The 115,343-nt window shown below is 57.8% G+C and carries 92 protein-coding genes, 1 tRNA gene and 2 pseudogenes (1 of these 95 cut by a window edge); 51 read left to right on the top strand and 44 right to left on the bottom strand.

The features are described 5' to 3' along the window. Both BVL55_RS11395 and msrP read left to right on the top strand, forming a co-directional pair. Positions 1–847, top strand: the 3' portion of a protein-coding gene (locus BVL55_RS11395) for a hypothetical protein (protein ID WP_075996998.1). Its footprint begins 65 nt before the window's first position; only the last 847 of its 912 coding nucleotides appear in the window; the start codon falls outside the window, past its left edge; the stop codon is at positions 845–847. 99 nt (positions 848–946) lie between these two features. Continuing rightward, positions 947–1,921 (top strand): protein-methionine-sulfoxide reductase catalytic subunit MsrP, encoded by a 975-nt coding sequence (gene msrP / locus BVL55_RS11390; protein WP_075996997.1) that lies wholly within the window; start codon positions 947–949, stop codon positions 1,919–1,921. A gap of 44 nt (positions 1,922–1,965) precedes the next feature. Here the strand turns inward: msrP and BVL55_RS11385 are convergent, their stop codons facing one another. The 4 genes from BVL55_RS11385 to trxB all read right to left on the bottom strand — a co-directional run bounded on the left by BVL55_RS11385 (position 1,966) and on the right by trxB (position 6,088). After that, a complete protein-coding gene (locus BVL55_RS11385; protein WP_075996996.1) occupies positions 1,966–2,865 on the bottom strand; it encodes a COG3904 family protein in 900 nt (299 codons plus the stop codon). Between the two features lie 8 nt (positions 2,866–2,873). After that, positions 2,874–4,067, bottom strand: coding sequence for a hypothetical protein (locus BVL55_RS11380; RefSeq protein ID WP_075996995.1), 1,194 nt, complete (start codon positions 4,065–4,067; stop codon positions 2,874–2,876). 74 nt (positions 4,068–4,141) lie between these two features. After that, a complete protein-coding gene (locus BVL55_RS11375) occupies positions 4,142–5,032 on the bottom strand; it encodes a LysR family transcriptional regulator (RefSeq protein ID WP_075996994.1) in 891 nt (296 codons plus the stop codon). Between the two features lie 75 nt (positions 5,033–5,107). Further along, positions 5,108–6,088 carry a thioredoxin-disulfide reductase gene (trxB, locus tag BVL55_RS11370; RefSeq protein WP_075996993.1) on the bottom strand — a complete coding sequence of 327 codons (981 nt, stop codon included), beginning with the start codon at positions 6,086–6,088 and terminating at the stop codon, positions 5,108–5,110. Between the two features lie 473 nt (positions 6,089–6,561). Between trxB and BVL55_RS11365 the strand changes: the two genes are divergently transcribed. Then, positions 6,562–7,347: a hypothetical protein gene (locus BVL55_RS11365; RefSeq protein ID WP_075996992.1), complete on the top strand. Its 786-nt coding sequence runs from the start codon at positions 6,562–6,564 to the stop codon at positions 7,345–7,347. Positions 7,348–7,353: 6 nt separating this feature from the next. Here BVL55_RS11365 and greA read toward each other — a convergent pair whose 3' ends face one another. Further along, a complete protein-coding gene (gene greA, locus BVL55_RS11360) occupies positions 7,354–7,827 on the bottom strand; it encodes a transcription elongation factor GreA (protein WP_075996991.1) in 474 nt (157 codons plus the stop codon). Positions 7,828–8,025: 198 nt separating this feature from the next. On the opposite strand from greA, the gene BVL55_RS11355 reads away from it, so the two are divergent. After that, positions 8,026–9,393, top strand: a complete 1,368-nt coding sequence (locus tag BVL55_RS11355; protein WP_075998104.1) for an NAD(P)/FAD-dependent oxidoreductase — start codon at positions 8,026–8,028, stop codon at positions 9,391–9,393. Between the two features lie 75 nt (positions 9,394–9,468). Here BVL55_RS11355 and BVL55_RS11350 read toward each other — a convergent pair whose 3' ends face one another. Continuing rightward, entirely contained in the window at positions 9,469–10,500 is a 1,032-nt protein-coding gene (locus BVL55_RS11350; protein ID WP_075996990.1) for a permease, read from the bottom strand. Positions 10,501–10,598: 98 nt separating this feature from the next. Here BVL55_RS11350 and BVL55_RS11345 point away from each other — a divergent pair, with 98 nt between their 5' ends. Then, positions 10,599–11,438: a LysR family transcriptional regulator gene (locus BVL55_RS11345; protein ID WP_244530648.1), complete on the top strand. Its 840-nt coding sequence runs from the start codon at positions 10,599–10,601 to the stop codon at positions 11,436–11,438. A 331-nt stretch (positions 11,439–11,769) separates the two neighbouring features. Here the strand turns inward: BVL55_RS11345 and BVL55_RS11340 are convergent, their stop codons facing one another. Further along, complete coding sequence (locus BVL55_RS11340; RefSeq protein ID WP_075996988.1) at positions 11,770–14,853, bottom strand: autotransporter domain-containing protein; 3,084 nt, start codon at positions 14,851–14,853, stop codon at positions 11,770–11,772. Positions 14,854–15,211: 358 nt separating this feature from the next. On the opposite strand from BVL55_RS11340, the gene BVL55_RS11335 reads away from it, so the two are divergent. Further along, positions 15,212–16,174 carry a LysR family transcriptional regulator gene (locus BVL55_RS11335; protein WP_075996987.1) on the top strand — a complete coding sequence of 321 codons (963 nt, stop codon included), beginning with the start codon at positions 15,212–15,214 and terminating at the stop codon, positions 16,172–16,174. Here the strand turns inward: BVL55_RS11335 and BVL55_RS11330 are convergent. From BVL55_RS11330 to BVL55_RS11320, 3 genes are all read right to left on the bottom strand, one after another. Next, entirely contained in the window at positions 16,167–17,432 is a 1,266-nt protein-coding gene (locus BVL55_RS11330) for a spinster family MFS transporter (RefSeq protein ID WP_244530497.1), read from the bottom strand. The two genes, BVL55_RS11335 and BVL55_RS11330, sit on opposite strands and share 8 nt — an antisense overlap. A gap of 110 nt (positions 17,433–17,542) precedes the next feature. Continuing rightward, the gene (gene carB / locus BVL55_RS11325; RefSeq protein WP_075996986.1) at positions 17,543–21,049 is read right to left on the bottom strand and encodes a carbamoyl-phosphate synthase large subunit; all 3,507 of its coding nucleotides are present in this window, start codon (positions 21,047–21,049) and stop codon (positions 17,543–17,545) included. A gap of 186 nt (positions 21,050–21,235) precedes the next feature. After that, positions 21,236–21,934: a creatininase family protein gene (locus BVL55_RS11320; RefSeq protein WP_156892525.1), complete on the bottom strand. Its 699-nt coding sequence runs from the start codon at positions 21,932–21,934 to the stop codon at positions 21,236–21,238. 249 nt (positions 21,935–22,183) lie between these two features. Here BVL55_RS11320 and ypfJ point away from each other — a divergent pair, with 249 nt between their 5' ends. Genes ypfJ through BVL55_RS11305 form a run of 3 tightly spaced genes read left to right on the top strand, consistent with a single transcriptional unit; the run spans position 22,184 to position 25,302 of the window. Beyond that, complete coding sequence (gene ypfJ, locus BVL55_RS11315; protein WP_075996984.1) at positions 22,184–23,143, top strand: KPN_02809 family neutral zinc metallopeptidase; 960 nt, start codon at positions 22,184–22,186, stop codon at positions 23,141–23,143. Continuing rightward, complete coding sequence (locus tag BVL55_RS11310; protein WP_075996983.1) at positions 23,140–23,931, top strand: lysophospholipid acyltransferase family protein; 792 nt, start codon at positions 23,140–23,142, stop codon at positions 23,929–23,931. Before ypfJ ends, BVL55_RS11310 begins: the two co-directional genes overlap by 4 nt. A 54-nt stretch (positions 23,932–23,985) precedes the next feature. Continuing rightward, entirely contained in the window at positions 23,986–25,302 is a 1,317-nt protein-coding gene (locus tag BVL55_RS11305; protein WP_075996982.1) for an MFS transporter, read from the top strand. 21 nt (positions 25,303–25,323) lie between these two features. On the opposite strand, the gene carA is transcribed toward BVL55_RS11305, so the two are convergent. Continuing rightward, positions 25,324–26,571: a glutamine-hydrolyzing carbamoyl-phosphate synthase small subunit gene (gene carA / locus BVL55_RS11300; RefSeq protein WP_075998102.1), complete on the bottom strand. Its 1,248-nt coding sequence runs from the start codon at positions 26,569–26,571 to the stop codon at positions 25,324–25,326. Between the two features lie 270 nt (positions 26,572–26,841). On the opposite strand from carA, the gene BVL55_RS11295 reads away from it, so the two are divergent. Beyond that, positions 26,842–27,294 (top strand): GatB/YqeY domain-containing protein, encoded by a 453-nt coding sequence (locus BVL55_RS11295; RefSeq protein ID WP_075998101.1) that lies wholly within the window; start codon positions 26,842–26,844, stop codon positions 27,292–27,294. A gap of 573 nt (positions 27,295–27,867) precedes the next feature. On the opposite strand, the gene BVL55_RS17215 is transcribed toward BVL55_RS11295, so the two are convergent. After that, entirely contained in the window at positions 27,868–28,587 is a 720-nt protein-coding gene (locus BVL55_RS17215) for a LuxR family transcriptional regulator (RefSeq protein WP_075996980.1), read from the bottom strand. A gap of 438 nt (positions 28,588–29,025) precedes the next feature. On the opposite strand from BVL55_RS17215, the gene dnaG reads away from it, so the two are divergent. From dnaG to BVL55_RS11260, 5 genes and pseudogenes are all read left to right on the top strand, one after another. Next, positions 29,026–30,984, top strand: coding sequence for a DNA primase (gene dnaG, locus BVL55_RS11280; protein ID WP_075996979.1), 1,959 nt, complete (start codon positions 29,026–29,028; stop codon positions 30,982–30,984). 692 nt (positions 30,985–31,676) lie between these two features. Further along, positions 31,677–33,620, top strand: a pseudogene (rpoD, locus tag BVL55_RS11275) (RNA polymerase sigma factor RpoD); the annotation flags it as partial. 70 nt (positions 33,621–33,690) lie between these two features. After that, the gene (locus BVL55_RS11270; RefSeq protein ID WP_205410790.1) at positions 33,691–34,260 is read left to right on the top strand and encodes a Uma2 family endonuclease; all 570 of its coding nucleotides are present in this window, start codon (positions 33,691–33,693) and stop codon (positions 34,258–34,260) included. Between the two features lie 3 nt (positions 34,261–34,263). Then, complete coding sequence (locus BVL55_RS11265) at positions 34,264–34,539, top strand: HlyU family transcriptional regulator (protein ID WP_075996977.1); 276 nt, start codon at positions 34,264–34,266, stop codon at positions 34,537–34,539. A gap of 20 nt (positions 34,540–34,559) precedes the next feature. Beyond that, positions 34,560–34,976 carry a secondary thiamine-phosphate synthase enzyme YjbQ gene (locus BVL55_RS11260; RefSeq protein ID WP_075996976.1) on the top strand — a complete coding sequence of 139 codons (417 nt, stop codon included), beginning with the start codon at positions 34,560–34,562 and terminating at the stop codon, positions 34,974–34,976. Positions 34,977–35,032: 56 nt separating this feature from the next. Here the strand turns inward: BVL55_RS11260 and BVL55_RS11255 are convergent, their stop codons facing one another. Beyond that, entirely contained in the window at positions 35,033–35,353 is a 321-nt protein-coding gene (locus BVL55_RS11255; protein WP_075996975.1) for a hypothetical protein, read from the bottom strand. Positions 35,354–35,998: 645 nt separating this feature from the next. Next, a complete protein-coding gene (locus BVL55_RS11245; protein ID WP_075996973.1) occupies positions 35,999–36,331 on the bottom strand; it encodes a TraR/DksA family transcriptional regulator in 333 nt (110 codons plus the stop codon). Between the two features lie 185 nt (positions 36,332–36,516). Between BVL55_RS11245 and ppk2 the strand changes: the two genes are divergently transcribed. Then, positions 36,517–37,518, top strand: coding sequence for a polyphosphate kinase 2 (gene ppk2, locus BVL55_RS11240; protein ID WP_244530496.1), 1,002 nt, complete (start codon positions 36,517–36,519; stop codon positions 37,516–37,518). Between the two features lie 82 nt (positions 37,519–37,600). Here ppk2 and BVL55_RS17075 read toward each other — a convergent pair whose 3' ends face one another. Both BVL55_RS17075 and BVL55_RS11230 read right to left on the bottom strand, forming a co-directional pair. Next, positions 37,601–38,212 carry a c-type cytochrome gene (locus BVL55_RS17075; RefSeq protein ID WP_244530495.1) on the bottom strand — a complete coding sequence of 204 codons (612 nt, stop codon included), beginning with the start codon at positions 38,210–38,212 and terminating at the stop codon, positions 37,601–37,603. Between the two features lie 34 nt (positions 38,213–38,246). Then, entirely contained in the window at positions 38,247–40,373 is a 2,127-nt protein-coding gene (locus tag BVL55_RS11230; protein ID WP_075996971.1) for a DUF294 nucleotidyltransferase-like domain-containing protein, read from the bottom strand. 75 nt (positions 40,374–40,448) lie between these two features. Between BVL55_RS11230 and BVL55_RS16580 the strand changes: the two genes are divergently transcribed. Together BVL55_RS16580 and BVL55_RS11225 are read left to right on the top strand one after the other, a co-directional pair. After that, complete coding sequence (locus tag BVL55_RS16580; RefSeq protein ID WP_156892523.1) at positions 40,449–40,625, top strand: hypothetical protein; 177 nt, start codon at positions 40,449–40,451, stop codon at positions 40,623–40,625. Positions 40,626–40,718: 93 nt separating this feature from the next. Further along, positions 40,719–41,105 carry a hypothetical protein gene (locus BVL55_RS11225; RefSeq protein ID WP_075996970.1) on the top strand — a complete coding sequence of 129 codons (387 nt, stop codon included), beginning with the start codon at positions 40,719–40,721 and terminating at the stop codon, positions 41,103–41,105. A gap of 81 nt (positions 41,106–41,186) precedes the next feature. On the opposite strand, the gene BVL55_RS11220 is transcribed toward BVL55_RS11225, so the two are convergent. Next, a complete protein-coding gene (locus tag BVL55_RS11220) occupies positions 41,187–41,963 on the bottom strand; it encodes an SIMPL domain-containing protein (RefSeq protein WP_075998098.1) in 777 nt (258 codons plus the stop codon). Between the two features lie 531 nt (positions 41,964–42,494). Between BVL55_RS11220 and BVL55_RS11215 the strand changes: the two genes are divergently transcribed. Continuing rightward, a tRNA-Ile gene (locus BVL55_RS11215) sits at positions 42,495–42,571 on the top strand. A 130-nt stretch (positions 42,572–42,701) separates the two neighbouring features. On the opposite strand, the gene BVL55_RS11210 is transcribed toward BVL55_RS11215, so the two are convergent. The 5 genes from BVL55_RS11210 to BVL55_RS11190 form a co-directional block, all read right to left on the bottom strand. Then, positions 42,702–43,811, bottom strand: coding sequence for a DmpA family aminopeptidase (locus BVL55_RS11210; protein ID WP_205410789.1), 1,110 nt, complete (start codon positions 43,809–43,811; stop codon positions 42,702–42,704). Then, entirely contained in the window at positions 43,808–44,638 is an 831-nt protein-coding gene (locus BVL55_RS11205) for an ABC transporter permease (protein ID WP_075996969.1), read from the bottom strand. The genes BVL55_RS11210 and BVL55_RS11205 overlap by 4 nt, the downstream gene beginning before the upstream one ends. Next, positions 44,635–45,570 carry an ABC transporter permease gene (locus tag BVL55_RS11200; protein ID WP_083649502.1) on the bottom strand — a complete coding sequence of 312 codons (936 nt, stop codon included), beginning with the start codon at positions 45,568–45,570 and terminating at the stop codon, positions 44,635–44,637. The genes BVL55_RS11205 and BVL55_RS11200 overlap by 4 nt, the downstream gene beginning before the upstream one ends. Next, positions 45,567–46,670 (bottom strand): ABC transporter ATP-binding protein, encoded by a 1,104-nt coding sequence (locus BVL55_RS11195; RefSeq protein WP_075996968.1) that lies wholly within the window; start codon positions 46,668–46,670, stop codon positions 45,567–45,569. Before BVL55_RS11195 ends, BVL55_RS11200 begins: the two co-directional genes overlap by 4 nt. 75 nt (positions 46,671–46,745) lie before the next feature. After that, on the bottom strand, positions 46,746–47,789 hold the full coding sequence (locus tag BVL55_RS11190) for an ABC transporter substrate-binding protein (protein WP_075996967.1): 1,044 nt from the start codon (positions 47,787–47,789) through the stop codon (positions 46,746–46,748). A 115-nt stretch (positions 47,790–47,904) separates the two neighbouring features. Here BVL55_RS11190 and BVL55_RS11185 point away from each other — a divergent pair, with 115 nt between their 5' ends. Both BVL55_RS11185 and BVL55_RS11180 read left to right on the top strand, forming a co-directional pair. Beyond that, positions 47,905–48,774 carry a MurR/RpiR family transcriptional regulator gene (locus tag BVL55_RS11185; RefSeq protein WP_075996966.1) on the top strand — a complete coding sequence of 290 codons (870 nt, stop codon included), beginning with the start codon at positions 47,905–47,907 and terminating at the stop codon, positions 48,772–48,774. A 259-nt stretch (positions 48,775–49,033) separates the two neighbouring features. Further along, a pseudogene (locus BVL55_RS11180) lies at positions 49,034–49,986 on the top strand (IS481 family transposase). Here BVL55_RS11180 and BVL55_RS11175 read toward each other — a convergent pair. Continuing rightward, positions 49,983–50,762, bottom strand: a complete 780-nt coding sequence (locus BVL55_RS11175; protein WP_075996965.1) for a DeoR/GlpR family DNA-binding transcription regulator — start codon at positions 50,760–50,762, stop codon at positions 49,983–49,985. The pseudogene BVL55_RS11180 and the gene BVL55_RS11175 overlap by 4 nt on opposite strands. A 2-nt stretch (positions 50,763–50,764) precedes the next feature. Continuing rightward, a complete protein-coding gene (locus BVL55_RS11170; RefSeq protein WP_075996964.1) occupies positions 50,765–51,577 on the bottom strand; it encodes an inositol monophosphatase family protein in 813 nt (270 codons plus the stop codon). A 205-nt stretch (positions 51,578–51,782) separates the two neighbouring features. Here BVL55_RS11170 and BVL55_RS11165 point away from each other — a divergent pair, with 205 nt between their 5' ends. From BVL55_RS11165 to BVL55_RS11140, 6 genes are all read left to right on the top strand, one after another. Next, positions 51,783–52,769: a putative 2-aminoethylphosphonate ABC transporter substrate-binding protein gene (locus tag BVL55_RS11165; protein WP_075998095.1), complete on the top strand. Its 987-nt coding sequence runs from the start codon at positions 51,783–51,785 to the stop codon at positions 52,767–52,769. A 90-nt stretch (positions 52,770–52,859) separates the two neighbouring features. Further along, positions 52,860–53,993 carry a putative 2-aminoethylphosphonate ABC transporter ATP-binding protein gene (locus tag BVL55_RS11160; protein ID WP_075998094.1) on the top strand — a complete coding sequence of 378 codons (1,134 nt, stop codon included), beginning with the start codon at positions 52,860–52,862 and terminating at the stop codon, positions 53,991–53,993. Positions 53,994–53,995: 2 nt separating this feature from the next. Continuing rightward, positions 53,996–56,008 (top strand): putative 2-aminoethylphosphonate ABC transporter permease subunit, encoded by a 2,013-nt coding sequence (locus tag BVL55_RS11155; RefSeq protein ID WP_075996963.1) that lies wholly within the window; start codon positions 53,996–53,998, stop codon positions 56,006–56,008. Positions 56,009–56,383: 375 nt separating this feature from the next. Continuing rightward, a complete protein-coding gene (locus BVL55_RS11150) occupies positions 56,384–58,051 on the top strand; it encodes a Na/Pi cotransporter family protein (protein WP_075996962.1) in 1,668 nt (555 codons plus the stop codon). A gap of 290 nt (positions 58,052–58,341) precedes the next feature. After that, positions 58,342–60,552, top strand: a complete 2,211-nt coding sequence (locus tag BVL55_RS11145; protein ID WP_205410788.1) for an efflux RND transporter permease subunit — start codon at positions 58,342–58,344, stop codon at positions 60,550–60,552. Positions 60,553–60,699: 147 nt separating this feature from the next. Then, positions 60,700–61,752: a hypothetical protein gene (locus BVL55_RS11140; protein ID WP_156892522.1), complete on the top strand. Its 1,053-nt coding sequence runs from the start codon at positions 60,700–60,702 to the stop codon at positions 61,750–61,752. On the opposite strand, the gene BVL55_RS11135 is transcribed toward BVL55_RS11140, so the two are convergent. From BVL55_RS11135 to BVL55_RS16745, 3 genes are all read right to left on the bottom strand, one after another. Then, positions 61,703–62,851, bottom strand: coding sequence for a fatty acid desaturase (locus BVL55_RS11135; RefSeq protein ID WP_075996959.1), 1,149 nt, complete (start codon positions 62,849–62,851; stop codon positions 61,703–61,705). The genes BVL55_RS11140 and BVL55_RS11135 overlap by 50 nt on opposite strands. Before the next feature lie 412 nt (positions 62,852–63,263). Next, positions 63,264–63,998, bottom strand: coding sequence for a helix-turn-helix transcriptional regulator (locus BVL55_RS11130; RefSeq protein WP_075996958.1), 735 nt, complete (start codon positions 63,996–63,998; stop codon positions 63,264–63,266). Between the two features lie 7 nt (positions 63,999–64,005). Next, positions 64,006–64,308 (bottom strand): hypothetical protein, encoded by a 303-nt coding sequence (locus tag BVL55_RS16745; protein ID WP_162841493.1) that lies wholly within the window; start codon positions 64,306–64,308, stop codon positions 64,006–64,008. 1 nt (position 64,309) lies between these two features. On the opposite strand from BVL55_RS16745, the gene BVL55_RS11125 reads away from it, so the two are divergent. The 6 genes from BVL55_RS11125 (at position 64,310) to cuyB (ending at position 68,806) form a co-directional block, all read left to right on the top strand. Further along, positions 64,310–65,059 (top strand): hypothetical protein, encoded by a 750-nt coding sequence (locus BVL55_RS11125; RefSeq protein WP_075996957.1) that lies wholly within the window; start codon positions 64,310–64,312, stop codon positions 65,057–65,059. A gap of 50 nt (positions 65,060–65,109) precedes the next feature. Further along, positions 65,110–65,496, top strand: coding sequence for a hypothetical protein (locus BVL55_RS11120; protein WP_075996956.1), 387 nt, complete (start codon positions 65,110–65,112; stop codon positions 65,494–65,496). Positions 65,497–65,761: 265 nt separating this feature from the next. Continuing rightward, positions 65,762–66,169, top strand: coding sequence for a glycine cleavage T C-terminal barrel domain-containing protein (locus tag BVL55_RS11115; RefSeq protein ID WP_205410787.1), 408 nt, complete (start codon positions 65,762–65,764; stop codon positions 66,167–66,169). A 132-nt stretch (positions 66,170–66,301) separates the two neighbouring features. Further along, positions 66,302–67,315, top strand: a complete 1,014-nt coding sequence (cuyA, locus tag BVL55_RS11110; protein WP_075996955.1) for a D-cysteate sulfo-lyase — start codon at positions 66,302–66,304, stop codon at positions 67,313–67,315. 112 nt (positions 67,316–67,427) lie between these two features. After that, complete coding sequence (locus BVL55_RS11105) at positions 67,428–68,093, top strand: DegT/DnrJ/EryC1/StrS family aminotransferase (RefSeq protein WP_244530493.1); 666 nt, start codon at positions 67,428–67,430, stop codon at positions 68,091–68,093. Continuing rightward, entirely contained in the window at positions 68,090–68,806 is a 717-nt protein-coding gene (gene cuyB, locus BVL55_RS11100; protein ID WP_156892521.1) for a cysteate racemase, read from the top strand. Before BVL55_RS11105 ends, cuyB begins: the two co-directional genes overlap by 4 nt. A 119-nt stretch (positions 68,807–68,925) precedes the next feature. Here cuyB and BVL55_RS11090 read toward each other — a convergent pair whose 3' ends face one another. Beyond that, a complete protein-coding gene (locus BVL55_RS11090) occupies positions 68,926–69,465 on the bottom strand; it encodes an FAD-dependent oxidoreductase (RefSeq protein WP_083649499.1) in 540 nt (179 codons plus the stop codon). Between the two features lie 284 nt (positions 69,466–69,749). Between BVL55_RS11090 and BVL55_RS11085 the strand changes: the two genes are divergently transcribed. Genes BVL55_RS11085 through BVL55_RS11055 form a run of 7 tightly spaced genes read left to right on the top strand, consistent with a single transcriptional unit; the run spans position 69,750 to position 78,440 of the window. Beyond that, positions 69,750–71,975, top strand: a complete 2,226-nt coding sequence (locus BVL55_RS11085; protein WP_075998092.1) for a 4Fe-4S binding protein — start codon at positions 69,750–69,752, stop codon at positions 71,973–71,975. A gap of 13 nt (positions 71,976–71,988) precedes the next feature. Beyond that, positions 71,989–73,911, top strand: coding sequence for a TAT-dependent nitrous-oxide reductase (gene nosZ / locus BVL55_RS11080; protein ID WP_075996951.1), 1,923 nt, complete (start codon positions 71,989–71,991; stop codon positions 73,909–73,911). Between the two features lie 11 nt (positions 73,912–73,922). Continuing rightward, positions 73,923–75,191 (top strand): nitrous oxide reductase family maturation protein NosD, encoded by a 1,269-nt coding sequence (locus BVL55_RS11075; RefSeq protein WP_342097752.1) that lies wholly within the window; start codon positions 73,923–73,925, stop codon positions 75,189–75,191. Continuing rightward, positions 75,188–76,099, top strand: a complete 912-nt coding sequence (locus BVL55_RS11070) for an ABC transporter ATP-binding protein (RefSeq protein ID WP_075996950.1) — start codon at positions 75,188–75,190, stop codon at positions 76,097–76,099. The genes BVL55_RS11075 and BVL55_RS11070 overlap by 4 nt, the downstream gene beginning before the upstream one ends. Continuing rightward, positions 76,096–76,926 carry an ABC transporter permease gene (locus BVL55_RS11065; RefSeq protein WP_075996949.1) on the top strand — a complete coding sequence of 277 codons (831 nt, stop codon included), beginning with the start codon at positions 76,096–76,098 and terminating at the stop codon, positions 76,924–76,926. The genes BVL55_RS11070 and BVL55_RS11065 overlap by 4 nt, the downstream gene beginning before the upstream one ends. Further along, positions 76,923–77,468, top strand: a complete 546-nt coding sequence (locus BVL55_RS11060) for a nitrous oxide reductase accessory protein NosL (protein WP_075996948.1) — start codon at positions 76,923–76,925, stop codon at positions 77,466–77,468. Before BVL55_RS11065 ends, BVL55_RS11060 begins: the two co-directional genes overlap by 4 nt. A 12-nt stretch (positions 77,469–77,480) precedes the next feature. Next, positions 77,481–78,440, top strand: a complete 960-nt coding sequence (locus tag BVL55_RS11055; RefSeq protein ID WP_075996947.1) for an FAD:protein FMN transferase — start codon at positions 77,481–77,483, stop codon at positions 78,438–78,440. Here BVL55_RS11055 and BVL55_RS11050 read toward each other — a convergent pair. After that, positions 78,437–79,627: an NnrS family protein gene (locus tag BVL55_RS11050; RefSeq protein WP_075996946.1), complete on the bottom strand. Its 1,191-nt coding sequence runs from the start codon at positions 79,625–79,627 to the stop codon at positions 78,437–78,439. The two genes, BVL55_RS11055 and BVL55_RS11050, sit on opposite strands and share 4 nt — an antisense overlap. A gap of 122 nt (positions 79,628–79,749) precedes the next feature. Between BVL55_RS11050 and BVL55_RS11045 the strand changes: the two genes are divergently transcribed. Further along, complete coding sequence (locus BVL55_RS11045) at positions 79,750–80,463, top strand: Crp/Fnr family transcriptional regulator (protein ID WP_075996945.1); 714 nt, start codon at positions 79,750–79,752, stop codon at positions 80,461–80,463. A gap of 5 nt (positions 80,464–80,468) precedes the next feature. Here BVL55_RS11045 and BVL55_RS11040 read toward each other — a convergent pair whose 3' ends face one another. Both BVL55_RS11040 and BVL55_RS11035 read right to left on the bottom strand, forming a co-directional pair. After that, the gene (locus tag BVL55_RS11040) at positions 80,469–80,669 is read right to left on the bottom strand and encodes a hypothetical protein (protein ID WP_244530491.1); all 201 of its coding nucleotides are present in this window, start codon (positions 80,667–80,669) and stop codon (positions 80,469–80,471) included. A gap of 181 nt (positions 80,670–80,850) precedes the next feature. Then, a complete protein-coding gene (locus BVL55_RS11035; protein WP_075996943.1) occupies positions 80,851–81,531 on the bottom strand; it encodes a 5-formyltetrahydrofolate cyclo-ligase in 681 nt (226 codons plus the stop codon). A gap of 322 nt (positions 81,532–81,853) precedes the next feature. On the opposite strand from BVL55_RS11035, the gene BVL55_RS11030 reads away from it, so the two are divergent. Continuing rightward, a complete protein-coding gene (locus tag BVL55_RS11030) occupies positions 81,854–83,809 on the top strand; it encodes an autotransporter assembly complex protein TamA (protein WP_075996942.1) in 1,956 nt (651 codons plus the stop codon). A gap of 90 nt (positions 83,810–83,899) precedes the next feature. After that, positions 83,900–88,024 (top strand): translocation/assembly module TamB domain-containing protein, encoded by a 4,125-nt coding sequence (locus BVL55_RS11025; RefSeq protein WP_075996941.1) that lies wholly within the window; start codon positions 83,900–83,902, stop codon positions 88,022–88,024. Positions 88,025–88,075: 51 nt separating this feature from the next. Here the strand turns inward: BVL55_RS11025 and BVL55_RS16570 are convergent, their stop codons facing one another. Together BVL55_RS16570 and BVL55_RS16565 are read right to left on the bottom strand one after the other, a co-directional pair. Next, the gene (locus BVL55_RS16570) at positions 88,076–88,555 is read right to left on the bottom strand and encodes a type 2 periplasmic-binding domain-containing protein (RefSeq protein WP_244530490.1); all 480 of its coding nucleotides are present in this window, start codon (positions 88,553–88,555) and stop codon (positions 88,076–88,078) included. After that, a complete protein-coding gene (locus BVL55_RS16565; RefSeq protein ID WP_156892519.1) occupies positions 88,552–88,935 on the bottom strand; it encodes a LysR family transcriptional regulator in 384 nt (127 codons plus the stop codon). The genes BVL55_RS16570 and BVL55_RS16565 overlap by 4 nt, the downstream gene beginning before the upstream one ends. Before the next feature lie 104 nt (positions 88,936–89,039). On the opposite strand from BVL55_RS16565, the gene BVL55_RS11015 reads away from it, so the two are divergent. From BVL55_RS11015 to BVL55_RS10995, 5 genes are all read left to right on the top strand, one after another. After that, positions 89,040–89,639: an amino acid synthesis family protein gene (locus tag BVL55_RS11015; RefSeq protein ID WP_075996940.1), complete on the top strand. Its 600-nt coding sequence runs from the start codon at positions 89,040–89,042 to the stop codon at positions 89,637–89,639. Continuing rightward, entirely contained in the window at positions 89,611–90,390 is a 780-nt protein-coding gene (locus BVL55_RS11010) for an alpha/beta fold hydrolase (RefSeq protein ID WP_075996939.1), read from the top strand. The genes BVL55_RS11015 and BVL55_RS11010 overlap by 29 nt, the downstream gene beginning before the upstream one ends. After that, the gene (locus tag BVL55_RS11005; RefSeq protein ID WP_205410786.1) at positions 90,387–91,202 is read left to right on the top strand and encodes a flavin reductase family protein; all 816 of its coding nucleotides are present in this window, start codon (positions 90,387–90,389) and stop codon (positions 91,200–91,202) included. The genes BVL55_RS11010 and BVL55_RS11005 overlap by 4 nt, the downstream gene beginning before the upstream one ends. A gap of 99 nt (positions 91,203–91,301) precedes the next feature. Then, positions 91,302–92,336: an LLM class flavin-dependent oxidoreductase gene (locus tag BVL55_RS11000; RefSeq protein WP_075996938.1), complete on the top strand. Its 1,035-nt coding sequence runs from the start codon at positions 91,302–91,304 to the stop codon at positions 92,334–92,336. Between the two features lie 17 nt (positions 92,337–92,353). Then, entirely contained in the window at positions 92,354–93,823 is a 1,470-nt protein-coding gene (locus BVL55_RS10995) for an aldehyde dehydrogenase (RefSeq protein WP_205410872.1), read from the top strand. A 205-nt stretch (positions 93,824–94,028) separates the two neighbouring features. Here the strand turns inward: BVL55_RS10995 and BVL55_RS10990 are convergent, their stop codons facing one another. The 3 genes from BVL55_RS10990 to BVL55_RS10980 all read right to left on the bottom strand — a co-directional run bounded on the left by BVL55_RS10990 (position 94,029) and on the right by BVL55_RS10980 (position 98,639). Further along, positions 94,029–95,465, bottom strand: coding sequence for a TolC family protein (locus BVL55_RS10990; RefSeq protein ID WP_162841492.1), 1,437 nt, complete (start codon positions 95,463–95,465; stop codon positions 94,029–94,031). Between the two features lie 97 nt (positions 95,466–95,562). After that, positions 95,563–96,966: an HlyD family type I secretion periplasmic adaptor subunit gene (locus BVL55_RS10985; RefSeq protein WP_075996935.1), complete on the bottom strand. Its 1,404-nt coding sequence runs from the start codon at positions 96,964–96,966 to the stop codon at positions 95,563–95,565. Next, positions 96,963–98,639 carry a type I secretion system permease/ATPase gene (locus BVL55_RS10980; RefSeq protein ID WP_075996934.1) on the bottom strand — a complete coding sequence of 559 codons (1,677 nt, stop codon included), beginning with the start codon at positions 98,637–98,639 and terminating at the stop codon, positions 96,963–96,965. Before BVL55_RS10980 ends, BVL55_RS10985 begins: the two co-directional genes overlap by 4 nt. 231 nt (positions 98,640–98,870) lie before the next feature. On the opposite strand from BVL55_RS10980, the gene BVL55_RS10975 reads away from it, so the two are divergent. Further along, positions 98,871–101,924 (top strand): galactose oxidase-like domain-containing protein, encoded by a 3,054-nt coding sequence (locus tag BVL55_RS10975; RefSeq protein WP_075996933.1) that lies wholly within the window; start codon positions 98,871–98,873, stop codon positions 101,922–101,924. A 312-nt stretch (positions 101,925–102,236) separates the two neighbouring features. On the opposite strand, the gene BVL55_RS10970 is transcribed toward BVL55_RS10975, so the two are convergent. The 6 genes from BVL55_RS10970 to BVL55_RS10945 all read right to left on the bottom strand — a co-directional run bounded on the left by BVL55_RS10970 (position 102,237) and on the right by BVL55_RS10945 (position 110,981). Further along, positions 102,237–103,163 (bottom strand): aminotransferase class IV, encoded by a 927-nt coding sequence (locus BVL55_RS10970; protein ID WP_075998090.1) that lies wholly within the window; start codon positions 103,161–103,163, stop codon positions 102,237–102,239. 364 nt (positions 103,164–103,527) lie between these two features. Next, positions 103,528–105,972, bottom strand: a complete 2,445-nt coding sequence (locus BVL55_RS10965; RefSeq protein ID WP_075998088.1) for a GcvT family protein — start codon at positions 105,970–105,972, stop codon at positions 103,528–103,530. Between the two features lie 7 nt (positions 105,973–105,979). After that, a complete protein-coding gene (locus BVL55_RS17070; RefSeq protein WP_075996932.1) occupies positions 105,980–106,864 on the bottom strand; it encodes a phosphotransferase in 885 nt (294 codons plus the stop codon). Continuing rightward, complete coding sequence (locus tag BVL55_RS17065) at positions 106,861–108,879, bottom strand: ABC transporter permease (RefSeq protein ID WP_075998089.1); 2,019 nt, start codon at positions 108,877–108,879, stop codon at positions 106,861–106,863. The genes BVL55_RS17070 and BVL55_RS17065 overlap by 4 nt, the downstream gene beginning before the upstream one ends. A gap of 30 nt (positions 108,880–108,909) precedes the next feature. Then, positions 108,910–109,950, bottom strand: coding sequence for a quaternary amine ABC transporter ATP-binding protein (locus BVL55_RS10950; RefSeq protein ID WP_075996931.1), 1,041 nt, complete (start codon positions 109,948–109,950; stop codon positions 108,910–108,912). A gap of 80 nt (positions 109,951–110,030) precedes the next feature. Further along, entirely contained in the window at positions 110,031–110,981 is a 951-nt protein-coding gene (locus tag BVL55_RS10945; protein ID WP_428977284.1) for an ABC transporter substrate-binding protein, read from the bottom strand. Positions 110,982–111,180: 199 nt separating this feature from the next. Here BVL55_RS10945 and BVL55_RS10940 point away from each other — a divergent pair, with 199 nt between their 5' ends. Continuing rightward, entirely contained in the window at positions 111,181–111,939 is a 759-nt protein-coding gene (locus BVL55_RS10940) for a DeoR/GlpR family DNA-binding transcription regulator (protein ID WP_075996929.1), read from the top strand. An 18-nt stretch (positions 111,940–111,957) separates the two neighbouring features. Here BVL55_RS10940 and BVL55_RS10935 read toward each other — a convergent pair whose 3' ends face one another. Continuing rightward, a complete protein-coding gene (locus BVL55_RS10935) occupies positions 111,958–112,869 on the bottom strand; it encodes a phosphotransferase family protein (RefSeq protein WP_075996928.1) in 912 nt (303 codons plus the stop codon). Between the two features lie 139 nt (positions 112,870–113,008). On the opposite strand from BVL55_RS10935, the gene BVL55_RS10930 reads away from it, so the two are divergent. Next, the gene (locus BVL55_RS10930) at positions 113,009–113,641 is read left to right on the top strand and encodes a class I SAM-dependent DNA methyltransferase (RefSeq protein WP_075996927.1); all 633 of its coding nucleotides are present in this window, start codon (positions 113,009–113,011) and stop codon (positions 113,639–113,641) included. Between the two features lie 86 nt (positions 113,642–113,727). On the opposite strand, the gene BVL55_RS10925 is transcribed toward BVL55_RS10930, so the two are convergent. Then, the gene (locus tag BVL55_RS10925) at positions 113,728–114,885 is read right to left on the bottom strand and encodes an iron-containing alcohol dehydrogenase (protein WP_075996926.1); all 1,158 of its coding nucleotides are present in this window, start codon (positions 114,883–114,885) and stop codon (positions 113,728–113,730) included. Positions 114,886–115,343 lie beyond the last annotated feature (458 nt).

Raw genomic sequence — 115,343 nt, 5'->3', positions numbered from 1 at the left:
GGTGGCGGCTGATCTTGCCAACTCCGACGGCGTAAACATGATCGATCCGACGCCCGTTGCCGAGCAGCGGCCAGCGGTGGACGGGGTCAATTTCAAGTTCAGTGCGGTAAGCGGTGCCATCGGCGGAAGCACCAATCACATGTTCATCGCGTCTGTTGCAACGCCGATGCCGTTTGCACCCAGCTTTGGCGCACAGCTCGATATGGGCATCGGCAGTTATCGCGAGAGCTATACCAGTGCCGCCGCCGGGCTTCATCTTTTCTATCGCGATCCCGATGTCGGCCTCCTCGGCATCTACGGCGACTGGGGCTACGTCAATCCCGAACATGCCGGACGGATGGGCGTTGAAGGGTCGCTGTATAACGGGCGGGTTACCATCGATGTGTTTGCCGGCGTTCAGTTCGGCCAGCACGTGCTGACCGAATTCGTCGATGAGGTCGATTTTTCCTATTACTTCACCGACAATCTGCGGGGATCGCTCGGCCACCGCCTGACCTCGCGCGGCCACACCGCCAATATCAGCTTCGAGTTCATGCCTGAAGGTTCCGGCCGCTGGAGTGTTTTCGGTGAGGCGGAAGCCGGTGAGGATGACTATCACAGCGCCTGGCTGGGTCTGCGTTACTCCTTCGGCCAGAGCAGTGCCAATACGCTGATCGAACGCGACCGGGTTGCCGATCCGCTGGTGCGCATTCCGCGCAATCTGGCAAGCGTGACCCGCTGCGGGGAAATCCAGGATCCGGCCAACTATTTCAAGAGCTGGAACGGATTTAAGTCCTCCAAGCACGAGCACCTTTGTGCCGACGAGGACGAGCTTGAGGATCGCGGCGCCATCCAGGGCAAAATGTAAGCCCCAACGCGATAGCATTACTCTTTCCAGTATCTCGCGGAGAAGTGAATTCCCGCCGTCCTGCTCCATGGGTTAAATTGCCCGCGGGAGGCGACGGACATGCATTTTCAGAAGAAACCGGACTGGCATATCGGCGAAGCCGAGGCGACGCCGGAAGAAATATTCTTGAATCGCCGGCAGATACTGATGGCGATGGGGATCGGCGCGGCTGGCAGTTTGTCAGGCGGATTGCTTTTGCCGTCGCTGTCCAGGGCCGCACAAGAAGATCCTTCCGCCAGCCTTTACCCGGTACCCCGCAATGAAGCCTATGAGCTCGACCGCGAACTTACGCCGGAAGAGGTCAATCTGCGCTACAACAATTTCTACGAATTCGGTTCCCACAAGGAAATCCACAAAGCAGCCCAGGCGCTGAAGACAAGGCCGTGGGAAGTGCGCATCGACGGCGCGGTGGAGGAGGAGAAGACAGTTGCCATCGACGACCTGCTAAAGGCAATGCCGCTGGAGGAGCGGCTGTACCGCCACCGGTGTGTGGAGGCGTGGTCAATGACGATTCCCTGGTCGGGTTTTGCGATGAAAGCGCTGCTCGACTATTCGCAGCCGACATCCAAAGCAAAGTATGTGCGCTTCGAGACCTTTCACGACAAGGAGATGGCCTCCGGCCAGTCGCAGTTCTGGTATCCCTGGCCCTATGTGGAAGGGATGACGATGGAAGAAGCAGCGAACGATCTCGCCTTTATGGTCACCGGCGCATATGGCAAGCCGCTTGCCAAGCAGTTCGGTGCGCCGCTGCGTCTCGCGCTGCCGTGGAAATACGGCTTCAAATCGATCAAGTCGATCCGCAGGATCACCTTTACCGCCGAACGGCCGGTCAGTTTTTGGGAACAGCTTGCGCCAACCGAGTATGGCTTCTGGGCCAATGTCAATCCGGATGTGCCTCATCCACGATGGAGCCAGGCAACGGAGCGCGTGCTGCATACCGGCGATCGGGTGCCGACGCTAATCTACAACGGATATGGCGAGCAGGTTGCCGGCCTTTATGACGAGATCGGCAAGAGCGAGAAGATATTCTACTAAACTCAAACTCAAAAATCGCTGTCCCGGTTGGTGTCTGCAGTCGACTATTCGCTATCAGCCGCGCTGCCGATATGATGCACCACGCCCGCCTGCAGTAATTCGGCGGCAGCGGGAAACCACATTTCCTGGGGGCGGCTGGCAAAGATCCGTTCAAGAAAGGCATCGCTGAAGCCTGCTTCGCGGAAGCGCTTCAGGTCGCGCTCCTGTTCCTTTTGGGGATTGGTAACGAGGATGTCGTAGTCGGCATCCACCTTGTATTGATGAAAGCCCAGCCTGCCGTTTCGGGATATGCTTCGGCGCGTACCGCCTGAAAAGGCAATCGTGCATGCTGAGCTGCATCTGGTTTCAACATGGGTGGCCAGGCCTCTTGCGGCAAACAAGCCGGCAAGTCCGCGGCCCTCGTAGATGTTTCCGCCATCGCTTTCCAGAACCACCTGTTTGATGGCGGCATCCTGATTCAAGAGTGCACCCACGCGCCGGGTTGCCCCAAGCTCTATCGAACCGGAAAGAAGCAGGGTACTGCCTTCGACGGTAAGGCTGTAGCGCTCGGCATGCTCGCGATCCATGCGGGTAAGGAAATTCTCCTCTTCTGGAACTTTCAGGGTGAACTGCCAGGACTGCAGCGCATAGGTGGCGGTCAGGAAAAACAGCAGCACCATGGATATTTGCGCGCCCCAGACCAGTGCCTGGGAGCCGGTTTGCCGGTAGAACTGATCACAGGCCCGCACGACACCGACAATCTGCCAGATCAGCAACGGGCCGTTGACCAAAAAAGACACGGTGAGAACCAGCGCAGCGTGCTCGCTGTGATCGCTGCCTTTTTCCGGCGTAACCAAATGCTGCAAGGCGAACAGTGCCGCCCGAAGCGCGATCAGATTGACCCAGAAGCTCCAAGCCAGTGACTGGCGCCCCTGCCAATGATCACGCAGATAGCTGAGCATCATGACACGCTCTAGTCGTCACACTTGCCGACGGTTTCCTTTGACATCCGGTTGGCGAATTCGTCGAAATGGATGCGCACTCGGTTTCTGTCCTCACAGCCCTCAACGGAAAACTGCAGGCGGGAAAAGCCGCGCTTGCGCAGGATGTCACCGAGCTTGCCGACTTCAAGACCATTGCAGCGGCCCAGTTCACGGCGTTCTACAAGCTTGCCGCTGCGCGCCAGCACAATGTGGTGATGGCGGTTGTCCCTGCAGCCACGGGTAATGAAGCGGTTGCCTTTTTCAATGACCGTGATGTTGGAAAAACCGCCGTCCTGCATGGTTTGTTCCACTTCGGCAGCTGTAAACTCGGTCCTGCAACGGCCGGTGCGGACGCGATCGGTGATCTCACCCCAACGATTGAGGGTGATCTCAAAGCGCCTGTCTTCCTTGCAGGCGCTTGCAACATAGCGCGGGAGATTGCCGTCGATGATGACGATGTCGACGAAACCGTCCTCGCGCAACCGGCTGGTGATTTCATCGGGATCAATTCCGGTGCGGCAGGCACCGATGCGTCTGGAAGACGCGATTTCGCCGAAGCGGTTGATCACCAGTTCCATGCGATTGCGGCCGGAACAGGCTTCCGCCACATATTTCGGCAACTGGCGATCGGTGAAGTTAACGCGGTCATAGCCCTGTTCTTCCAGCCTTGCGGTCACGTCCTGAGGGGACAGCGCATCATGGCAATCGCCAATACGGCGTTCGCGGCCAATATCGCCATAATAGTTTACTTCAACGCGGTACCGCTGATCGTCCCGGCAGCCGATGGCAAGGAATTTCCCGGCCCGGTCCTCGATGGTGATGCGGCGGTAGCCAGCCTGCCGCAATTGCTTGCGGACCGCAGCTTCATCAAGCACGCTGCGGCAACTGCCAATTACCTTGCGGTCGACCTTTCCTGTCCATTCGAATTTGACGCGATAGCGTTTGCCGTTTTTGCAGGCGTGAAAGGAAGAGTTGGAAAGTCCGATCTTGCGGGTATCGATACGGTCATAACCTTCGCGGGCGAGCCACTGCCTGAATTCTGCTTCGCTGCCGCCAATCTGGATGCTGAGTTGCGCGGACGCGCTTGCCGTCAGGCATACCAGCAGCAGTGGAACAAGCAGCAGTTGTCGAATTGTCTGCCGGATTCTTGCCGGATATCCGCCGGAATGGATTTGCTGCCGCATCGCCTCTCTCCCTGACCGTCTCTCCTTACCGGACGTTAGAGAAGAGAAAGGGAACAGACAAGCCGGGACAGGTTTCAGAATTCCCAGTGCCGGGCCTTTGAGATCAGAAAGTCACGGAAGGCCGTCAGCTTTGCAGAACCGCGCATAGACTGGGGATAGCAAAAATAAGTATCGAAGCTGGGCACATCGGCGCTTTGCAGCAAGGGGACGACGGTGTGGCTTTCCTCCACCACATAGTCGGGCAGAACGGCAATGCCGGCGCCCGATTCGGTGATCTTGCGAAGGGCAATGATGTTGTTGACCTCGAAAACGGGAAGGCGCGGATTGTTTTCCGGACGCCCGACCGTTTTGAGCCAGTTCATGTCGGCCAGATAGGGTGGGGCGTTTTCGCCAAAGGCGAGAATCCGGTGGTTGTCCAGATCCTCCACACTGGCCGGCTGGCCGTAGCGTTTTAGATATCCGGGCGAAGCGTAGATGTGGAAATGCACCGTGAACAGCTTGCGCTGGATGATGTCGGCCTGGCTGGGCTGGCGAAGCCGGATGGCGCAGTCTGCCTGTCTTGTCGCCAGATCGAGCTCCTCATTGAGCAGGTTCAACTCAACCTGTACCTCCGGATAATGATCCAGAAATTCATGGATACGCGATGTCAGCCAGCTGGTTCCAAGGCCCACGGTTGTGGTGATGCGCAGCTTGCCCGCAGGGTTTTCCGTCGATTCGGTCAGCGAATTGACCGTGCGCTGCAGTTTCAACAGCACATCATGGACGGTGTGATACAGCGTTTCTCCCTGCTCGGTCAGCACGAGACCGCGGGCATGGCGGGCGAAAAGCGGTACGCCGAGATCAGCCTCAAGGGCGCTTACCTGGCGGGAAATGGCCGATTGGCTGAGATTGAGCTGATTGGCGGCATGGGTAAAGCTGCCGGCGTCGGCGACGCTGTGAAAAATGCGCAACTTGTCCCAGTCCATGACAGCATCCCATCGTCAATCGTACAGGCGTGGCGTACAGGCGTGGCGTACAGGCGTGACACCCCGTTGCAGGGCTTATTCGGCGGCTTCGGCCACGCTTTCGCGGGCGGTCAGATAACGCTCGGCCTCAAGGGCTGCCATGCAACCCAGACCGGCCGCCGTAACCGCCTGGCGGTAAACCTCATCGGTGATGTCGCCGGCAGCATAGACGCCGGGAACTTCAGTTGCCGTGGAATCGGGGGCCGTCCACAGGTAACCGGAGGGTTTTTTCTTCAACTGTCCCTCGAACAGTTCGGTTTGGGGGGCATGGCCGATGGCAACGAACACGCCGTCGGCAGACACTTCAGTGATCTCTCCGCTCTGGCTGTGCTTGAGGCGGGCGCCGGTAACGGCAGGCGGCACACCTTCATTGCCGGTGATTTCCGCAAGCTCATGGTTCCACATGAATTCGACGTTTTCCTTTGCAAACAGGCGCTGCTGGAGAATTTTTTCGGCCCGCAGTTCATCCCGCCGGTGTACCAGCGTCACCTTGGAGGCAAGATTGGAAAGATAGAGCGCTTCTTCCACGGCCGAATTGCCGCCGCCGACCACCAGCACGTGCTTGCCGCGATAAAAGAACCCGTCGCAGGTTGCGCAGGCCGACACGCCAAAGCCCATGAATTTCTGTTCGCTCGGCAGGCCAAGCCACTTGGCCTTTGCCCCGGTAGCAATGATCAGCGCATCGCAGGTATAGGTCTTCCCCGAATCCCCCTCCAGACGGAACGGGCGAACCGAAAGATCGGCCTTCATGACGTGATCGTTGACAATCGTCGCGCCGACGTTTTCCGCCTGTTGGCGCATCTGGTCCATCATCCACGGCCCCTGAACGGGATCGGCGTATCCTGGATAGTTTTCGACCTCGGTGGTGATCATCAACTGGCCGCCCTGTTCGAGGCCGGCAATCAGGACCGGCTCCAGGAGCGCGCGCGCAGCATAGATTGCCGCGGTATAACCGGCAGGGCCGGATCCGATGACGATGACTTTTGAATGGGCTGGATTGGTATCTTTTTCTGACATTATCTGCTCTTTGAATAACGCAAAATGGAGGAATCCCAAGTAAAGCTATACTGCCTGTCCGCCTGTTTGTCAGGCGGTCCGGTGGGGGTTTTCACCTTGTATGTGTTGTATGTGACAGCAAATTACCAGTCCTGTTGCCGGTTTTAAGCCGCCTTGCGGTGCGTTATGCGCAGGATGCCGGCAGAGCATGAACACGTCTCGTGGAGCGCCTCTCGTTTCCCCGGTAAAGCCCGGAAACTCGGGCAATCCCCTGAAATGATGTTTTTCTTGTGTGGATTCGGTAACAGGTGAAGGCATACTTGCGGTGTGCTGGCGATTTGGACTTGCCGTGCGGCTTGTGGGTGCTATCAGGCTGCCTGTGAAGACTGTAATTGAGTTACATTGGATAAATGGCCGGAAAACCAAGCAACAGCGCTCCTGCGGGAAGAAAAATCAGGTCCGGCGCGGCGGCGGCACGTAAAGCAGCGGCGGCAATGCCTCCGGCCACCATCACCTGCATCAAATGGGGCGACAAGTTTCCCGCCTATTACGTCAACCGGCTCTATGCCGGTGTTGAGCGGCATATGGACCGGCCATTCCGCTTCGTCTGCTTTACCGAGGATGCGGCGGATATCCGCAGCGAGGTTGAGATACAGCCGCTTCCGAACGTCCCCTTCGAGGACGAGATGGTCAAGGCAATGACGACTGGCAAGCGCCGTGGCGCCTGGCGCAAACTCACCATCTTCCGTGAGGGTGAGGGCAATCTGTCGGGTCCCTGTCTGCAGATGGACCTCGACGTCGTCGTTACCGGGCCGCTTGGGCCGCTATTCGATTATGCGCCGGGAAAGGTTTGCATGGGCCGCGACTGGCTTGAAAAACGCCGCGGCAATCCCGGTGGCCATGGTTCGGTAATCCGGCTCGATCCGGGGCTGCATCATTACCTGTACGATGATTTCGCTGCCGACCTGGAAGGCTCCATCGCCTATAAGGGTGAACAACGCTACACCTCCATGACGGCGATCAGGCATGGCGATCTGGAGTATTTCCCCGACGGCTGGATCTGCAGCTTCAAGCGTCAGGCCATACCCCTGTTTCCGCTGAACTTCCTGATCAAGCCGGCACTGCCCAAGTCCTGCCGGGTCATGTGCTTCCACGGCACGCCGAAGATGGAAGAGGCGCTGGTGGGCGACTGTCCCAAGCTGCGCTACCGCACGCGGCCTGCCCGCTGGCTTCGCGAGTTCTGGCTCGACAAGGACGAGAAAGACTGGACGCCGGCCTAGGCCGGATCAGACGAATTTTACCGACAGGATCTCGTAATCGCGTGCTCCGCCCGGAGCGGCAACCTCAATCGAATCGCCTTCGCTCTTGCCGATCATCGCACGGGCGATCGGCGAGGTGATGGAAATCTTGCCTGCCTTCACATCGGCTTCCTGTTCGCCGACGATCTGGTAGGTCTTTTCCTCATCCGTTTCCTCATCGACGAGCTTGACGGTGGCGCCGAACTTGATCGTCTTGCCGGAAAGCTTGGATATGTCGATGATTTCCGCGCGCGAAAGCAGATCCTCAAGCTCGCTGACGCGGCCTTCATTGTGGCTCTGGTGTTCCTTGGCGGCATGATATTCGGCATTTTCCGAAAGGTCGCCATGGGCGCGCGCCTCGGCAATGGCCGCGATGATGGCGGGGCGCTCCTCGGACTGGCGGCGCTTCAGTTCAGCCTGAAGCATCTCATAACCCGCCTTTGTCATCGGTACCTTTTCCATGTTTCCTCGCTTGCCGCCCGGAGGGTTTACCGGGAGGCTGACTTGACTGCTTGAAACCGGCAAAAATAAAAACGACCCCCAGACGACAGTCTCAGGGCCGCTTTGCTGTCTTTGCGTCAATATAACACGTTCTTTTCCAATTTCACGCTTTTTTTCGCTGCCGGGCAGGGATATGCAAGCAGAAAAAGCGAGTTTTTCATGCCCAGCAACCCGCAAGGACCGGTCAATCTCAAGACACCGGTGCGTTTTTCTGACAGTCTTCCCGACGCCGTCGATGTGGTTGTTATCGGCGGAGGTGTGGTGGGTGTTACCAGCGCGCTTTACATGCGTGCAGAAGGGCTTTCGGTGGCGCTGATCGAAAAGGGCCGGATCGCCTGCGAACAATCCTCGCGCAATTGGGGCTGGGTGCGTCAGCACGGGCGTGACGAGGATGAATTGCCGGTGATGAAGGAAGCCAGCCGGCTATGGGCGGAACTGGATGCCAGGGTGAAGGGCAGGGCCGGTTTCAAGCGCTGCGGCATTGTCTATCTTGCAAGCAGCGAAGCAGAACTTGCCCGGCATGAGGCCTGGCTGGAGGTTGCAAAACGCCATCAGTTGACGACGCGGCTTTTGAGCGCGGCGGAAGTCTCGCAGCGCATTGATCAGGGGGGGCTTCACACAGCCCATCGCTGGATCGGCGCCACCATTACCGAGGATGACGGGCGCGCTGAACCCTGGCAGGCGGTGCCGGCTTTTGCCGAACTTGCCCGTGATGAGGGCGTTTTGGTGCGGGAAAACTGTGCTGCAAGGGCGCTTGTCATCACCAATGACCGGATTACGGGCGTTGCTACCGAAGAAGGGATTGTGCGTTGTGAGCAGGTTCTGGTCGCAGCCGGTGCCTGGTCGTCCCTGTTCCTGCAGCGCCATGGCATCGCCATTCCGCAATTGAGCGTTCGCTCCACCGTCAGCGCCACGGCCGCCATGCCGGCCGTTTTCGAAGGATGTGCCGGGGATGAAAGGCTTGCTTTCCGCCGCCGCGAAGATGGCGGCTATACGGTCTCGCTGCCTGATCTTCATGATCTGTACATCGGGCCGTCCGCTTTTCGCCACTTTCTCAAATGGCTGCCCGTGGCAAGCGAGCACTGGCGCGATACGCGGTTTCATGTCCGCGCGCCCAAGGGCTTTCCCGATGGCTGGGGCACACCACGCAACTGGGACGAGGACGAGGAAAGCCCGTTCGAGCGCTGCCGGGTGCTGGAACCGGCGCCAAATACCGGCAAACTTGAGAAAATGCGCGAGGCTTTTGCTTCCCGGTTTCCCAATCTTGGCAAACCGCGTCTGATTGCCACCTGGGCCGGCATGATCGATGCCATGCCGGATATCGTGCCGATCTGCGACCGGGTGCCGGGGACCGAAGGGCTGATGCTGGCAACCGGCATGAGCGGGCACGGCTTCGGCATCGGACCGGCCTATGGCAAGGCGATGGCGAAGATTGCCGCGGGCAAGGAAACCGACCACGACATGACGCGGTTTCGGTTTTCGCGCTTTACCGATGGCAGCAAATTGCGGCCCGGGCCGGCGATTTGAACAGGCGATACAAGCGGCTGTTAAGAGCCCTGCCTGTTCATTCGCCGGGGTGCAGCGAACGACCGCTTCTCCAGGTCAGCAGAGTGCCCCGAATGCCCATCCCGAAGCCATCGACCCGACGGCCGCCAGTGCGAGATAGAGCAGAAACGGCTTCAGTTTCAACACTGGAAAAATCGCCATTGCGCCCCAGATGCTGACTACACCGCCCGAGACCAGAAAGGCCATCGCCGCGCCCGAAGACATGCCGTGTTCCAGCAATGCGCGGGTCAGGGGAAGTGCTGCATATCCGTCGATGTAAGCTGGTCCTCCGACGACAACCGCGAGCGGGACAGCAAAGGCGCTGTCACGGCCAACATAAGCGGCGACGGCGTTCGGCTCCAACCACGCGTTCAGCAGATACTCCGCCGCGAATGCGGGTGTCAGAACCAACAGGATCAGCCGTGTGATCGACCAGCTTTCCCGGATGAACCTGGCTCGGCGGTCCTGGTCGCGCCAGATGCGCAGATCAAAGCCCGGCGAATCTGCACCGCACCCGCCGCATTGTCCGCCAAGCGATCCGACGATCCGGTTCGAGCGCAGAGGTGACATGACCCAGTCGCGGCTTGCGGCGAGAGCGGTCATACTCCCGCCAAACAGGCCCAATCCAATGGCTGCCAACGCCTTGCCGATGGCAAACTCCCACCCAAGGGTGGCGACCGTTGCCGACAGCATCGCCGGTCCCGTGATGGGTGAGGCCAGCCAGAACGCCATAACAGGGGCCAGCGGAACTCTCGCGGCCAGAAGCCCTGCCATCAGCGGCAGGACAGTAACGCCGCAAACCGGAAGCAAGGCTCCGACGACCGTGGCCCCGATAACAGTCTGCACCGTTCGGCCATGAAACACTGCTGCCACCTGATCGCTGCCCCCGCTTGCCGTGATCCAGGCGGCAAGCACGATACCTGGAATGACAAGTGGCGTGACGTGGATCATGCCGAGCACGACGAACTGCGCCGTATCCAGCGCCAAGCCCGGTCGCCAAAGGGCCAGAGCGATAAGCGTTGCCGTCAGCAACATATAGAAATGCCTGGCGCCTGGCCGGGCCATCTGCACGATTTCTGAAACCGACATGGGGTTCTCCTGTCCTTTGGAACAAGAAGGTAAGGTCTCGACAGGTATTTGAGAAACGAGTAGTTTCTATTTCAACTATCGGAATTGCGCATGGCTTGATGCATCTCAATAGCGATCATTTGCGGACTTTCCTCGCCATTTTGGAGGCAGGAAGCGTGACGGGCGGTGCCGAGCGCATCGGTCGTTCGCAATCCGCGACCAGCCTTCAGGTCAGGCAATTGGAGGAGGTCGTCGGACAGCCGCTTTTTCGCCGCCACGGTCGAGGGGTGTCTCTGACTATCGCAGGCGAGAAACTGCACCCGGTGGCGCGAGACGTCGTTCAATCTCTCGACGCAACCCTGTCAGAGCTTCGGGGCGGGGGTCTCAAAGGCAAGTTGCGGATCGGAATGCCGGACGATCACAGCCGGTCGAAACTGGCTAACATCATTTCATCCTTTGCGGCATTGCACCCTGACGTTGAACTGGAGGTCCACTGCGCCCTGGGAGCCGGATTTGCGTCCGCACTCACGTCAGGAGCGCTCGACCTCGCCGTCTATGAAGTGGCTGAGCCAGGCAAGGACGATACTATTCTCAAAGAGGACCACCTTGTGTGGATGTGCAGCCGTGACCGTGATGTTTCCGCGTCGGAAGTCCTGCCTATCGCCGTCTTTGATCGAGACTGCTGGTGGCGTGACCTTGCCCTGTCCAGTTTGAAAGAAGTTGGTCGGCAATATCAGATCGTCTTCACAAGTGAGAGCGCAACGGGGGTTCGCGCCGCCGTGCAGTCCGGGATCGCGGCTGGTCTGCTGAGTGCATCGGAAGACGCCGAGGTGTTGCGCACTTTGCCGGACATCGGGGCTGGTTCCCCGACATATCTGGTGTTGCAGAAGGCGAGCGGAGCAAAGGGTCCGATCTGTGATGCGATGTCCGAGGCGATCCGGGAGGCGTTCGCAGCATAGGTGGTAAAACCGATTGCGGACATTCACATGATGGCAGCAAGGTCTGCACAGCCCCCATCCTTGCTTTGCGACCAGCAAGAAGGGTCAGTTGAAATAGTCCTGCAGCGGTTTGACCGCGAGATCGCCCTGGCGCAAGCCTGCAAGAAACCCTTCGGGTTTCAATAACTTGCAACAAAGCAGCCGGGAAAATCGGTCATATCCCTGGACGATGAAACCACTGCGATCTGTTGCGTCAAAGGCCTTGAATGGGAAACCAGCCCATCCTGCGGTCTTTTCCTTGCATATCCTTGCGACTTCAACGCCATTTCGACCCTGTTTATGAGGCCTGACCCTAGAACTGGAATGTGACGCGCACTTCGCCGCTAGCCTGATAGCCGCCATTCAGATCAGACTGTGCCTCACCGGCAAACGTTATTGAACGGGCACCATCGGCACTTGTATGGGTGAGACTCAGGCCGGCAAATATCGAGGTGTCTTCGACCGTCTCTGTCGAGAAGCTGAATGGTGTAGCAGCAACGACAGCGTTTACATTGTCCGATCCTGCATCAATCGTGGCATCAACACCCAGCGACCAATTAAGGTGGGTGTGGGCGCCGCTGCCATGTTCCTTCACCTGTGGAAGGGAAAGCTGTCCGCGAAGGTTGACCACGGAAACCGTCCGCTCACCAATGGTCAAGGGGTTCATGATGCCCGACTCGGTATAACCGTCGAGATCAAGGCCGACATAGCTTGCCCGGCCACTCACGAACGCTGGTACTGCCAGCATATCCACCGGCGCCGATAGAGTAAGAGACGGTGCATAGAAGAAGCCGTCATACTCACTTCCTGCCTTACGCCCGTTAACTGTTCGTACGGTTTCAATGTCGCTCGCACCGGCCACAAAGGCAGCATGAATGCGGTGCGTGCCATAATCGTGTTTCCAGTAAACGCCTCCAAAAAAACTCTCGATGTCCGTACCTCCAGCGCCGGCCCCAAGGCTGATATTGCTGTTGGCATAGCCGCCGAAAAGCCCCCAGGCACCGTCCAGTTCGGCATCACCCACTTCAATTCCGGTCGCAATCCCAGCAAAATCATGGCCGAAACCGGCAATACTGTTCGTGGCATCGACGTGACGGGCTGCGCCAAATCCGGTTCCCCAATAACGAACTCCGTCTTTCGCCGCGCCATCACCGGTAATCGCACGGTAGCCAAACTCAGTACCCGACGAATGGTCATGGGAAATTGGGGCCGGACCATCCAAGACATTGAAAATACCATCCGCCAAATCGCTGATATAGGTGCCCAGGGCATCAAAGCCGGTCCTGTCGACGGCAATGAGCGTGGTGCCACCATTGATCAGCACACCGCCGCCGGAAAGCTGGATGTTCTCCGGCGCAGATTGAAGGTCATCATCGCCCTGGGTGTCGGCAAAGTTCACGGTCCCGTTAAAGCCTGGCAGAACATTCAGCGTGTCAATATCATTCGGATTGGTGCCGCCCATGCCATCATTGCCGTTACCGAAATCGATCGAGCCGTTGATAACCGCACCACCGCGAAGAGTAACAATATCATTACCGTCACCACGCAAATCGATGGCTGTGCCTGCGGTCCCGGTGATGGTGGCAGACGTGGTGATGGTTGCCGGCGCCATGGCGGCTCTGTTCTGCACAACGATGCCGGTTGTTCCGCTAACGGATCCCGCCGCATTGATGTTGATGGTGCCGTTGCCGATCACCAGCGCATCGATTGCGTTGCCATCGGAAGAAACGACCATGCCATTCGTGTTGATCAGAACATTGCCATCGCGGCCGGCCTGTTCAGCCAGAATGGCCTGGGAATTGGCGCCGGTCGCGCGAACGGTGCCGCCGGAAACATTCACGATGACATCCCCGTCCCGAGCCTCCTGCAGTGCGTGCAAGGCGGGAGAATCCCTGCCATTGGTGATCACGGAGCCGCTAACGTTTATGGTCGCATTGCCGTCTCCGCCGTCCTGCTCGGCTCGCACACCCGGAGAATCGTCATTCGCGGTCATGACCGAACCGGTAACCGAAACCGTGACATCACCGTCGCCCTGTTGCTGAACAGCCCGAACGCCGGATGATCCTTCGCTGCTGGTTGCAATGGCGCCGTTTATGGCAACATTGATGTTGCCTTCATTGCCTGAGTGATCAGCACGTATTGCGGTTGAATTTTCGTCTGAAGTCGTCACATTCCCGTTGGTGGTAATGTTGATTTCGCCCGATACTATCTTCGAAACGTCAATTCCTTCGGCAAATTCTCCCGTGGTTCGAATGTCTGCATTCGTAGTGACCTCAACGTCAAAACCGCTGCCGCTGGAAGAACCCACAGAGACACCTTCGGCACTGTCGCCCTCAGTGATGATGTCGTCATTCACAGTAACGCGAATATGTCCGTCACCGCCATTGCGATTGGCGCTTATGGCGTCCGATGACCTGCCACGGGTATGAATGGCGGCATTGTTGGTAACGACAATGTCACCCACTCCAAAGGTGCTTGCCGCTATTCCTTCCGAACGCTCTCCAAATGTGTTTATCGCGCCGTGGGTGGTGACTTGTGTAATGCCGTCGACCGAATTAGTAGCGCTGATTGCGTTCGAGTTCTCCCCCTGGGTGGTAATGGCTCCCCGGTTTGTGACAATCACTCGTCCGGCTCCGGTCTGCAAGGCGGCATTGATTCCCGGCGCGCGGTCCCCTTGGGTGGAAATATCGCCATCGGCATTCACGATGACATCACCGGCTCCGGCAAACTGGAATGCCAGAATGGCGACGGCATCGCGCCCTTGCGTGGCAATCGTATCTGTCGATGTGACAGTGATGTTGCCGTCCCCGCTTGATTGTGTTGCCTCTATACCTCTGCCACGCAGGTCAGTGGTCAAAATCGCGCTGTTGGTCGAGACAGTCACATTGCCATCGCCGCCGCGCTGATTGGCAAAAATGCCACGCGAATCAACGCCGGTTGTGCTGATTGTTCCCGCCGATATGACCGAGACGTTGCCATCCTCGTCGGTCTGCTCGGCATGGAGACCGTTCGCTTCTTCTCCCATCGTCGAAATGGTCCCGGTCGCGTCGACAAATACGCTGCCAAACCCATCCACGATCGCTTCAATTCCGCGGCTGAAGTCGCCTTGGGTGGAAATATCAGTGATGGCTGTCACGAACACATCACCATTTCTTTGATTATCGACCACTATGCCGCGGGCATCATCACCGTTGGTCATGATGCTGAAGGGCGGTGCGTTGACACTCACAAACAGGTTGGAATCGACCGCCGAATTGATGAATGAGACTCCGGAAACTCCGGCAGCCGGCGCAACATTCTGGGTGAGGTTGTTGACATTGAGCGTGTCAATTCCGGGCGTGTTGGCAGCAATACCGGCAGACACATTGCCGATGCAGGTAACGGTTGATCCCGTCACGACACAGGGGCCATTGGAAGGGGGAACAACAGTTTGCGCTGTCGCACTCGTAGGCAAGCAAAATGCCACAGCCCCGGCAAAGACCGGCATTAACAGGTGATGGCGGTACAAGCGCGTCAGGCCAGACCCCGCCGGGTACCCAGCCTTGTCGAACACGCGCTCTGAGCTGCTTTGAAGAGCCGCCCTAACCCCGTCTGTCCGGTCCATTTCCATCCCCAGCAACACACAAGACCCCCGTCAAAAGCCTCTCAAGCTTCCCGTTTTCATTTGAATAAACATTCATGGCTTGAATGAATTATATTCACAGACATAATTCGCTGAAGCGATCAGGAGTCCAAAAAGCTTATTGTGTTAGGATTTGATCGGAATATTCTGCACATTCAAGTTTCATTTCGTGATGGAGTGTATTCACAACATGAATTTAAGAAATCTTGATCTGAACCTGCTGCTGGTTTTTGAGGCTGTTTTCAGTGAGCGCAGCATTACCAAGGCAGCCAACAAGCTGGCGCTTAGCCAGCCAGCGGTTTCCAATGCGCTCAACCGGTTACGCGATACGTTGAATGACCCGCTGTTTGAGCGTGAAGGCAAGGGCATCGCTCCAACCGATGAGGCCAGGCGCCTCGCGCCCGTTATTGGCAAGGCACTAAAAGCAATAGAAAAATCGCTGGAGGAAGCGGGTGATTTTTCCCCCGAAGACTCCGTCATGGAGTTCAAGATCATCATGTCGGATGCGGTTGAACCGGTGCTGATGCCGGCTTTGATCCGCCATGCTGCCCAGAACTGCCCCGGCATTTCTTTTGCGCTTCAGCCCATGGATCCGGAGAAGCTGCGAGCGAGGATTTTAGCCAAGGAAGTTCACCTGGGTTTGTTCGTCATCCCAATCAACGAGGATAAGATCCGTTCCAGCCATCTGTTATCAACACAAACATGCATCATCGCCCGAGCCGATCATCCGGTGATTGGTCACAAGGACACGATCACCGAGGATGATTTCTTTAGTCTTCAATGGGTTTTGATCGGTGATTCACTGCGCCGGGCATCGAGTTTTCATCAGGAAGCCAAAGCAAAAGGCCGCACTCGCCGGATTGTCTGCAAGGCTTCACGCATGTTGTCGTTGCCCTACATTGTTGCCGACACCGACCTGATCGGGGTGGTGACCTCCAACATAGCAGAGAGGTTTGCCGATCAGCTTGGCCTGAAAATATTCAAGGTTCCTTTCAAAACGCCCCCTGAAAGCTGGCACATGATCTGGCATGATGACTACACGGATGATCCGGCTCATGCCTGGTTGCGAAACCAGTTGAAGACCATCGTCAGTTAATCGTCTGCATCGCTTTCCAATAGTGCCACAGTCCCCAAAGGCCGGCGAGGTGGATCGCCGCCATGGAAATCCCCAGAGAATGGGTGCCAAAGCCGTGGAATACATTGCTTGAGGCAAAGCCGACCACGGTTGGACCGATGCCAACCCCGATCAGGTTGAAGGCAAACAAGTATATGGCGGTTGCCATGGGCCGCATCTCATTGGCCACGCGTGAATGCAAAAAAGCAAAAGTGGGGCCCCAGAAGACAGCTCCCATGGTTAAAGCGATGGTATAAAGCGTGAGCGCCAGTCTTGTATTGCCGATCAGGAGGAACCCCCAGATCAGCGGCTTTGCTGCAAGGATGGCCACAATCACAATGCCAATGCGCCATTTGGCGTTATTCGCGCCAAGCCGGTCTGCCAGCCGTCCGCTAAGCCAGGTGCCAATTCCACCGATGATTCCGATGCTCAAGGCCAGGTAAACACCGGTTTGTGCCTGACCTAACCCATGTGCGCGAATAATGAAGGCGGGGGTCCATGCAAGCGCACCAAAGGTTACAATGCCGGTAAGCGCCAGCCCCATCATGGCGTGGAACAGGCCTTGGTCATCCCAGATGGTTTTTAAACTCGAAGCGAACAGGGTGCTTGGCTTTGATGATACTGTTTTATCGGATGCGCGCATCGGTTCGCCGACCGTAAACCGAAGCAAAACCGCAAGCAGTAAACCCGGCATTCCGGCAATCACGAACGCCCAACGCCAGCCAAGCGCTTGCCCGGCAATGCCGCCAATCAAAAAGGCCAGTAACACGCCGATATTTGCGCCCGTCGTAAACGTCGCCAATGCAGAGGTTCTGCGGTCGGGCGGATACAAGTCGGAAATCATGGAGTGGGCTGGGGCAACAGCACCTGCTTCGCCAATGCCCACGCCAATTCGGGCGATGATCAGATGCAGGAAATTCTGTGCTGAGGCGGTCAATATGGTCAGCACGCTCCAGAGCGTTGCTGATGCTGCGACAATGTTGCGGCGGCTTCCCCTTGCAGCAAGCCAGGCAATCGGAAAACCGGCGACAACAAAAACCACGGCAAAAACAAAACCGGACAAAAATCCGAGTTGGCTATCCGACAGCGCAAATTCCTTGCCGATTGCATCAAGGGAAATGCCAAGAACATGTCTGTCTAGATGCGCAACCGCAAAGATTGCCGCTAATATGAAAAGCGCATAGCGCTTGTCGGCTTTGATGAAATTTCCCCCTGTTTTTGTATTCCTGCCCTTCTGCAAGATGCAAATCGAACCTTCCGGCGGAACTGCCGGTTATATTGCCACAGCTGGACAACCAAGAAAAATCGTCACCATAGACCGATCGGCGGTTTTGCGACCTGCAAGAAGGGTCAGTTGAAATAATCCTGCAGCGGTTTGACCGCGAGGTCGCCTTCGCGCAATGCCAGCACGGCCAGGGTGGCGGATTTGATGCCGTTGACGGTGGTAAAATATGGCACTTTCATCATCAGTGCTGCCCGGCGCAGGGACTTTGAATCGGAAACCGCCTTCTGGCCTGCCGTGGTGTTGAAGACCAGTTGCACCTGACGGTTCTTGATTGAGTCCTCGATGTGGGGGCGGCCCTGCAAGACCTTGTTGATGCGCCCTGCCTCAACACCGTGATCGTTGAAGTAGCGGCAGGTACCGCCGGTTGCCAGAATCTGGAAACCGGCCTCTGCCAGTTCGCGGGCAGATTCCAGCACCCGCCCCTTGTCGTCCCCCTTCATGGAAAAGAACACCGTGCCCTTGCGTGGCAGATCGGTGCCGGCGCCAAGCTGTGCCTTGGCGAAAGCCATGGGATAGGTGGTATCGAGGCCCATCACCTCGCCGGTGGAGCGCATCTCCGGGCCGAGCAGGGTATCGACGCCGGGAAAACGGGTGAAGGGGAAAACCGATTCCTTGACCGCGATGTGTCTGAGTGCGCGAGGATCGGGCTTGCCGCCATAATCGGCAAAAGCGCTTTCAACGGTTTCGCCCGCCATGATGCGGGCGGCAGCCTTGGCCACCGGGCTGCCCAGGGTCTTGGCAACAAAGGGCACGGTGCGTGAGGCGCGCGGATTGACCTCAATAATGTAGATCTCGCCATCCATGATGGCATATTGCACGTTCATCAAGCCGCCGACCTTGAGCTCGGCGGCAAGCAGTTTCGTCTGGCGCTCAAGTTCGTCGAGGGTGGTGGCATCAAGCGTATAGGGCGGCAGGGAACAGGCCGAATCCCCCGAATGGATGCCGGCCTCCTCAATGTGCTCCATGATGCCGGGGACGAACGCTTCCTTGCCATCGCTGATGCAGTCGACATCAAGTTCGATGGCGTTTGGCAGATAGCCGTCGAAGAGCAGGGGGTTGTTGCCCAGCAGGGTGTTGATCTGTCCGGTCTTGTCGTTGGGATAGCGCGCCTTGATTTCCTCCGGCACGAGTTCGGGCACCGTGTCCAGCAGATAGGAGGAAAGGCCTGCCTCATCCCGGATGATCTGCATGGCCCGCCCGCCCAGAACATAGGAAGGGCGCACAACGAGGGGAAAGCCAAGTTCGGCGGCAACGAGGCGCGCCTGTTCGACGGAATAGGCAATGCCGTTTTTGGGCTGGCGAAGCTTCAGCTTGTGCAACAGTTTCTGGAAACGGTCGCGGTCTTCGGCAAGGTCGATTGCATCGGGCTGCGTGCCGAGGATGGGGATGCCCGCCTCCTGCAGGGCGCCGGCGAGTTTCAGCGGGGTCTGGCCGCCAAACTGGACGATGACGCCATGGAGGGTGCCTTTTTCCTGCTCGGCGCGCAGGATTTCCAGCACATCCTCTGCTGTCAGCGGTTCGAAATAAAGCCGGTCGGAAGTGTCGTAATCGGTGGACACCGTTTCCGGGTTGCAGTTGACCATGATGGTCTCATAACCGGCATCCGACAGGGCGAAGGCAGCATGGCAACAGCAATAATCGAACTCGATGCCCTGGCCGATGCGGTTTGGCCCGCCGCCGAGAATGACGACCTTCCTGCGGTCCGAGACCTGGGCTTCGCTGCGGGTTTTCCCGGCAAACGGCACTTCATAGGTTGAGTACATATAGGCCGTTGGCGAGGCAAATTCCGCAGCGCAGGTATCAATGCGCTTGTAGACGGGATGAACGCCGAGTTTTTCGCGGGCAGCCGCGACATCCGCCGTATCCATGGCCACAAGCGAAGCAAGGCGTGCATCGGAAAAGCCCATGGCCTTCAACATGCGCAGATTGTCCGTATCATCCGGCAGGCCATGCTCGCGTATGCGTGCCTCCATGGCAATGATGTCGCTGATCTGATCGAGAAACCAGGGATCAATGCTGCAGGCCTGGTGTACGAGTTCGGTGGTCCAGCCCTCGCGAAAGGCTTGTGCGACCATGCGCAGCCGGTCGGGGGTGGGGGAGGCAAGGGCTGCGGAAATCGCATTCTTGTCGTCGCCCTCGCCGAGCCCGGGGATATCGATTTCGTCAAGACCGGTAAGACCTGTTTCAAGCCCGCGCAGTGCCTTCTGCAGGGATTCCGGGAATGTGCGGCCGATTGCCATGACCTCGCCGACAGATTTCATTGCCGTCGTCAGCACCGGTTCTGCGCCTGGAAACTTTTCGAAGGTAAAGCGCGGAATTTTCGTTACGACGTAGTCGATTGACGGTTCGAACGAGGCCGGCGTTGCACCGCCGGTGATGTCGTTTTCCAACTCGTCCAGCGTGTAGCCGACAGCAAGCCGTGCAGCCACCTTTGCAATCGGGAACCCTGTCGCCTTGGAGGCAAGCGCAGAAGACCTTGAAACCCGCGGGTTCATTTCGATAACGACGAGACGGCCGTCTTTCGGGTTGACGGCGAATTGTACGTTGGAGCCGCCGGTTTCCACCCCGATCTCGCGCAGCACCGCGATCGAGGCGTTGCGCATGATCTGGTATTCCTTGTCGGTCAGCGTCAGCGCCGGTGCGACGGTGATCGAATCGCCGGTATGCACGCCCATCGGGTCGATGTTCTCGATGGAGCAGATGATGATGCAGTTGTCCGCCTTGTCGCGGACGACCTCCATTTCGTATTCCTTCCAGCCGAGCACCGATTCTTCAATCAACACCTCGGTCGTGGGCGAAGCATCCAGGCCGTTTTCGACGATCTCGAAAAATTCCGCCTTGTTGTAGGCTATGCCGCCGCCTGTGCCGCCAAGGGTAAAGGAGGGACGGATAATGGCCGGCAGGCCGACAACGGTGAGTGCATCGGATGCAATTGCCAGGGCATGGGCCTTGTAGCGTTCCTTGCGGTCTGTTTCGCCTGCTGCCCATTCCTTCTCGAAATCGTCCAGCGCTGTCTGCTGTTTGTGACCGTCCGGTATTTCCGCCTTGATGCGGGCGACTTCGGCAGCATGACGCTCCTTGTCCAGGGTCTTGATTTCCGTGGCGTTGGCAAGGCGTGAGCGGGGTGTCGAAAGCCCGATTTGATCCATTGCTTCACGGAACAGCTTGCGGTCTTCCGCCTTGTCGATGGCTTTGGCATCGGCGCCGATCATCTCGACGTCCCATTTGTCGAGCACGCCCATCTGCTTGAGCGACAGGGCGCAGTTGAGCGCCGTTTGCCCGCCCATGGTGGGGAGCAGCACCAGCTTGTCGCCGGGATGCTCGGTGCGTTCTCGCTCGATGATGCGGGCAACCACGTCGGGTGTGATGGGTTCCACATAGGTGGCGTGGGCGAGATCGGGGTCGGTCATGATCGTGGCCGGGTTCGAATTGACCAGAATGATCCGGTAGCCTTCGGCCTTCAGCGCCTTGCAGGCCTGGGTGCCGGAATAGTCGAACTCGCAGGCCTGGCCGATAATGATCGGCCCCGCCCCGATGATCAGGATGGAATCAATGTCTTGGCGTTTCGGCATGGTGTCGTTCCGGCGGGTTCGCGCCCTGCATAAAAAACCGGGCAGCTTGGGCTGTCCGGGCGGCATCAATCAGCTCTGTGGCTAAGCCCGCCTTATAGGGTAAAGCGCCGGGCTATGAAACCCCGGAAATGCGAGCTTTCAGCGGAATTAACAGGCTTGCGGCTGCCACGGCAAGATACCGTGGAATCAAGCTGTTTTTGCCAGCGACTGCACAGCCTCGACACAGTCTTTCACCTTTGCTGTTGCGACAGCTTCGCCCTTTTCAAGCGATGCTAGTGTTGGGTCGCCATAGGAGCCGGATGGTGCATTCTGCCGGGTGAGCGTGCCTGGAATTTCGCCGGGGGGCGAGGCTTTGGCCCGGGTCATGTCCACAACACCGGGAGCGATGGCGAGCATGTGGGAGGTTTCCAGTTCGTCGGCGTGGGAGCCGGTAACCTGTTCGCCAAGCCGGTTTGCCACTTCGCGATAACGGCGGCCTTCAACGACCGGAACATGAAAGGCGTTGTCGATCCGCGCCAGGGTTTGTGCTGCCGGCTTCAAGGTGGAAACGCCGGTGTCGAGCACGAACAAGCCGTTTGGCTTCCAGCGCAGAATTTCGCACGAGACTTCGTGCAGAAGGGCCTGAAAGGTTTCCCCTGTCAGGGTGATGGAGCCGGGAAAGTCGGTAAAGGCGGGATAAAAGCCGTAGGTCAGCGGCGGCCACCACAAGGCACCGGTTCTTTTGGCCACTTCCCGGCACAGCCATTCAGCCTGAACTGCATCGGTATTCATCGGCAGATGCAGCCCGTGTTCCTTTGACGCTGCGCCGATTGCCAACAGCGCCGGAGCGCCGCCGGAAAGCGGTGCCTCCACTGCATCCCACGTCATGTCAGCTACTGCGCTCACCGGGCATGTCCTTATCCTTTCCCATGCAGGTAGAGCGAACGTGCCGACAGGCCCGACTGAATGTCAATCGAAGGTGGATCACGAAGTGATCATCAGGTGCTGCTTACCGGGACCTGCGTACTGGCTGCGGTGGCCGAATGCTGCCCCTTGCCGAATGTGGCGTTTGCAAGCTCAGGCAAATGTGCTTTACCTTACGGGAAAAGCGTGAACCCACGACTGAATACCGCCAAAGAGCAGGAGCCAGCAAAGATGCGTTGGAAAGGCCGGCGTCGCAGCAAAAACGTCAAAGATATGAGAGGCCGCGGAGGCGGCGGCATGTTCAAAATTCCGTCGGGCAGGGGTGGCGGATTTCGTATCCCGACCGGCGGCCGTGTGCGCCCGATGCGGTCGGGTGGCATGGGCTGCGGGACTTTGGTCATTATCGGGCTCATATTATGGGCGCTGGGACTTAACCCGCTTGCAGTCCTGGGCGGCCTTGCCGGCGGAGGGCTGGGTGGTGGCCTTGGCCCCTCCATTTCACCGCAGCAAACACCGGAGGTAAACCGGCAAACGGGAACCGGCGGGCGCAACGACGAAATGCGTGAATTCATGGAAGTGGTCATGGCGTCCACCGAAGAGGTTTGGGACGATATTTTCCGCGCCTATGGCAAGCGATACCCCCATCCAACGCTCAACCTTTTTGAAGGTCAGGTGCGTTCGGCCTGCGGGCTGGCCTCCTCGGCCGCCGGCCCGTTCTATTGTCCTGGTGACAATCAGGTCTACATCGACCTTTCCTTTTACCAGACGCTGGCACGCCAGTTCGGTGCCAAGGGCGATTTTGCGCAAGCCTATGTGCTGGCGCATGAAGTCGGCCATCACGTGCAGAACGTGATTGGCGTGCTGCCTGAATTCAACCGGATGCGCCAGAGCATGGGAAAGCTGGAAGTGAACCGGCTGTCGGTCAAGGTCGAGTTGCAGGCTGATTGTTTTGCCGGTGTCTGGGGACATTACGTTGCCAAGCAGGGCTGGCTTGAGAGGGGCGATCTGGAGGAAGCTCTGGTTGCGGCAAACCAGATTGGCGATGATGCGATCCAGAAACGCACCCAGGGCTATGTGGTGCCGGAAGCATTTAATCACGGGACTTCCGAACAACGCCGCCGGTGGTTCGAGCGCGGATTTGAATCCGGCCGTATTGAGGCCTGTGATACTTTCAATGCCAGAAGCCTGTGACAGCATCTGTTGAGGCTGATGACAGCCGCACAGCAGCGGCACGGCGTGCGGACCGGGAGGATTACCCGTATCCGCGCCGCAGGGTCATGCGCTGGATTTTGCGCCGGCTGGCCCTTGTAGCTTTCAGGATCGTTTCACGGCTTGAAATTCGTGGAAGCGAGAACGTGCCTGCCACCGGCCCGGTTATCCTGGCTGCCAATCATTTCCATTTTGCAGACCCGGTGGCGCTGCTCAGCCTGACCCGCCGCCAGGTTGAGTTTGTTGGCGGTTTCCGCTTTCCCAATGCGCCCTTCATCGTCAAGTTCATTCCCTCCCTGTGGGGTTATTTTCCGGTTCGCCGGGGCGCCTATTCGCGTGCCTCTCTGGATTATTCGGTCGCGGTGCTGCGCAAACGTGGCGTTGTCGGCATATTTCCAGAAGGGGGATCCTGGGCCCAGGTCCTAAGACCACCGCGTGGCGGTGTCGGCTATATCGCCATGGAAAGCGGTGCCCGCGTGGTGCCGGTCGGGCTGATCGGGTTCGAAAACCTGTTCAGGCAATGGCGGCCGAAACTCATAATCGCCATCGGCAAGCCGCTCGATCTGTCACTACCGGAAAATTCCGCTCAGCTAAGCCCGGCTGACCGCAAGGACTGGTACGACAGGATTGGTGAACAGGTCATGCGCAGCATTGCCGGGCAACTTCCCGATCGCTATCACGGCGTCTACTCGCAGGATGCTGACAAGCGCGAGGCGGCACAGGAAGTTTCGGCCTATCCGTTTGACCGTGCCGACATGCGGGGTATGTAAGGTATCTGCTCACATTATGCGGGGCGGAGAAGCGAGGGAACGGGGAAGTGCAGCGTGAGAGAGTTTTTTGCAACGCCAAAAGGCAGGCGAACGGCCTGGTATCTCTACGATTTCGGTAATTCCGCCTATGCGGCAGTCGTTCTGCTGGCGGTTTATTCCGCCTATTTCAAACAGGGTGTCGTGGGCGGGGCGGAAGGCACCAAGCTTTGGGGCTTTTCGGTCGCGATCGCCATGGTTGCCGTTGCCCTGATCTCACCGATACTCGGCACGCTGGCCGACCACTTTGCCGTGAAAAAGCGGATGCTTGCCGTCTTCACCTTTCTGTCGGCGGGGTTTACCGGCTGTCTGTTCTTCGTTGGAAAGGGCGATGTCTTCACCGGCATGGCCTTCTTCATCCTGGCCGAGATCGGCTACAGATCGGCTCAGGTTTACTATGACGCCTTTTTGACGGAAATCGCTGACCGGCGTGATTTCGGCCGTATCTCGGGGAACGGATGGGCGATCGGGTCGATCGGCGGCAATCTGTGTCTGGCGATTGTGCTGCCGCTGGTGGTCATTTTCGACAGCAATTTCGTGTTGCGGCTGACGCTGGTGATCACCGCAGTCTACTATCTTTTGTTCACCCTGCCGCTCATCCTGTTTGTTGAGGAGCGGGCAGAGCCGGCAAAACTCAATCCGGGCGAGAGTGTGTGGACCCTGGGCTTCAAGCGGTTGTGGCGCACGCTGAAGCAATTGGGCCAGCATCGCGAATACTTCAAGTTCATGGCCTCCTTCATTCTCTACAATGATGGTGTGATGATCGCGCTCAACTTCGCTGCGATCATCGGTGCGGTCCTGTACGGATTTGGCCAGGAACAGCTGATCATTCTCATCATCCTGGTGGGGCTGACCAACATGCTGGGTGCCTGGGCGTTCGGCGAAATCAGCCAGCGTTTCAGCGGCCGCCTGGCGCTCTATGTTTCCATGGTGTGCATGATGCTGGCCGTGCTGTGGCTACAAACCAATCTTGCAGGCTGGATCTTCTTCGTCATCGCGGGCATCGCCGGTTTTGCCATGGGCGGGCTGCAGTCGGTCAGCCGTACCATGGTTGCCAAGCTTGCTCCGGCGGGCAAGAGTGCCGAGTTTTTCGGCCTGTTTGCAGTGGCCGGCCGGTCATCTTCGGTTGTCGGCCCGGCGCTGTTTGGATGGCTGATCGCCGATACCACCGCGCGCTACATCGCGGACGGGCTGGAGGCAGCTGAAGCCGAACAGCTGGCAACAAGGCTGGCGCTGTTCATGGTGATCGGGTTTATCGCCGCTGGCGGCCTGATCCTGTACTTCGTTCGCGAGGAACAGCCGGTAAGCGATGCGGTCAGCGCCGGAGCGGCCTGAGCCGGCATTTGAAAATGGCAGCTACTCGGCGAGCAGTTCCATACCCCGGCGCTCACGCATCAGGTTGACGAAACGGCGGAACAGATAGTGGCTGTCCTGCGGTCCCGGGGAGGCTTCGGGATGATGCTGGATCGAAAAGACGGCTTTGCCATCGACTGCCAGGCCGCAATTGGACCCGTCGAAGAGCGATACATGGGTTTCGGTGACACCTTTAGGCAGACTCTTGCCTGATACCGAGAAGCCATGGTTCATGGATACGATTTCTACCTTGCCTGTGGTGTGATCCTTTACCGGGTGGTTGGCACCGTGGTGGCCCTGATGCATCTTCTCGGTCGCAGCGCCCAGCGCGAGGGCCAGCATCTGGTGACCAAGGCAAATACCGAAGACAGGGATGTCCTTTTCCAGCACACCGCGGATTGCCGGTACTGCATATTCACCGGTGGCTGCCGGGTCGCCCGGACCATTGGACAGGAAGACGCCGTCGGGATTGTGTGACAACACGTCTTCGGCGGTCGCTTTTGCCGGCAGGACGGTAAGTTTGCAGCCAAGACCGGCCAGCAGCCGCAATATGTTGCTCTTTACGCCGTAGTCGATCACCACCACGTTGAAATCGCCGGCCTCCTGTTCTCCGTAACCTTCATTCCAGCGCCAGGGCGTTTGCTTCCATTGTGCGGATTGGCCAGTGGTGACCTCTTTGGCAAGATCAAGACCTTCAAGCCCGTGCCAGGCCGAAGCGCGCTTTTTCAGCGTTGCAAGGTCGAACTTTCCATCCGGGTGATGGGCGATGACGGCATTTGCCAGCCCGTTCTCGCGGATATGTGCCGTGAGTGCCCGTGTGTCGATGCCGCACATGGCAATGATGTTGCGTGCCTTCAGCCAGTCGTTGAAATGGCGGGCAGACCGGTAATTCGAGGGATCGGTGATATCGGCCTTGAAGATTGCCCCGACAACGCCGGAAGCTGCAGCCGGATTGAAGGTTTCCTGATCTTCGTCGTTAGCGCCGATATTGCCGATGTGAGGAAAGGTGAAGGTGACAACCTGCCCTGCATAGGAAGGGTCGGTGAGAATTTCCTGATACCCGGTGATTGCGGTGTTAAAGCAGACTTCCGCTTCGGCTTCGCCAGTGGCACCGGCGCCCTTGCCTTCAATCACCGTACCGTCGGCGAGTACGAGCACGGCTGTTGGTTTGGCAACACTCCATCCGGGCGTCGTGCCTTGTTCTGGCGCGTCATTCGGGATGGCAGAATTTTTGGTCAGCGTATCGGTCATTGCCAGGGGCTCCATTAACGCAAGGCGCGGATACAAACCGGCATGGCGTGCGCAACTGTACGCGCCGTGAACTCCGGCGGTTCGATAAAACAAGAATGCGGCTGAAGCGGTTCAATAGTTCTACAAGCAGGCATGGTCAACCGTGGCCGGGTGCTTTTCACCACCGTTATCAACTCTTTGAAAGGCCGGTTGAGCTTTAAGTCCGGCTAGCCCATAACAGCTGGATTTTCCAAAGCAGGAATCCGGATTTCGGAAGGACGGGAAAATATGTTGCGAGAACAGATCGCCGATTCTTTGAAGGCGGCCCAGAAAGGCCAGGACCGCAAGCGCACTTCCACCCTGCGGCTCATCCATGCAGCGATTATCGATCGCGATATTGCATTGAGGGGAAAGGGCAAGGACAAGGCCGATGACGAGGAGGTGCTCGACATCCTTTCAAAGATGGTCAAACAGCGCGAGGAATCGTCTGCACTCTATCAGAAGGGCGGCAGGCAGGATCTTGCAGATCAGGAGCAGACGGAGATCGGCATCATAAAGGAGTTTTTGCCCGAGCAATTGGACGGTGAGCAACTGGACGGCGTCATCGGCGAACTCATTGAGGAAACGGGGGCGCAATCGCTGCGCGACATGGGCAAGATCATGGGACTTTTGAAAGAGCGTTATCGCGGGCAGGTGGATATGGGTGTGGCCGGTGCCAAACTGAAAGCCAGGCTGAGCGGATAGAGCGTGTCCGGTTTAAATTAAAGCAGTTTGCATGGATGGATTTTTCGTTTCCGGCAAGGAGAACACCGCAGCGCGGTGCCTTGCCACCTCGCGAGGATTTCGGCGAAGACAGAGCGCAAAAGACACCACAGCCGGGCACTTAACATCATGAATGTATCGGGTTTTCTGCAATCGCCTGAACCTGGTTTCCGGGCCTTCGGACCGCGTTGCAAAAAGCTGACAGTGCCTGCACTGCGCCGCATTTTCCTCCTTGCCGAAGACCAAACGCCCGGCGCTCAAACGATTCCATTTAAGCCGGACACGTCTAGCGGCGTCATTCCGACGTAAAAAACTGCCCGGTTTGACCCACTCAAACCGGGCAGTGCTTGAAAAAGCCTGTGCTTTCGAACCCACTTCGAGACTGGCCAGTGCTTTTTCAATTCAAGTTCAGCATGCGATGCGCAAATCCCGCAATCCCCTAAATTTAAGGGGTTAGCGGGCCAGTGGCTGCCGCAAAAGGAGAGTTCTCAATATAATTCTACTCCTGATTGCGATAAATGAAACCGGTAGCAGGGCTGAATCTGAGGAACCTGCTCAAAACGAAATCAACCGGTGTTTTGTCGCTTCATGAATTGCCTGGGCGATGGTTACACAGCCCAGTTTGTGGCGGGCCGATTTCAGGTAGTCGCGGACCGTATGTTCCGACAATTGGAGTATCTCGGCGATGGATGCGCAGTCCTTGCCGCGTGCTGTCCAGTGCAGGGATTCAATTTCCCTGGGAGAAAGTGCCGGCGCCTCCCTGCTGCCGTAAACCTGCCGCACAGCCTTGCGGTGCAGGACATCACCAATTTGCATCAGCATTTCGCGCTCGACGTCAATCTTGATGCGCCAGCTATCTTCGTCCATGTTGCTGGTTACCGAGAACATCGCCTTGCGCTGGGACCGGTCATTGAGGGGAACGGAAAATCCGGTTCGCCCTATGCCGTGCTCGTATGCATCGGCGAAAAATGCGTCGTGCTGATCGGTCTTTCTTTCGAGTTCCGACCAGAAGAACGGTTCGCTGCGGTGAAATCCGTCAAGAATGACCGGGTCGATGTCGAAATATTCCTTCTCCAGGTAATGACCAAGCCAGCTATAGGGGTAGGTTGACTTGAAATAGGGCAGGTCGGTGGGCGAATTGGTGCGGTGGGCAAGGTGATAGACAGTGTGCTGATACTGTCCGATATCGCGTATCAGGCCCACGGCTTCATCCATGTCCTGTTCATCGATGATTTTCAGAAGCAGTTCAGACCTGCTACTGCCGCGAGAATTCAATGAGTGCCCCTAAGTTCCATCCATTTGTCATGCACTTTAGACAACTGCCAGTGCCATCTACCGACAGATTATTCATGCCGAGGGCCGCCTGGCTGGTTGTAATTGCATGACCCCGCCCACCTGGTGATCGGCTGCGAATCGACCCCAATCCGTTCGCAAGCTGGCGCTTCCTTCCAACGCTAACTGCCCACCATTGTTCAGCCAATGCATGCCAAAAGCAAGCGAAACGGTGAACCGTAATGCCTTTGCCGGAAAGGAATTTCCTGAAGGAGGTAATATATTAGACAGTTGGGATGCCCGACGGTGCTTCATGGAGAATGGGCGGTCAGCAGGGTTTGCCAAGGGCGTCATTGCGTTTTCACCGGATGAAGCGGTACAATCGGTTTCTTTCACCTGCAAACTCCGGATGTGCCGCTATGGGCGGTTTGAATTAGGGCCATGCGTTTTCCCGACTCCTTTCTGGACGATATCCGAGACCGGCTTCCGATTTCCGAAGTCATCGGCAAGCGTGTGACTTTCGACAAAAAGAAAACCAATGCGGCGCGGGGCGATTATTGGGCGTGTTGCCCATTTCATGGCGAAAAAACCCCCAGTTTCCACTGCGAAGACCGCAAGGGGCGGTATTACTGCTTTGGATGCGGGGTTTCCGGCGACCACTTCCGTTTTCTGACCGAACTTGACGGGCTGAATTTTCCCGAAGCGGTAGAGCGGCTGGCCGATCAGGCGGGCCTGCCCATGCCGGTGATGGATGAGCGGCAGCGCGAAAGGGAGGAAAAACGTGCAACGCTGTTCGATGCAATGGAAATGGCGACTGCCTTCTTTGAGCAGATGCTGCAGTCGGCAGAAGGGGCGCCGGCCCGCGCTTATCTGCGGGAGCGGGGCCTTAGTGCGGAAACTCAGAAAACCTTCAGGATCGGCTTTGCGCCGGACAGCCGCAACGCACTGAAGGAACATCTTTCTGCGAAGGGCATCAAAGGTGAACAGATTGAAGCCTGCGGGCTGGTGGTCCATGGCGAAGGGATTGCGGTTTCCTACGATCGCTTCCGCAACCGGATCATGTTTCCCATTCCCGATGCGCGGGAGCGGGTCATCGCTTTCGGCGGGCGGGCGCTCAGCAGCGATGTGCCGGCCAAATATCTGAATTCGCCGGAGACCGAACTCTTTCACAAGTCCAATGTTCTCTACAATTTTGCCAGGGCGCGCCGTGTCGTGCATGAGCGCGGACAGGTGATCGCCTGCGAAGGCTATATGGATGTCCTGGCGCTCAATGCTGCGGGGTTTCCCAATGCTGTGGCACCACTGGGGACGGCACTGACGGAGCGTCAGATGCTGCTGCTGTGGCGGCTCCACGGCGAACCGGTTTTGTGTTTTGATGGTGACGAAGCGGGGTTGAAAGCTGCTTACCGCGCTATCGACACCCTGTTGCCAGGCCTTGAGCCAGGCCGTTCAGCACGCTTTGCCCTGTTGCCGGACGGGCTGGACCCGGACGATCTGATCCGCCAGGAAGGGTCCGAGGCAATGGGCGAGGTTCTCGGCAATGCTGTGCCATTGGCGGAGATGATCTGGAACCGGGAAACCGCGAGCAGCCTGTTCGACACCCCTGAACGCAAGGCCATGCTTGAAAAGCGTATCCGTCAGGTGATCGGAACGATTGGCGATGCGGGCGTGCGGCGCCACTACGAACAGGATATGACGGACCGCCTGGCAGTCTATTTTGGCGCTTCGCAGGAAAGACAGGCAGGACGAGCGCGAGGTGCGCGCCGCGATGGCAGCAAGGCAGGTTTCCGTGGCGGGGTTTTTCAGCAGCGCGAAGGCGGGCGTGGAAGCGTGTCAGCGTCCCCGGCGCTGCTTTCAACGGGCATTTTCAAGAAAGGCAGAAGCCATGTGCCGCTGCGCGAGGCGGCCCTGGTAATGGGCGCGTGCAACCATCCTGCCCTCATTGAAGCGTTCTTCGAAGAGTTTGTCAGCCTGCCTTTGACGGCGCAGAGCGCTGAAGGCCTGCGCCAATGGCTGGTCGACCTGCATGCCGAGTGTGCCGGTACGGGAAAGGCGATGACCTATGAAGCAATCGGCGGGCGGCTTGAAACCTCGGCCCACGCCGAAACCGCCCGCCAAATGGAAATGCAACTGACCCAGAACCGCATATGGCAGTTCCGGCCGGATGCGGCCTTCGAGGATGCTCTGGACGGCTGGCGCCAGGCATATTCGCTGCACATGCGTGCCAGATCGCTTCGCAACGAACTGAAAGCGGCGGAAGTTGCGTTTTCGACGGATGACAGTGAAGAAAACCAGGAGCGGTTGAATTCCATACGGGCGGAAATCGAGCGGGAGGAGGGGACCGAAGCGCTGATCGACGGATTTGGCGCACCATCAGGAAGGCCGATGAGGGCACTTTAAGGGCTTTTTTGCCGGATTGTGCGGATTTTGGCGGCCAAATGCTTGAAAATCAGCAAAACAGCACCACTTGCAAACAGCATTTTCAGCTTGACCTTTCGGTGCTGAGAAGGAATCACGGTAGAATGTGAATGGCGGGTGCGAAGGGATTATCGGAAAGCGGCTTCGTGCTGTCTGCCGACGGGAAGGCCAAGGCATACCGCAAACCCGGCAAAAGGCCGGTTGAACAGGCTTAAGACCGGGTTAACCAAGGTGGCTGTACCTGATCAGGATGGTAAATGTCCGATTCGCTCCAAGAATACAAACATACGAATTCGCAGCAGCCGGTGTTCCGGCAAATCCAATACGCAGAAATAACAACAAGGTGGGCACGACGGTTTGACCGCGATTTGGCCGGCTGAACCTCGATAACAACCGCACATTCACCGGCATTCCGGTGAGGCAGGAAGCACCCTATGGCGACAAAGACCACGAAGAAGAAAAGCGCAGCGGCCAAAAAGCCGGAAACTGCGGAAGACAAGAAGGTCAAGAAGGCAAGCACGGCCAAGCCGAAGGCAGCCAAGACGGCCAAGCCTGCCGAAAAGCCGAAGACCGCGCCAAAGGCCGGATCGAAAGCAGCAAAATCACCTGCCAAGGCGACCGCCAAGAAGGGCGCTGCAACCGAAGGCGGCGCGCAGGAGGGCAACAATGAAGCCACCTTGCTCGACCTTTCCGCCGACAAGGTGAAAAAGATGATAAAGGCCGCCAAAAAGCGCGGCTATGTCACCATGGACGAATTGAATTCGGTTCTGCCGTCGGAGGAAGTTTCCTCTGAACAGATCGAGGACACCATGTCGATGCTCTCCGACATGGGCATCAATGTCGTGGAAGAGGAAGACCTCGAGGAAGAAGCAGAATCCACGGACGTCGCAACGACGACCGGCAGTGAGGTTACCACCACCAAAAAACGCGAACCGACCGACCGCACCGACGATCCGGTGAGGATGTATCTGCGCGAGATGGGAACGGTCGAACTGCTGTCGCGTGAAGGCGAAATCGCCATTGCCAAGCGTATCGAGGCCGGCCGCGAGACGATGATTGCCGGCCTTTGTGAAAGCCCGCTGACCTTCCAGGCCATCATCATCTGGCGCGATGAACTGAACGAAGGCAACATTCTGTTGCGCGACATCATCGATCTGGAAGCTACCTATGCGGGGCCTGAAGCCAAGCAGGCGCCGGCAATTCAACGTCCGGCAGATAATGCCGAAGCCAAGAAGCCGGAGGAAGAGCAGCCCAAAAGCGCCACTCGCGAGGATTCCGGCGATCCGCAGGCTGAAGGCGAAGAAGGCCAGAGCGAAGAAGATGATGACGATGAGGACGATGACGAAAACGCCCTGTCGCTTGCGGCCATGGAGGCAGAGCTCAAGCCGCAGGTGATCGAGACCTTCGACACCATCGCCGATACCTACAAGAAGCTGCGCCGGCTGCAGGATCAGCTGGTTGAAAAGGCGCTCGACAACAAGTCGCTGTCGCCTGCCCAGGAGCGCCGCTACAAGGAGTTGCACGAAACGCTGGTTGCTTCGGTCAAGTCCCTGTCGCTCAACAACAATCGTATCGAGGCGCTTGTCGAACAGCTTTATGCGATCAACAAGAAGCTGGTCAGCCTTGAGGGCAAACTGCTGCGGCTGGCAGAATCACACAGTGTCCCGCGGGAGGATTTCCTTCAGGAATATTACGGGTCCGAACTCGATCCGAACTGGAACCGCCGGATATCCAACCTGTCCGGCAAGGGCTGGAAGCCGTTCTACAAGGCGGAAGCAAAAACCATCAAGGAAATTCGTTCGGAAATCCAGATGCTTGCGTCCGAAACAGGGCTCGAGCCATCCGCCTTCCGGCGCATTGTCCACAAGGTGCAAAAGGGCGAACGCGAGGCCCGCCAGGCGAAAAAGGAAATGGTCGAGGCCAATCTGCGCCTCGTCATCTCGATTGCCAAGAAATACACCAATCGCGGCCTGCAGTTCCTTGACCTCATCCAGGAAGGCAATATCGGGCTTATGAAGGCGGTGGACAAATTCGAATACCGCCGCGGTTACAAGTTCTCCACTTACGCCACCTGGTGGATCCGGCAGGCAATTACCCGTTCCATTGCCGATCAGGCGCGCACCATCCGCATTCCCGTGCACATGATCGAAACAATCAACAAGATCGTACGCACCTCGCGTCAGATGCTGCATGAGATCGGCCGCGAGCCGACGCCGGAGGAACTGTCGGAAAAACTTGCCATGCCGCTGGAGAAGGTGCGCAAGGTACTGAAGATCGCCAAGGAGCCGATCTCGCTCGAAACGCCGATTGGCGATGAGGAGGATTCTCATCTCGGCGATTTCATCGAGGACAAGAATGCGCTGCTGCCGATCGATGCGGCGATCCAGGCGAACCTGCGCGAGACAACGACGCGGGTTCTTGCCTCGCTGACGCCGCGTGAGGAACGAGTGCTCAGAATGCGCTTCGGCATCGGCATGAATACTGACCACACGCTGGAGGAGGTAGGCCAGCAATTCTCGGTCACCCGCGAGCGTATTCGCCAGATCGAGGCCAAGGCGCTTCGCAAGCTGAAGCACCCCAGCCGTTCGCGGAAGCTCAGAAGTTTTCTGGATCAGTAAGTCCCTGCAGGTAATGGCAGGCGTCAAGCCGGGCTTTGGTGGCCCGGCTTTTTCATGCTATCCTCTCCCCATGAATGTGCCGCTTACCCACGCAGCTGAAGGGCTGGAACGACGTGCCTTTACCGTCCGCGATGTAATCCGGATGGTGGAAACAGGCGTGCTCGGGAGCGATGAACGCTTCGAACTCATCGGTGGGGAGATCGTGCCCATGAGCCCAAAGGGAATTTTGCACGAGCGGCTGAAGGGCTGGCTGAATGAGAAACTGGTGAGGGGCTTGCCGGATGATTTGCAAACCATTCCGGAAACCACCTTCTATCTTTCCGACCACACCTTCATCGAGCCGGATTTTGTTGTCTATCCACGCAAAAGCGGGGTGGAGAACCTGTCCCCGCAGACCTGCCTTCTGGCGATCGAGATCGCTGCCTTGCCGCTTTCCTACGATCTGGGCCGCAAGGCGCAGCTATATGCGGAGTTTGCCATTGCGGAGTTGTGGGTAATCGACGTTGAGGCGATGACGGTGACGCGCCATCTGGAACCAACCGGGGATGGTTACCGCAAGGTCGAAACCCTGGACAAAACCGCTTTGCTCAAGCCGGCGCAATTTACCGGCTTTGAAATCAGTTTGTCGGAGTATGCCTGACCCATGTCTTTTTTGAAAAAACTGTTCGGCGGCGGTAACGTGCAATCTCCCTCCCATGCGGCTGAAATGCACGAAGGGTATGTCATTACGCCCGCGCCGATGGCCGATGGCGGGCAATACAGGCTGTGCGCGGAAATCCGCAAGGAAGTTGGTGGCGAGATGAAAAGTCACCGGTTAATCCGTGCTGACCTGTTTCCCACTGAGGATCAAGCTGCGGAAGCAGCCCGCTCCAAGGCCAAACAGGTTATCAAGGAGCAGGGCGAACGGATGTTCTCCTGACGATCCGCTCAGGTTGCGGCATGAATCGCATTCTCACCATTTTAACGCATGGGCAGGGGCTTTACGAGTTCACTGACGAGGTTGCTGCTTTTCTGCGCACAAGCGGCATGAAGGAGGGCATGCTGACGCTGTTTGTGCGGCACACCTCCTGCTCCCTGCTGATCCAGGAAAATGCCGATCCGGATGTGCAGCGTGATCTGAAGGCTTTCTTTTCCCGGCTTGTGCCGCCATCGGATGATCCTTCCATGGATTATCTTGCCCATACGCTGGAAGGTCCCGATGACATGCCGGCGCATATCAAGGCGTCGGTGATGCCGGTCTCGCTTTCCATTCCTGTCATGGACGGTCAAATGGCATTGGGTACCTGGCAGGGGATTTACCTGTTTGAACACCGCGACCGGCCGCATGAACGGCAGGTGGTGGTGCATCTTGCATAGCAAAACCCCCGGTGCGGTTGCACCGGGGGTTTTGTTGTTTTCAGGATGTGGTTTGCCTAGCGCAGGGAGGCGGGAATGCCGCTGCCTTGATTGACGTCAAGGTGTCTTTCATTGTCGACGGCAACACCTCTGAAGCCGAAAATCTGAACAGAAGAAGTATTGTTTTCCGCCTTAAAGATGGTCGGAATTCCTGTCTGGTGGCCATCAAGGTATTTGTCGTTATCAAAAGTGGCGCCTTTAAAACCAGAAACCTGCACGGCGGAAGCGCCGTAGTCCTTGGCAAGGCTTGCCGGCAGGTTATTCTGGTTACCATCCATCGCAAAGGCCGAGGTGGCAGCGGCCAGGGAAACGATGAGGGTTGCGATCAGGGTTTTCATGACATTAGTTCCTTTCGGGTTTATGTGCCCCGGTTTGATGCCGTAATCTGTGGCTGGCGGGGCGGGTTGGTTTGTGCCGGAAGGAGGTAGCGCCCGGGCCCAGGGAATGGGGAACTCTTGGAGAGAACTCTGGGGAGAGAACCCTGGGGTTTGGGGAGGACTTTGCACCGGGCGCTACCTCCTTCCGACGCAATGGAAGTTAGGCAAGATCGCGCTCACTTGGAAATGAAAGGACGGCGAGAAAGCCGTGATCGCCAGTCGCGAAAACGCGAGTGGCCGTGATCGGCGCGTCATCGCAGCAGCAAAGGAGCATTACCGGCGCATCATCAAGGGAACGGGAGGATGGTGAAACAGCGCCCGAACCGCATTGGCAGCCAGCCCCTATCGCCGGAAGGCAGAGGCGATGGAGCCTTCCAGCAGCCAGGCAAGACCAATGCGTGCGAGTTGGAAAAGGCTCAAAAGATGAGAAGGTCCGAACAAAAGGCGGCTTGCGGCCAATTCGTTCAGCCTGCCTCGATCTGCCTGACCATAGAAAGTGAGCGTTTGGAGGGGCAAGACATTGGCGCACTCGTCCACCACACGCGTATCAGCCTTCGACCGGTTCAGCAGGGTGAGGACGCAGGTGGCAGAATATGAGCTTGATTGTCAGGCGCGGGCGCAGCTGCGGCAAAAGGGCGTGTGCGGAACCGCTTCAAGGCGTTCGCTGCTGATTTCCTTGCCGCATTTGGCGCATTCGCCAAAGGTGCCCGCTTCAACGCGGTCGAGGGCTGCCTTGATGGCCTTGATCTCCTCCAGGCCGGAAAGACCCAGTTCCTCCATCACCTCGTCGCCTTCGGTCTCGACTGCATGCTCTTCCCAGTCACGGCTTTTGGGGTCATCAAGGCTATCCTCAATGCTTTCCAGCCGGTTTTCCAGATAGGCCAGACGGCGTTCCAGTATTTCCTTGAACTTTTCGGGGGCAACTTCACTTTGCGGCATGCATTTCTCCTTTTACCGGGAAACCCAGAAATGAGACGTTAGTTCCGGCGAATAACAACAGCGTTGACCTAAATCAACGACTTCAGCAGGCATTCGGCGCAGGTAGTAGGGGGGTGTATGAGGGAACCGCAAGGATTGCAATGTCAAACAACAACGCCAATAAAACCACCAAACAATCTGCGTCCTTGAAAAAGGAAACCTCCGCACCTGCCGGGAACCTGGCCAAGGTGAGGCATGCCGATAACGGCGCTGTAAGAAGCACCAACGCGCCTGCAACATATGATGCGATGAATCCGGCAAACAGCCCGGCTGTGGAGCCTGTGCTGGACCGTGTGCCAGCCAATCGCGACACGATCCGGCAATTGTTCGAAACCGGCGAGTATCCTTACAAGCGCAAGATCACTCGCAAACGCTATGAACGCGAAAAGGCCGAGTTGCAGGTTGAACTGCTCAAGGTGCAGGAGTGGGTAAAGGCATCGGGCCAGAAAATCGTGCTCCTGTTCGAAGGACGGGATGCGGCCGGCAAGGGCGGCACGATCAAGCGCTTCATGGAACACTTAAATCCCAGGGGTGCGCGTGTCGTGGCGCTCGACAAACCGAGCGATCGGGAAAAGACACAGTGGTATTACCAGCGGTATGTGCAACACCTTCCTTCTGCAGGTGAGATCGTGATGTTCGACCGCTCCTGGTACAACCGTGCCGGTGTCGAGCGGGTGATGGGTTTTTGCTCGCCACAAGAATATCTGGAGTTCATGCGCCAGACCCCGGATCTGGAGCGCATGCTGGTCAGGAGCGGCATCCTGCTTTTCAAATACTGGTTCTCGGTGACCCAGGATGAACAATTGCGGCGCTTTACTTCACGGGAGAACGAACCGCTCAAGAAATGGAAACTCTCGCCCATCGATCGGGAGTCGCTCGACAAGTGGGGCGACTATACCGAAGCGAAGGAAGCGATGTTCTTCTATACCGACACGGCAGATGCGCCCTGGACGGTCATCAAGTCGAACGACAAGAAGCGGGCGCGGCTGAACTGTATGCGGCATTTTCTCAACTCATTGCCCTATCCGGGAAAGAACATGAGTGTGATCGGCAAGCCGGATCCATTGATCGTTGGTCATTCAAAGCATGTCATCGGGACCAACGAGCATATTCTCGGCAGCAGCATGCACCCTGAAATGCGCAAATAGGCAAAGCGCGGATCAAATCCCGCGCCTTGCAGCCTTTAATCTTGTTGGTCTGGCATTTTATCGGCTGGCCGTTCCTGTCCGATCAGTCGGTGGTCTGGATGCTGGCGATGTAGGAGATAATGTCCTGCAACTGGATGATGTCGGTTTCGAAGACGGGCATGTCGGGATGACCGGACTCGATTCCTTCCGCGAATGCTTCCTCGAGCGCCTCGATCGGCAGGCGCTTTGAAATCAGGCGGAAGGGCGGTGCTTCAGGATGCCGGCTTTCATCGGTCAGTGTCACGGCATGGCATGATGCGCAGTTTTCAACCACCAGACGGCGGCCATGGGCAAGTGGCTGCACCCAGGCAATCCATGCGGCAATGTCTTCTGCCTGCTTTTGCGTTATTTCGAAGGTCGGCATGTCGGAGTGTTTCGGGGAAGCCTGTTCGATCAGCATTTCAGCAATGGTGGCGACCGGCCGGCGTTCAGAAAGGCTCCAGAATGGCGGCGCGTTGGGTCTGGGGCTTTCTCCGCTGATACCGACCGCGTGACACCGGGCGCAGTTCAGCCGGGCCAGCGCCTCGCCGTGATGGACAGCCTCGCCGGCATCAGGTCCGGGCCGGACTTCAGTGGCGCTCGCAGGTAAAAGACCGGTAAACACCAGCAGGCAAGCAGCCAGAGTCCCCGCGGTTGCATTGAGTTGTTTGATCAAAAAGGCCTCCATTTTTTGTTCAAGGCTCAGCGCCCTAAAACATCAGATCGTGCACCAGATTTGGAATGTATCCGATATCGGAAAGCGCATCCTTCAGCTTTGCTGTGTCGCTTCTGTCGAGCCGGCCCAGATCAACAAAATTGCTCGGCTTGCGGCCGGAAGCAATTTCGCGTTCCTGGCTTTGCAGCATCAGGCCAAGCAGAAAGGCATGGTGTTCCATCAAGCGGCTCAACAGGCCGACATCGCCCTTGTCCAAGGTCAGCAGACCGGCGAGGCGATCACGGGTGGCGTGTTGCGCAATGTTGTGCCGGATGGCCAGGGCCCTTGTGCCGGCAACCAGCGGGAACAGGCCGTGCAGCTTCAAATCGAGCCGGTTGTTTTCCGCGCGGATGCGGCCGAACATGTTGAACGGGCTTGATATGTTGTCCACATTGGCACCGAGCGCCTTTGCAAATCCGATGTTCTGGCTGCCAGCCTCGAAGGCTTTGCGGAAAAGGCTGATCGACAGATCACGTTTGCCAAAGACTGCCGCCTGATCGAAGAAAATGTCGACGTTTAGCAGGTTCTGCGGATTGGTGTGTGAGACCCATTCGTCAAGCCGGCTTTCCCAAAGGGCAACGGAGCCACGCCATTCGGCGTTTTTGGCCATGATGCCGCCGTTGCAAAAGGGGATTCCCGCTGCATCGAGGATCGCCGCCATACGTGCGCCGAGCTCTGCAAACCATTTGTCCTCGGGACCGTCCGGGTCGCCTTTTTCGAAAATGATGGCGTTGTCCTGATCGGGTTTCAAGAGGCTTTCACCCCGGCCGCCGGAACCAAGCACGATGACGGTATAGGGACACGGTGCATCCCCCCGGCCATCCGCCTTCATGTCACGTTCGGCAAGGATGGCCGCGCGTTCCGTCATCGAACGGATTTCCTCCGAAACGATGCGGGTGATCTTGTGGGCGTCCAGGTTTTCCTGAATGAGCGAATTGACCACCGCTGGAAGCGTGCCCCAGGCATTGGCAAGGTCGGCGGCGTTTTCCGCTTCTCCAATGGCATCATCAAGCGCGATTGCCGCATCGGAGCGCAGCTTGAGCAGATCGCGGGCCGAAATCATGCCAACGAGCTTCTGTTCCTCGTCGACAACGGCAAGGTGCCGGTATTTCAACCGCCGCATGCGGGACATGGCGCGGTAGACAAAGGCGTTCTGGCGGATCGAGGCAAGCGGGCTGACGGCAACGGCACTTGCCTTCTTCTTCAGGGCTGCTGCGCCCGACTGTGCGACCTGGCGCATCACATCACGTTCGGTGACGATGCCATAGACCGAAAGCGGCTGGCCCGTTTTTGCCGGCTCTGCCACCAGCACGGAGGATATTCCCCTGGCCGTCATGGTTTTGGTTGCCTCCAGCAGGCTGGTTTTTGGCGCAACGACAACCGGGTTTCTGGTCATCATGTCGCCGACGGCATGGCGGTATGCATAGGTATCGTAATTCTTGATGCCGCCGGACAGGACGCTGTCGGAGGGGTCGGCAACCGGACGCTCCCAGCCGGCTTCCTGACCCTGACGCAGCCCGGCCGTTGACCGCAGGAGGATGGCGCGTTCGGCTTCGGCAAGGGTGCGGATGCCACTTTCCTCGAGCAGGGGAACCAGCTTCAAGAATATCTCACCCGCAGCCAGCGCATCGGAAAGTGCGCTGTGGCGGTGCTCGACATGGATGCCAAACCATGCGGCCAGCTTGTCGAGAGATGGATCGTGCAGGTCCGGAAGGGCGAGCGGGGCAAGATGGCGGATGCAAAGCGAGCGCGGCTTTTGCCATTCAAGATCGTGGCGTTTGGCCTCTGCCGCCAGGATGGTGAGGTCATAGGCAATGGTGTGGCCGATCAGGACGCGGTCCCTGATGAACTCCAGCAGGCCCTGCCATGCCTTTTTCAGGTCAGGCGCGGTGCGCAGCATGGCATTGGAGATGCCGTGGATAACGGTTGATGAGGACGGTATGGGAACGGTCGGATCGATGATCTTGTCCATCACGGAATTCGTATCGATCTTGCCTCTGTTCATGCGCAATGCACCGATCTGTACAATGCGTGCCTCAGAGGCATCGAGGCTGGTTGTCTCCAGATCGAGCGCGCAGGCATCAAGCGCCATCAACGCTGTGGCACCGGTGGTTTTTGCCATTTGCTGCAACTCCTTCCGTGACGACAAACGTGAAGCGATTTCTATCAAATCAGGGGATTGATTCAAAAGGTTCCATTGGGACTGTTGATGATCACACCAGCGAAAACCGGCAGGCAAATCGGCGGCTTGCCTGACCTCGGACGATTGTGGCGCCGATCTTTGGTGTTCGGCAATGATCTGCATCAAACAGCATGCCTCAACGGCGGCCAGGCGCTGTGGTGGAAACAGTTCCGCCACATGAACGGTTTGTGAATGGCCAGTTCCGGCCGGGTTCAGCCGGCTTGTTGCAAGGTGCATCCATCAGCTTCGAGACGAGCCGGAGCGCAACAGCGAAAGGATGCAATCATGTTCAGCAAACTCATCAAAAGCGGTCTTGCTTCCGCAGTGATCGGATTTGGTCTCATTGCCGCAGCTCCCCAGGCAGCTCTTGCAGGCCAGGCCGGTTTCGGTGTCACCATTCACGGTTCTCACGGCTCGGTGCATATCGGCAATGTCAAGCACCGGCATTACAAACATCGCGGCCATCGCAAACTCTGCCGTCCGGGCAAGGCACTGTACAAGGCTGAACGCAGGGGCGTTCGCCATGCGCGTATCCAGCGCGTTGGAAAACGTTATGTGGTGGTAAAGGGCAGGAAACGCGGCAATCGCATCAAGATCGGGTTTGAGCGCCGTTCGCGCCATTGCGAGATTGCCTGGGTCGACCGCTCACGCCGCCACGGATATCGCTATTGAGGTTACCCGTTTTAGGGAAACCTGAAATGGAACGCCGCGGAGCATTTCCGCGGCGTTTTGCTTTCGCTTCCTTCAAAATGCTTACTGTACGATTTTCCAGGATACCGAGACCGTAACCGAATAGGTGTTTTCGCCCCCTTCAATGGGGACGGAATCGGCCATCGCAGCCTCCGCCATCATCTTGCCGCGCGCCATGGGAACGGGCCGGGGCGTGTTGTAGTTCTCGCTGATGGAAAGAATTGGCCCCAGCTTTGCACCGGCGGCTTCGAGCAGGGTCTTGGCCCTTGCAATCGCGTCTTTCATGGCGGCGGCGCGGGCTTTGGCGATTTCGCTTTTCGGGTCGTCATTTGCGAAGCGGATCGAGCCGCCGGTGTTGACCCCCAGCGTTACGGCCCGGTCGAGAATCTCCCCGGTCTTTTCCAGGTCACGAATGCGGACCGTCAGGGTGTTGGTTACCCGGTAACCGACAATGCGTGGCGGTTTTTGTTCCTCGCCATCCTTGGGGCGGTGATGGACATATTTGGGGTGAATGGCAAAGTTTGATGTCTGCAGGTCGCGCGCCTCGATGCCCGCCTGCTTCATGGCGTCTAGGACCTCGCTCATTGCCAGGTTGTTCGCCGACAGGGCCTCGCGGGCGGTTTTGCCTTCGCGCAACACGCCAAGGTCGAGAATGGCGAGATCGGGGGCCACATCGACACTTGCCTCACCGACAATGCTGATTTGCGGCACTGGCTTTTCCTCCGCCCATGCGCTGCCGCCAAGTTGAAGGGGCGCGTATGCTGTGGGCAGCATGGCGGGCGCAAGGACAAGCGTTGCAGCAAGGGCAAGGGTTGTGCGGGAAAGCAGCGAATTGTTCATCAGGGATCCTTCCAAGGGTATCTGCGTGAGGGAGTAATTTCCAGGTGGCGAGCCTGCCGTTTGAAAGCAGGCTTAAAAAGGCGGCCTGGCCATAAGGAGCCAGCCTGCTGCAACCGGTAATTGCCAATAAAGGCAGGGGTTTGTCGCAGGAACGGCCGGATTGCAGCTGGTCAGGATTTTACACAATCAGGAATATCTGAATCGCTCCAAACAGGGCGGATTTTCATCTGGCGTGAGGCAAGCGTCAAACCATCACTGCGGCATGGGGAGTTGCATTCGAATAGGCCACTGCCGAGACAGCTTGTCTGTGGCCCGGCGGCTTGGCGTGTGAGCGGGATACACATGAGAAGGTGGCACGCGCCGCGTGTGCCGTTCATTCCGGCATCTGGTGCTTGTGCGGAGCAACAGCCAAATCCCGATCATGCAGCCCCCAAGCCGGGCAAGGGCTGCCGGTTTGGCAGAGACGTGCCGGTGATATCTTGTCAGGGTTTTGCAAACCGGGTAAGGCACAGGCAACCAACGGGGAATTGCGGGCCTGTAGCTCAGTTGGTTAGAGCCGGCGGCTCATAACCGCCTGGTCGCAGGTTCGAGTCCTGCCGGGCCCACCACCCAGTCTGCCGATTTTGCGGTGTTTGCGGCTATCTTTTTTGTTGTGCCGTCTTATCTGCGGGTTGGCGCGTTGGACTTCGATGCAACCAAAAAATTGCAATCGGTTCGGACCGGCTTCTTGGAAGCAGGTCAGTTCCCTAAGGCCTTTTTCAATAGTTCGATATCCAATACCTGGCAAAAATGTCCTGCTGGGCGTGCGGTGGGAACCGGCTCTGCAGCTACCATTGCATTGACAATTGCTTCTTCAATCGCGTCGATTGCAGCCATATAGACCGCATCGAGCAATTCGTCATTGAGCGAAACAAACTGCCGCCACGGGCCGGAAAGCTGCGGAAGTTCCATTTCGTTTGCTGTACTGAAGGCCAGAAAAATATCTCCAGAATTGTTCCCTCCAGCGGTCCCGCCTCTGCCGATTCCTATCGCCCCGCGACGTGCCAGTTTGTTGAGTTGCAGAGGTTGAAGTGGCATGTCTGTTGCCAGCACCGCGATGATTGAGCCGCGCTCTCCATCAATACCCGGAATTCGATTCTGCATCATTTGGGGGCCGACAGTCTGACCTTGTATTTTTAACCAGGGCCTGAGGCCATGATTGGCCTGCACCAAAACGCCAAGCAGAAAGGTCTGGCCATCGATTTCAATCTGACGCGAGGCGGTCCCTGTTCCGCCCTTGAATTCATAGCAGATCATGCCGGCTCCCCCTCCGACATTTCCCTCAGCGATGTGTCCTGCTTTTGCCGATTGAAGAGCTTTGTATGCATGTTCCGGGCGAACATGCTGCCCATTGATATCGTTAAGAACACCATCATAGGTTTCGGCGACTACCGGCATTGCCCAAAGATGATTGTCGTGCCAGGCGTCCGCATATGTGTCTATGATCCATCGGGTTGCTGCGTCATGAACGGCACCGACGCTATGACTGTTCGTGATCATGACTGGTCCCACGAAGTATCCTCCGTCACGGATCCAATGACTTCCGGTCATTTCTCCGTTTCCGTTGAATGCATGAATTCCAGCCCAAACCGGCTTTGGCACTCTTGAGGTGCCTCTTGGCAGAATGGCCGTGACCCCGGTTTGGATCGGGATACCGTTTGTTTCCAAAGCGGAATTGTTGTGTGATGACAGTGTTTCGTAGCCGACCAAGACGCCGTCTACATCCGTAATTGCATTGTGTGATCCGGGCACTCCGGAAAACTCAAGCCCAAAGTCTCTTGCGCGCCCTTTTTTTGCTCGGTTGATCACCGGTTTCGCCCCCGCATGTAGAGCCCAACGGATGCGATCAAAAAAGAAAATAAAAGCATGATTGTTGCAATCGCATTGATCTCCGGCTTGATGCCGCGGCGCAACATTCCATAGATATGGACTGGAAGTGTGGTCGAATCGACGCCGGCGATGAAATAGGTGATTACGAGATCATCCATGGAGATAATGAAAGCCAGCAAAGCGCCGCCCAATACCCCTGGCGCGATCATCGGTAGTGTTATCCTACGGAATGTCACCCACCCATCAGCACCGAGATCACCGGATGCTTCTTCCAGGCTTTCGTCCATATCGGCAATTCGGGCACTGACGACAATAAAGACGTAGCTGGCGAGGAAAGTGCAGTGACCGATGATTATGGAATGCAGGCCCAGTCCTATTCCAAAGGAGACAAAGAATATCAACAGAGCGATCCCCAGAATGATGTCTGGCATTATCATGGGCATGAACATCAGGGCCCGGTAGAAGGTTTTCAGCTTAAAACGGAACCGTGCAACAGCCAGCGCAATCGAGGTACCAGATACGGTTGAAATGAGAGTAGTGATTGAAGCAACGATCAAACTGTTCAGTACTGCACTGTAGAGTTTGTCGGTTGATTCTACATAGAGAGTGAGCTCATCAAGCTTGGTTGAGAGGCCAAAAATCGTCCGATACCAGTCAAACGTAAAGCCTTCCCAGATCATCATATTTACCGGGTTTGCGTTAAAGGAAAAGACGCAGATCAGAATGATTGGAGCATAGATAAAGCCAAGGAACAGCCAGCCATAGGTTGACAGCGCGAACTGGCTCCATCTGAAATTCTTCCTCATGCATCCAATCCTTCTTTGACCGCTGGAGCCGCTGTCTGTTCCTCATCGCGACTGAGGATACGTACATAGAGCATCAGAAGAACAAGTACGGCTGCCATCACCATCATTCCTAGCGCAGATCCGAACGGCCAGTTGCGCGCCGAAAGGAATTGCTGCTCAATCAGATTTCCAATCATGACGACTTTCGCGCCGCCGAGAAGCGACGGGACGATGAAATTGCCGAGTGAGGGAATGAATACGATGATGGATCCGCCTATTATTCCCGGAAGGGTCATCGGCAGGATAATACGGCGAAAGGTCTGGAACCGGTTGGCGCCCAGGTCTTGCGAAGCTTCCATAAGGGCATCGTCCAGCTTTTCTATGCTGGCATACAGAGGCAAGAACATGAACGGGATAAAGACATAAACCATACCGACTATCACCGCCGTGTCGGTAAATATAATCTCCAGCGGCCGTGAAATTAATCCTGCTCCCATAAGGGCCTGATTGAGAAAGCCGGTTGGCCGGAGTATCAACACCCATGCAAAGAGACGGACGATCAGACTGATGAAAAATGGCAACGTAATCAGGAAGATCACAAAATTCTTCTGACTTTCCGGCAGTTTTGCAACCCAAAATGCAACGGGATAGCAAACGACTAGACTTAGCAGCGCCGTTGTCGCGGCCAAACGAACCGAGTTCAGGAATATCTGAATGTATACCGGATCAAATCGCTCGTACTTTGTGTCTGCCCACCCGAAAATTCGCCCATAATTCAATGTGGACAGTTGCCATTCAACTCCGCCGTAGAGACCCGGGGTGAGCCAGCTGTACAACACCATGATGATTAGTGGACAAACAAAAAAGATAAACAGGAAAATCGTTGGTGCACTCAGCAGGCCGATCAATGCGATTTTTTTCCGCTGTTCAGAACTCCGATTCATTGTTGTCATGAACCCATCCCGCTGACAGGAATGACATGCATGGCTTCATGAGGAAGGAAGAGTGTAATCCTGGAGCCATCCGTTTGCACCGCATCATTGGCAGGATTTCGGACAGTTGCCTTGACGCGGCCTAACCCTTCGACCGCCACAACCAACTGGTAGTCCGTACCAACAAAGTAATGTTCCAACACGTGACCGGAGACCTTTAGCCCGTCACTTGCCTTGCCTTTTGCGAGCGTCACTTTCTCAGGACGAATTAGCACTTTGACTTCAGTTCCCGCAGGGCATTTGCTTGATGCAACGGCGATAGTGTCCCCGCCTGCCAGCTTGATTTTCAAGCCTGCCTGAGTCGAAGACAGAACGCGCCCTGGAAACAGATTGCTCTCTCCTATGAAGCGCGCAACGAATTCATTTTTTGGACGATGATAAAGCGCTTCGGGTTTGTCCAATTGCTGGATTAGACCGTCGTTTAGAACTGCGATCCGATCCGACATTACCAGTGCTTCTTCCTGGTCATGAGTTACAAACACAAACGAGATGCCCAGTTCGTGTTGAAGTGATTTAAGTTCTTGTTGCATCTTGTGGCGTAGATTCTTGTCGAGTGCTGAAAGCGGTTCATCCAGAAGGAGGATTTTCGGCTGGGCAACGAGAGATCGAGCAAGTGCAACCCGCTGCTGTTGTCCACCTGACAACTGTGAAATTTTTCGCTCGCCCATTCCAACAAGGCCGACAAGTTCGAGAATTTTGCCAACTCGTTCGGTGACTTCTCGCTTTTCGAGGCCTGCGACCTCCATGCTGTAGGCCACATTTCTTGACACATTCAAATGTGGAAAGAGAGCATATTTCTGAAACACGGTGTTGACCGGGCGGCGATGGGCAGCGCGTGTGCCCATCGCTTCGCCATCAATGTAGATTTCTCCGGAGTCCAGATCCTCAAAGCCGCTTATGGCCCGCAGCAGCGTTGTCTTTCCGCATCCTGACGGCCCCAAAAGCGTGAGAAATTCATTATGGGTGATCGTAAGGGAGACGTTGTCCAACGCTGTAATTAAGCCACCTTCAGGCGCCTGGAACCGCTTCGTTGCTTTTTCAATTTGCAGCAAATTTTTCATTGTCGAATCCTACGCAGGTTTGACAAGTAGCGCGCGTCGCCAAACGACGCGCACTCCTTGAGACGCTTTACCAGTTTACTGCGCAGTTTTGATCCGGGTCCATTCTCTGTTGTACAATTGGAGGTCAGGGCCAAGATCGACAAATATCTGGAGTTTATCCATCACCGATTGCGGTGGATAAATGCTCTCGTTGTTGGCAATGTCTTCAGGAATAAGTTCAAGCGCCGGCACATTTGGTGTTCCGTTGAGCTGCTGCTCGACGTTTAATGCCGCAATCTCGGGTTGGAGATAGAATTTCATGAACTTGACGGCATTTTCCTTGTTGGGTGCTTTTTCAAGAACGCACATGTCTTCCTGATACATTGTCGCTCCCTCTTCAGGGATAATGTATTTTAACGTGTCCGGCGATTGCTTCACGAATATATTCGCGCCGACATACCAATGGGCCGCGGCAACATCTCCGGACTGAACGAGTGGGATACTGTCGTAGGTAAAGGCTGTAACATTCTCCTTGTGGGCCAGGATGTAATCGGCAGCAGCCTTGATCTCGGCTTCGTCGGTCGAGTTCACTGAAGTGCCGTTCATGATATGACCGATGCCGATTGTTTCGCGCAGGTCGTCAAGCAGAATGATCTTCTCACCGTTTTCGGCCAGTTCGAACAAGTCTGCCCATCCTTTGATTTCAGGAACCAATTTCTTGTTGTAGGCGATACCGACGGTGCCCCATGCATAGGGCAGACAATACTCTGCATTGGGATCCATCTTTGATCGCAGGAACTGTTTGTCGATATTCTTGAAATCGGGATCGCTGCCGATGTTGGTTTTAGCCAAAAGCCCGAGTTGCTGCATGATGTCGTGCATGTGTACAGACGGAAAAACAATGTCGTAGCCGGATGCACCTGCCTGGATTTTGGCAAGCATTTCTTCGTTTGTTCCGTAGGTATCAAGGTTAACCTTGATTCCCGTCTCCTCGGTGAATTTGGTTAGAACTTTCGGGTTTATGTAGTCACCCCAGTTGTAAAGATTGAGCTCTCCTTCGGCATGGGCAACTGCCGCTCCAATCAGCAACGCAACACTCCCGAAGAACGCGGTTTTGAGTTGTCTAAGCGAATTTTTCATTGAACACCTCCCTTTGCTTCACATCGTTGACATACTATCGCTTGCCTTTCCCAGAATGATTTAATAATGACGTTTTTGTCAAATGTTATTATAGTATCAAATTTTGGAGTGAAACATGAGCGAGGGTTTTGCGTCCTTTCCGCAAGGACCACTTGGTGACTTTGTTGGCAAAATCGAACAAGCCCTGCCGAAACTGCCCAAGCAGGAGGCAAAGGTTGCACAGTATATCTTGTTGAACGTGCAATCCATTGGTCCCGAAACGGGGAAATCGCTCGCCGCAAGGATTGGTGTTAGTGAAATAACAGTAGGCCGGCTCCTGCGGCGCCTTGGATATGACGGAACCAAGCACTTAAAAGAGCTTTTGCGTGAACATTATGCAATGGGTGGTGCGCCGGTAGCCCCAAGTGCCGATATCGACAGCAAAATGTCACAAGTGATGGAAGCCGAGCTTTCTATCATTCGCTCCGTTTTTCAACAGACTGGCAACACACATTGGGAAGTTGCGCGCCATCTAATATCAAAATCCAAACGAGTTTATGTGACTGGATTCCAATCGGTGCGAGGGCTTGCTGAAGACTTTACGCGCAGGCTTTCGATTGCCAGAGCGCATACGCAGTATCTATCTCCTCATGACGGCATGTTGGGTGAGTGGCTGGACAGGGAATCGCCCGGAATATCTGAGGAGTGTCTCCTTATCGTTGATGTTGTGCCATACGCGACGGAGGGTCAGGAGCTTGCGCGCATAGCGAAACAGCAAGGGCGATCACTCATCGTAGTTTCCGACGAATTCTGTCATTGGAGCGCTGAAATTGCAGACGCATGTCTTTACGCACCATCCAATTCGGGCCTGTATCTTGAATCAACAATCGGCCTGAATGTGACTCTCGGGCTTCTCGTTGACTATGCGGCCAATGCGACACCAGAAAAGGCAAGGAAGCGCCTTGCAAGCTGGAAGAAAAACGCACGCCGTCTCAAGCTGTTTTGAAGATTCTAGAGCGTGTCCTGGTTAGCTGGAAGCAGTTTGAACGGATGGACTTTTCGCCTCTGGCGTCGTCGAAACCCTCGCAGGATGGATAAACATCCTGCAGCGGTATTCTCCTTGCCAGAGGCGAAAAGTCCATCCATGCAAACTGCTTCCATTTAAACCGGACACGCTCTAGCTGTGAGTTCTCACCAGGTTGTTCACTCGAACCCATTCTGAAAAGCTGAAGTTGCAAACCATCAGTGATCAGGAGAGGGACCGAATGAACATCCACAAGAATGCCCGTTTGACGCCGAAAGGTCGAGAGATATTGATCGAGCGCCTTGAGCGCGGAGAACATCCTCGCGAGGTGTCCTGCGCGATGGGGGTGAGCATACGCACAGTCTACAAATGGCGGCAGCGTTACCGCCTGCATGGCCGTGCTGGTCTTGACGACCGTTCCTCACGCCCGTTTTCCAGCCCGTCCCGCACGCCGGCCAGCGTCGAGACACGGGTCGTGGCGCTACGCCGCGACAAGCGCATTTATGACCGGATTGCCGCCGAGACCGGCCTGTCGCGTGCAACGGTTGCTCGCATCCTTGTGCGCCACGGCCTGAACCGGTGGCGCGATCTGGAGCCGACCGAACCGGTGATCCGCTATGAACGCGAGCAGCCCGGCGAACTGATCCACATGGACATCAAGAAGCTCGGCCGCTTCTCGCGCACCGGCCACCGCATCACCGGCGACCGGCACGGCCAGTCCAACGCACGCGGCATCGGCTGGGAGTTTGTCCATGTGGCCATTGATGATCATTCAAGGCTGGCCTTCAGCCAGGTGCTCGACAGCGAAAGGAAGGACTGTGCCATTGCCTTCCTGAAAACCGCCGTCGCCTGGTACAAGCGACACGGCATCACCACCCAGCAGGTGATGACCGATCGCGGCTCATGCTATCGCTCAAAAGCTTTCAACCAAACCTGCAAGGCACTCGGTATTCGCCATATCTACACCAAGCCGTACTCGCCAAAGACCAATGGTAAGGCAGAACGCTTCATCCAATCATCCTTGCGCGAGTAGGCCTATGCAAGCGCCTATCCAAACTCAGAACGGCGAAAGGCCGAACTGCCGTAATGGCTGCACCACTACAATTGGCACCGCCCCATGCCGGCATAAATAGAAATACGCCAATCAGCCGATCAGGGCTCGGCGTGAATAACCTTATGAGACTCCACAGCTAGTCAGCGATAATCAGATTAGATACCGATTTGGATACATATTCGGCGATTGCCGCGTCATTTCGTATCCGTGCATCGGTAATGAGCGTATCCATCTGCTCGAACCCGCAATACCGGTAATAGCCTTTGGCCGAGAACTTGGTCGCATCCGCAAGAATTGCGTTTTCGCGGCTGTTTTCCAGCATCGCCTCGGCGACGTCGGCCTCGTCCTGCATGACGTTCATCGCCCCTTCACCCAGGCTGATTGCCGTGGGAGACAGGAAAACCAGATCGGCTTTCACCCGTCTGATACCAGCGATTGTCTGGCAACCGACCGTTGCAAAGTTGAAGGGTCCAAGACTGCCGCCCAGCAATGTGATCGTGCTTGAGATTGTGCTCGCTTGATAGGCTTGCTGCAGGCTTTTCGCAGCCTCGAGCGAATTGGTTATCACGTGCAGGTCGTGAATCTGGGCAAGCTGCGATGCGAGCATTGTGGTGGTACTGCCCGCGTCAAAGAAAACCACTTTGTGATCGGTGATCAAACCGCGCGCAGCCTTCGCAACCGCCTGCTTTTCCCGGATATTGAGCTTGCTGCGGATCTTGAGTGGCGGTTCGGCTCCCGCATCCATCGCAACTGCCCCACCATGAACGCGCCGCAGCAGGCCGAGCGCCTCCATTTCAAGCAGATCGCGCCTGACAGTCTCGCGCGACACCGACAAATCTTCAACCAGCCGGTCCGTGGTAACGCTCTTGAGATCATCGACAAGACGAGAGATCAGGGTGAACCGTTCGTTTTTCATGTCTACACCTTGTCGGGTGTTGTCAAAACCGAAAGCGCCGCTTGATGCAATTCAGCCGTTGCCGCGGCGATAACACGACCGTCCGAGGCTTCCGTCAAGGAAGCGCCCGACCAGTCCGTGATGATGCCGCCGGCGCCTTCGACAACCGGCACAAGGGCGAAATAGTCATAGGGTTCGAGTTTCGCTTCGACTACCAGGTCAACAAAGCCAGACGCAAGTAGACCATAGGGATAGCAGTCGCCGCCGAACCGCGGCACAGCGGTGGACTCAAGCAGTGTTTCGATCCTGAGTTTGTCTGCTGGCTCGAAATAAAGAATGTTGGTGGTATAGAACCGTGCGTTTTCGAGAAGTTTGCAGTCAGATGCACGACAGATTTGCGTGGATCCGGCCGCATCTCGGAAAATACAGGATTTTCCACGAACGCCGACCCATCTCTCTCCAATTGCCGGCATGTCTATCACCCCAAGTTCGGGGTGATTGTTCGAAAGCTTGGCAACGAGTGTTCCCCAAATCGGCCATCCGGTGATGAAACTGCGCGTTCCGTCAATCGGATCGACGACCCACACATCGGGCGAATCGAGATTGATCGAGCCGAACTCCTCACCCAGAAATCCGTGAGATGGAAACGTTTCGGAAACCAGGTTTCTCACAAGTGTCTCCACGCCCTGGTCAATCGCGGTTACAGGGCTTTTGTCGTCTTTGCATTTGACCTCATGGTTCTGGCGAAAGCCTGAAAGCGAAACCGTGCCGGCCCTGTCAGCAAGAAATTCGGCAAACCGCACCACGGCGTTCATTTCGTTGTCGGTGTCAGCCATACGATTTCCGATTGGTTGATGAGCCGCTTCTGTTGCCTTCTCGCAGAAGTTCACATTCCGTCCTTCGTCAAAGCAGGCAATGCCTCATTTGCTTCTAGACACATATACACAAATATGCAATAAAGCAAAAAATTACACACACGCCAATTACAACAGGGAGGAACTAATGGCATCTACTTTCAAAGCATCGGGAATTTCCGGCGCCATGCTGCTAACGCTATTTGCGGCGGCGGCCTCGGCAGAAGAACTGACCGTCTATACCGCCGTGGAGGCGGAGGATCTTGCGCGTTACGCTGAAACGTTCAACCAGGACCATCCGGACATCAAGATCAACTGGGTTCGGGATTCTACCGGCGTTATCACCGCCAAGCTCCTTGCCGAAAAGAACAACCCGCAGGCCGACGTGGTCTGGGGGCTGGCAGCAACATCGCTTCTGGTGTTGAAGACAGAAGGCATGCTCGAACCATATGCCCCGGCGGGGCTCGATGCGCTCGATCCGAAGTTCCGCGACAGCGATAATCCGCCCTCCTGGGTCGGCATGGACGCCTGGGTTGCCTCGGTTTGCTACAACACCGTCGAGGGCGACAAGCTGGGCCTGACAGCGCCGGCGAGCTGGATGGACCTGACCAAGCCCGAATATGCAGGCCATGTCGTCATGCCGAATCCGGCTTCTTCGGGTACCGGCTTTCTTGATGTGTCAAGCTGGCTGCAGATCTTCGGCGAGGAGAAGGGCTGGGAGTTCATGGACGCGCTGCATGGCAACATCGCCGCGTATACCCATTCGGGTTCAAAGCCCTGCAAGATGGCCGCTGCCGGAGAGACCGTGATCGGCGTATCCTTCGCCTTCCGCGGGGCCAAGTCCAAGGCCGCAGGGGCACCGCTTGAGATCATCGTGCCCTCAGAAGGCGTCGGCTGGGACATGGAGGCGACGTCCATTATCGCCGGCACCGGCAAGCTCGAATCGGCACAGACGCTGGTTGACTGGTCGATCACCCCCAAAGCGATGGAGATGTACAATACCGGCTATGCCGTTGTCGGCATTCCAGGCATTGCCAAACCGGTGGAGCACTTCCCTGAAGGCATCACCGATGCAATGATCGAAAACGACTTCGAGTGGGCAGCCAACAATCGCAGCGCCATCCTGGAGGAATGGACCAAGCGCTACGACACAAAGTCCGAGCCAAAGGGCTAAGCCCGGGTTGCTTTTACTTCCGGGCGCGGCTGCCCAACGCGGCGCCCGGATACGAGATTTCCTGACCGGATGGATGCCATGAATGCAGTGATGAGGGATGAGGCCACTGCGGCGCCTGCCGATGAAGCCGGTGTGACGGCTTCTGGATCGCCATATTTGCAGATTGAGGGTCTGTGGAAGATATTCGGCGAGTTCGTGGCGCTTCAGGACGTGGCTCTTGACATCTTGCCGGGCGAGTTCGTCTGCTTTCTCGGCCCCTCGGGCTGTGGCAAGACCACTCTCCTGCGCGCCATCGCTGGCCTGGATCCGCAGACCCGCGGCACAATCAGGCAGGGCGGCGTCGACATTTCAAGCCTGCCACCCTCCAAGCGCGATTTCGGCATCGTCTTTCAGTCTTACGCGCTGTTTCCAAACCTGACGGTTCGAAAGAACATCGCCTTCGGCCTGGAAAATACCGGCCGGCCAAAGGCGGAGATCGAGATGCGGGTTTCCGAACTGCTGGAACTCGTGGGCCTGCCCGAGCAGGGAGAAAAATATCCCGCGCAGCTTTCCGGCGGCCAGCAACAGCGTATCGCGCTTGCCCGCGCCATTGCCATTGATCCGGGGCTCCTCCTGCTTGACGAGCCGCTCTCGGCGCTCGATGCCAAGGTGCGGGTGTATTTGCGTCACGAGATCAAGGAGTTGCAGCGCAAGCTTGGTGTTACCACGATCATGGTGACGCATGATCAGGAAGAGGCGCTGTCCATGGCCGATCGCATCGTGGTAATGAACCATGGCGTGATTGAGCAGATAGGAACACCGACAGAGATTTACCGGCAACCGGCCTCGCTCTTTGTTGCAGACTTCATCGGCGAGACCAACAAGGTGCCTTCGACTTTCCGCGGCGGATCGGTGAAGCTTGGTGATGTTTCGATCACCACCGGTACGGCAGGCATCGCTGAAGATACCGCTGTCACGGTCGCGATCCGTCCCGAGGACATTCTGCCCCACAGCGCCAACGAAACGTTGTCGGAAACCGCCAACATGTTGCCTGTGCGCATTACGGACATGGAGTTCCTCGGCTCTTATTGGCGCACGCACCTGCACAGCGATGCGCTTGGCGGCGTGCCGCTCGTTGCCAATTTCTCCATGAACGCCGTACGGCGCCTCGCTTTGAAGCCGGGCACGGCAATGGCCGTCGAGCTGCCAGCCGAACGCGTCCTCGTCTTCGTGCAGGAGGACTAAGGATGGCCGGGGCCAGTGTCACGCTTCCGCCCGGCCGCCGTGTGCGGCTGAGCCTGGATAGCGACGGGATCATCAAGCGTCTTTTCGTCTGCGTGATCGCGCTCTACCTGATCATCGCACTGGCGCTGCCGCTCTATGCGATGCTGTCGAAGAGCTTTGTTACCTATGGATTTGACCTGACCCGCTACGAGTTCCAGGTCAGCGATGAGTCCGGTAGCGTGTGGAGCGATCCGGTCAGCGCCGCCGCACTGAACGAGAAACTCGGTGCCGTGTCGCAGGACGAATTGCGGTCGAGTTCGGACGGCCGGCTCTCGGCGACCGCGTTTTTCCCCGATTTCAATTTCCGTAGCCCCGTCAAGTACCGATTGCGTGCCACTACGGATGATGCGCCCTGGCTGGTCGGGCTCGACCTGAAGAACACGACGGAATGGCAGGAATACGACAGCAACACGTTCCGGCGGATTAACCTGCGTCCGGTAAAAAATGTCGGACCGCAGAACTACATCGAGTATTTCTCGAATCCGACCCTGTTCTCGTCCATCCAGAACTCGGTCTTCATCGCCTTGGTAAGCACGGTCCTTACCCTGCTCTTCGCCTTCGGCTTCGCCTATGCGATCAACCGCAGTTGCATGCCTTTCAAGGGTACGTTCCGCATGATCGCGATGATGCCGATTCTCGTGCCGTCGCTCCTGCCCGGCATTGCGCTCATCTATCTGTTCGGCAATCAGGGTATGCTCAAGTCGCTTCTGATGGGGCAGTCCATCTACGGCCCCCTCGGCATTGTCATCGGCTCGGTGTTCTTCACCTTCCCGCACGCGCTGATCATCATCTCCACGGCGCTCTCGATCGCCGATCAGCGGCAATACGAGGCGGCAGAATCCCTGCGTGCAAGCAAATGGCGCACTTTCTGGACCGTCACGATTCCCGGCGCGCGCTACGGACTGATCTCGGCAGCCTTCGTGACCTTCACGCTCGTCATTACCGATTTCGGCCTGCCAAAGGTTATCGGCGGTCAGTACAATGTACTTGCAATCGACATTTACAAACAGGTCATCGGCCAGCAGAATTTCGAGATGGGAGCGGTGGTGTCGGTTATCCTTCTGGTGCCGGCGGTGCTCGCCTTCATCATCGACCGGCAAGTGCAAAAAAAGCAGGTGTCTCTGCTTTCCGCGCACTCGGTGCCCTATCAGCCAAAACCCAACAAACGCTTCGATGCGATCTGCCTTGCATGGTGTGGCCTCATGGCGGTGTTCATCGTCGGCATCATCGCAGTCTGCCAATATGCAGCGCTCATCAAGTTCTGGCCCTATGACCTCAGTCTCGGCTTGAGCAACTACGCCTTTGACCGCATGGACGGCGGCGGCTGGGCGGCCTATTGGAACTCGATCAAACTCGCATCCATGACGGCCGTGATCGGTACGGTAGTCATCTTCACCGGCGCCTACATGGTCGAGAAGATTGACGGGTTCAAGGCCGGCCGCAGCTTTTTCCAGTTCCTTGCAATGCTGCCAATGGCAGTGCCGGGAATGGTCCTCGGCCTGGCCTATATCTTCTTCTTCAACAACCCTGCAAACCCGCTGAATTTCATTTACGGCACGATGGCGATCCTTGTTGTCTCGACGGTCACGCATTTTTATACCGTTGGCCATCTGACGGCACTGACTGCGCTGAAACAGATCGATGCGGAGTTCGAGCCGGTGGCCACGTCGCTGCGCCAGCCCTTCTACAAGCTCTTTGCCCGCATCACCGTGCCGGTCTGCCTGCCTGCAATACTCGACATCTCGATCTATCTCTTCGTCAATGCAATGACGACAGTGTCGGCGGTGGTGTTCATCTACTCGACACATACAGCCCTGGCGTCTGTCGCCGTCCTCAACATGGACGACGCGGGCGACATCGCGCCTGCGGCGGCGATGGGAATGATGATCTTCTACACCAATGCCACCGCGCGCCTTTTGCACATGTTCGTCTCACGCCGATTGCTGAGGCGCACACAGGCGTGGCGTACGCGCTAGAGCGTGTCCGGTTTAAATGGAAGCAGTTTGCATGGATGGATTTTTCGTTTCCGGCAAGCAGAACACCGCAGCGCGGTGCCTTGCCACCTCGCGAGGATTTCGACGAAGCCAGAACGCAAAAGACACCACAGCCGGGCACTTAACATCATGAATGTACCGGGTTTTCTGCAATCGTTTGAACCTGGTTCCTTGCCCTTCGGGCAGCGCCGGAAAATACTGACAGTGCCTGCACTGCGCCGCATTTTCCTCCTTGCCAAAGACCAAACTCCCGGCGCTCAAACGATTCCATTTAAGCCGGACACGCTCTAGAAGCCGGGCCTGCGGCGGTGCCCTTGCGGGCGTTTGCATGGGGCGAAAACCCTGATCGGAGACGCAATGCATCCATTCGTCGTTCTCATGCATCTGGCCGGTGCCATCATGCTTCTGCTCTGGGCCGTGCGCATGGTGCGCACCGGAGTGGAGCGGTCGTACGGTGCACCGCTAAAAGGCGCACTGCGCAGTGCGCGGGGCGGTCATGCCGGAATTGCAGTGGCGGGCGCAGCACTGGCCGTATTGCTGCAAAGCTCAACCGCTGTGGGTGTATTGGCTGCGGGCTTTGCTACCAGCGGTATCCTGACCGTCGCAACCGGTATTGCGGCGCTTCTGGGTGCCGATCTCGGCTCGGCGTTGGTGGTCAAGATCCTGTCATTCGACTTGAGCGCTCTAATCCCCATCCTGATGTTTCTGGGGGCGACGATGTTTCTGAAGTTCGAAACCCGCGCGGTACGCCAGACCGGGCGCATCGTTCTGGGCATCGCCTTCATTCTGATATCGTTAAGCATGGTAGGCGAGGCAACTCAGCCGATGCGCGAAAGTGCGTTCCTGCCGGTTTTGGTCGGTTATCTTCGCGGCGACCCGCTGACAGCGTTTGTGCTTGCAGCGATTTTTACCTGGGCAGTGCATTCGTCTGTCGCGGCGGTACTCCTGCTTGTGACATTTGCCAGCAGCAGCGTGCTGCCGCTTGAGGTTGCGCTGCCAATGGTTCTTGGCGCAAACGTGGGTGGGGGCATCATCGCGGTCTGGTTAACCCGGGGAATGGAAACCCAGGCGCGGCGGATTCCGCTTGGCAACCTGATCTTCCGCACCGTGGCGGCGTTGCTCGCGTTTGCGTTGATGCTGGGGATCGAATTGCCGGTCGACCGGCTCGGCGGCACGGCAGGACAGCAGCTTGTCAACTTCCACCTTCTTTTCAACCTTGCACTGGTCCTGGTATCGTTGCCATTCGTTAGCGCGGTGGCACGATTGACGGAGATCGCACTGCCGGAGACGAACGAGCAAAAGGAGACAGGCAGCGCGCTTGAACGGCCAGACAGCGCGCTTGACCGCTCTACCATCAATACGCCCGGTCTGGCGCTCGCCTGTGCAAAGCGCGAATTGCTGCGCATGGGGGAAACGGTGGAGACAATGTACCGCCCTGTGATGGATTTGATGGACAGCGGCAACCTGGAACAGCTTGCACAAATCCGCCGGTTGGACGAGGAAGTAAACCGTCGTCACCGCGACATCAAACTGTTCATTGCCGAGGTCAACCGGGGTCAACTGAGCGAGGAGGAAGCGCGGCACGGGATCGAGTTGACCGACTTCGCCATCAATCTTGAGTACATCGGCGACATCATCGCGAAAACGCTTCTGCCGCTGGTCGAGGAAAAGACCCACAAGGGGTTGCAATTTTCCACCGAAGGCTGGGTGGAGATGTGCCGCCTCTATGAGAGGGTTCAGGCGAACATGCAGGTTGCGATGAATGTCCTGATTTCCGGAGATATCGAAAGTGCCCGCCAACTCGTCGAGGAAAAGGAAACCATCCGGCGGATTGTTCGCGACAGCCACGATCAACACCTGGCGCGACTGCAGTCGGGCAATGCAATCAGCGTCGAGACCAGCGATATTCATCTGCAAACCATTCGAGCGCTGAAAGAGGTGAATTCTCTCCTGGTTACGGTGGCTTATCCCATCCTGGCCGAAAGCGGCCAATTGCTGGATAGCCGTCTGGCGCAGCCGACATGATGCGCTACGGACTGACCTGTCGCTCGCGGATGGACGTCTTCGTTTAGGCAAAAATGGAAATGGAAATACTGGCCGAGCACCTCGGCGGGACCATCCAGATTAGCGCGTGCGGAAACCGAAAGACTGGCTGATGAAGTGCAGCGCTCGGCGCACAACATGGAAGTTGCACTTGGGCGAAAGGCCGCCTGATGGTGTGAATAATTCTGGTTGCCGGTAGCGATACGCGCTGGATTTTCCGGGCGTTTGTTGATTGAATCGGATTTTGACCGCCGCCACCACACCTTGCCAACATGTTATCCAGCAAAGAGGGAAGAACAGCGGGCACCTTGATGCTCGTGTTTGCCGCATTGACTGCGGTGTTCGCTTATGCCGGTTCGTCGATCGGGTTTCGTGACGGTTTGGCAAGGGCGTTTGAGGGACGGTCGGCTGCATTTCGCGAATACAGGGAATTCAGCGCCAAGGTGGCAACCGGCGAGAGCGACCTGCTGGTCCTCGTCGAAAATGTCGATCTGACGCGGGCATCCCATGTCGGGGTTTTCGAGGGGTACATTCTTGAGGCTCTTCTGCTGGAGGGTGTTACCGGCGTTGCATCTGTTCTGTCGTTCGATCCTCAAGATGATGCGGTCTTTCAACAGATACCGGAAGATCCTGCGGCGATGGCCGCGCGCATTAAGCGCTTGCGGACCAGCCAGCCGGCATTGGGCCGCTTCCTCAATCGTGATGAAAAGACCGCCCTCATCGTTCTTGCCACCGATAATCTGCTGCAGAATACAGATGAGCGATCATCCCTTATCCAATCCCTCAATCTGCTTGGCACAGAAGTCAGCAAAAGCAGCGATATCGACTTTACGGTTACCGGCTATCCGGCAATTGGCCATGCGGTGCTCGTTCTGCTGTTCGACGAGTTCATTTTTCTCAATCTGTTCGGTGTGATTGCCGGCACGCTTGTTGCAACGTTGGCCTTCCGGAACTGGCGCATGGGCCTGCTGGTTGCCACCGCAACCGGATTTTCGCTCATTTGGTCGTTCGGGCTGGCGTCATTCTTCGAATTTGAACTCAACATTGTTACCATCATCCTGCCGACGCTGGTCATGGCCCTGTCCTTTGCAGACGCCACGCATCTTGGACTGGAGATCCGCAAGCGCTTTCTTGCGGGTGAGGGGAACCCGATCCGGCACAGTATCCGGGCGATACTGCCTGCCGGAATCCTGGCCTCCCTTACGACGGCAACGGCATTTGGCGTGCTGCAACTGGCGCCCTCCAACCTTCTTCAGGAGATGGGTTTTGCGGGTTTGCTGACAACCCTGACAGCAACCGCCACCGTCTTCCTGGGACTTCCGTTGTTGATTGGGGTTGTGATATCGCTTCGCGGGCCGGACATTCTCTTCAGCGACAATGCTTCCCGTCAGCTCGATGTGCTTTCCTTTGCCCGTCCGGTCCGGCTGGCGGTAAAACATGGCTTGCTGGTCTCCCTGACCGGGATCGCTGCTCTGGGCGTTTCGGTGTTTTATTATCTGCATCTGCCAAAGGATTATTCGCTTTACGAGGGCCTTTCCGGCACAAGCCCGCAAATGGTTGCGATGGGGGAAATCGAACGAACGCTTTCGCCTGCAGGAGCGCTGCATTTCACGGTCTCTTCCGGTTCGCCTGCTTCACTGAAAGCAGCGCGAGACAAGCTTGCCCGGGCTGCTGCACCTCAGCCGGTCTATTCGATTTTCGACCTGGCCGACCCTGCAGATCGTCAGGCACTTGATGCGTTGCCCGTGGAGCTGAAGAACCGGTTTTTCAGCACCGACGGGCAATTGGCGGTTCTGACCACGCCCCATGTCTATGATGGGTCGAAGGGCGTTCTTGAAAGGCTCGATGAGATTTCGGCCCGGCTGGTGCAATCTGAAACGGCGGATGGCCATTTTTCGGCGAACGGATTTCTTGTCATGACCTCGCGCGTCAGCACTCATGTGCTCAGTATTTTCGGATGGTGCTTTGCCGTGGCTGCAATGGTCTGCGCAGTGCTGATCACCATTTGGCTGGGCAATTTGTGCGTTGGCCTCATTTCCATGGTGCCGAACCTGTTGCCGATCACGCTATTCGGCGCCGGTCTCTACCTTTATGGCGGCGCGCTCAATTACACGATCTCGGTCGCGCTTACCATTTCCTTCGGAATTGCCGTTGATGACACGATCCATATGCTCAACCGCTTGCGAAACAGGGTGCAATCCACAGGCCGGGCCGTTTTCACCGCTGAGGATGTTGCCGAAGCAACCCGTCATGCAGCTCCGGCCATGACGATCACGACCCTCGTCCTGTCAATCGGCGTCAGCGGTGCCCTGTTGTCGGAAATGCCCAGTGTCGTTTCCTATGGGCAGTTGGTCATCATCACATTTGTTCTGGCGCTGGCACTTGATCTGTTTCTTCTTCCTGCCATGCTTGCAACGGCAGCCCGTTACTTTCCCGCGTCACTTCTGCGGCTTGGAACCTGGCCTGGCCAATTGAAACGCTGAACCGACAGCACGGGGGAAACAATGCGGGGACAGCGCCTTAGTGACATTCAGTGGTATCTGAACCGGTCGAGGCACATTGCCTATATGGCCTTTCTTCTCCCCGGGCGTTTGAGCCGGGCAGAGTGCACCCGGCTGGCAGGCGAATTGATGGCTGCGTTTCCGCGCCTTTCCTGCCAGGTCGATCTTGAGAAGTCCCAGCGTTTTGAAGACTGCAAAAGCGGACCGGCTGAGATTGTTGAGGTGCTGCCTGCCGGGGACGCTTTCGAGGGGCTGGCAGATCTCGTTGCAAAACTGGCCGCTCCCTTTGTTCCTGGCGTCAAGCCGGCATTCCATTGTTCCATGATGCATGACAGGAACAACGAAAACACATTGTTGTTCTTTTCTGCCCCTCATTCGGTGATTGAGGGGGTCGATGCCATGAAGGTGGTTCAAAAAGCGCCTGAACGTGTACGGCCGGGGATCGGCAAGAAGTTGGCCAGGGCGCTTCTGTTTTTGTTGGTTCTGCCGGTTTCGATTGCACAGATTGTTGTCGCGCCTTTGCTTGCAGAGCCACGACATCGTTTCAACCGCCGCATTCTTTCCATCGACCGCGATGCATTTCGCCGCGCTGCAAGAGAGGGCGGGGTTAGCTGGCAGGGTTTGCTTACCGCGACGATAGCGGCAGCCGCACTTGGCAGCCTTGGCCAGCGGCTCGGCCTGCCGCGATTGCTGAGCGCCGCCGAAGTACCCAGGCAGGCATCGCAACTGGACGATGTTTCCATGACGTTCAGAATGCGGTTCGGTCTCGTGCGGCTGTCATCTGACCTGTTTTTGCTGGCGAAGCGAATTGATCGCCGTCTGTTTTCAATGTCCCACCGCAGGATTGCCCTGTATCATCTCATTTCTGCCGGCCTGATCCTGCATCGCAAGCTGGCCTCCTGGCTGCCGTTTTTGTATCCCGACAGGAGCTTTCAGTATTTTCCGGCCGCAATGAGTTTTTCCGTGATGCCTCCTGCGCGGCTGCACCGCTTTGGCAGGCTTGCACAGGCACAGTTTGCCGTTGCCGGGACGAATACGCCGGGCTTGCCGTCCGGCATTGTCATGGTTTTCGGGAATCGCCTTGTTTTGAGCCTCAATCTGCAGGGAGATGGTTCCGGTCAGCTTGCCGAAATCACCCGGAGGCTTCAGGTGATGGGGGTTGATCACGAGGTTCTCGTTTGAGGCCGGCTGCAAAAAGGCTGTCCCTTAGCCGCAATTCTTCGGGCGAAGCATAATCGCGGTCCCACCGCTCCAGATGAGGACGCATGTAGCGGTGCCAGACCGGCGGGATGGCCGCGATCGCCGACAGCAGGCTCGGCCCGAGCGGAAGCACAGGCATGTCCGGTTGGGCTTCGATCTCCCAGAAATGCCAGCCGGGATGGAGGTGGTGCTGGGAGTGCTGGGTAATGTTGAATGTAAACCCGGAACTGATCACGCGGCGCGTTGACCAGGCATGCCGTGGCTCGTAGGGGCCGGTATCTGTGCGGATCAATCCATAGTGGGCGATATAGTTGAATCCCTCGATCAGGATAACCGAGATGACCCCGCCTCCAATTGCAGCCAGAAATCCGGGCAGGCCGGCAAGATAGCCGGCAGTGGCCAGGTAGATGATCTCGAAACCGTGCCCCAGCAGCGCGCGGTTGCTCAATGAGACCACCCGCATTTTCCTGTGCGCCAGGCGCTTCCTTTCGGAAATTGCCGCATTCCGGTTGCTGGCCAGGAAAGAGTGAACCGCGAATGCCCAGAAATTCTGCCCCCGGTTGGCCGATGCCGAATCGTGCAGCCTTGTCGATTCAATATGGTGCGTATTGATGTGATCGATCGCGAAGGTGGAGTGCAGTGCCATTGCGCTGAGGGCACGCGCAATCGTTACATCAAGCCGGTTTAGGCGGTGCATGAATTCATGGGCAAGATTTCCGCCGGCAGCACCGTTGAAGACGCCCAGTGTCGCCGCGGCGCCAATGACATGCAGCAGGGTCACCTCTTGCGTACCCAAAACCCAGAAAACGCAGAGTACCAGAACCAGTTGCAGCAGGGCAGAGGTGTAGAGAATGGGTGGTCCCGAATATTTCAGATCTGCCAGTTCCTCCACCTTGGAGGTGTCCGGTATCCAGTCGCAGGCCAGGGCCAGGGACGAGAACAGCGCTGCGCCGATCCACACATGGCCGGCGCCCTGCAGGATGAGTGCAATGGTAACAAGCTGCAGGGATGGAAATATCAGAAACTTTGCTGGTACAAGATGCGCTTTGAACCCGTTTTTGAATTGCAATCCTGCGGACATCTCAACTCCTTGATGCCCCTACAGGGCTGGGAAACCGCTCGTTTGCCCGGCTTAGCGCGGTTCAACCGGCACTGTCGAGTAGGCCTTAAGCCGCAGTCCATGACCTGGAGCGTGCCTTGGTTGGATGGAATCGTTTGAGCGCCGGGAGTTTGGTCTTCGCCAAGGCGCAAAAAGCGCAGCAGTGCAGGCACTGTCAGCGTTTTGCAACTCGGTCCGAGGGCCCGGGAACCAGGTTCAGGCGATTGCAGAACAAAAGGGTATTCAACATGGTATTGCATTAGTTGTGGTGTCTTTTGCGCCCTGGCATCGTCGAAATCCTCGCAGGATGGATAAACATCCTGCTGTGGTATTCTCCTTGCCAGGCACGAAAAATCCATCCATTCAAACTGCTTCCAGCTAACCAGGACACGCTCTAGAGTTGGATTTCACCAGCCATGATCGCGAGCGCAATGGCCTGCTCGCGGGTTTTTGCCTGCATCTTTCGCTTGGAGTTGGAAACATACAGATTGACGGCGGATGGGCTTATTCCGATTTTTTCTGCAATGGCCGCCGTTCTCAACCCGGCGCCAAGCCAATGCAGGCATTCCCGTTCGCGCTTGCTCAATCCAAAGCGTTTTGCTGTGTTCCCCGAACAGATGGCGACAATGCGCTCATGAGCCAAGACGCCGGCCAGATGCGCTTGCGTGGAAAATTCGGCATCCAGCAGGTCGAAGGAGCGGCCTTTCTCCTCAGAGGTGAACAGCCATCCGCCAAACGGTTCGCTGCCCACCGTGCGGACGGGTATGCCAAGACCGTTTCGCGCGCCGCTGTCTGCAGCGAAGTCCAGGAACGCCTGGTGTCCGGGAGAAGCCCCAGCGTAATCTGAGAGGTTCTCAGTCGAAACTTTTTTTGCGCAAAGCGTATGACAGCAGAAGAGCAGAAAGGGGTCCTGTTCGACCAGACCGCCTTGGCGATACTTCTGGCGGAATTCTTCAGGCAGGCCGGAAAGAAGACGGGTTGAACGAATGCCGCCTTTCGTTTGGGCCGCCAGGGTCAAGGAGCAATGGGAAAAGCCCCGATCTGCAGCAAACCTGCCGAGATGATGCCAGACGGAATTGATGTCAGGCAGTGATGATACGCTGTCGGCAAATTCCTCGAAACTGACCACTGTTCAATTACCTGTCGGGTAGAGGTGAATACGCCCGCTGTAGTGTTAATGTCCGAGCATCATAGCATTTTTGCCCGGTTAAGTCTGTTTTGCCGGTCAGCGCATTGCTCACGTGTTTATCGCGGCGATTATTGAAGCTCCCAAGCAGGCGATATGGCAATTCTGCCATATTGCCGAAAACGACATCGAGGGCGCATGGTGTGGGCAATTCGCCCCGTTTCGTAGCAGGCACAACGACACTGTTCAGCTTGTGTTCATTCCGAACGACGTAGAAGGCGATATTGGGGCTTTTCCATGCAAGGAGAAGCAAGATGCTTTACCCTCTGTCAAATGCGCCGCAACAACCAAAAGGCCTGGCGCTGATCCTGGTTACCTCCGTTCTTTTTTCCCTGCCGGCAGCCGCGCATGCGGCAAAAGACTGCAATGTCTTCGCGGCGGCAGCGATGACTCGCGCCAAGGAGAACGTTCAGTTCGGATGTGGCTTTACCGATACGCGTTACGCCCTCAATCATGCAGGGCACTATAACTGGTGCAACAATGCTGCCATCAGCGAAGCCCAGATCGCCGCAGAACTGAATTTCCGCCGTGACCAGATCCAGGGATGCAAGGCGAAAAAGGCCAGCCTTGAGGCCGGCTGCAAGAGTTTTGCACAGCAAACGGTTCAAAAAGCACGGTTGAACGTGCAGTTGGGCTGCGGCCTGACCGGCGGCGATTTTGCTGACGATTACAATGGCCACTACCAATGGTGCCTCAACAACGGCAAGGCGGCGGCCTCCCATCAAAACAGCAAGACCAACATGATGATCGATGCCTGCAAGGCGTCAAAGGCAGAAGTCAAAAAGAATGCCGAAAACCACGCCGCCATGTGCCGGAATTTTGCCCAGTCTGCGGTTTTGAAAGCGCGGGAAGCCAGGAAGCTCAACTGCGGATATAATACGGGCGACTATGCCGACGACTATGCCGGTCATTATACGTGGTGCCTGTCTGCAAGCGCCCAGCAGGCGACTGCACAGAACCAGAAGACCAACAACGGCATTGATGCCTGCAGGGCCCAGCAATGACCGGCCCTGGGCGGGGTATTGCGCGCTCCTGGACAAAATATGCAATTTGCATGGCTGGCGTTGCCGTGCTGTCAGCATCCGTGCCAGCCAGTGCCGCGCTGAAGAAGCAGTGCAAGCCGCAAATCAATGTTGATGGCGAAGCCAGCACTACCGTATACGGAGGCTCCGTTATTACGGCCATTGCCATTGACAAGGCAAACAAGGCCGCCCGCGCCAGAGCCCAAAAGAACTGGGTGAACTGGGCGGCGGCGACCCATGGTGGTGCCTATGCCGACCTGCGACTGGCCAAACAATTCAACATCACCTGTAAAACGCAAGTGCCCGCGTTGAGTGTGTTGTGTACGGCAAGGGGGTTTCCCTGCCGTGCCGCCAATGCACCGGGACCGGGGCGGATTTTAAACCGCATTCCAAGCCGGACGCTCAACAAGGCCTACTAACGGGTTGCGGCGCCAACAGGCGTCCGTCTGTCCGGCGCCGGTTATCAGGGGAAAACCATGTTGCCTGTTTTGGTGGGGGTGCCTTTGGACTGACCCGTTTCAGCAAAGGCAGAGTCCCACAAATTAATCGACCCGAAAATCGAAGCCGCGATCACGGCAGAGATTGCGGAAAACATCAAAATTGAACCTGTGACCACTGAGAGCGTCGCGCACTGAAAGCCAGTTCATATCGTCGAATTCGCTGGCGGCGGCAGAACCATACCAGATGGGGTCCGGGCTGCGGTCGCTGGCGGGGGCCTTTGGCCTGAAACTCTTTGGTGCACGGGCAGTAGAATCGATGTGCATGGAGAAGGGATTTCTGCACTGGCGAGCCGACATTCTTACCGAATTTGATCCCTTCGAGACCTCGCTTGATCGTTTCGTGAAACCCGGCAAGCCCGATTTCATCGGCAAGGAGGCCCTGCTCAAACGGCAGGCCGAGGGGCCGCAAAAAAAACTGGTCATGCTCAAGCTTGACGCCACCCATGCCCCAGCCCATCCGGGGGCATCGCTCATGCAGGCAGATCAGGTCGTTGGCACGGTCACGTCAGGGGACTGGGGTCATCGAACCGGCTTGAACCTTGCCTATGCCTTTGTTTCACCGAGCTTTCGATACCCGGTACGAATACCATGATCGACTTGCTCGGCGACCTGATCCCTGCACAAGTAATTCAACCCAGCTCCTACGATCCTGACTTTATCCGGGTCAGGGCTTAGGCAATCCGAACCAGGTCACAATCCTGGCCAAAACGAAACGAGAAGTAACATGCATCTTGCCCGCTTTCCCCGCATACACCTGGCCCATCTGCCGACCCCGCTTGAGCCCATGCCGCGCTTGTCGAAAGAGTTTGGCATCGATCTTTGGATTAAACGCGACGATTGTACTGGCCTTTCCACTGGCGGCAACAAGACGCGCAAGCTCGAATTCCTGATGGCGGAGGCTGAAGCAGAAGGCGCGGACATGGTGATGACCCAGGGCGCAACACAATCAAACCACGCGCGCCAGACGGCCGCCTTTGCCGCGAGGCTGGGGATCAACTGCCATGTACTTCTTGAAGACCGCACCGGCTACAACAATGCCAATTACAACACCAACGGCAACGTCCTGCTCGATCATCTCCATGGTGCCACGACGGAGAAGTATCCGGCGGGGCACGACATGGTGGCGGAGATGGAAAGGGTGGCGGAGGCCAAGCGGGCCGAAGGGCGCAAGGTCTACGTCATCCCCGGCGGAGGCTCCAACACCACCGGCGCGCTCGGCTATGTCAATTGCGCGATGGAGCTTGTTAGCCAGGCCAATGAGGATGGATTGCAAATAGACCGAATTGTCCACGCGACAGGTTCGTCGGGAACGCAGGCCGGGCTGGTAACCGGCCTTGCCGCGATGAATGCGCAAATTCCGCTTCTAGGGATAGGCACTCGTGCGCCGCGCGCCAAACAGGAACAGATGGTTTACGATCTGGCGGTCAAAACCGCCGGGAAGCTGGGCTGTCCCGATGTGGTCAAGCGCGAGGATGTAATGGCCAATTGCGATTATGTCGGTGAGGGTTATGGCCTGCCTACCGAATCGGGAATTGAGGCAATCCGCATGTTCGCAGAACTGGAGGGGATACTGCTCGATCCGGTCTATTCGGCCAAGGGTGCTGCCGGGCTGATCGACCTTGCCAGAAAGGGCGAGTTCGAGGGACAGCGTGTGGTATTTGTCCACACCGGCGGCTCTGTCGGCCTGTTCGGCTACGACTTTGCCTTCGACCATGAAAACCGCTGGGTGCATGTTTGAGCCATGGGCAAACGCAAGTTCACCGGCAGCTTTACACAGCAGGAGGCGCTTAATCAGGCGGGCAGGCAATGTAAACTGCCTGCGTGCGTTGGGCGTCGCGCCGGATGAACCGGTGCTCACCAATGCCTTTACCCTTGCGCCCGTTCCCGGTGCCGTCGAGGCGGTTGGAGGGCGGGCGGTGCTTGTGGAGGTTGACGAGGATATTCGTCTTGATTTCGATGACCTTGCCCGCAAGGCTGAGATGTCCGGTGCCCGTTTCCTTCTGCTTTCCCACATGCGCGGCCATCTGTGCGACATGGAGCAGCTGATGTTTCTTGCCGAGGAATTCGACCTGACCGTCATCGAGGATTGTGCCCACACGATGGGCGCGACCTGGAACGGATCGCGCTTGGATCGCTGGAACCGCCGCTATGGGGTTGTTGCCGCCGAACTTGCCGGATCAAACCGGATCGCGATGCCGGTCCGCTCTAAGGCTGAAGGCATGGTGAACTCCTCGATCCAGTTCCGGCTGCCTGAACCGGGCGAGGCCGGCTGCCGCAATGTGGTAGCGCGCACCGCCGCGCGCGGGGTTTCGTTGAACTGGTTCGGCGATGCAGAGCCTGTGGGCTTCACCTCGGCGCATCAAAGCTGGCGCTATATGGATGCCCAACAACTGCCGCAGACCGACCGTGTGCACTCCACCTTGTTCGATATGCACTTTCCGCTTACTTTCACGCGCGAGGATTGCAGCCTTGTCGGGCAGATCATTTGCGAGGAAATAGACGAGGTGGAACTGTGATCGACCCAAGGCCAATCGGGGTTCTCGGCGGCATGGGGCCCGAGGCAACCATATTGTTTCAGCAGAAGATGCTGGGCGCGGTAGAGGCGGTGGATGATGCGGATCATGTTCCCCTGATCATCGACATGAATCCCCAGGTGCCCTCTCGGATTGCGCGCCTGATCAAGGGAGAAGGCGAAGATCCAGGCCCCGTGCTGGCGGCAATGGCGCGCAGGCTGGAACAAGCAGGCGTTGCAGCACTCGCAATGCCCTGCAACACGGCCCATCACTATGCAGCGGCGATTACGGCGGCGGCAAGCGTGCCGTTTTTCAACATGGTCGAATTGTCGGCAGATTTTGCTGCCGAGGCTTCTCCGCCTTCGGGATGCGTAGGCATGCTTGCATCGCCTGCCGTCCGGTTCACCGAATTGTACGACAGGGCTTTTGCCCGCCGCGGCCTCAAAGCGCTTTGGCCGTCAAACGATGATGTGATGCTGCAGGCAATCCGCATGATAAAAGCCAACGGCCCGTGTAAAGAAGCGCGCGATACGCTCGCGGCAGCCTCGGCAGAACTTGCCGGTGCCGGTGCGAAGTTCCAGCTTGTTGCCTGCACCGAGTTTTCGCTGATCGCCGATAGTGTGGCGCCCGACCTGCACGTCGTGGATACGCTTGATGTGCTGGTTGGTGCGATCAAGGGTTTTTCCCTGTCCAAGCGCCAGGAAGGGTCTGATTGATGACAGTGACCTATCTCAAGCGCGCTGCGCCGCGCCAGGAGCGCATTCACAAGGAATACAAGCTGCCCTTTGCCGACATGGGTGTGGGCGCTGATCTGCGGGAAGTATGGCACGAGAGCTCATCCAATAGGTGCGGCTGGCGCCGGAACGTTCCGAACCAGGCCCGCTCGCGGCAAGATAGTTCCAGCTTGCCCACAGCCGCCGACGTGACGGCATGTGCCGTTTGAATCGCGAATTTTGATCTGGCCCGGTTTGCGCAACCGGCGGATGTCTTTCAGCATCTGCCAGTGGCGCATGTTCACAATGTTGCCTGCTTGTCCGAACACGCCACGCAGGCCCGTACGGCTATACTCGTAGCGGCCCTGATCAAGGGAAAACGGGAATGACTTGTTCGAGGCGTGGGTGGAGACGCCCAGGTGTTTGAAAAGAGCTGTGAGGTTCGGGTATGTGGCCTCATTGTAGACGATGAACCCCGTGTCGGCCGAAACGGGGCTGTCCTCCAGCATCATGGTTCGGGTATTGGTATGGCCGCCAATGCAAGAGGCCTGTTCCAGAACGGTCACGTCATGCTGTTTGGAAAGCAGCCAGGCGGCTGACAGTCCGGCGACCCCCGACCCGACAACAGCGATGCGCATGCCACCGCTACGAACAACTTCCATTTTGCGCCTACTCTTCGGGTTGTTTGGTATTCCTTACGAAGAGTGCCGCCGATCGGATCAAAGATAATGTGCGGATCGTTCATTGCCGCTTTTCTTTGCGATTTAACAAAGAGCCGCCGCCCCGCATTTCCTAGACCTCGAACAGCATCCATTCACTGTTGCTGTTTGAGGACCAGATGCTGTGTTTTCCAAAGATGGACGGGGAGTTTTCGCCCGAGCTGCGCTTTGGAAAAGCGCTCACCAGTTTCAGTCTGCAGCGCGTAAGCCGGGTATTGCCGGTATTGATGTTTCTGGTTGCAATCGCATCCGTGCTTTTTGCCGGTACAGCCACTGCAGCTCCGCTCATTGCCAAATTCATCGATGACGTTGAGGTATCGGAGATCGTGCCCGGTGCCGATGCGCTGGGCGAACTGCGCACGGACATTCCCGTTTACGAGACGCGGAGGGGCGGCGAGGTTTCCGGCTATATCTTTTTAACCTCCGATTTCGTTACCACCACCGGGTATTCAGGCAAGCCGATCCATGTGGTGATGGGCGTTGATCGGCAGGGCAGGATCACCGGCGTCAAGCTCGTCAAGCATTCGGAGCCGATCGTACTGATCGGGATTCCCGAAAGTGCCATCCGGGCGGTTACCGAGAAATATGCGGGGCTCGATCTGGTGGCCGAGGCGCAATCGGGCGGTTCAGGGCATGATCTTGATATCGTTTCCGGTGCCACGGTGACGATCATGGTCATCGACGATTCCATCGTGCGCGCCGGACTTCAGGTTGCGCGGCGGCTGGGGCTGGGCGGCCTTGAACCACCGATGGCACAATCGGGGCCGGTGCGGCAGTTAATGCGCCCCGATTCTGGCGAGATTGTCCCTTCTGACTGGCAGCAGCTTTCCGGCGACGGCTCCATTCGCACGCTTCAACTCGATATCGGTCAGGTCAACAAGGCCTTTGAGGAGGCGGGAGATGCCCGGGCCATCAAGCGGCCCGAACGCGGCGCTGCAGATGAGACCTTCATCAACATGCAACTGGCGCTTGTCAGCGTACAGGAAATCGGCCGTACGCTGCTTGGCGCCGATGAACATGCCAATCTTGAAAGCTGGCTGAAAGAAGGCGAACACGCCATCCTGGTGCTTGGGCGCGGGAAGTACTCCTTCAAGGGTTCCGGTTACGTCCGCGGCGGAATTTTTGACCGGATCCAGCTGATCCAGAGAGATAATTCCGTCCGCTTTTTCGACAGAATGCACCGCCGGCTTGGGCGGCTTGCACCAGCAGATGCTCCCACCTTTTCAGAACTTGATCTTTTCAAGATACCCGCCGGTTCCGGCTTTGATCCGGCCGAACCGTTCCGGCTGCAACTGCTTGTGCAGCGCGCGGTCGGGGCCATCGAAAAATCCTTCATCACCTTTGATCTTGGGTACCGGGCACCGGACCGCTACCTGGAGAACATCCAGCAGTCAGCCTCTGCCGAAGCAGGCGATGGTGCCACTGAAGCTGCGCCAGTCAGCGACCTTGATGCCTTGAGCCATTTATGGAAGCGCATCTGGTGGCAGAAGCGGATCGAGGTGGCCGTCCTGATCGCCGCCATCGGCATATTGACCGGCGTCTTCTTCTTTCAGATGCAGATGACCCGGAACGAGCGCTTCGTCTACTGGTTCCGCATCGCCTTTTTGACCTTCACTCTCGTTGTTTTGGGTTGGTATGCCAACGCCCAGCTTTCGGTGGTGAATGTGCTGGCCTTCCTGAACGCGGCAATGACCGACTTTTCCTGGTCGGCTTTTTTGATGGATCCACTGATCTTTATTCTGTGGTTTTCGGTGGCTGCCTCGCTGCTCTTTTGGGGCAGGGGCGTTTTCTGCGGCTGGCTGTGCCCCTTTGGTGCGCTGCAGGAGCTAACCAACAAGATTGCGCGGTATTTCCGCGTGCCCCAGATTACCGTTCCCTGGGGGCTCCACGAAAGGCTCTGGCCGATCAAGTACATGATCTTTCTGGGGCTGTTCGGGCTGTCGCTCTACTCGCTGGAAATGGCCGAGCGCTATGCGGAGATCGAGCCGTTCAAGACAGCCATCATTTTGAAGTTTCAGCGCGCCTGGCCATTCGTGTTGTTTGTGGTTGTGCTGCTGGCGGCAGGGCTGTTCATCGAACGCTTCTACTGCCGCTATCTGTGCCCGCTGGGTGCGGCACTCTCAATCCCGGCCCGCCTGCGCATGTTCGACTGGCTCAAACGATACCGGGAATGCGGCAATCCCTGCCAGCGCTGTTCCAATGAATGCATGGTTCAGGCGATCCATCCGGATGGAAACATCAATCCGAACGAATGCCATCAGTGCCTGCATTGCCAGGTTCTCTATCAAAGCAAAACAAAGTGTCCGGTTGTCATCAAGCTGCATGCCAAGCGGGCGCGCAATCTGAAGGCGGCCGGAATCGATCCGGGACCGGCTCCCTCACCCCAATTGGTGGAAGCAGCCAACACGGCCCTGACCAAACCCGAAACGGGGTTGGGGCAAAACCGACGTTGAAAGGAGAAGACGCATGTCAGCAGAAGAAACCAGAAAGAAGGGCTTTTCACGCAGAAGCCTGTTGACCGCCTCGACGGCAGGGGCGGCAGTTGCCGGCAGCGGGTTGGGGACGGCACTCATCTCAAGCCTCTCGCCGGGCAAGGCGCTTGCCCAGGACAAGGCAGCCTATCACCTCGAACCGGGCGAACTCGATCCCTATTACGGGTTCTGGTCCTCCGGCCAGACCGGTGAACTGCGCATTCTCGGCTTTCCGTCAATGCGCGAATTGATGCGGGTGCCGGTCTTCAACCGCTGTTCGGCAACCGGCTGGGGCCAGACCAATGAAAGCCTGAAGGTTCTGACCGAAGGCCTTCTGCCGGAAACCAAGGAGTTTCTGGCAGCGCGGGGAATGAAAACCTACGACAATGGCGACCTGCATCACCCGCACATGTCCTTTACCGACGGTACCTATGACGGGCGCTATCTGTTCATGAACGACAAGGCGAATACGCGCGTTGCCCGCGTGCGCTGCGATGTCATGAAATGCGACAAGATCATTGAAATTCCCAACGCTCACGACATTCACGGCATGCGGCCGCAGAAGTTTCCGCGGACCGGCTATGTCTTTGCCAATGGCGAGCATGAGGCACCGCTGGTCAATGACGGCAAGGTGCTTGATGATCCCTCACAATACGTCAACATCTTCACCGCCATCGATGGCGATGAGATGAAGGTTGCATGGCAGGTCATGGTTTCGGGCAATCTCGACAACACGGACTGTGACTATCAGGGCAAATATGCCTTCTCCACGAGCTACAACTCCGAGATGGGCATGAATCTTGCCGAGATGACCGAAAACGAACTCGACCATGTGGTCGTCTTCAATCTGAAGGCCATCGAGGAAGGGGTTGCCGCCGGCGATGTCCAGATGCTGAACGGCGTACCGATCATCGATGGACGCAAGGGGCAGAACAAGAAGTATACCCGCTACATTCCCATTCCCAACAGCCCGCACGGCATCAACACGGCGCCCGACAAGCGCCATGTGGTGGTCAACGGCAAATTGTCACCGACCGTCTCCATCATCGATGTCACCAAACTCGATGCGCTGTTCGAAGAGGATGCCGATCCCAGGTCTGCGGTTGTCGGCGAACCGGAACTGGGACTTGGTCCGCTTCACACCGCTTATGATGGAAAGGGAAACTGCTTCACGACGCTGTTTCTCGACAGCCAGGTCGTCAAGTGGAACATGGACAAGGCCATCCGCGCCTTTGCCGGCGAGGATGTTGACCCGATCATCTCGAAAGTCGACGTTCACTATCAGCCCGGCCACAACTCCACCTCGATGGGCGAGACGGCCGAAGCCGATGGTGCTTGGCTGATTTCGATGAACAAGTTCTCCAAGGACCGCTTCCTCAACACCGGTCCGTTGAAGCCGGAGAACGAGCAGGTCATCGATATCTCCGGGGACGAGATGAAGGTGGTTCATGACGGCCCGACTTTTGCCGAGCCTCATGACAGCATCATCGTGCGTTCCGACATCGTTAAGCCCGTCAATGTCTGGAAGCGGGATGACCCCATGTTTGCCGATGCGATCGAACAAGCAAAGGCCGATGGTGTTGTGCTTGACGAGGATGACAAGATCATCCGCGACGGCAACAAGGTGCGCGTCTACATGACGTCGGTTGCGCCGCAGTTCGGCCTGGAGAAATTCACGGTCAAACAGGGAGATGAGGTCACCGTCTATGTCACCAATCTGGACGACATTGACGACGTAACCCACGGCTTTTGCCTGTCGAACTACGGCATCGCCATGGAAGTTGCGCCGCAGGCGACCGCCTCGGTCACCTTCACGGCAGACCGGCCGGGTGTCCACTGGTTCTACTGCCAGTGGTTCTGCCACGCCCTGCACATGGAAATGCGGGGCCGCATGCTCGTCGAGCCGCGTGGGGCATAGGAAACGGTTCGATGATGCAGATCGCCCGCGCTATTGCGTTTCTTCTGGCCATGCTTGTGGCAGTTTCGCCGGTTCACGCCGCCGAAATTGCCGTTGAGCCTGGCGAGAACACGCTTGCGCGGGCGGTCGTGCTTTCAAAACCCGGGGACCGGCTGGTGCTTGCCACCGGTCTCTATTCAGGCGCGGTCATCATTGACAGGCCACTGACGATAACCGCGCTGGGCAAGCCTCATCTTGATGGTGAAAGCGAAGGCTCGGTGATCCTGGTGGATGCACCTGACGTAACCGTGGAGGGGCTGTACATCACCGGGTCCGGCAATTCCCACGAGGAAATCGACTCCGGTGTAAAGCTGACCAAAAAAGCCACGGGTGCGGTTGTTCGGAACAATCGCCTTGAAGGCAATCTGTATGGCATCGACATACACGGCGCGCGCGATGCGCTTGTCAAAGACAACGTCATCATCGGCCGTTCCGACCGGCGCATGAACCGCCGGGGCAATGGCGTATATGTGTGGAACGCCCCCGGCGCAACGGTTGAGGGCAATTTCATTCGACTTGGCCGGGACGGCATATTCGTCAATACCAGCCGCAAGAACACCTTCTCGAACAATCGGTTTGAGGAACTGCGTTTTGCCATTCACTACATGCATGCCAATGACAGCACGGTGACGGGCAATCTTTCGATCGGCAATCACCTGGGCTATGCCATCATGTTTACCGACCGGGTCAAGATACGCGACAACGTCTCCGTACGCGACCGCGATCACGGCATCATGCTCAACTACGCCAACAATTCGGTTGTCGAGGGCAATGTGGTGGTTGGCGGCGGCAAGAAGTGCCTGTTCGTTTACAACGCCAACAAGAATGTCATGCGGCGCAACCGGCTGGAGGCCTGTCCCATCGGCATTCACTTTACCGGCGGTTCGGAACGCAACGAGATTTCCGGCAATGCATTCATCGGCAATCGCACCCAGATAAAGTTCGTCTCAACCCGCGACCATGTCTGGACGGGCAATTACTGGAGTGACCATACCGCCTATGACGTTAACGGCGACGGCGTTGCCGATCAGCCGTTCCGGCCGAACGATGCGATGGACCGGATCCTGTGGACCCAGCCATCCGCCAAGCTGCTGATCGGCAGTCCTGCGGTGCAGTTGATCCGCTGGGCGCAGAAGAATTTCCCCTCCCTGCTGCCCGGCGGGATCGTTGACGACCGGCCGTTGATGAAACCCCATGCGCTTGCGCCGGAAGTGGCGCAGTTGAAGGCGGTGCTGAAATGAACCGGCAGATAGAGATTTCCTCGGTTTCGAAAGCCTTTGGGGAAGTGCAGGCGCTTGACGGCATCAGCCTTACGGTTGAAGCAGGAGAAGTGGTTGCCCTGCTCGGCCATAACGGTGCGGGCAAAACAACGCTGTTTCGCATCATGCTCGGGTTCATCGGTGCCGATGCCGGAGCAATATCGATTTGCGGCAGGAAAGCCGGCAGCCGGCAGGCGCGCCGCGTGATCTCCTATCTGCCGGAAAGCGTGGCCTTTCCCAAGATGCTCACGGGCCGCGAGGTGGTCGAATTGTACGCCACGCTGAAGGGGGCCGCGCGCAGGGAAGTTGGCGAAGCGCTTGACCGTGTCGGGCTGGCCGATGCTGCGGGCCGCCGGTGCGGCACCTATTCCAAGGGAATGCGCCAGCGTCTGGGATTGGCTCAGGCAATCGTGGGTGCCCCAAAGGTTCTTTTGCTGGATGAACCCACATCGGGGCTCGATCCGGTTTCCCGCAGCGAATTTTATGCCCTGGTTTCCGGTCTTGCAGATCAGGGTACCGCCGTGTTGCTGTCTTCCCACGGGCTAAGCGAGCTGGAGGCCAGGGCCGAACGGGTCGCCATTTTGCGCAATGGCAGTCTGGTCGCCGACGGGCCGCTTGCAGCGCTGCAGAAAAGTGCCGGCCTGCCGACTCGCATCCGGGTGCGTTCCACCGCCGATCGGGTCGATGACCTTCGTCAGCGTTTCGGCGGCAGACGGATCAATGGCGCATCGGTGGAGATTTCCTGTGCAGGCGAAGAGAAGATGCCGGTACTTGCCGCCATCCATGCAGCCCCGGAATTCGTGGCGGATATCGAAGTCATCCCGCCCACGCTGGATGAGGTTTATCGCTTCTACTCCCTTGGCGAGGAAAGAGAGGGGACCCGGTCATGAACGCTGTATTTGCCATTGCGCTTACTGAAATCAGAATTGGTATCCGGAACAGCTGGGTCGTTCTTTCTGCCGGAATTCTGGCGATTTTCTCCCTCCTTCTGGTTGTTCTCGGCAGCGGCCCTTCCGGTGCCGTGGACGTGCACCCGCTGACGGTGGCCATCGCCAGCCTGTCGACCCTTGCGGTCTATTTGATCCCTCTGATTGCGCTACTACTTTCCTTCGATGCGGTGGCAGGCGAAATTGATCGGGGCACATTGCAACTGGTTCTGGCAACTCCGGCAACGAGATGGCAGGTGCTTGCCGGAAAGTTCATGGGCCACACGGCAGTGCTGACTGTGGCGATCGTGGCCGGTTACGGTGCCGCCGGTGTGCTCGGCTACCTGCTGGGTGAAGCCGGTGGCTACGAGCCTCTGGCCGGATTGTTGCGCCTCATGGCGACCAGCGTTCTTCTTGGCGCGGTGTTTGTGGGAGTCGGCTATCTTGCCAGTTGCAGCGTGCGGCAGACCGGTACGGCTGCAGCACTCGCCATCGGCATCTGGCTGGTCACGGTTGTATTATATGACATGGCGCTGCTCGGCGGATTGCTCGTCAGCCAGGACGGGGTGTTTGCCCGTTCCGTCTTTCCCTGGCTCCTGCTGTTCAATCCGGCGGATGCCTTCAGGGTCTACAACATGACCTGGGTCGACAGTTCGCTGCTCCAGACCGGCCTGGCAGCAGGCAGGGGCGGCCTTCCGGTGGAAGGCGCCGGCGTGCTGCTTTCCCCTGTTCTGTGGTGTGTGGCCGCGCTGGGGCTGGCGAGCCTGGCATTCAGAAGGGTGAAACCATGAGACATCTTTTGTTGTCTGCTTTTGTTCTGCTGTTTTCATTGCTGCTGCTGGCTGCCTGTTCCGACGCCGGTTCCACCGGGGACGTACCGAAGCCGGTTGCCATGACCGAAGAAGCGGTTGGCCATTATTGCAGCATGACAGTGCTGGAACATGAGGGGCCGAAGGCACAAATCCATCTTGCCGGGATCGAACAGCCGGTCTGGTTCACTCAGGTGCGGGACGCGGTTGCATTCCTGCGCTCGCCGGAGGAGCAGTATGAGGCGGTGGTGGTCTATGTACATGGCATGGACAAGGCCGCCAATTGGGCGCATCCGGGGGATGAATCCTGGATCGATGCCCGCCAAGCCTGGTTTGTCATCGGCAGCGGCAAAACCGGCGGCATGGGAACGCCGGAAACCATTCCGTTCTGGTCCAAGATGGCCGCGAAGGAATTTGTATCGCTGAATGGGGGCGGGATCGTCCGCCTCGATGAAATACCCGACGCCTACATTCATGGTTCCACCGTGCCGGATGAAGTCGCCCGGCAGACCAGCGGACAATAAGGAGAGCGGGTCATGAGCCTCTCAAGAAGACGGTTTATTGCAATCTCCGCCTGTGCGGCGGCAACGGGCCTGCCGGTTGCGCCCGCTCATGCCATGCCTGCTGCACGATGGAAGGGTGTGGCACTGGGCGCAAAAGCCGATATACGCCTTGTTGGATTACCCGAGCGCCGTGCCAATAACCTTCTGCAGAAAGTGCGCGCCGAAATCAGCCGCCTTGAAAAGGAATTCAGCCTGTATCAGGCCGATAGCACGCTGAGCCGCCTTAACCGTGATGGGCAGCTGTTGCAGCCGGGTGCTGACATGCTTGGCCTTCTGGGCCTGGTTTCGGCGGTTCACGCAGCTTCCGGCGAACGGTTTGACCCCACCGTTCAACCGGTTTGGGATGCCTATGCGCGCGCTGCCGGCAAACCGGATATCAAAGCGCTCAGAGCTGCAGAAACGCAGCTTGGATGGCAAAGGGTGGCATTTGATACCAGCGCTGTAAGCCTGCCTGAAGGCGGGGCATTGACGCTCAACGGAATTGCCCAGGGCTATGTGACCGACCGGGTGGTAGCCTTGCTGCGGCAGGCGGGCCTTGAAAATGCCCTGGTGGAAGTAGGGGAGATTTCAGCCATGGGAAGGCCGCGGGAGGGCGGCCTCTGGCAGATTCATCTCGGCGAAAACGATGGTTCGGCCATCTCCATTCGCGACAAGGCAGTTGCCACCAGTGCGGCGGAAGGGACCATGATTGGGGGAGCAGCCAGCCATCTGATCGATCCCCTGACCGCCAGATCATGCCGTTCGAAATGGCTGCGCACATCCGTCGTTCACAAGTCTGCTGCGATCGCCGATGCCGTTTCAACGGCGGCATCATTGATGGACCTCGATGAAATCAAGGCGATGATGGCGCAGTTCGAAGGTGCTTCCTTCGTAGGGCTGCATAGTGAACTCGGCCATGTCAGCCATGCGCATTATGGCAGGATGCGCTCTTAATCCTGCCGCGACTTTCGCTGCCTTGCAAGATGCGGAGCAAAGGCGATCGCAAAGGCCAGATAGGCGGTGATCCACCCCAGCGCGGCGATATGCAGCCAGAGCAGATAATACGACGCTAGATACTCAGCTGCCAGGCGTGCTGCTGCCGCAAGCAATATGGCTGCAAAACATAACTTGCCACCCATTCCCGCCCGCAATGCCTGGCCGGTATGGCCGCGGGAGGCGCGCACCATGACGGACAGGGTCATGCCGCCAATGCCGCCAATGGCAATCAGGTGCAGAGCGGCGGCGGGATGGAAAATCTCCGGCCAGAACACGGAAAGGCCCAGCATCAGCAGGCCGCCGGAAAGACAGCCATAGCTGGCATGGAGGATCCAGACCAGGGGATCACGCAAGGTACGATGCCCCTGCCAGCGCAGCAGCCGGATCATTTGCAACGCTCCGGAAAGCGCAAGCAGGCTGCCGGCGGCGATGTGCAACGGAATGATAATCCAGGCAGCCAGTGCAGCTGCCGTGACAGCGATTGAAACCGTGTCAAACGTGCCAAACGGTGAGGGAAGGGCGCCCGGGTTTTCCCGGGTCAGCCAGTTGCGGGTGAAACTGGGGACAATGCGCCCGCCGATGATGGTGATCAGCATGATGACGGCAGCAAAGGCAAGGCGCCGGCTCAGATCGGTTTCCTGTCCTGAACCTGCTTCCAGGTGAAACAGCAGATTGGCCAGCGCCAACAAAAGCAGTGGCACGAGAACCTTCAGATTGCGGTAGTTCTTTCCGGCAAGAATTTCGCGGGCAATGACAAGTGTGACGGAAACCAGAAAGGAGCCGTCCACCACCATGGCAATCTGCCAGCCGGTGTTTGCGGAAAATGCGACGGCAATTCTGCCGGCAGCCCACAGGACCACCAGGGCGATCAGCATAGGCCCCTGCAGCGGCATGCGGCCTGTCCAGTTCGGGACTGCGGTGAAAAGAAAGCCGGTAATGATTGCCGGCAGAAACCCGAACAGCAGTTCATGAACATGCCAGTCGACGGGTGCAAAATGGGTTGCGATGGTCAGTTCGCCGAAATATGCAGGAAGCCACAACAGAATTGAAACCGCTGCATAGAGCGAGCCGAACAGGAAGAATGGCCTAAAGCCGTAGCTGAACAGGGCTGGACCATGATAGGGTTTGGTACGGGGTATCGGCATGGGAATATTCCGTTTCCGATGAAACGTGAAACGATCTGGTTATCAAACCCGGTTTATGGGTCATGACCCTAGAGCGCCTTTGCTCCTGAATTTTTGCGTTTGCGCAAGCAGCTGAGAGAAACATGACAACCAAACTCGATGCTTCACTGGTACGTGATTTACCGCCCTTCGCCAACATGAAGGACGAGGAAATCGCCGACCTGTTGTCGCAGGCTCGCGCGGTGCGCTATCCCAAGGGGGCGACCATCTTTTCGCAGGACGAAGAAGCAAAGTTCTTCTTCCTGTTGCTCGACGGCCATATCCAGGTCGTAAAGCTGACGCGCGGCGGCGAGCAGGTCGTTCCGCGTTATCTTTCGCCCGGTGAATTGTTCGGTATTGCACGGGCGCTCATGCTTGATGCCTATCCGGCAAGTGCGCTTGCAGCGGTGGATTGCGTGGCGCTGGTCTGGCCGAATTCAATCTGGGCTGATGTCGTCAGCAAGCACCCTGCATTCGCCACCAATACCTATAAAGTCGTCGGGCGCCGGCTTACCGAAACACAGCAGCAATTGGCGGAACTGGCCACGGCGAAGGTCGAGCAGCGGGTTGCCAATGCAATTTTGAAACTGGCCAAACAGACCGGGCGGCGCACCGATGACGGAATTCTCATCGATTTCCCGGTTTCACGCCAGGACATTTCGGAGATGACCGGGACCACCTTGCACACCGTTTCGAGACTTTTGAGTGCTTGGGAACAGGCAGGCTGGGTGCGGTCGGGAAGGCGCAAGATCACGCTTCTTGAGGGGCACAAGATCGTTGTCCTGGCAAGCGGCGACAATGGTGGCGCAGCGGTGTAACACAGCTACTGCGGTTTCGGCTCGCCGGTGGAATTCACCGCTTCCATGATTTCGCGATAGAGTTGCTCTTCATCGATCTCGTGTTCGAATGCAGCGTCACGCAAGTCATGAAACGCGGCCAGTAGACAGCCCACGCAAAGCATTCGGTTGCGATTTATCACCGGAATGACCTGGGGATAGCGCCGCTGCAATTCCTCCATGCTCATGTCACGGAGAGATTCCCGACCGGATCGTTTCCCAATCCCTGCTGCCATGGCCTGCCTTGCTGCCGCAATGGTGCTCTAGGTCATGAACTCAATAGCATGAGTTTTGACCCCAAAAACCGCAACAAGTATTGGCGTGTTTAAAAGTGCTTTCGTTGCGCCAGCGCAAACTGGGCAGCCAGCGTCAGGAAGCGGGATTTTGACCGCAATGGGCTTGAGGTTGCACCACGCCCGCCTCGGTTATGATGCAATCCATGGGGATGTCGTGGGGTTGCGGGTAAATGGTGGCAAGGTTCTGGGAAGCGTAGCCGACACCGAATAGCCGGGGCTTTTTGCCCATTGAGGCCAGTGTCCTGTCAAAGAAGCCGCCGCCATAGCCCAGCCGGAAACAGGATGGGTCAAAGCCGACGACGGGCGCGACGACGATATCGGGTGTCACCGTTTCGCCGCCTGCCGGCACCGGAATGTTCCAGACGCCGCGGTCGAGTTTTTCGCCTTGCCGCCAGCTTTTGAAGCTTAGCGGCTTGCCTTTTTCAACGACGATTGGCAGGGAGCAGACGGCACCTTTTGCCGAGAGCTGTTCCATCAGCGGGCGCAGATCCGGTTCACCGCGGAACGGCCAGTAGAAGCTGATCACCTGGGCGCCGATCTCGCCGAGTGCGGTCATCAGGCTTTGAGAGATGGCGTCGCTCATCTGTTGGCGCAACGTTGCGGAAAGCGCCCGCCGCGCCTCAATCAGGCGCTGGCGTTCGGCCTTGCGCCAGCGCATCACGTCAAGGCGCTGCTGTTCATCGACAACGCAAAACGAGCCGTCGGCGTTTTCAGCCAGCTCATGGGCAAAACATGGAGGGGATGAGGAAGGCATGCAGACTGTTCCTTGACGTCCGATTTAACCATCACATTAGTGCTTCGTGCCGGATTGCCAGGTCAAATTGGCGACAGACCGCGCCGCAGCACCGACACCGGCAGTGTTTATTAGCCGAAGTATTACAAGCACTGGTGAGCGTATGTTGCCCAATTCGCCGCATCAAGCCAGACCGAATGGTCTCGTGCCCGGCATTACCTTGTTCATCCCCGATCTGCTGAACTTTCCCAACTGTTTCAAATATCGTATGGAAACGGGCTCATTTCCATCACTTTCGGCCGTCATCCAATGCCGGGTTGAAGGTTTGGATCAGGATTGAAGGATGTCGGGGACTGGTGCCAACAGTTTTGACGGACAGGCTTTGCTGCGTGCGCTGCGCGCAGCGCTGGCGTTTGGCTGTGCCCGTACCTTCGCTGTCTTTGCGGTTTCAGTTCTTTTTACTTTCGGCAATCCGCTTTTGGGAACTGCATCGCCTGCAATGGCACTCGATTTTTTCAAGAAGGCGGATGAGGAAGAACTGGCCGTCGCCGATCCGCTCTCCTATGTGGTTTCCTTTGAGGCGGTGAATGTGACCGATGACGAGGCCGCCGCCCTGAAGAACGCGTCAAATCTTGTGGCCGATGCCGATCTTCCGGTTTCAGGTTCGCTGGGATTGCTCACCAAGGCCGGCGCCGATCGCGATGGGCTGGTGGGCAGGCTTTACGAACTGGCGCGCTATGGCGGCGTTGTCGATATCCGTATTGCAGGGCGGCCGCTGGATTCGATCTCACCCACCGAGGATTTCGGGCGGGCTGGTGTGGTGCCGGTGACAATCCGCATCGATGGCGGCAGGCCCTTCGCCTTTGGCAGGGTGGCAGTGGCTGGCGACGCCAGCGACATGGGTAGCGCATTGTCCGGCATGGTTGAGGGTGCGCCTGCGTATTCCACGGTAATCCTTGAAGAACAGGCGAGAATCGTATCGGACCTAAAGGCGACCGGCCATCCGTTTGCCGAAGTCACCGATACCATCGTTGAAGCCGATCACAACAACGCGACCCTGGATGTCACTTTGACGGTTCGCTCAGGGCCGCGTGCCGATCTGGGGGAAGCAAGTGTCAGTGGTGCGGAGAGTGTGGATGCGGCGTTCATCCACACTCAGGCGGCCATCGTTACAGGTCAGCCATATACGCCTGAGGTACTGGCTTCGGCGCAAAAGCGCCTGCGTGAACTTGAAGTGTTCGAAACCGTGGAAGTGCGCGAGGGCGAAGCGCTGGATGAAAACGGCCGCCTGCCGGTCGAGATCATCGTGACGGAACGCAAGCACCGCTATTTCGGTGTCGGGGCAACCTTTTCGAATGCGGAAGGCGCCGGTGTCGAAGGCTATTGGGGGCACCGCAACCTGTTTGGCCGGGCCGAGAAGTTGCGCGTGGAGGGATCAGTCTCGCGCATCGGTGAAGCCGACGATCTCGACGGTCTGAACTATTCCACGGCGATCCTGTTTGAAAAACCGGCGATCTACGGCCCGAAGAACACTTTCACCGCAAACATACGTGCGGTTTCGGAAAACACCAACGCGTTCGAGCGCCGATCCGTGCGTGGCGGATTTGGCATCCGCCACGAAATCGACAAACGCCAGACCCTTTCGGCGGCACTTGACCTTGATTGGTCTCAGATCGCCGAGCGCAATCGGAAAACCACCCATCTTATTTTCAGCACACCCCTCGAATATGAATATGATGGCAGCGACAATGCGCTCGACCCGAAGGAGGGTTTCCGGTTTTCAGCCCTGCTCGAACCTGCAACCGATCTTGCAAATGACGCGGCCTTCGTGAAGGGCAGGGTGACTGCTTCGGCTTATTTCACACCACCTGATGCCGGCAATGTAACCTTCGCAGCACGTGGTTCGGTGGGCAGTATTGCCGGGGCCAGCTTGATGTCGATACCTGCTGACCGCCGGTTTTATGCTGGCGGCGGAGGGTCCATTCGCGGCTTTGCCTATCAATCGGTCGGGCCAAGAAATGCCGCAGGCGATCTGACGGGCGGCCTCTCCGTCGTTGAAGGCTCGCTGGAGGCGCGGCTAACGGTTGCCGACAAGTTTGGCGTCGTGCCGTTTCTCGACTTCGGTAATGTCAGCCGTTCGGCAACGCCCGATTTCGGCAATATGCGCTTTGGCGCCGGTGTGGGCATCCGCTATGTCACGCCATTCGGCCCGTTGCGTCTTGATGTCGGTGTGCCGCTTGACCGGCGGAAAGGTGAAGACCCCTGGGCAATTTATGCGGGCATCGGTCAGGCGTTTTGATCCTTGCCACAACGTTTCCAGTTGCAAAGCCGACGGATGCAGAACGAACCAAACATGCTTAGAAAACGAAGGACCGTTTTTGGGCGGCTAATGGGGGCTGTTGGCCTGCTGCTGTTGATGGCAGTGCTGGCAATCGGATTTCTGACGGCCACCGGCGCTGGATTGGGCCTGCTGGCCAAAACGGTTTCGAACCTTGCTTCCAATGGCGAGGGTGAGGTTCGCATTACCGGCATCAGCGGCGTGTGGACAGGGGAAACCAAAGTCACGTCCGTTGTCCTTTCTGATCGCAAGGGCGTTTATGCCAGGATTTTCGGTATCGGCGTGGACTGGGATCGTGCGGCACTTTTGTCGGGAACCTTCAGGGCAAGCAGCCTGACAGCCGCCAAGGCGGAGATCATCCGGCAGCCGGTGCCGAAAGATGAGGAGTCCGGTTCGGGCGGCCTGCCCATTCAACTTGATCTTCAAGCAATAAGGCTGCCCGAACTGGTGGTCGGCGAAGCGCTTATCGGGCAAGCGATGACATTCAAGGCCGAGGCAGTATTGTCCGCCTTAGCCGATCCGGTCACCATCGCCAGCAGTTTCAAGATCACCCCCGGCAATCGTGAAGGAGTGCTTGAGGGAACGTTCTCTCTCGATGCGGATACCGCAAACCTCAATCTCGATGTCCGTTTACGAGAGCCGGAAGGCGGGGTTCTAGCCACTGCCTTTGATCTCCCGGGCAAGCCGGCGGTTGGCTTGTCGGCCACCGCCGAGGGTCCGCTTGAAGCGCTGACATTCTCCCTTCAGGGTGAAGTGGGCGGCAATCGCATCATCGATGTCAAGGGTGATGCAGGCCTTAAAAATGAGACTTTCTTCATCAAGGCCGAGGGTGATGGAACGCCGTCGCGGATCGTTCCTCCCCGTTACCGGCAATTGCTGTCGGGATCTTTCGCCCTGAACGTTGACCTATCCGGCGAGACCACCGGCCGCCTTTCGGTCAATTCTGCAAAAATCGATGGCGACCGCTTCTTTGCCGTGCTGCGTGGCGATCTCGACCTGCTGGGGCAAAGCGATCTTTCCGGCGGGTGGACCGCAAGGGACGGCGCGGTGAATCTGACCGCCGGACTGGTCCCCGAACTGAAAGAACTTGCCGTTCGCAGCATCGCGTTTTCCGTCAAGGGGCCTTCGCATGCCGCCGCTGTCATTGCTTCCGTCGATATGCCGGTGCTCGATACCGGGAAGATGAGGTTTGGTGGCATACGGGCAAATGTTTCTGCGCCCGCCCTCAATCTGGAGGAACAGTCAGGGGACTTCAAAGTCGAGATAGAGGCGGATGAGGGCGGGTTCGACAATGCGGATCTGCAACGCCTGTTTTCCTCGCGTATCTATGGAGAGGCGCAAGGAGCGATTGACGGTGATCGCATCGACATCGCCCAGATCAGGCTCGACAACGATGCATTGGTTGCAAATGGCGAGGCAGGGATCGATCTTGGCAAACAGGCAATTGAAGGCGGTCTGGAACTGCGCATTGGGGCCAGTCACCTTCCTCCCTCCTTGCCGTCGCTGTCGGAAGAAGACGCCCGGATTGATATCCGTTTCGCCGTTCTTCCTGGCGGTGACATCAGGATTTCCGGCCTGAAGGCGGTATTTGGCAGCCTGTCCGCAGAAGGGTCGGCGGCCCTTTCCGGAGAGGAAATTACTGCCAGCCTGACCGCTGACCTGAAGGCCATGAACGGGCTCGATCCAAAGTTGAAAGGGGCGCTTCTGTTAGCTGCCGAACTTTCCGGCCGGATCAATAGTCCGGTAATCGATCTAACCGCCACGTCGAACCGGATCGAGGCGAATGGTCATGTGCTGACGGATCTGTCGGCCAGGCTAAGCGGCCTGGCGGATGCCGCCAAACCCGATGTTGACCTGGCGCTCTCTGGCACGCTCGACGGTTTACCGCTGACGGGCAAGGCACAACTCATCAGCGAAGCGGGTGTGCGGTTGCTGAAAAACCTGGTTCTGACAAACGGGGAAAACCGGGTTTCGGGAAATATCGCCCTTGCGGGGGATGGAACGCCGGAAGGCAAACTGGCCATACAACTTCCCGACGTCTCCGCCTTTGCCGCGCTTGCCGGCCAGGAATTAAAGGGCGGACTGGAAGGAAGGCTCAACTTCAGCAAACGCGATGGCGTGCCTTTTGTGGATGCCCGTTTTACAAGCGAACGGCTTTCAAGCGGCGAATTGGAAGTTGAGGCTCTGGCAGCCGACATTGCGGCCAGGGATTATCTTGCCGCCGCTGCGTTTGAAGGCGTTGCCAGGATCGGTTCCCTGCGTCAGGGCGGCACCGCGATCCGCCCGCTTGAGGTCAAGTTCGCTTTTGATGACGGCTGGACCCGTTTTGATGCCAGGGGAACGAGTGATGGCGTGCCCGTATCGATGGATGGCCGTGTCCGCCCGGCCGACGGCGCGGTTGCGATAGAACTCGACAAGGCATCGGCTGTTTTCCGCGGTGTGGCGCTGGCGCTGGCGTCACCCGCAGCCATCACGGTCCGCGACGGGATTGTGAGCCTTGCTCAGCTAGCCATTTCAGCTGGAGGCGGGGTTGCATCATTATCCGGCACAGCCGGTGAGACGCTCGATCTGTCGGCTGATCTAAGCGGAATTGGCGCTGCCGTGGCAAACAAGTTCGTGCCGGGATTGAATGCTGGCGGCAGCATATCGGGACTGGTCAAGGTTACCGGGAAACCGGCTGATCCGGATGTCAACTTCAACATTACCTGGAACAACGCTGCCACCGCCGAAACGCGGACTGCGGGTCTGGGGGCGTTGAAGGTATCTGCCGATGGGCGTTTTGCTTCCCAGGTGCTGGCCATCTCCCTTGCAGCATCGGGCGGCGGCGGAATTGACCTTAAAGGACAAGGCAATGTGGCGCTGGGCAGCGCTCAGCGACTGGATTTCAACCTCCGTGGCACCGTGCCCTATTCGGTACTTGCGGCCCAGCTCGCCCGGCAGGGAATGGTGCTTCGGGGAAACGCTGCTGTCGATCTGAAACTTTCCGGCAGCCCATCCAGCCCGGTCATAAACGGCACGGTTTCTTCTGCGGGGGGAAGGTTCGTCCACGCTGAAAGCGGCATTGCTGTCGATGAGCTGGGACTTGCTGCCCGCTTTGACGGCACCAGAGCGGTGATCGAGAAGCTCAATGGCAGGCTTTCAACCGGCGGAACGGTGCAGGCCAGTGGCAATGTGGGCTTGTCCGGCGGATTTCCCGCCGATTTCTCGGTCAAGGTCAATAATGGCCGCTATTCTGACCGCCGGACGGTTGATGCCACCTTTGACGCCGATCTGAAGATTTCCGGTGCGCTGGTTGGCGATCCGTTGCTGGCCGGGTCAATCAATCTGGCCACCGCCGTCATCACCGTGCCGGAGCGGCTTCCCGCAAGCATATCCAGGCTTGACGTCAGCCACCGCAATGCCAGCGAGAGCGTGGCTCGCCAGTCCGAGAAGCTGCAAAGCCGAAATGCCGGATCGTCGGGCGGAAGCTCGGGACTGCGGCTCGATCTAACTCTCAATGCGCCGCGCCGCGTCTTTGTTCGGGGCCGCGGGATTGACGCCGAACTGGGCGGCAGCATGCAGTTGCGGGGGCCGGTTTCCAGAACGGCGACGCTTGGCGGCTTCGAGATGCGCAGGGGGCGGCTTTCGATCCTCGGCAAGCGGCTCGACTTTACCCGCGGCAACATCGCCTTTGCCGGTTCCCTGGTGCCCCGACTGGACATGGTTGCGCAAACCGCATCGGGCAGCACCACGATACTTGTGACCGTCAGCGGGCAGGCGGATCAGCCCGAGTTCCTGTTTTCCTCCGTGCCGCCCCTTGCCGAAGACGAGGTTCTCGCGCGGCTTATCTTCAACAATAATCTGTCGAATCTTTCGCCCTTGCAGATTGCCCAGCTCGCACAGGCGGCAGCCACGCTTGCCGGCAAGGGCGGCAACACCTCACTTGTGGGAAAGCTGCAGAATGCTTTGCAGGTCGACGACCTGGATGTGCGCACGGATTCAGAGACCGGCGAAACAACGGTGGGCGTCGGTCGCTATGTCAATGACCGCACCTATGTGGGGGTCGAGCGTGGCCAGACGGGCGGCAGCGGCAAGGTGCGTATCGATTTGAATGTGGGGCGCGGCGTCAAACTGCGCGGTGAAGCAACGGAGTCCGGCAAGAACAAGGCCGGCATTTTCTATGAGCGTGAATATTGATACTGCCTAGCTGTGGAACCTCAACAGGAACAACCTATAGAGGTTTCATAGCTAGAATACATGTTCCTGTTGCGGCAGGTGATCTGCGAGCCAGTGGACGAATGCGGCTGCCTTTTCCTTCTCATGGCGAACTGAAAGGAAATATCCCTCGCTCGCAGGAGCGGTGCATTTGTGCGCCATTTCAACCACGCCACGGCTGATCGCGCCATTAGCGATAACAGAGCTGACCAGCGCAACGCCATTTGCGTTTGCCGCCAGCCTCAGGGCGAGACCATGGGAATCGGCGTAGTAAGCCGGTGCTTTTACCGCCACGCCGGCCGATTTTGCCCAGGATGGCCAGCCATCGGAAACTCCAACGGTTTCGATCAGGGGGAGGTCGTCCAGACTGCCGCGCAGAGACGGTGATTTCACCGGGATGAGTTCATCGGGCTGGATGGCCGCCGCGTCCTTGCCTACTTGCCGTTTGGAGCCAAACCTTATCTCGATATCCGCGCGCGGTGCGGTGAACTCGTCCGGCCAGATCGTGCTCATGAAGCGAATGGAAGTGCCGGGATTGCGCCGATGAAACTCCGGCAGGACGGGGCAATAACCCATTCGGTCATGCTGATGGAGGCTGCGATGGTAATCAGTTCCCCGTCCGAGTTCGTCAGATACTGCGATGTGGCATTTTTCAGCGTCTCCAGCGCCGCTTCAACCTGGGGCAGGAGCTTTCGCCCGTCATCGGTCAAAGAAAGCCCGCGCGCATGGCGGTGGAACAGGGCAACGCCCAGCCGCGTTTCAAGTGCCTTGATTTGCTGGCTTACGGCCGACTGGGTCAGTCCGATCTCTTCTGCGGCGGCGGTCGAACTCATCCGGCGCGCGGCTGCTTCGAAGGATCTGAACCAGTTGAGGTGCGGGAGTGTTTTGGCCACGTGTAACCACCATATTAGTGTTACTAATACCTAAGCTTGTAATTCTTTCGTTTGTCAAATTGCGGCGCTGCAGGAATGCTGGCGCGCAAAGCTGGAGGAATTGCGTGACACCTGAAATCCGGAAACTTGTGACCTATGACGAGACGGTTCTCATCGAGGGCTTTCGCAAGGCCGCAGTTCCCTGGCGGATGTTTGCCGCCGCGGCGGTCATCAAAAACCCCTGGGCCGGCCGTTTTGTCGAAGATCTGAAGCCGGAAATTAAAGCCTTCGGCCCGGTTCTTGGCGAGATGCTGACGCAGAAAATACTCGCTTTTGCCGGCGGCGGGGAGGCGATCGAAGCCTATGGCAAGGCAGGCATTGCGGGCCTGGATGGGGAGGTGGAGCATGCCTCCGCCCTGATCCACACCCTGCGCTTCGGGAATTTCTACCGAGAGGCGGTCGGGGCGAAATCCTATCTTTCCTTCACCAACACACGGGGTCCTGCCGCCACGCCGGTGGTGATCCCCATGATGGACAAGAACGATCCAGGCCGCCGTTCGCACTATCTGACACTCCAGTTTGCCATTGCCGATGCGCCCCGCGATGGTGAACTCGTCATCGCGCTGGGTGGCGCCACGACCGGGCGCCCCCATCACCGGATTGGCGACCGCTATCAGGACCTGAAGGATCTGGGACATGATGTGGACAACCCGGCCGCGGTCTGATTTCGGCCAAGTCTCGGCAATTGCCGAAGGGGACGGGCCACTTGTCATCATGCTGCATGGCGTTGGCCTGCAGGCTGAAGCCTGGTGCGCGCAAATCGATGATTTTGTCTCGGCCGGGTACCGGGTTGTGGCACCCGACATGCCCGGACATGGTCACTCTCCCTTGGTGCCTGCGCACACCCTTTCGCAATTTGCCACGCTGCTGTCCGGTCTGTTGAAAGAAGAAGCCGTCATCGTGGGCCATTCCATGGGTGCCATGCTGGCTCTGACACTTGCCAGCATGCATCCGGACAAGGTTGCGGGCATCATCGCGCTTAACGCAGTGCATCGCCGCGATGCAGCCGCCAAGGCGGCTGTCCGCGGGCGTGCTGGCGAGCTGGACGGCATCCAGGCACAAGACCCCGCCAACACCCTTCACCGGTGGTTTGGTGAGGCCGTCACACCAGAGCGCGAAGCTTGCGCGGCCTGGCTTCGTCACACCCATCCGGCCGGCTACAAGACGGCTTATACCGTTTTCGCGGAAGCCGATGGCGAATTGGACACCGCACTGGCGCGCCTGCGCTGTCCTGCCTTGTTCATGACAGGAGAAGCCGATCCGAACTCGACACCTGCCATGTCGGAGGCGATGGCCGCCGCTGCCATGAAGGGAGAGGCCCAGATCATTGCCGGTGCCGCCCACATGCTGCCGATGACCGATGCCTCGAAAATAAACGGCACCTTGCTGCGGTTTGCCGAAGGTTGCCTGTCATGACCGGTTTTGATCCCCGCGCCCTGCGCGATGCCTTTGGAAGCTTCATGACGGGCGTTACCGTGGTCACGTCCAGAAACAGGGATGGCGACCCGGTGGGCTTTACCGCCAATTCCTTTTCCTCCGTCTCGCTCGATCCACCACTCCTGCTCGTTTGTCCGGGCAGTTTCCTGTCGAGCTTTTCCGTCTTTGCCGAATGCGAATACTTCGCGGTCAACGTGCTTGCCGAGGGGCAGGAAGAAATTTCCAACACGTTTGCCAGCTTCAAGGGGGACCGGTTTGCAAAGACTCCCCATCACACGGGCATCCATGACCTGCCGCTGATAGAAGGTGCCGTTGCCTGTTTTTGCTGCAGAACCTTCACGCGGGTTCCCGCCGGCGATCATGCAGTGCTGATTGGCGAAGTCGTGTCCTTCACGCATCAAAAGGGCGACGGGCTCGGCTATGTCGGGGGGCGCTATTTCAGCCTGGGCCTTGAGCGGGCGGGGGCATCGCCTGACCTTTCGATATGCGGAGCGATCATCGAGAATCAAGGCAAGGTGCTGCTTGAGAAAACACAGGCGGGTTATTGCCCGGTTCAGTTCAAGGCAGACCGTTCCGCCGCGCAGAGAGACTTGCTGGAAGCCCGGCTCGTCGAATGCGGGATAACCGCCGACATCGATCAGGTGTATTCCTCATTCTCCGGTGAGGGGGCAGAACCAGCACCTATTTCCTGGCAACGGCGAAAACCGCGGTGCAGCAGGACGGAATGGAGTGGATCCCGGTCCGTTCCCTGCCGCATCTTCAATTTACCACCCCGGCGATCGGCCAAATGATGAAGCGTTATGCACTGGAAGCCCAGGCCCGCAACTTCTCGCTTTATATCGGCGATGCCGTGCGCGGCGACATACACAGTTTTTCCTGAGGAGCAGAGGATGGACTTTTCCCTATTCGTTCACATGGAGCGCCTCACCCCGGACCAGCCGCATGCAGTGCTTTATGAGGAGTTCGTCGGGCTTGCCAAGATGGCCGATGAGGGCGGCATGCGCGCCGTCTGGACCGGCGAACATCACGGAATGGAGTTTACCATCGCGCCCAACCCGTTTTTGACGCTGGTCGATCTTTGCCATCACACAAGGCATGTCCGGCTGGGCACCGGGACCGTCGTTGCGCCGTTCTGGCATCCGATCAAACTGGCCGGAGAGGCTGCTGCCGCCGATCTGATCACCGGCGGGCGCATTGAACTTGGCATTGCGCGTGGAGCCTATTCCTTCGAATATGAGCGGCTGATGCCGGGAATGGATGCCTGGGAGGCCGGCCAGCGTATGCGTGAGATGGTGCCGCTGGTGCCAAAGCTGTGGCAGGGCGACCTTGCCCATGAGGGCGAGTTCTTCCGCTTTCCCAAAACCACGGCAGTGCCCAAGCCCGTTCAGGAAAACGGCCCGCCGATCTGGATTGCCGCCCGCGATCCCAACAGCCATCAATTCGGCGTGCACAACGGGTTCAACATTCAGGTCACTCCGCTCTGGCAGGGAATGGAGGAAATCGAGAAACTGTACGGGCATTTCGATGATGCCTGCGCCGGCTACAAGGGCGAGCGCCCGAAGATCATGCTGCTCCACCATGCCTATGTGGGCAAGGATGAGGAGGATGTTGCAAGAGCAGTCGGCGATCTGCGCCGCTATTACAATTATTTCGGGGCCTGGTTTTTGAACAAGCGGCCGATCAGCAACGGGATGATTTCCGCGATCAGCAAGGCGGAGATCGAAGCCAACGAAATGTACACCGCAGAAAAACTCGCCCGTGATCTCACGGTGGGAACAACCCGGCAGGTCATCGACCGGATCAGGCGTTATGAAGACCTTGGATATGACGAGTTTTCCTATTGGGTGGACAGCGGCATGACAAGCGAACGCAAGCGTGCTTCTCTCGCGCGGTTCATCGACGATGTAATGCCGGTTTTTGCTTGAGGTCAGTCATGGGAACGTTGTCACATTATCAACTCTACATCGACGGGCGCTGGTGCGAGGGGGCCGCCGGCCAGATCATGTCCTCCCAAAACCCGGCGACGGGCGAAGACTGGGCAACGTTTGCCTGTGCGGCGCCGGAAGATGTCGAGCGTGCGGTCGGTGCTGCCCGCCGCGCACTGCAAGAGCCCCAGTGGCGGGACATGACGCAATCGGCGCGGGGCAATCTGCTGTTCAGGCTTGCAGATCTGATCGAGCAGAATGCCGGCAGGCTTGGAGAGATTGAAACCACCGACAGCGGCAAGCTGTTGGCGGAAACTGCAGCGCAAACAGGCTATGTGGGACAGTATTATCGCTATTATGGCGGGCTGGCCGACAAGATCGAGGGCGCGGTTCTTCCCATCGACAAGCCGGACATGCATGTGTTCACACGGCGCGAACCCATTGGCGTCGTGGCGGCGATCGTTCCGTGGAATGCCCAGATGTTTCTTGCCGCAACCAAGGTCGGACCGGCGCTGGCTGCCGGTTGCACAGTGGTGTTGAAAGCCTCGGAAGTCGCGCCGGCGCCAATGCTTGAATTTGCACGACTGATTGAAGAGGCAGGCTTTCCGCCCGGCGTTGTTTCGGTAATCACGGGGGATGCGGAGAACTGCGCAATTCCGTTGACACGGCATCGCGATGTCGACCGCATTGCCTTTACCGGCGGGCCTGAAACGGCACGTCACGTGGTGCGGAACTCGGCGGAGAACTTCGCCGTCACATCACTGGAACTGGGCGGCAAGTCGCCCATTCTCGTGTTTGAGGATGCCGATATCGAGGGCGCAACCAACGGGCTGATTGCCGGCAATTTCGGCGCGTCGGGGCAGAGCTGCGTTGCCGGGTCGCGTGCCTTCGTACAGCGTTCGGTCATGGAGCAGATTGCCGCCAGGCTTGAGGATAAGGCCAAGTCGATTGTCGTCGGCGACCCGCTGGATGCGAACACCCATGTAGGGCCGTTGTGCACCGCAGCACAGATAAAGACCATCGAAACCACGCTTGCGCGTTCGGTGGAGCAGGGGGCCGTCATCCGGTTTGGCGGCGCGCGGCTGCAACGCCCCGGCAACTATATGGCTCCCACGCTTGTCGAGTGTACGCAGCCGGAGACGCAAACGCTGAAGACCGAGATGTTCGGCCCGGTCATGTCGCTATACCCCTTCGAAACGGAAGCTGAAGCCATCGCTCTTGCCAATGAAACGGATTACGGCCTGGGGTCGGGCATCTTCACAAACGATCTTGCCAGGGCACACCGGGTTTCCGCCCGCATCCGGGCCGGGATATGCTGGGTAAACACCTATCGGGCAGTCTCGCCCATTGCGCCGTTTGGCGGCTTCAACCAGTCGGGCTATGGCCGCGAGGCGGGCATGGATGCGATCCATGATTACACACGCACCAAGACCACCTGGATCAGCACTTCCGACCACCCCATGGCAAACCCGTTCGTCATGCGTTAGAGCGTGTCCGGCTTAAATGGAATCGTTTGAACTTGGTTCCTTGCCCTTCGGGCAGCGTCGGAAAATACTAACAGTGCCTGCACTGCGTCGCATTTTCCTCCTTGCCGAAGACCAAACTCCCGGCGCTCAAACGATTCCATTTAAGCCGGACACGCTCTAGCTGTTGAGGCACCCATCCAGGTCTTGGCCTGACAAACAGGGCTGATCAACTCTTTCCTGCGAGTTTTTCGATGGTCATGTCCGGCATGTGCACGGCAATGCGAAGCACGCTGCGCGAAAGCGACAGCCTGTTTTGAAGATGTTCTATTCTGGCTTCTGCCAGCCTCATTTCCTCGCGCAGCAAGTCCGAGACGGGTTTCAAACCTGCATCAAGTTCCTTGCGCACGCCATTGGCACTTTTCTTGCGGGCGCTGATCTTGCGGGACAGGATTGCCCTGTTTCTCGACAGGGATTCCATCTCTTCCCAGGCGGTTTCGATCTCCGTCTTGATCTGCCGCTCAACCTGCCTTGCGCGAAAACCGGCGGCTTGGGCCTGGGCGCGAACCTGGCGGTAACGCGCCACCTGGGAAAGGTTGCCAATGGGCATGGAAAAGCGCACGCCGGCTTTCCAGTCCGCGTCCGTGTCGAAATCAAAGCGGTCATCGCTTTGCTGTTCGAGCGATGCATAGGCTGTCAGCTTTGGCAGGTAGTTTGAACGCTGCACCCGGGACTGGGCTTTAACCGAACGGGCGGTTTCGATTGCCGACTCGATGAATGGATTGCCTTGCAGCGCGCGGGCTACTGCATCATTTCGGGATTTCGGGAGCAACCGGTCTTTGGCGGGGAAGCGGGCTGCGTGGCCGGCCTCAACGCCTGTCTTGTTCAACAATTCAATGCGCAGACGGCCGATTTGCTGTGTTGCCTGCTCCACCTGCGATTGAAGGGAAGCAACCTCAGCATCGACCAGCGCAACATCGGTTCTGGATGCGAAACCGGCTGCATACTGCCTTTTCGTCATGGTTCTGATTTTGCGAATGCGCCTCAAGGATCGCTTGATGATGCCACGCCTTTGGGTATTGGCGACATAATCCAGATAAAGCGTGGCATTTTCGAAAATGAGGCTTCGCTCCTGCGCCAGATAGTTATAATCCGCCGCATTGGCGGAAGCCTGGGCAGCTTCGATGGCTGCAAGCTTTCCACCGGAGGCAAACAGCGTCCATTCTGCGGTGATGGACCCAGTTGCGATGGTTCTGTCAAGTTGCGGCAAACCCGATAACGAACTGCTCCGGCTGGTTTCACCGGCTGCTGTCAGGCTGACGGCGGGCAGAAGATCAAAGCGCGCTGAATCAACAGCGTGATGCGCTGCCGTTGCCTCCTGGGCCGCCGCTTGCAGGGTTGCATCGTGGCGAAGGGAAGCGCGCAGCACGTGGTGAAGGCTTCCCGGCAGGATATCCTGGCCCGAGGGCTGCATTAGCATGGATTGTGCGGGAATCAGCGTAGTATTCGAAGCCCGCAAGCTCCAGGGAAAGTCAGCCGGTGTGGCCCGGTGTTGCTGGTTCGGCGCGTCGCGCATGGGGGCTTTCACCGCTTCGTCCGCATGAGCGGCCGAAATCGCGGCAAGAATGACAGCACAACCCAGAATTCTGGCAGACAGGATACGCATGAACAGGTACTCGCAACTGCGCCAATAATACTTCATCAACCTTAACAAAGGGGAAATCGCGCCGTGTTGCACCACAGCGTTGTGAGCATTTGCGGGACTAGCGCTCCCTGAAAGCCTTCATGAAGCTCTCGGATATGGGCTCTGCCACATAAGACAGGAAACTGCGCTCCCCGGTATGGATGTACACTTCGGCAAGCATGCCGGGCTGCACCTTCTGCACAAGGTCCTGCTGCGCTTCGGCGATGTCGACCTGCACCGCGAAATAGGGCTCGCCGGTGACGGGATCGGTGGTTGAATCTGCCGGTACATAATCAACCTTGCCGACAATCGGTTCCTGCACCCGGCGATTGAATGCGGTGATGACGACTTCCGTTTCCTGGCCGGCAACCACATTGGCAATGTCCTGGGGCAGAACTTTCGCCTCGACGAGAACCGGAGTGCCTGCCGGTACGATTTCGCCAAAGGGTTTGCCGCTGCCGATGACACCGCCGACCGTGTTGGCTTCAAACTTGACCAGCGTTCCGGCCACCGGTGCCTTGATTTCCGTCAAGTCGACGGCCATCCGTGCAGCTTCCATCTGCTCGTTGACGGCAGCAAGCTCGGACAGGACCGAGGACAATTCGCGGGCGTTTTCCTCCTGCCAGCTTGCATCGAGGGTGGTGATGCGATCGCTGGTTTCATCGATCTGGGCGCGAAGGCCAAGTGCCCTTGAGCGCAGTTCGCCAAGCTGTGCCTTTTCTCCCAGATAACGCACCTGCCTTTCATCGAAGCGGGCGCGTGCAACATAGCCCGATGCAGCCAGCGGGCGCATGCGTTCGACTTCATCGGCCAGCAGGACGACCAGTTCACGACGCTCGGTAATTTGCCATTCCACGCCTTCAAGCTCTTCCTGCTGGCTTGCCAGCCGGTTTCTCAATGCCGACAATTCGCTGATGACGCGCTGGCGGGCGGCCAGAAATTCGGTTTCCTGTTCCGCGTAGATTTCCTTCGCGCCGGTTTTGGACAGTGCCCGGTTGGCAGCCTCCCTCGACAGTGTTCCCCTCAGGCTGCTGACGGTGATGGGATCGCTCTGGCGATAGGCGGTTTCGGCATCGCGCATGGATGTCAGCCGCGATTTCTGCGCCAAAAGCAGATCCTGTCGTGCCTTTAACCGAACCAATTCCGCGCGGGCGGCCGAGGGGTCGATGCGCAGCACCGGTTCCCCCGCGTCAAGACGGTCTCCGTTCTGCGCCAGAATGTCCTGCACCACACCGCCGGTTGGATGCTGGAGCAGTTTGTTGCGCCCCTTTGAGATAACCGAGCCGCCGGCGACCACCGCCGAACTGATGGGAAACAGCAATGCCCAGAGCATGAACAGCCCGAACGCGATTCCCACCCAGCGATAGCCGGTACGGGCAATCGCTCCTGTGTCTGCATCGACAGCCGATTTCCAGCCTTCTCCGCCGGGTGCCGTGGACGCAGTCGCATTGCCGGCTTTCATCGGGCGGCGGAAGAGTTTCATGCCACCTCGCTTGCATCTGACGGTTCACGCGGCCTTAGGCTGTTCGGTACAGCCTGGGCTTTTGCATCGGCAGGTTTGGCAACGTGCATGGCTGCAATCTTGCCGTTCTTCAACACCAGTACGCGGTCTGCCAACTGGTTGAGCTTGCCGCGCTGGCTGATCGTTACAATGGTGACGCCGGACGCCTTGAGCTTTTTCAGCGTGTCGTAAAGCACCACCTCGCCCTGCATGTCGAGATGGGCGTTCGGTTCATCCAGGATCAGGAGCTTCGGCCTGGTGTAAAGCGCCCTTGCCAGGGCGATGCGCTGTATCTGCCCGCCGGAAAGGCGCAACTGGCCATCGCCGATCCGGGTCATGTAGCCTTCGGGGAAACTGTTGATCAGATCGTGCACGCCGGTCATGCGCGCAGCTTCCACAACCCTGGCATCGTCCGGGGTTTGCGACATCCGGGCGATGTTCTCGGAGACGGTTCCCGGGAAAAGATGCAAGTCCTGGCTGACATAGCCGATGGCATCGCCCCACTGTTCCGGCGGCCAGTTTTTCTGTTCACAACCGTCAAGCGCCACACTGCCGGATGCAGCTTCCGCGGCACCGGAAATGATCCGCGCAAGGGTTGATTTCCCCGACCCGGATGCCCCGACAATGCCGAGAAACTCGCCTGGCTGAAGTTCGAAGGAGATGTGCGTCAAAATGGGGGTGTCGCCGGCTTCGGCGCATACTTCATCGAGCCGCAGCCTGCCGCTCGGGGCTGGCTGGGTAACCGGCTGGATGCTCTGGCCAGCCTGCTTGAAAAAGCCATCCAGTTCACTGGCCGAATTGCGTGCCCTGACCAGATTGTCCCAGCCGCCGATCACCTGCTCTACCGGTTGTACGGCACGGCTGGAAATCATCGAGGCGGCAAAGATCAGACCGCCGGACATGTCGCCTGCCAGCACCAGGAAGGCGCCCCAGGCCATGATGGAAATCTGCAACAGCTGGCGGACTGTCCGGCTCACGCCGTGATAAAAGGCGTTCTTCGCGGTTGCCCTTTCCTGTGCATTCAGGCTTTCACCGGTCATGGCGCCCCACCGGCCCATAAGGTTTGGCATCAGTCCCATGGCGCGAATATCCTCGGCGCGGGAGATGATGCCGGAGGCAAAATTCACGGCATTGGTGTTGGCCTGGCCTGCCGCCTGGCGCTCTGTCTCTCCGGCGCTACGGTTGAGAAGTGCGATAACGACCAGCACTGCTGTGCCTGCAAGAGTCAGAAGGCCGACCTGATAGTGGATGAGGAACAGCAATACCAGGAATGCCGGCGTAAAGGGGAGATCGTAAAGGCTGATATAGGCCTTGCTGGCAAGAAACATCCGCACGGTGTTGAAGTTGCGCAGCATGTCATTGGCCTGCGCCTTGCCGGTTTGTCCGCTGCATCCTGCCGCAAACAGTTCCTCGGCATGGTCCACCACATAGGCGGCCGACAGGCGCTGTGCCATGCGGCTGCGAATTGCTTCGCAGACGCCAAAAAGAACCAGGGCGAGTGCGGCAATCAGCGTGATGTAGAACAGGGTGTGCACGCTGCCTGAAACCAGAACGCGGTCATAAACCTGCAGCATGTGAAGGGGTGCAGCCAGCATGAGAATGTTGGACAGAACCGAAAATGTCAGCAGGGAACGGTTTTGGGAAAAGCCAAGCATGGGAATTTCTTCATTTCACTTGCCGTGAATATGAAGAAATACGCCTAATAAACAGTTTATCTCCACCCTTTGGTGTGTCCACAGTTCCATTTCGCGAAATCCCTGTATTGGCACCATATTTGCAACCGGTTTTTCGCCCGGGCTGCAAAAGGCGGTGCCGTGCCGTTTTGGAACAGGTTTTGCCCGTTCCGGAGCGGATTTTTCGAAACTGAAACAGATGCGGAGTAAACCATGCCCAACCAGACTGACGGAAGCTGGGACAATCTTCAAAACTGGCCGCTTATCGGATTGCATGCGACGGTCATGGATGATGGGCGTGTGCTGACATTCGGCACCGACAGCCGCGGCATGCAGGGCGGGCAGTTCATCTACGATATCTACGATCCGGCCACCGGCACGCATACGACGCTGCCGAACACCACCCCGACCGATATTTTCTGCTCGGCTGCCGTTATCATTCCCGGTACCAACAAGATTTTGATCGCCGGCGGGGATGCCCGCCCGCTTGGTTCCACCAATCGCGGCGTCAATGACGTCAACATTCTGGACATGGACACTGGTGAACTCTATCCGGCACCGGAAGGCGACATGGCGTTTCAGCGCTGGTATCCGACCATGGTGGCCCTGCCGAGCGGCCAGATGGTCATGCTCGGCGGAACCGATATCAACGGACGCGGCGTTTCCACACCGGAAATCTACACGCACGGCGAAGGCTGGCGTTCGCTCACCAGCGCCGTGGATACCGACCTTGGCAGCAGTTCGCTTTATCCGCGCGCTTTCGTGGCCGACAATGGCAACATCGTCTATTTCGCCACCGGACGCGGCAATGACAACCAGGTTGAGGTCATGTCCCTCGATCCTTCCGGCAATGGTGCTCTCACCCAGATCGGAACCTTGCCATTCAGCTTTGCCTGGGATGCGCCCGCCGTCATGTATGAAGCCGGCAAAGTGCTGGTGCAGGATGCGCAAACGGGCCTGTGGTCCATGGACATTACTGGCGACACGCTCCAATTTACCCGGGTGGGAACGCTTTCGCAGGAGCGCAACTGGTCGAACATGACCACGCTCGCCGACGGAACGGTCCTGATCAATGGTGGCACCAGCAATGGCAACCGGGAAGCAGGCGCCGACCGCACGGCGGTAATCTGGGATCCGGAAACCAACCAGCTCACCTATACCGTTGATGAAGACAATCCGCGGCTTTATCATTCCGCTTCCGTTCTTCTTAACGACGGTACGCTTCTTTCGCTTGGTGGCGGGGCGGCGGGCTCTGCGGAAAACAACTATCTCGATGGTCAGGTCTATCGCCCGCCTTATCTGTATGATGACAACGGCAATCTTGCCGACCGCCCGGTCATCACCGATACGCCGGACAGCGTCCTTCCCGGTGATACCTTCACCATTTCGGTAGACGATGCTTCGGATATCCAGAAACTGACCTTTGTGAAAACAGGGGCTGCCACCCACGCCTTCAACATGGGCACGCGTTTTGTAGAACTGGATTTTTCAGCAACTTCAGCCACAACGCTTGAAGTTTCCCTGCCAGCGGAAAGCGGAGCGCTGGCTGCCGGCAGCTGGATGCTGTTTGCCTGGGATTCCGAAGGCGTGCCGTCCATTGCGCCGATGGTAAATGTCGAACCAAGAGCGGCGAACTACGACAATGCGGGCGATCTGACGGCGGAGTTTTTCGCCATCGATAGCGACGCCACCAGCCTTGATGACATCAACTTCGATGGCGAGGCGCTGCATATCGAATCTGCACTGTTCATCAGTGAAAGCTCGAACGGCAGCTTCTACAATGGTGGCCCCGCAGATGATTTTGCGGTGCGCTATAGCGGTGATTTTCATGTCGGCTCAGGCGGGCAACACACCTTCTATCTGACGTCCGATGACGGCTCCCGCCTGTATATCGATGGCGAACTTGTCGTCGATAATGACGGCATGCAGGCACCTACCCTTGCCACGGCTTCGGTCAACCTCGACGCTGGTACACACACGATTGAGGTGCGCTATTTTGAGGGCGGTGGCCCGGGGGCCATCGATCTTGACTGGTCCGGCCCTGGCTTTGGCCGCAAGCAAATGCTGTTTGATGGCGCGGAAGACAACCTCGTTGTCAACGGGTCTTTCGAGTTTCCGGAAGTTGCTTCAAGCGGCAGTGCATTTGAAAACAGTGCGGTGGCGGGGTGGACTTCAACATCCGGCAGAGTGGAAGTTCAGGAAAGCGTCGATGGACACAGGGCTTCAGCAGGCGATCAATGGCTCGAACTTGACCAGGCTGGCGCTGTGGATGCCGTATATCAGGACATCCGGACCCAGTCTGGCCAGACCTATGCACTAAGCCTTGACGTTGCACGCCGGCCAACGGCGCCCGGTGCGTCCAATACGGTGGAGGTTTACTGGAACGGTGAGCAGGTCGCTTCAATCGATCCGGCATCGGCCAGTTGGGAAAAATACTCATTTGAAGTTGTTGGCACCGGTGGTGCCGACCGCCTGGAGTTTCGCGAGCCTGCCAGCGACAATGATGGTACCGGCAGCCTGATCGACAATGTAAAGCTCGTTTCCACTGATTCCGGCGGACCGCCGGAGGTCCGTGAGGTTCAGGATAATCCTGCCCAAACCCAGTATGAATTCGGCACCGATCAGACCGACCGTTTCGTCATCGACGGCAATTCAGCCGACCATGGCTGGGGTCCGACCGAGGACGGGCAGGGCATTGTCGTTTGGAACAATGCTACCGGCAGCCATGATCTGCTGTACGATTTCGAGGAGATTGCCTTCAACGACCGCACGGTGGAACTGGGCGGCGGCAATCCTGGCGAAGGACTGGTGGTGGCTGACGATCCATCCCGCACTCAATACGAGTTTGGCACCGATCAGACCGACCGCTTTGTCATCGATGGCAACTCAGCCGACCATGGCTGGGGGGCGACGGAGGATGGGCAGGGCATTGTCGTTTGGAACAATGCCACCGGCAGCCACGACCTGCTCTATGATTTCGAGAAAATCGCCTTCAATGACCGCACGGTGGAACTGGGCGCTGGGGGCAATCCTGGCGAAGGTCTGGTGGTGGCCGACGATCCATCCCGCACTCAATACGAGTTTGGCACCGATCAGACCGACCGCTTTGTCATTGATGCAGATTCAGCCGGCTATCGCTGGGGGGCGACGGAGGACGGGCAGGGCATTGTCGTTTGGAACGAAGCCGATGGCAGCCATGACCTGCTGTATGATTTCGAGGAGATCGCCTTCAACGATGAGACGGTGATACTGGCGGAAGTTGCCTAGGCTGTATCGACATTCAGGATTTGGAGCGCGGTATGGGGAAAATCGTTCAATTCCAGGAGCGGGACCGATGACAGGTCGCTATCCTTTCGGGGTTCCGCGACGCCGAAGTGGGCGATTTTCACCCTGTTCTTGCAGAACGCGGCGGATTTTGCCCCTGGCTTCGTCGAAATCCTCGCAGGATGGATAAACATCCTGCAGCGGTATCTCCTTGCCAGGCAGGAAAAATCCATCCATTCAAACTGCTTCCAGCTAACCAGGACGCGCTCCAGGGCACTTTCACCTGAAGCGTGAAATGAACAAGCGGCGGAGAAATCACATCTCCGCCGTTTCCTGTCGCATGACCCATTTTTGATAGGTTTCGCTCACCTCTCCGGTCACAGGCCCGGGTTTGCCGCTGCCGATGGTGCGCCCGTCAATGCGCGTTACCGGCGTTATTCCGCCCAGCGTTCCGGTGATGAATGCCTCATCGGCGCCATAGGCTTCAGCCAGGGTGAAATCCTTTTCCAGAGCCGTTTCGCCTTTGTCCTGCCAGCTGTCGATGGTGGCCTGCTGTGTCAGCCCCTTGAACGAGTACGAGCCGGTGGACGTCCAGATTTCCCGGCCGCGGACAATAAAGAAATTCGTCGAATTGCAACTGGCGACAAAACCGCGAGGATCGAGCATCAGGGCCTCGTCGGCACCTGCGTTGATCGCCTGTATCAGCGCCTGAATGAGATTGAGCCGGCTGTGGGAGTTCAGGCGAAGATCGAAAATGTCCGGCCCGCTGGTGCGGAACGTCGAAGTAAACAGCGAAAGGCCCTTCGACCAGGCGTCCGGCTTTGGGGTTTTGTATTCAGCGGCAATGACCATGGTCGCCTTGCCGATTACAAACCGCGGGTCCTGATTGGGCGTGCTCTTCATACCCCGGGAGATCATCAGGCGTATGTGGGCGCCATCCTCCATGCCGTTGGCATCAAGGGTCTGGCGAATGGCGGCAACAATCTCCTCCCGGCTGCGGCCAACGTCGAGCGCGATGGCCCACGCACCCTCGAACAGGCGATCAATATGGGCATCAAGCTGAATAATGCGCCCCTGTTTGAGGCGCAGCCCTTCCCACACGCCGTCTCCCAACACGAAGCCGCTGTCGAAGACCGAAACCACGGCCTGGCTGCGGGGCACCAGTTTGCCGTCCACATAAATTAGGACATCGTTGTTTCTTTCATCGGAAAGATAGCCTTGGGCGCTTTGATTGTTGCTCATGGGATTTTGGGTTTCAGATTGAAGGCGGGAGGATTCTGACTGCAGCAGGCTATGGCTTGCAAGGCTGCAAGCAAAGCCAATTTTGTGAAAGACTCTAGAGCGTGTCTTGATTAGCTGGAAGCAGTTTGAATGGATGAATTTTTCCTGCCTGGCAAGGAGAATACCGCTGCAGGATGCCATCCACCACAAGGACTTTTCAACGCATTCAGGGCGCAAATCCTCCGCGTCCTGCAAGGATATGGCGAAAATCGCCCACTTTGGCGTCGCAGATCCCCGAAAGGATACCGGCCTGTCGCCGGTTTTGCTCCTGAAACTGAACGATTTTCGCCCATACCGCGCTCCAAACCCGGAATGTCGATTGGACCTAGACCTTTACACGTTCTGCAGCAGGATCATACATCGGCTTGAGATGAACCCTGGCTGAAATCCGTTCTGCGGCAACGACCAGTTCATAGTTTCCGGAAGTGATCCAGTCGTCATCAATGCCGCCGGGGCAGCGCAGATAGCCATGGCCCACCGGTTTACCGAGGGTATAGCCAAACCCGCCACTGGTCAGGTATCCGGCGAATTCACCATTGCGCAGAATGGTTTCCCGGCCAAGCAGAATGATGTCTGGGTCGTCCACACTAAAGCCGACAAGCTTTTTGCCGAGCGGTTCTGCCGCAATGCCCTCGGCGCTCTTGCGGCCCATGAAATCGATGTTTCGGCTCAGTTTGACTGCCCAGCCGAGCCCTGCCTCGAAAGGGGAGTCGTTCGGGGTTATGTCGGAGCCCCAGGCACGATACCCCTTTTCAAGCCTCAGACTTTCAATGGCCCGGTAACCGGCGGGTTTGAGCCCATGCGGTGAACCGGCTGCCATCAAGGCATCGAATACCTCGCCGGTTCCCTCGATGGGAACATGCAACTCCCAGCCCAGTTCTCCTACATAGGTGACGCGAAGTGCCCGAACCGTGTGGCCGGCGATCTCGATTTCGCGCACATGGCCGAACGGAAATGCTGCGTTGGAAACATCGGCCGATGTCACTTCGCACAGAATGGTACGGGCCTTCGGCCCCATCAGCGATAGCGTTCCCCACTTTTCGGTGACATCGACAAGCCTGGCGTCGCAGTCCTTGGGCAAGTGGGAGCGTATCCAGGCGGCATCATGGGTGCGGAAGCCGGTGCCGGTAACCAGATAGAACAGGTCGTCGGCTAGCCGCGCCACGGTAAGGTCGCATTCGATGCCGCCGCGTGAATTGAGCATCTGGGTATAGGTCAGCCGCCCCGGCTGCTTGGTCACGTGGTTGGCGCAAATCCAGTCAAGCGCCTGACCCGCACCGGGGCCTGAAAACTCGAATTTGGAGAAAGAGGACTGGTCGAACAGGCCGGCAGCTTTCCGCACCGCATGGTGTTCCTCGCCAACGGCATCAAACCAGTTCTGCCGCCCCATGGAATACTCATCCTTTGGCTCTGTCCCTTCCGGCGCAAACCAGTTGGGGCGTTCCCAGCCGAGTTTGGAGCCGAACACCGCGCCGTGTTTTTTCAGCCGTTCATAGAGCGGGGAGACGATGTGCGGCCTGCCGCTGTCATATTCCTCATGGGGAAATGCCACGGTGTAGTGTTTGCCATAGGCTTCCAGCGTGCGTTCGCAGACCCAGTCGCGATTGCGGTGCATGCCGGAAAAGCGCAGGATGTCGACGACCCACAGGTCCATCGGTGCCTCGCCGGATATCACCCATTCGGCCAGCACCCAGCCGGCGCCGCCACCGGCGGCAATGCCGAAGGCATTAAATCCGGCGCCGACGAAAAAGTTGCTGCATTCAGGCGCAACGCCAAGGATGAAATTGCCGTCGGGCGTGAAGCTTTCCGGCCCGTTGATCATCTGCTTGACGCCGGTTTCGGCAAGCGCCGGTACGCGCTCGATTGCCTGAACCAGATGCTGCTCGAAATGGTCCCAGTCGTCCTCGAAGAGCTGGAACTCGAAATCACCGGGGACATCGCCCGTTGTCCAGGCAAGCGGGTTCGGCTCATAGCCGCCGATTACCAGGCCACCAACCTCTTCCTTGAAATAGGTTCGGCGGTCGGGGTCGCGGATGGTGGCGGTGTCCGGCGTTATGCCTTCGACGGGTTCGGTAATGATGTATTGGTGCTTGACCGGTTGAAGCGGGACATTGACGCCTGCCATGGCGCCGACCTGGCGCGCCCACTGGCCGGCGCAATTGACAACCTTCTCACAGGCGATTGCGCCGTGCGCGGTTTCCACATGGGTGATGCGGTCATCCTTCATGCGCAGGCCCGTTACCTGCACGCCCTCGTGGATTTTCGCACCGTGCATGCGGGCGCCCCTGGCCAGCGACTGGGTAATGTCGGAGGGGCTCGCCTGGCCATCGGTGGGCAAGAAATTCGCCCCCACCAGATCGCTGACATCCATCAGCGGCCACATTTCCCTGACTTCCTGCGGTGACAGCAGGTGCATTTCCATGCCGAAGCTTCGTGCCGTTGTGGCGAGCCGCTTGTATTCGGTCCAGCGATCATCGTTGCAGGCAAGGCGAAGGCAACCGGTCATTTTCCAGCCGGTTTCCAGGCCGGTTTCCCCTTTCAGCCGCTTGTAGAGATCGACGGAATATTTGAGTACCTGGGTGATGGAGGCCGATGAGCGCAGCTGGCCGACAAGACCCGCGGCATGCCAGGTTGAACCTGAAGTCAGCTTGCCTTGTTCCAGCAGGATGACATCGGCCTTGTGATCGCGCGCCAAATGGTAGGCGGTCGAACAGCCTATTATGCCGCCGCCGATGACGACGATCTGGGCCTTATCCGGGAGTTGAGGCATGGGTTTTTCAAACCTTTCCATAAGCAGAGGAATAAGAATCAAGGCTGGCGGCAAGCCGCTCCAGATTCTCCGCTGTGTAAGCTTCGTAGTCGACGCCAGGTGCGTTGAGATGAAGTTCGGAGACCATGCTCCACATCGCTTCGCGAAGCAGCGAGGCGCATTGCATCGCGGCGTGGGACTGCAGGATTGCCGGTGAAGGAAGCACCTCAAAATAAGCCGACAGCAGTTCTTTTGCCTCGTCAGGACCAAACTCCGCATTGGAGGTTATTCCGGCCAGATCGAACATGGCGGTGCCGAAACCTGCATATTCGAAATCGATCAGCCACAGGCGCGAGCCGTCATGAATGAAATTGGCAGGCAGCAGATCGTGATGACCAAAGCAGATCGGCAGCGGCGCCTGTACCGCTTCGAGATTTTGTGCAAGTTCCAGATAGCGGGGTAGTTCGCTTTCAAAGCGGCTGCCGCCGATTTTCAGCGTGTGGGCATAATCGCGAATGACATGAAATACCCAGAAGATGAAACCGGCGCCGGAAATGTGGGCGGGCAGGCTGGTGTGGAAGCGCCGCACCAGGCGGGCGATCTCCTCCCTGTCGCGGCGAACATCCTCTGCCTGATAGGTTTTCCCCTCGATAAAGCGGGAGATCATGATGCCGGGTTCGGCATAGACCACTTCCGGTGCAAATCCAGCAGCATGGGCAGCCTTGGCGGCCATCACTTCCCGTTCGCGCTCAACATGGTGAAACGGGTAATCAACGCCGAAGCGCACGACATATTTTTCGCCGCCACACACCACGGTATGGCTCTCGTTCGACAGGCCGCCATGCAGCGGTTCGATGTCGACCGGCCCGCTCCAGAGGGGGAGCGTGGCAATCCTGTCCAGGTTTTGGGTCACGTCTGCGCCTCCTGCTGCTGGAGGCCCAGCCTGGTTCGCAGACGCTGTGCCGCGGCGGTGATCAGCCGGTCGGCGATGATGGCGATGAAGGCGACCGCAAGACCGGCGACAATGCCGCGTCCGGTATCCGCCTTTGTCAGCGCAATGTAGACTTCCTGGCCGAGATCGCGGGTTCCCACCAGGGCGGTAATGACCAGCATGGACAGGGCAAGCATCACGGTCTGGTTGATGCCGAGCATGATCTCCGGCAGGGCAAGCTTCAGCTTGATTTTGGTCATCAGCTGCCAGTTGGTGCAGCCGGAAGCCGTGCCTGCCTCGATCAGGTTTTCCGGCACGCGCTGGAGCCCGAGCGCGGTGTAGCGGATCACCGGGGAAACCGCATAGGCGACCACCGCCAGCATTGCAGTAAAATCGCCAACCCGGAACAGCATGACAGCCGGCATCAAGTAGACAAAGGACGGCAGGGTCTGCAGTGTGTCGATGACCGCTTCCACCCACTGCCAAAGCCTCTGCCTTGATGCCGTCATCATGCCAATCGGCACACCGATCAGACAGGCAAGTACGACGGAGGCACCACAAAGGTACACTGTGATCATCGCCTTGGCCCATTGCCCGGTTATTGCGATGAGCAGTGCCAGAATGCCGGTCAAAAGTCCCAGCCGCCAACCACCCAGGCTCCATCCGGCAACCGCCACCATTGCCACGACACCGATCCAGGGAAGACCGAGCAGGAACCGCTTGAAGGGGATCATGACATTCAGAAGCAGGGCATTTTTGAACGCTTCAAGCTCATCGAAGTAGTTGATGTTGATCCACTTGACGACTTCATTCCAGAAGCTGCCGGTTGAAATCTGCCAGGCTTCGGGAAACGACTGAACCGCCGGGGTGGCAAGGCCTATGATGCCGGTGGCAATTATCAGCAGCACGGCTGCCACCGTATAGGGATGGGCCGCCAGCAAGCTCTTCGGATTTTCCGTGGCGTGCTGCAGGGTGCTGGTTCGCCGCGCCAATGCCTGTGACAGGCGGTCGAGGGCAATCGCCAGGGCGACAATGGCAAGTCCGGCCTCGATGCCCGTGCCGATATCCAGCCGGCGCAAAGCCGCCAAAACCTCATAGCCAAGCCCACCGGCGCCGATCATCGAGGCGATGATCACCATGTTGAGCGACAGCATGATGACCTGGTTGACTCCCACCATCAGGCTTTGCATCGAGGAGGGAACCATCACCCGCCATATCATCTGCCGCTTCGTGCAGCCGACCATGTTGCCAAGGTCGGTGATTTCCGGAGCCACGCCGCGGAGTGCAAGCACCGTGATCCGCGTCATCGGCGGCATGGCATAGATGATGGTGGCAATGATGGCTGCCGTCGGGCCGAAACCGAAGAGAAACAGGATTGGGACAAGATAGGCAAAGACGGGGACCGTCTGCATAAGATCGAGCAGGGGCCGCAAGGCCAGGTCGATCGTTGGCCAGCGCCAGGCGGCAATCCCCAGCAGCAACCCGCCTACAGCACCAAGCGGCACGGCGATCAAGATGGAGGCCAGGGTAACCATGGCGTTGTCCCACTGACCGAATGCGGCGATGAAACCGAAACAGCAGGCAACCAGAAAGGCCAGCCTTCTTCCGCCTGCATAATATCCCAGCAGGGCCAGCGCGGCGATCACGGCAATCCAGGAAACCGGCGGGAGTATCTGTACAGCATCCGAGCCCTGGCCCTGCAGAAATCCGGTCGAAAGCAGGCTGAGCGCGAACTGATAGGGTATTTCGACGAGCCTTGAGACAAACCGGGTGAGTTCGATAAAGGTAAACAGGCCGAAACTTGCTTCCTCGACGAGCCAGTCCATGGCATCCCCGATCCAGGTTTTTGCCGGAATGCGCAGTTCACGCGGAACCTTGAAAGCCCAGGGAAAGACGCCTTTCCCGGCGATCCAGACAATGCCGACAGCGCACAGGGTGACCAGCCAGACGAGCCGGCCTGCCGACCATGTGCGCCAGGAGGAGCCGGCAGCGTTCATCGGAATGCTTCTTTCCGCCGTGTTCATCGCTCAGCCCTGCATCATCAGCTGAACCACATCGGCATGTTCGAGACGGCCGACGGTCTTGCCCTCGCCATCCACCACCATTAGCGGCTTGCCTGAACGGGCAAATGAAGGGGCGGCTTCGGCGATGCTGACATCTTTGCTGATCTTTCCGCCATAGCCGCCGCGAGGCGCCTTGCTGGTGGCAGGTTTCATCAGGCTTGCAACGCGCAGAACCTTGGATTTGCTGACGTTGCGGGTAAATTCGGCGACATACTCATCGGCAGGGGCAAGCAGGAGGTCTTCCGGAGTGCCAATTTGTACAACCGCACCGTCCTTCATGATGGCGATGCGGTCGGCCAGCCGGATCGCTTCGTCAAAGTCGTGGGTGATGAAGACAATTGATTTCTTGAGCACTGCCTGCAGGCGAATGAACTCGTCCTGCATTTCGCGCCGGATCAACGGATCAAGGGCCGAGAAGGGTTCGTCGAGAAACCATACGTCGGGTTCCACGGCAAGTGAGCGCGCAATGCCAACCCGCTGCTGCTGGCCGCCGGATAATTCACGGGGGTAAAATCCTTCACGCCCACCAAGGCCGACGAGCTCGATCATTTCACGGGCACGCGTTTCGCGTTCAGCGCGCCCGATTCCCTGCACTTCCAGCGGAAAGGCCACATTGGCAAGTACATTGAGATGCGGCAGCAGGGCAAAGTGCTGAAATACCATGCCCATCTGATGGCGGCGGATTTCGATCAGTCTTTGCGGGGTTGCTTCCAGAAGGTTCTCGCCATGGAACAGGATTTTGCCTGCAGTTGGCTCGATCAGGCGCGACATACAGCGCACCAGGGTCGATTTTCCGGAACCCGACAGGCCCATGATGACGAAGCATTCGCCCTCGTGCACATCCAGGGTCACGTTCGTTACCGCCGGGATGATGGCATGCTCGCGCAGGATATCGGGCGCCGGATTGCCGCCTGCCTCGTGAAGCACTGTTTCGGCACCATCGCCAAACAGTTTCCACACGGATTTCAGACTGAGTGTGGCGTTACGATCGGATGAAGCCGTCATGTGGGAATTTTCTTTGTTGCCCGGCAGCCACAGGGGCGCGTGGCTGCCGGGCGATTGCCGCTAGCCGGATAGGGTCGAAATCAGTTGATCCACCCGGACCAGCGGTTCTCATTGCTGCTAATCCAGTCAGCAACGACATCTTCCAGCTTCTTGCCGTTGAGGTCCACTTCGGTGATCATGGCGCCCATTTCGTCATTGTTCACGTTGAATGACTGAATGGCCTTATGCGCGCCGGGCCACTTTTCCTTCACGCCGGACCAGGCGACCTTCCAGATCGGTCCGCGCGGTTTGCCGCAATCATATTGCGCATCGGGGTTGCTGCCCCAGCTGGCGTCCTCGTAGCATTCCTTCGTATAGGCCGGAAACTCCACCCACTCACCTTCATATTTTGCCGGTGCCCAGTGCGGTGCGTAGACCCACAGCATGATCGGAGCCTTGCGCTGATAGGCGGATTCAAGTTCCGCAAACAGTGCTGCATCGGTTCCAGCATGGACCACTTCAAACGGAAGCTCCAGGGCCTCGGCCCGTTCATCATCATACCCGCCCCAGGTCACCGGGCCGCCGAGATAGCGTCCGTTGGGGGCCGTTTCCGCCGTGGAAAATGCCTCGGCACAAGCTTCGTCCTTGAGGGCTTCCCAGTTTGGGAGCCCGGGGCATTTTTCTTTCATGTAGGTGGGATACCACCACTCCTCGATGGCCTGCATGCCGGTCTCGCCGAGGTTTTCGACATTGCCGGTGGCCGTTGCTTCGTCCATGGCGTCGCGCCCTGTGGTTTCCCAGATTTCCATGGCCACATGCAGGTCGCCGGTCTTCAGCCCTGCGAACTGGGCGATGTAGTCTGCCTGAACGTATTCGATGTTGTAGCCGGCCTTCTTGAGTACCTCACCCATGATCTGGGTGGTGATCAACTGGCCCGTCCAGTCATGCAGTGTCAGCTTGATCGGATCTTTCGATTCGACGTCGGCCCATGCTGAACCTGCTGCCAGTGCCGTGGTCAGCGCGAGTGCCGCCGCCAGTCCCTTGCCCGTCATTTTCATTTGGAATCTCCTCCTTGTGCCCGGTCATTGCCGGTCCGCAATGCCGTGTGCCGCAAACAGTGTGGAGGCGTCTCAAGCGGAGAGTCAATGCGATTTGTGGAATTTATGTGGTTTTTTATGATGGAATGTGGCAATCTTGCCTTTATTTTCCGATTTTGGTTGTAATTACCACATAATTTGGGGATTTTGCCACATGACTCGATCGCCAAGGCAGGAACAGATAATCCAGCAACTTCGCCTGCATGGCAGTTTGCGGGTTGCCGAGCTGGCCTCGCAGCTCGGCGTATCGCGCGAGACGATCCGCCGGGACGTGGCGCCGCTGGCGCGGGCCGGCGACCTGATCAAGGTGCATGGATCGGTGCGGGCCTCGCTTCGGGCGAGTGAAGCGCCCTTTGAGCGCCGCATGCGGGAAAATGCAGAAGCAAAGCAGCGGCTTGCCGTCTATCTGGCGGAAGTGATCGAAGACGGCGACAGCGTCATGCTGGATACGGGAACGACCACCAGCTTTCTGGCAAGGGAGCTGCTGAAGAAATCCTCGCTGACCATTGTCACCAATTCATCCGATGTTGCCCGTACGCTTGCCACGGTCAATGGCAACACGGTCTATATGGCTGGTGGTGAACTGCACGGCGACAATGGCGCGGCATTCGGCCGTTCTGCCATCGAGTTCGTTGCCAGTTTTACGGTCAAACATGCCATTATTTCGATTTCCGCCGTCGATCCGGCAACCGGTTTCATGGATTATCATCTGGCAGAAGCCGAGTTTGCGCGCCAGGTGCTGCGCTGCGGCCAGCAGCGCATCGTCGTCACCGATTCAAGCAAGTTTTCCCGCACCGCCCTGGTGAGGGTTTGCGGTTTTGACGGTCTTGATCTGCTGGTCTGCGACGAGGCCCCGCCGGAGGCAATCCAGCGCAGGCTGCTGGAAGGGGGCGCCCGCTTTGCCGTTGTGTGAAATCAGCCTGATGCGCTTTCAGCCGTTCCGCACCGCTTCCACATGGCGGGCAAATGACGCATCGGCCATCAGAGCCTTGCAGCGGGAAAAACGGCCGTCGGCATAGGCTTGAAAATCCTCGGCCGGATTGTCGTTGGCGACCTGGATTAGCCCCCACAGGGTCCACAACAGATCACACATTGCCTTGTAGATGACCATCCTGCCTTCCTCGGCCGGTGACGGTGCGCGGCCGAAATAGGCTTCCATCATTTCGGCGTCCTGGTCCTTGTTGAACCCGCCTTCGACAGAAAGATCGCCCAGGTCCCACAGCGGATCGTTCATGCCGGAATACTCCCAGTCGACAATCCACATCATCTCGCCGGTATCGAGGAAATTCTCGCATAACGGGTCGCAATGGCAGGGTGCCAGATCGGCTGGATGCGCATCGAGCGCTGTGCGCACGCCTTCGGCCTCGCGTACCACTTCGTGATATCCATCGGGCAGTTTCACGTCTTTGGTGGACAGGACGCCGAGGTATTCATCGATCATCGAGAAAAGCTCAAAGCGGAACGGAAAGACCGCCCCTGATGCATGAAGCTTCGCAAAAGCCCTGCCGGCACGCGCCGGCGAGCCGGACCGGCCGGCGAAGGCTTGGGGGCTCATGGTCACCGTTCCCTCGATGAACCGGGTTATCATGATGCCGCTTTGTGGATCGGCATGAATCACTTCGGGACTGACGCCGGCACGGGCCGCCTCCTTTGCGGCGATCGCCTCATTGGCGCGGTCGATATATTCCTCCGTGCCTTCTCCGGGCAGGCGGATGCAATATTCGCCCATGCGAAAGACACGGTTGGTAAGGCCGCCAAGGCGTTCCACCGCTCCCTCATACCCGGCAAGTTCGGGCACCAGCGCGATGGCAGCTTTCAATTCAGGATCAATTGTTTTGCTCATTCAGCGCCTCCCCTCATCCCTCGCTTACAGCATACAGCCTAAGCTCTCTTGATACATTGCGGCAATTCCCCTTTCGACAGAGACGGGGAAATGGATTATCCAACCTTGATTATTGTGAGCAAGCATCAGGAAACGTGCAATGGCCGAAAAGCAACATGACGGTGCGCTGGGCGCCGCCTACAGCGCTAAATCACCCCAGGAGGTCGCCAGCCTCTATGATGGCTGGGCCGAAACCTATGATGGGGAAATGGCAAGGGCAGGCTATCGGCATCCCAGCATATGCCTTGCCCTGTTTGCCCGTCACGTAGCAAGAGGTGCGGGGCCAGTGCTGGATGCGGGAGCAGGTACCGGGCTCGTTGGCGAATGGCTGGGTATCGTTGGATATGGTGATGTTGAGGGCCTCGACATATCGAAAGGCATGCTTGCTGTAGCGGCTTCCAAGAACATTTACACGAAACTGCATGAGGGTGCACTTGGGCAGCCGCTGCCGTTTGAGGACGGTCACTTTGCCGGTATTGCCTGTGCCGGTGTTTTCACCACCGGCCACGTCGGGGCGGAGGGTATTGATGAACTGGTGCGCATCTGCCGGCCGGGCGGTGCCATCGTTCTTACGGTGAAAACGACGCTTTGGCAGCCGGACTTCGAGCGCAGGATCGGCGAGCTGGAAAAGGCCGGGCTTATCTCTGTGATCGAACAGACCGAGCCCTATGTTTCCATGCCGGGCGAAGAGGCAACAGTCCCGAGCCTGGCGGTTGTCTTGCGTGTTTCATAAACAAGGTGCCGAGCAATTTCTTTGCGGGATTTGGAGCGTGTCCGGGCGTTCCAACAAGCCGCTCTCACCGCAAGCCGAAAACCGGATCAATAGGCAGCGCGGTATATGGCAAGGGCATCGGCCTCTGTGACGGGGCGGGGATTGTTGACCAGCAGCCGGGTCTGGTTCATCGCGTCCGAAGCGAGCCGTGGCAGGATCTCCCTGGGGATTTCCATGGCTCTCAGGTTCGGCTGCAGTCCACATGCAAGGGCAAGGTCGGAAAGCTTGTCGCAGAAAGCTGCTGCCCGTTCCTGGCCTTGCAGTTTGGCAAGGTCGGGGAATGCAAAAGGGGCCAGTTCCGCATAGGGTTGATGGGCCGTCACGATGTTGAAGCGCAAGACATGGGGCAGGACCAGCGCGTTGGAAAGCCCGTGCGGAATATGAAAGTGCCCGCCGAGCGGATAGGCGAGGGCGTGAACGGCGGCAACCGGGGAATTGGCAAATGCCTGACCTGCCAGCATCGAACCAAGCAGCATGTCGGCCCTGGCATCTGCGTTGGCGCCCTCATTTACAGCCGTGAGAATGGAACGCCCCATCAGTGACAGAGCCTGGGTTGCCAGCAGGCGGGAAACCGGATTGTTGTTGGGGCTGGCGGAAGCATAGGCTTCAATCGCATGCACCATGGCATCGATCCCGGTGGCGGCAGTGATGTGCGGCGGCAGGCCATAGGTCAGTTGCGGATCGAGCAGGGCGATGTCCGGCAGAATAACGGAAGAAACGACGCCCATCTTCTCGTTGGTGCCGGTGGTGACGATGGAGACCGGTGTTACCTCCGATCCGGTGCCGGCAGTGGTGGGTACCAGCATGAGGGGAAGGCGTGGCCCTTTCGCATTGCCGACGCCGTAGGCATCCTTCAATTCTTCATTGCCGGCAGCCAGCAGGGCTACCAGTTTCGCCACATCGAGGGATGAGCCGCCACCCAGGCCGACTATTCCCGCCACGTCCGCCTGTCTTGCCTGGGCGGCGGCGGTAAGGATGATGTTTTCGGGAGGATCGGCCTCAACGTCCTTGAACAGCTCCACCTCAACACCAGCTTCCTTGAGCAGCGAAAGCGCACGCTCGATGATACCGGTTGCCATCATGCCGGGGTCGGTCACCAGCATGACGCGCTGGCCGATCTGCTGACTGACAACGTCGCCGATCTGCGCCAGAGCGCCAGTGCCGAACCGGACCGATTTCGAAGTGTTGAAGGTAAACGGGTTCATTGTCGTCTCCGGTCGCGCCAACTCTTGTTTGTTCATCGGATTTCACGTCCGATCTAGAGCGTGTCTTGGTTAGATGGAATCGTTTGAACGTCGGTTACCGGGTCTTCGGCAAGGCGCAAAAAGCGCAGCAGTGCAGGCACTGTCAGCTTTTTACAACGCGGTCCGAAGGCCCGGGAACCAAGTTCAGGCGATTGCAGAAAACAAAAGCTATTCAACATGGTATTGCACCGGCTGTGGTGTCTTTTGCGCCCTGGCTTCGTCGAAATCCTTGCAGGATGGATAAACATCCTGCTGTGGTCTTCTCCTTGCCAGAGGCGAAAAATCCATCCATTCAAACTGCTTCCAGCTAACCAGGACACGATCTAGCAGAAAACCCGGCTGACGGAAAACCGTACGCAAGCCTGACCTTGAGGGACGCATGTTGAGGGGCGGCCATGATGAAGCCGCGCCAACCGGCA

It is taken from the genome of Salaquimonas pukyongi (genome assembly GCF_001953055.1).
Classification (GTDB): domain Bacteria; phylum Pseudomonadota; class Alphaproteobacteria; order Rhizobiales; family Rhizobiaceae; genus Salaquimonas; species Salaquimonas pukyongi.
The sequence above is the reverse complement of the archived record's forward strand: the minus strand, read 5'-3'. Positions and strand labels throughout refer to the sequence as shown.

Coding starts and splice junctions, on each gene's coding strand:
- msrP (WP_075996997.1), top strand. CDS start 947: ATGCATTTTCAGAAGAAACCGGACTGGCATATCGGCGAAGCCGAGGCG.
- BVL55_RS11385 (WP_075996996.1), bottom strand. CDS start 2,865: ATGATGCTCAGCTATCTGCGTGATCATTGGCAGGGGCGCCAGTCACTG.
- BVL55_RS11380 (WP_075996995.1), bottom strand. CDS start 4,067: ATGCGGCAGCAAATCCATTCCGGCGGATATCCGGCAAGAATCCGGCAG.
- BVL55_RS11375 (WP_075996994.1), bottom strand. CDS start 5,032: ATGGACTGGGACAAGTTGCGCATTTTTCACAGCGTCGCCGACGCCGGC.
- trxB (WP_075996993.1), bottom strand. CDS start 6,088: ATGTCAGAAAAAGATACCAATCCAGCCCATTCAAAAGTCATCGTCATC.
- BVL55_RS11365 (WP_075996992.1), top strand. CDS start 6,562: ATGCCTCCGGCCACCATCACCTGCATCAAATGGGGCGACAAGTTTCCC.
- greA (WP_075996991.1), bottom strand. CDS start 7,827: ATGGAAAAGGTACCGATGACAAAGGCGGGTTATGAGATGCTTCAGGCT.
- BVL55_RS11355 (WP_075998104.1), top strand. CDS start 8,026: ATGCCCAGCAACCCGCAAGGACCGGTCAATCTCAAGACACCGGTGCGT.
- BVL55_RS11350 (WP_075996990.1), bottom strand. CDS start 10,500: ATGTCGGTTTCAGAAATCGTGCAGATGGCCCGGCCAGGCGCCAGGCAT.
- BVL55_RS11345 (WP_244530648.1), top strand. CDS start 10,599: ATGCATCTCAATAGCGATCATTTGCGGACTTTCCTCGCCATTTTGGAG.
- carB (WP_075996986.1), bottom strand. CDS start 21,049: ATGCCGAAACGCCAAGACATTGATTCCATCCTGATCATCGGGGCGGGG.
- ypfJ (WP_075996984.1), top strand. CDS start 22,184: ATGCGTTGGAAAGGCCGGCGTCGCAGCAAAAACGTCAAAGATATGAGA.
- carA (WP_075998102.1), bottom strand. CDS start 26,571: ATGACCGATACGCTGACCAAAAATTCTGCCATCCCGAATGACGCGCCA.
- dnaG (WP_075996979.1), top strand. CDS start 29,026: ATGCGTTTTCCCGACTCCTTTCTGGACGATATCCGAGACCGGCTTCCG.
- BVL55_RS11270 (WP_205410790.1), top strand. CDS start 33,691: ATGAATGTGCCGCTTACCCACGCAGCTGAAGGGCTGGAACGACGTGCC.
- BVL55_RS11265 (WP_075996977.1), top strand. CDS start 34,264: ATGTCTTTTTTGAAAAAACTGTTCGGCGGCGGTAACGTGCAATCTCCC.
- BVL55_RS11260 (WP_075996976.1), top strand. CDS start 34,560: ATGAATCGCATTCTCACCATTTTAACGCATGGGCAGGGGCTTTACGAG.
- BVL55_RS11255 (WP_075996975.1), bottom strand. CDS start 35,353: ATGAAAACCCTGATCGCAACCCTCATCGTTTCCCTGGCCGCTGCCACC.
- BVL55_RS11245 (WP_075996973.1), bottom strand. CDS start 36,331: ATGCCGCAAAGTGAAGTTGCCCCCGAAAAGTTCAAGGAAATACTGGAA.
- BVL55_RS11230 (WP_075996971.1), bottom strand. CDS start 40,373: ATGGCAAAAACCACCGGTGCCACAGCGTTGATGGCGCTTGATGCCTGC.
- BVL55_RS11225 (WP_075996970.1), top strand. CDS start 40,719: ATGTTCAGCAAACTCATCAAAAGCGGTCTTGCTTCCGCAGTGATCGGA.
- BVL55_RS11220 (WP_075998098.1), bottom strand. CDS start 41,963: ATGAACAATTCGCTGCTTTCCCGCACAACCCTTGCCCTTGCTGCAACG.
- BVL55_RS11205 (WP_075996969.1), bottom strand. CDS start 44,638: ATGAGGAAGAATTTCAGATGGAGCCAGTTCGCGCTGTCAACCTATGGC.
- BVL55_RS11200 (WP_083649502.1), bottom strand. CDS start 45,570: ATGACAACAATGAATCGGAGTTCTGAACAGCGGAAAAAAATCGCATTG.
- BVL55_RS11195 (WP_075996968.1), bottom strand. CDS start 46,670: ATGAAAAATTTGCTGCAAATTGAAAAAGCAACGAAGCGGTTCCAGGCG.
- BVL55_RS11190 (WP_075996967.1), bottom strand. CDS start 47,789: ATGAAAAATTCGCTTAGACAACTCAAAACCGCGTTCTTCGGGAGTGTT.
- BVL55_RS11185 (WP_075996966.1), top strand. CDS start 47,905: ATGAGCGAGGGTTTTGCGTCCTTTCCGCAAGGACCACTTGGTGACTTT.
- BVL55_RS11175 (WP_075996965.1), bottom strand. CDS start 50,762: ATGAAAAACGAACGGTTCACCCTGATCTCTCGTCTTGTCGATGATCTC.
- BVL55_RS11170 (WP_075996964.1), bottom strand. CDS start 51,577: ATGGCTGACACCGACAACGAAATGAACGCCGTGGTGCGGTTTGCCGAA.
- BVL55_RS11165 (WP_075998095.1), top strand. CDS start 51,783: ATGCTGCTAACGCTATTTGCGGCGGCGGCCTCGGCAGAAGAACTGACC.
- BVL55_RS11160 (WP_075998094.1), top strand. CDS start 52,860: ATGAGGGATGAGGCCACTGCGGCGCCTGCCGATGAAGCCGGTGTGACG.
- BVL55_RS11155 (WP_075996963.1), top strand. CDS start 53,996: ATGGCCGGGGCCAGTGTCACGCTTCCGCCCGGCCGCCGTGTGCGGCTG.
- BVL55_RS11150 (WP_075996962.1), top strand. CDS start 56,384: ATGCATCCATTCGTCGTTCTCATGCATCTGGCCGGTGCCATCATGCTT.
- BVL55_RS11145 (WP_205410788.1), top strand. CDS start 58,342: ATGTTATCCAGCAAAGAGGGAAGAACAGCGGGCACCTTGATGCTCGTG.
- BVL55_RS11140 (WP_156892522.1), top strand. CDS start 60,700: ATGGCTGCGTTTCCGCGCCTTTCCTGCCAGGTCGATCTTGAGAAGTCC.
- BVL55_RS11135 (WP_075996959.1), bottom strand. CDS start 62,851: ATGTCCGCAGGATTGCAATTCAAAAACGGGTTCAAAGCGCATCTTGTA.
- BVL55_RS11125 (WP_075996957.1), top strand. CDS start 64,310: ATGCTTTACCCTCTGTCAAATGCGCCGCAACAACCAAAAGGCCTGGCG.
- BVL55_RS11120 (WP_075996956.1), top strand. CDS start 65,110: ATGGCTGGCGTTGCCGTGCTGTCAGCATCCGTGCCAGCCAGTGCCGCG.
- BVL55_RS11115 (WP_205410787.1), top strand. CDS start 65,762: ATGGGGTCCGGGCTGCGGTCGCTGGCGGGGGCCTTTGGCCTGAAACTC.
- cuyA (WP_075996955.1), top strand. CDS start 66,302: ATGCATCTTGCCCGCTTTCCCCGCATACACCTGGCCCATCTGCCGACC.
- BVL55_RS11090 (WP_083649499.1), bottom strand. CDS start 69,465: ATGGAAGTTGTTCGTAGCGGTGGCATGCGCATCGCTGTTGTCGGGTCG.
- BVL55_RS11085 (WP_075998092.1), top strand. CDS start 69,750: ATGTTTCTGGTTGCAATCGCATCCGTGCTTTTTGCCGGTACAGCCACT.
- nosZ (WP_075996951.1), top strand. CDS start 71,989: ATGTCAGCAGAAGAAACCAGAAAGAAGGGCTTTTCACGCAGAAGCCTG.
- BVL55_RS11075 (WP_342097752.1), top strand. CDS start 73,923: ATGATGCAGATCGCCCGCGCTATTGCGTTTCTTCTGGCCATGCTTGTG.
- BVL55_RS11070 (WP_075996950.1), top strand. CDS start 75,188: ATGAACCGGCAGATAGAGATTTCCTCGGTTTCGAAAGCCTTTGGGGAA.
- BVL55_RS11065 (WP_075996949.1), top strand. CDS start 76,096: ATGAACGCTGTATTTGCCATTGCGCTTACTGAAATCAGAATTGGTATC.
- BVL55_RS11060 (WP_075996948.1), top strand. CDS start 76,923: ATGAGACATCTTTTGTTGTCTGCTTTTGTTCTGCTGTTTTCATTGCTG.
- BVL55_RS11055 (WP_075996947.1), top strand. CDS start 77,481: ATGAGCCTCTCAAGAAGACGGTTTATTGCAATCTCCGCCTGTGCGGCG.
- BVL55_RS11050 (WP_075996946.1), bottom strand. CDS start 79,627: ATGCCGATACCCCGTACCAAACCCTATCATGGTCCAGCCCTGTTCAGC.
- BVL55_RS11045 (WP_075996945.1), top strand. CDS start 79,750: ATGACAACCAAACTCGATGCTTCACTGGTACGTGATTTACCGCCCTTC.
- BVL55_RS11040 (WP_244530491.1), bottom strand. CDS start 80,669: ATGAGCATGGAGGAATTGCAGCGGCGCTATCCCCAGGTCATTCCGGTG.
- BVL55_RS11035 (WP_075996943.1), bottom strand. CDS start 81,531: ATGCCTTCCTCATCCCCTCCATGTTTTGCCCATGAGCTGGCTGAAAAC.
- BVL55_RS11030 (WP_075996942.1), top strand. CDS start 81,854: ATGTCGGGGACTGGTGCCAACAGTTTTGACGGACAGGCTTTGCTGCGT.
- BVL55_RS11025 (WP_075996941.1), top strand. CDS start 83,900: ATGGGGGCTGTTGGCCTGCTGCTGTTGATGGCAGTGCTGGCAATCGGA.
- BVL55_RS16570 (WP_244530490.1), bottom strand. CDS start 88,555: ATGAGCACGATCTGGCCGGACGAGTTCACCGCACCGCGCGCGGATATC.
- BVL55_RS11010 (WP_075996939.1), top strand. CDS start 89,611: ATGATGTGGACAACCCGGCCGCGGTCTGATTTCGGCCAAGTCTCGGCA.
- BVL55_RS11005 (WP_205410786.1), top strand. CDS start 90,387: ATGACCGGTTTTGATCCCCGCGCCCTGCGCGATGCCTTTGGAAGCTTC.
- BVL55_RS11000 (WP_075996938.1), top strand. CDS start 91,302: ATGGACTTTTCCCTATTCGTTCACATGGAGCGCCTCACCCCGGACCAG.
- BVL55_RS10990 (WP_162841492.1), bottom strand. CDS start 95,465: ATGCGTATCCTGTCTGCCAGAATTCTGGGTTGTGCTGTCATTCTTGCC.
- BVL55_RS10985 (WP_075996935.1), bottom strand. CDS start 96,966: ATGAAACTCTTCCGCCGCCCGATGAAAGCCGGCAATGCGACTGCGTCC.
- BVL55_RS10980 (WP_075996934.1), bottom strand. CDS start 98,639: ATGCTTGGCTTTTCCCAAAACCGTTCCCTGCTGACATTTTCGGTTCTG.
- BVL55_RS10975 (WP_075996933.1), top strand. CDS start 98,871: ATGCCCAACCAGACTGACGGAAGCTGGGACAATCTTCAAAACTGGCCG.
- BVL55_RS10970 (WP_075998090.1), bottom strand. CDS start 103,163: ATGAGCAACAATCAAAGCGCCCAAGGCTATCTTTCCGATGAAAGAAAC.
- BVL55_RS10965 (WP_075998088.1), bottom strand. CDS start 105,972: ATGCCTCAACTCCCGGATAAGGCCCAGATCGTCGTCATCGGCGGCGGC.
- BVL55_RS17065 (WP_075998089.1), bottom strand. CDS start 108,879: ATGAACGCTGCCGGCTCCTCCTGGCGCACATGGTCGGCAGGCCGGCTC.
- BVL55_RS10950 (WP_075996931.1), bottom strand. CDS start 109,950: ATGACGGCTTCATCCGATCGTAACGCCACACTCAGTCTGAAATCCGTG.
- BVL55_RS10945 (WP_428977284.1), bottom strand. CDS start 110,981: ATGACGGGCAAGGGACTGGCGGCGGCACTCGCGCTGACCACGGCACTG.
- BVL55_RS10940 (WP_075996929.1), top strand. CDS start 111,181: ATGACTCGATCGCCAAGGCAGGAACAGATAATCCAGCAACTTCGCCTG.
- BVL55_RS10935 (WP_075996928.1), bottom strand. CDS start 112,869: ATGAGCAAAACAATTGATCCTGAATTGAAAGCTGCCATCGCGCTGGTG.
- BVL55_RS10930 (WP_075996927.1), top strand. CDS start 113,009: ATGGCCGAAAAGCAACATGACGGTGCGCTGGGCGCCGCCTACAGCGCT.
- BVL55_RS10925 (WP_075996926.1), bottom strand. CDS start 114,885: ATGAACCCGTTTACCTTCAACACTTCGAAATCGGTCCGGTTCGGCACT.